Below are 113378 nucleotides of genomic sequence, written 5' to 3' on the forward strand. Positions count from 1 at the left end.
GCATATAAAGGCGAAGAAACTATTGATGGCGTTACCGTTGAAGTAATTGATCTTTATCCTGAAAACAGAGATAAACCTTATTCTCGCATTAAATTAAAGGTAATTAAAGAGAGTAACGATATATACTCAATAGAGCAGGTAGGAAAAGATGGCAATAATTACACCATCACAATTAAAAATATGAATACCAATAACACAATGGAAGACGCTATGTTTGTATTTGATACAAATGCAAATCCTGATGTTGATGTGATTGATATGCGTTAATCCTATAGTTTTTGAGTTTTCGGTTAGAAGTCAGAAGAATAAAGTGCAAAACATTAAGCACTCTTCACTTCACAATACAATCATTGCTCAATAAATTTTTTAAGATTTTAAAAATCATTAGATACAAAATCCCCTTTCGAGGGGATTTTTTTATGCCTAATAATTAAATACTTTTACAAGCTCAATTCAAACACTAGTCCTTTTAATACGTTTAGTATAAAACAGAAAAAAACATCATGCAATATATATATCAATTCTTTCAGGAACTAATCAGCATCACCAATGAAATGGCCCCATATTTATTATTAGGCTTTTTCTTTGCAGGAGTACTTAAGGTATGGTTTCCGCAAAAGTGGATTAACAGATATATGGGCAAAAATAATTTGATGTCGGTTATTAACACAGCACTACTAGGCATCCCACTTCCTTTGTGTTCATGCGGTGTTATACCTACCGGGATTTCTTTTTATAAGAACGGAGCTTCAAAAGGCTCCAGTGTTTCCTTTCTGATTTCAACACCCCAAACAGGTGTAGATAGCGTATTAGTAAGTTATTCTCTTTTAGGTTTGCCCTTTGCAATCATCAGAGTTATTGTTGCACTTATAACAGGTGTATTAGGAGGTGTTTTAACTAACGCAATTGATAAAGAGGAAAAAATAGAGGTAGCTCCCATTAAAAGTGGCACAAAAAAAACGGATCATTCCTTAGGCCGAGTCTTAAAATATGGCTTCAATGAATTTTTAATGGATATAGCCAAATGGTTAATTATAGGTTTATTGATTGCTGCGGCATTGGCAACCATAATTCCCGATAACTTTTTCATCCAATACATCAACAACGAACCATTAAGCATGCTTATGGTACTATTGGCTTCTATCCCACTTTATGTATGTGCCACGGCTTCGGTACCCATTGCCGCCATTTTAATGATGAAAGGCTTATCTCCCGGGGCTGCACTTATTTTTTTAATGGCCGGACCAGCAACAAATGCGGCAACCATAACAGTAATAAAAAAGGTATTTGGTAATAAAACACTATTCAGTTACCTATTTTCAATTATTGGAGGTGCAATTGCTTTTGGATTTCTTATTAATCACTTTTTACCTAGTGAATGGTTTAGTATTGCTCAAAATGAGCACATGCATCACAACCATGAAATGTTACCATTTTGGTTTAAAATATTATCGTCTTTAACACTTGTGGGGTTAGTAATTTATGGATATATAAAAAGACATAAAAAGAACAATTCCTACTCAGCTCCAATAACTAACAATACCAGCATTAATATTACCAATAACAAGCCTAACTTTAATCCTCAGCAGATGAATTTTGTTGGTATTAGTAAAACTGCAGAATATTCAGTTACTGGAATGACATGTAGCCATTGCAAAGCTAATGTTGAAAAAAACCTTAAACAAAAGGATGGGGTTAGTACAGTAAGTGCCAATCCGCAAAAAAATACAGTTATTGTAACAGGCACCTCAATAAATGATGATATGGTTAAAGAAACAGTTAATTCTTTAGGGTATTCTTACGTAAAAAGGATAAAATAAGAATTACCCCCTATTAAAAGAGGATTTATTTCAAATATTTTTTACTCCAACAATACCTTACATTTACATATCACAGCTTTCAAATTGTAAGCCTCGTATGTCATTTATATACAAGCCATTTACCCAACAACAACTACTACTCACTATTTTTTTGCAAATATTCACACCCACGTTTTATACCTTTTTACTAAAAGATGTAAGTCTCTGATATTTGCATAAATATTTTAGTCAATCTATATTTGCAGCACCTAAAACACACACAAATTACCTTTCACCCTACTCTTATGAATTACCCATCAAACCCGGGTATTACCTTATAATTTGATAAACTCTCAAACCAATACATCACTGTATTAAACTTGCTTTTTGCTTTTACCTAAGCATAACATCTCTCTGTTTTTCGCATTTGGGAATTATACCAAAAACATCATCAAATGATTGATACAAATTGTTTATATAAAGCTTCTACAGCTTCATAAAATATCAATGTAGCCATGGCTATATCTCTATTTTATTCATCGTAGAATCTATAAATAATTCAATTTCTGATCCATCATTCAATAATGCATTTGGTATTACATGCCAAATAATAGCTATCAACTATTTACACTATTATAATTATTATTTATGCGAAAATTAAAAACCTTACTGTTTTTGCTTGTTATGGCTACGAGCGTAGCTTTTGCCCAAGACAAAAACATTACAGGACACATTTCAGAAAGTGGGACAGATGAACCTTTACCGGGAGTATCAATTGTAATTAAAGGCACTACTGTAGGTACAGTAACCGACCTTGATGGTAACTACAACCTTACAGTGCCTGCCGATGCAGAAACATTAGTATTCTCTTTCATTGGTATGGAGACTATTGAAAGAGCTATAACTTCAGACGTGATAAACGTATTGATGGGCGATGATGCTGTGGCCGTTGAAGAAGTAATGGTAGTTGCTTATGGTGTTGCAAAAAAAGAATCATTTACTGGTTCGGCAACCTCTATCAACAACGAAAAATTAAAAAGTAACTCATCTGTTGAGTCTGTAGATAAAGCCCTAGCTGGTAAAGTTTCAGGGGTACGTATTTCTTCAACCAATGGTGATCCAGGTTCGGCTGGTGAGGTTCAAATACGTGGTGTAGGATCAATGAATGCTTCTACTCAACCACTATATGTAATCGACGGCGTACCAATGGAGACTGGTGATTTCGGTCATGCTGAAAGATCATCAAACTTATTAGCAACCATGAACCCTGATGATATTGAAACAATGACAGTATTGAAAGATGCTGCTGCTGCTTCATTATACGGATCGCGTGCAGCCAATGGTGTTATCATCATCACCACTAAAAAAGGTAAAGAAGGAAAAACACAGTTTAACTTTAAAGCAGAGCACGGTATTTCTGAGTTAGCAACTAACTCGTTTGAAATGATGAGTGGTTCTCAATACGAACAATGGGTACACGATGGTTTTGCTAACGAATACTTAGCTAAGCAAGGTGTATTTAACCCATCGAGCCCAAACTATGGCAATAGAGATGCTCATATGAATGAGGCTAATGCATATGCTAACGGAGCTTCTGGCGCGTATATCAATACCCCAGGACATAGCACTGACTACCGAGATATTGTTTACGGAAATGGTTCTTCTATGGACTATCAATTCTCAGCTTCTGGTGGAAACGAGAAAACAAACTTTTATGCTGGTGCCGGATATAACAAAGTTAACGGTATGGTTTTAGGTACTGATTTTGAACGTATCTCTGGTCGTGTTAACTTAAACCACAAAGCCAACAACTGGTTTTCGTTTGGTGTGAATCAGTCGGTAAGTAATACAACGCAGAATGGTAAACGAGATCAAAGTGCGCAAGAGCAAGGTATCGGAACTACTTCTCCTCTTGGAATTTTATTCCAAATGAACCCTACTGCTCCTGCATATTTAGCAGATGGATCATATAACCCAGATGCAACAAACCCATATAGTAGAGCACCACACCCCGAAGTTGGTTTAGGCGGAACGGGTCGTGAGCGCGAAACATTAACTACAACTACATTCCGTTACTTAGCTACAACTTATGCTCAGGCGGATATCACTGACGATTTAATGTTTAAAACTACTGTTGGTGTGGATCACTCTAACATTGATAGCAAAGAATTTTGGAGTCCATATTCATTAAACGGAATGAATTACAATGGATATTTAAATATGCAAGGTTACAATAACACTAGCATTACCAACTCAAATATCTTAAGCTACACTAAAACTTTAAACGAAAAGCATAACATCAATGCCATTGGTGGTATGGAAGTGCAAGCTCAAACTTATCAATTTAAAGGTATGACTATGCAAAACATGCCTACCGATAAATTGGATGAAGCTTCTTTAGGTACTCCAACAAAATCAGATTCACAAACTGATGTTGCAAAACTAGTTTCTTATTTATCTAGTTTTAACTATAACTACGATAACAGATATTACGCTTCTGCATCATTACGTGCCGATGGTTCTTCTCGTTTAGCGTCAGATAACAGATGGGGACAGTTCTGGTCTGTATCAGGTAGCTGGAGAATTTCTCAAGAAAACTTTATGGCTGATGCCACTTGGGTTGATGACTTAAAAGTTCGTTCATCGTATGGTACAAATGGTACTTTACCTCCGGGATATTACGATTATATGTCGTACTATTTCTTAACAGGAAGCATTAATGGTGGCCCAGGATATTTCCCAGGAAACCTTGGTAACGATGAGTTAACTTGGGAGAAATCGAAAAACTTTAACGTAGGCGTTGACTTTTCTTTCCTAAGCCGATTTAATGCTACGGTTGAGTACTACAACAAATACACTGATGACCTTATTATTGAATTCCCAACTAGCTGGGTAAATAACGGATTTGGAAGTTATGTTGGAAATGCGGGTTCTATTATTAACTCTGGAGTTGAGTTTCAATTTAACGCAAACATAATCGACAAAGGCGACTGGCGTTGGGATGTTGGTTTTAATGTTACAAAGCAAAAAGCTATTGTTGATCAATTACCAAATAACGAAGATATTGTTACGGGTGATGGTGGTATGTATATTTATCGCGAAGGCGAAAGTATGTATTCTTTTTACTTACCTGAATGGGCTGGCGTTGATAGCCAAACTGGTTTAGGGACATGGTATAAAGAAGATGGCTCTACAACTACCAACATTAACGAGGCAGAAAGAAGAGTTGTAGGTAAAGCGGTTCCTGATTTTATGGGATCGGTAAATACTGGATTGAAATTTAAAAACTGGGAATTAAGTGCTTTAGTAACCTATAGTTTTGGTGGCGAAATGTTTAATTACCCTGGTTATTTCTCTCATCACGATGGTTTAAGAGCAGGTAACTTTACTCCTGAATCTACTGCTTCTGATTATTGGCAACAACCTGGTGACGATGCAAAAAACCCAATTCCTGTTTTTGGTGGAATGTTAGGTGGTACTGATGTAACAGGATCTTACTACAGATCTGATCAATTTTCATCACGTCATATCTTATCAACAGATCACATCAGATTAAAAGAGTTACGTATTGGATACACTTTACCAAAGCAAATGCTTACCAAAGCAGGCTTTAGCGATGTTACCGTATATTTTGTAGGTGGTAACTTATTAACATGGACTAAAGAAGACAACATTGAGCCTGAAGTACCATTAAATGGATACAGAACTGCAGATACACCTGCGGCACGTACTTATACTTTAGGAGTTAACTTAAGTTTCTAATCACAAAACAACTACAATTATGTACAAAATAAAATTATATACAATTCTACTGACTATTGCATTTGCTTTTAGCTCATGTATGGAAAGTTTCTTAAACGAAGACCCTTCAACAGGTCTTCCCGACGATGAAGTCGTTGAATCATTAACTGATTTTGATTACGTTGTAAATGGTATTTACCATTTAATGAATCACCGTTTTTACTATACAGGAGATTTTGGTGTAACAGGTGCTTTACGTGGCGATGGTTACAAATCATTAAAATCGTTCAACCAGTTTTCACCTGTAGGTCGTTACGACACCAACCCTGTTTCGCACTTTACCATAGGATACTGGGAGCAAATGTACAAAGCTCTTGGTGCAGTTAACAGAGCAATTGAACTAAAAGAAAATGTACCTGCCGACGAACAAGAAGATCCTAAGTACGATCAATTAGTAGGCGAGCTTTATGCTCTTAGAGCTACCATCCATTTTGATGTGGCACGTACGTTTGCCGACTTACCAACTTACGCAACTCAATCGAGTAATAAAGATGCAAATGGTAATGTAATGGGAATTCCTTTGGCTGATAAATTATATGGTACCGATCATTTGCCAACAAGAGCAAGTCTTGAGGAAACCTACGATTTTATTGTAGCCGATTACGATACAGCAATCACTTTCTTAAACGAAGATATTACTCGCGGTGGCGGTGGTGTTGGTGTTTCTGCAGCTAAAGGCCTTAAGGCAAGAGTTCTTTTATATTTAGAAAGAGACCAAGAAGCTTTAGACCTAGCCAAAGAAGTTATTGAAGGTTCAAGTATTCCTTTGGTAGATGCCTCAAACTATGTGGATGCATGGACTAAGGAAAACGGACCAGGTAACTTATTTGCCATTATAGCTAATGCACGTTACAATGCTTCATTAAACAGTGTTGGTTACTATACACAGCCCGATTCGTACGAAGAGGTATTCCCAACAGATGAAGAAATTGCATTTATTCAATCTGATGACAATGATGTACGTAAAGACGTTATCATCACAAGCCTTAACGAAGGTGGTGAAGAAATGACTCATTTAAATAAATTTACAGGTAGAGATAACCAGGTAACCATTAACCCGGTTCAGGTAATCCGTATTGCCGAGCTTTATTTAATTGCTGCCGAAGCTGCTGTTAAAGAAGGAAACAGCAACGATGCACTTAAATATTACAACGATTTACGCAGAAACAGATTCACTAATTACACAGATGCTACTGAGGTAACATTAGATGATATTTTAGATGAGCGCAGAAGAGAGTTTACTGGAGAAAATCATAGATCATATGATTTATTGAGAAATAACAAAAGCTTTATTGTACCTAATGTAGGTGATAGTGAAGAAATTTCTCAAGCTTCAGGTAAAAACTTATTTGCCATTCCGCAGCGCGAAATTGACGCATCAAAAGGAAGCATACAGCAAAATAGCTACTATGCCAACTAAGTATTTGTAATACCAATTACATCATATTCAAAAGCCACTTTGTATCCGTACAAAGTGGCTTTCTTCATTTATAGTTATACCAATTTCACAATAGCCCTGCGGCTTTAGCGCAAGACTGTTTTAATTCCAAAAATAGCCCTGCGGCTTTGGCGCAAGCTTGTTTTACTTATAAAATGGCTTTGCGGTTTTGGCGCAGATATTAAAATCAATCGCTTGTTATCAGAATGTGGTTTTTCGTAAACTTGAATTTATGTTACTTTTCAGGATGACCTCTTTACAAAAGGTTTGAATTATTGCGATAATCGAATACAATTTCAAGTTCACTTAAATATTGTTGAGTGTGGTAATAACCTTTTAATAAGATTCTTTGCCCTACCTTTGATGGCAGGCAAGCTTGGGCAAACCACCCAATAGGTAATATTATTTAAGACCAATAGCGTCCTAAATATTTAAAAAGATTGTTGAAATTAAAATTTTTATGGGTATGTATTTAAGCGCCCCTTAGGCTGGCCTCTTTACAAATAGGATTCGTTTTAGCTGAAGCTATAGTAAGTTTGGGAAGTTGAGAGCTTCGCTCGAAAATCACCCAAACGCACTTAAGCTTTAGATAAATAAGAACCTATTTGTAAAGCAGCCTTGATTTTCTTTGCCCTGCCTTTGCAGGCAGGTTACTTTCTTTCATTAAGGAAAGATCGGAATGATTTTTAATTGAGTATTAAAAATTGTTTCAGCATAAGTCGGGCCTACCTGCCGGTAGGCAGGTTTGGGTTGAAAACCCAATAGGTAATATTATTTAAGACAACATTGTCTGCAAAAATAAATTATAAACTAAATTAGCCTTACATTTAGAAACGATTTTTAAAGAAAAACACTAAATATATAAACATACATAAGCTCTTATGAATTTCAACATCGAACCCATTTCTACTCAAATAGAGGAAGCACTGCAACAAAAAATAGATACCAAAACCAAACCACTAGGATCGCTAGGTAAATTAGAAACCATCGCACTCAAAATTGGTAAAATTCAGGATACTTTAAGTCCTGCACTAAATAAACCTGCCATTTTAGTTTGTGCGGCCGATCATGGCATAACGCAAGAAGGTATTAGCCCATTCCCTCAAGAAGTAACCTTTCAAATGGTGATGAACTTTTTAGGTGGTGGTGCTGCAATAAATGTTTTCACACAGCAAAACAACATAGAACTTGTGCTAGCCGACACGGGTGTTAACTTCGATTTTGAAAAACATCCTAGTTTACTAGATTACAAAATTGCCAAAGGCACAAAAAACTTTGCCTCCGAAGCTGCCATGACTATCGCTCAGTGTGAACAAGCCATGCAAAATGGTGCGGCAATTACCGAAAAATTGCACGCCAACGGAACTAATATTATTGGTTTTGGCGAAATGGGCATAGGTAACACCACCGCTGCAGCAGCACTTCTCACGGCTTATACCAATATTGATGCTAAAGATGCTGCCGGAGCAGGTACCGGGCTCGATGAAAAAGGAATTGCACACAAGGCTGAAGTTATTGCTAAAGCCATAGCCAAACAAGGCATACCCAATTCTCCACTAGAAATTTTGGCCACCTATGGCGGTTTCGAAATTGCCACCATATGCGGAGCTATGCTTAAGGCAGCAGAATTAAAAATGATTGTGATGGTAGATGGTTTTATTGTTACTGCGGCATTTTTAGCAGCTTCAAAAATAAATGTAACCATTGCTGATTATGCACTATTCTGCCATAAATCAAACGAAAAAGGGCACGCATTAATGCTCGATCATTTAAATGCAGAACCCATTCTAGACTTAGGCATGCGCTTGGGCGAAGGTACCGGAAATGCGGTTGCTTATCCAGTTATTAAAAGTGCGGTTCAATTCCTAAATAATATGAGTAGTTTTGCCGATGCTGGAGTAGCCACAGAAAAATAAATTATTCAAAATAGACATAAGTCCAAAGTATAAAGACATAAGATTTATTGCCTATAGAAAAAGCAAGGATGCTACATATAGAGTAACGAACGCTTATATCATCTCGATAATTCGAAATAAATCTTTATACTTTTGTCTTTATACTTGATACTTATTAAATGAAACATCAATTACGCTTATTCTTTACAGCCCTAATGTTTATAACGCGCATACCTGTGCCGAAGTGGGTTGGGTATTCTGAGCACAATTTAAACAAATGCAATCGTTACTTTCCTCTTGTGGGAATAGTAGTTGGAAGCATTGGGGCATTGGCATTTTATGTAGCTAATTTTCTTTTCAATATTGAAATAGCCGTCATATTATCTATGATCGCCACAATTATAACAACGGGTGCTTTTCATGAGGATGGTTTCGCCGATGTTTGTGATGGTTTTGGCGGAGGTTGGACTACCGAAAAAATAATGGATATTATGAAGGATTCAAGAGTAGGCGCCTATGCCTTGATTGGCACTATAATGCTACTACTTTTGAAGTTTTATTCCATTACCTCGCTACCACTTGGCATCATCATTCCTAGTATTATTGCCGGGCACAGCATTAGTCGCTTATTTGCCGTTTCTACCATGTATTCCCTCTCGTATGTAAGAGAAGATGAATTAAGCAAATCGAAACCGGTAACTAAAAATTTAAAGTTTAAAGATTTATTCATTGCATCCATTATTGGTCTACTCCCCTTACTTTTATTCAAAAACTGGATCATATTCCTAAGTATTATACCACTTGTTATTACGAAAGTTTGGTTGGAGAAATACTATAAAAAATGGATAGGTGGTTATGTGGGAGATGCTCTTGGAACAGTTCAGCAGGTAACCGAGGTAGTGTTTTACCTAAGCATAATTGCACTCGGCACTTTAATTGAAAAAGGCATTATTTAGAAATTATTTGAATCGTATCAGAAATCAATATCCCGACAAAGTCGTGATACTTGATAGGTGATACTTGATACTATTTAACTGATGAAAACACTATATATCATTCGTCATACCACACCAAAGGTAGAACCTGGTGTATGCTACGGGCAAGCCGATTTAGATATTACAGCTTCATTTCAACAAGAAGCTAATGAAATTAATCAACTGCTAAAGCAGGCCGAAATTGATACCGTATATTCCAGCCCCCTAAAAAGATGTAAAGTATTGGCACAGGAGTTATTTACGGATAAAACCATTCGTTACAATGACTTGCTCAAAGAAATTGATTTTGGCGATTGGGAGCTAATGAAATGGAATGATATACCCAAAGAGCAAATGGAAACTTGGTCGGCCGACTTCGTTCATCTCCCCCCTCCAAATGGAGAGTCCCTCGGTGATATGAACAGCAGAGCCAATGAGTTTTTAAAACATTGTAAAACTTCAATTGAGGATGACAGCACTGCAGCAATAGTAACACATTCTGGCATTATACGCTGCATAATTGCGCAATGCCTCAGCATTCCTTTAAACAAAATATTCCGACTTAAATTGAACTATGCATCTGTTGTAAAAATAGTTTTATTTGATTCGCATGAAGAAGTAGAAATACTCAAACCTTAATCTGAAACTAAGTTGTGAAATATACTAAACAAGCTGTAAAGCCATTAATAAGTAACAACTAATAATTAACAATTACACATGGCACATATAATATTTGTAACAGGAGGACAACGCTCTGGAAAAAGCCGTTGGGCTGAGGAAAAAGCCTTAGAACTAAGCGACAATCCCATATACTTGGCCACATCACGCATCTGGGACGATGAACATGCAGCACGCATTCAACGCCATAAAGATGACAGAGACGACAGGTGGGAGAATATTGAAGAGGAGAAGAACATATCGAAATACAATTTCACCAATCGAGTGGTATTAATTGATTGCGTTACACTTTGGTTAACTAACTTCTTCTTTGATAATGATAGTAACATTGATGTTGCCTTAAATTTAGCTAAAGAAGAGATTAACATGCTAAAAAGACAAGATACAACCTTTATCATAGTTACTAACGAAATAGGCCTAGGTGGAATGCCTCAAAATGCCGTACAACGCAAATTCACCGACCTACAAGGTTGGATGAACCAATATATTGCTCAACAAGCTAACGAAGTAAATTTAATGGTAAGCGGCATCCCTTTAAAAGTAAAATAACCTAAAGAGAGAAATACAAAAGCCCCATTGCAAATCTAATGCAATGGGGCTTTTTGTTTACGTAAGAAAGGGCAGATTCTCAAGAATCTGCCCCCACTCACACAACTAAACCTTTAATCTATGTCCCACCATAGCTTAGCTGTAAGTTTTTATGGGATATAATTACATTGCTGCAACTTCCTTTATATCTTGACTAAATGAGAAACCTACTTTTGCGGCATTTCCATTTAATGCTGCATCTGCAGTAGAAATAGTAAAGTAACCATAATAAATATGTGTTGCGATAACTTCACCTTTATCATTTTCTTCACTATACTCATAGCTAAATACGTAAACATCACCCACCATTGCATCAACAGCCATTACTTGAGATCCTCCATCAAATATCTCAACGACTTTCGAGAAAGAGGCTAGTTCATCATAGCTTAAAACATCACCCGTAGTAGGATCTAACTCACCTTCATTTTCATGACCTTCAGGATAAGCTGTACCAAGTTCAACTTTTACGAATTTTGTATCAACTGAAGTAAAACCAACAGCAGAAGCACTTGATGTAAGAGTTAATACACCTGCATCCTTTGAATCTTCACCTTCTTCAACCTCAACAGGCATAAAAGCAAAATCCATATCAGTCATAACATAACCCATATCCATTGAAGCAAAATACTTTGAAATTACAGGGATTGTAACCATTGCCATATCAGAATAAGCACCAGAATTAGCTACAACACGATACTGAATAGTATCAGTTAAGTCATAACCCGTACCCATAATTGAATCAACAAACTCAAAGCTAGTTCCTGCTAATTTACCAGTAACTTCAACCCAATCAGTATTCTCAAAATCTCCACCTACAACACGACGTTTTTCTGCTTTAACATCAGTAAGATCTGTTGCTACGGTATTACATGCTAATGTAATATAGTTTTTATCAGAACTATACTCAGATACCGAACCACCAGCTTCTGCTGATGTAGGAGCAATAACAGAAACACTAAAGCTTCCTGTTGATTTATTAGATCCATAATCGATCTCAGTATTGAAATAAACCATTGAGTCAATTGCCCAATAAGCTCCAAAGTCAGAATCTTTTAAAGCTAAAGAGGCACTTTGGCTAGACACAGCAATTGTCTGGTCAACACCCTCTCCTCCTGTAACTTTAATACTCTCAACAGCTGGGTTACTAACAGCAAAGTCAACTGTAAACGGGGTATCAAATAAAGTAACTTCGCTTAAACTTGGTGCAACATCTGCTGCTGGCAAAAATTCATGCTCAGTGAAACTATCGTCACAAGCAGTGAATGAAAATGCGGCAGCTAATGCGCTATATAATAATATCTTTTTCATATATCGTTATTATTAAAATTAAAAATTAATTATTTCTGCCACCACATTTTAGTGTCTTGCTTATCGCCACCCATGTTTGTAGTCGCTTCAGTAACGCTAGCATTATTAACACTTGCTTCATTCAACAAATACATATTTCTATTTGGCAAGTCAGTTAATCCACCAATAGGTACAAAAGTGTAGTTTTCTGTAGTTGTTACAACAGCGCCAGCACCATCTACATACGAGTAAGTATAATCATATGCTACATTTGGTTTAACCAATGTCTTTGGGAAACCTGTTCTACGGTACTCACTCCAAGCCTCATTTGGTTGCATATAAAGTGCAATGTACTTTTGGGTCATCACATTCTCTATAGTAGCTTCAGGCAAACCAGCTGCATACGCTACAGCAACATCAGAAGCAACGCCCCAACGCTCCATAGAAGCAATTACTCCTTTTTCGTACCATGCTTTTCTATTGGCAACATCATTCTCAGCCATAATAAAACAAACCTCAGCATACTCCATATAATACTCAGTATAATCTGGTGCTAAGATAGCGTCACCAGGTAAAGAAGCATGCTTAAAGGCATTTACTTCAGCATTACTACCTGTTAAAGGAATACCTACTTTAAAACCATCACCGTTATCGGCTACAAAAATATCTAAACGAGGATCAGCACTGAAGTTTCCTCTTTCACCTTGTAACAATTCAACAAAGCTTACAGAAGGGGCAAAATCCTCACGAGCGTTAACCACATAAGCTCTATACATAGGAGCTCCGTTTAAAGCGTTATTCTCGTATGTTACACCAGCGTTATCTGAATTTGAAGTCATTAAAGTTGTAGCATCAACTGAAGTTACATAAGATGCCGCTTCAGGTAACTTATCTTTAACACGGTTAGCTAAACGTAAACGTAATGAATTTGCAAACTTAACCCATTGAGAAGCATCTCCTCCAAAGAAGTTATCTCCGTCAATCATTTTTTCTGTAACATCAACTTGAGCAGAAGCTTCAGTTAACTCTTTTAACATGTCAGCATAAATTTTCGCTTGAGTAGCATACTTAGGAGTAGTTATACCATCATCCTTTAAGCTATTCGCTTGAAAATCGGCATCATCATTACCATATGACCAGTAAGGAACATCTCCCCACATTTCAGTTGCTAAATGATAAATATATACCATCATGATACGAGCTGCAGCAATTTGATTTTCATTAGGTCCATACTGAATCATTGAAGGAGCCGTTTCCTCGTCAGTATTTAAAGTAATGATATCTTGCATATCCTGCGCATTCTTATATAAATCATCCCAACCATTTTGGTTAGTAGTCTCTCTATATTGATATCTATCTTCTTCAGTATAATTTACTTGGTTCCAGTATTGAACCCATAGTATTGATTGACGTCCTGAAAACCACTCATCACGAGTGTCATCCATTAAGCGTTTTTGCACACGGTTCATCAAACCGCTTGTAGGTACAACTTTTGCTTGGTTTGGATCTTCTAAGTAGTCAACACTACAAGAAGCCATCAGAGCAACAACAAGACCTATTGCTAAATATTTTATTTTATTCATAATAAGCTCTTTTAAGAATTAAAATTTAATTTGAACATTTAATCCATAAGATGCAGTAGATGGAACAGCTCCACCTTCAATACCTTGGATATTTCCGTTACCACCAACGATAGCTTCTGGATCGATACCCTTGTTATCAAGACCCCATACAGCTAAATTTCTACCGTATGCAGATACTCTTAACGATTGGATAACATCAGAGAACTTAGGTAATGTATACCCTAAAGTAACTTCTCTTAATTTAAAATAAGATGCATCAAAAATACTTGTTGCACTCGGCGTGCCGTTACCATGATAGAAGTTTTGAGAATAAGCCTGACCTGAAATACGAGTTTCGTTAGGACTAAATGTACCATCACCGTTATCAACTACACCACCTAATACTAAACCATCTTCACGGATAGTATTTCCATTAGATGTTGGAGTAGCAGTTTCTTCAGCCATACCTGAGTACATTGACCACATGTTAGTAAGTGAATAATATACACCACCTTTAGACATATCGATAAGAAAACCTGCATCCCAGTTTTTATAACTAAAAGAGTTCTTTAAACCAGCAGTATAATCAGGTAGTACAGAACCAACAGACTCTAATTCACCTGTTGCATAAAAACCAGTTTCAGGATCAATAACTTTGTTACCGTTACCATCCTCTAAATAGTTAATAGCATATACCTCTTGGAATGTAGCTCCTTCAGTAGCATTAATATAAGCACCACCGAAAGGAGCTCTAGCTAACTGAATTTTATCTAAACCGTTTGGTAAGTTTTTAACCAAGTTTTTATTGCGTGCAAAGTTGAAGTTGATATTCCATGCAAAATCCTGAGTTTTAACAGGCGTACCATATAACAATATTTCAACCCCTGAGTTATTGATTAAACCTGCGTTAATAACCTGCTCAGTATAACCAGCCGAACCACTAACTTCTACAGGTACAATTTGGTTTTTTGTATCACGACTATAGTAACTAAAGTCGAAACCTAAGCGATTATTTAAAAATGTACCTTCTAATCCAAGCTCAATTTCTTGCGTTTTCTCTGGTAAAAGGTTAGAATTTCTTAAACGATCATCATTTGTAAACTGTGGGTTTCCACTAAATGGATCTGAAAATTCGTAAGTATTATAAATTTGATAAGGATCTGTTCCGTTACCTGTCTCACCGTAGTTAACACGAACTTTCAAATTATTCATCCAATCAAACTCAATTAACTGAGATACAATAAAACTTCCTGAGATAGAAGCATATCCATATGAATTATTACCTGTAGGTAACGATGAGTCAAAATCTTTACGGTAAGTAGCATCTAGGTATACAAAGTTTTTGTATCCTACACTAGCCATACCAAACCAAGAGTTAATTTTCTTAGCTCTATCATAATCATCAACAGTAGATTGAGAAACTGAGTTATTTAAGTTATATAAACCATCAACAACTAGTCCACCATTTGTTTCACCTTCAAATCGAGAGTAAGACTCATTTCTAATATTACCTCCAACAAATGCGTTAACATCAACATCACCAAAACGTTTTCTGAAGTTAATTTTACCTTCGTAGTTCATTTCAATTGCCTGACGCTGTACTTGCTTAAATAAAGAAAGTGCTTGAGACCCTTTTGCAGTACGCTCGTTTACATTGAAAGTATAAGTATCTAAATATACATTACCTACTACAGATAAATAATCAGTTACGTTTACTTTACCACCAGCAGTACCATAAATACGTGTTCTATCATCATCTTGATAGTTTTCGTAAGCTGTCCAGTATGGGTTATCAGAATATTGAGGAGATGGATTAGTAACACTTTTTCTATTCCAAGTTCTCATTGTTCCATCAGGATTCTTATAGTTGCTTAAGCGATCCATATCTAACTGACGTTGACCCCACATAAAGAATTTCTGACTTGAAGAGTTATCTCCATAACCAAACTGAGGACGACCTTCTGTTTTCGTATTAACAAAAGTAACATTAGAGTTCAACTCTATAAGACCATCAAATAAATTAGTAGAACCATTCATATTGAATGTATTCTTGTTTTGAGAAGAGTTTGGAGCAATACCAGTCATATTAATATTAGTATAACCAATACGCAAAGCTGAAGTTTCAGAAGTAGAAACTACATTAATACTATTTTGGTAAGAGATACCTGTTTCGTAGAAATCTTTAACATCATTCTTCGGAGCTTCCCATTTACCTGTTTGAGGAGTATCAGTTAAACCTTGTTCCCAATCGTAAACACCCCACCAGTGTAAAACATCTTGACCTTCGTATTTTGGACCCCAACTTTCATCTACCTTATACTGTACAGCAGTATATTCTTTTCCGTCAAGTGTTACTTGGTCAAATCCATGTCCACCACCATAAGAATTCTGTAACTTAGGCATTACATTTACTCTTTCGAAAGTAACACCTGAGTTGATGTCTACAGAGAAAGACTTTTTACCTTTTTTACCTGATTTTGTTGTAATCATGATTACACCATTCTGACCTCTACTACCATAAAGAGCAGATGCTGCCGAACCTTTCAATACCTCAACATTAGCAATATCGTATGAGTTAAGGTCAGAGATCATAGATCCATAATCATAACCACCACCACCTTGTTGTGTATTGGTATCATTAAAACCTTCGTTACTCAATGGAATACCATCAACAACGAATAACGGTTGGTTATTTTGACTGAAAGAACTGGCACCCCTAATAAGGATATTTTGAGAACCTGAGAAGTTTTGACCAGAAACTGAAAGACCAGCTACTTTACCTGATAACGAAGCAATTGCGTTCGCATCATTTGCAGCCATTAAATCTTCTTCCTTAACCCCTTGCGAGGCGTATCCTAAAGATTTTTTCTCTCTAGAAATCCCTAATGCAGTAACAACTACCTCATCAATATCTTCAGAATCTGAAGCTAATGTGACATTAATTGTAGTTTGATCTCCTACAACAACTTCTTGTTCCGCCATACCTATATAGGTAAAAACTAAAGTTGTATTATTTGGCACCTGTAATGTATAAGTACCATCGAAACGAGTTGTAGTCCCGTTAGTTGTGCCCTTGATTACAACAGCTACACCAGGTAATGCCTCGCCAAGATCGTCGACAACTTTACCTGATATGGCTTTTGTTTGAGCCGTAATCGTTTGTAACCCTACAAATAGAGTCAAAAACAGAAATAATGCTAATTTCCGCATAAAACAAAAGATTTAAATTAATAATAGTGTATTTAAATAAAAGACAATGCAATATAATAGACTATTAAGATGACAAGTCTTAATAGCATAACAAACCCAATAATGTACTATCTTTAGTGCAATAGAGGTTATGGAATATTTATTCCTTTAATAATGTTGTTCTGATTTTATGTTTTTGATATTCATGAGACAAAAGGTTTTTGTTGTTTTTTTTGATAATTACAATAGTTATGTGAGTTGTATTTATAAAAGCGGGGGAACACTTAAACTTATAAATACGCTACAAATATAGTAATGATTTTTAAAACTGCAATTACAATCCATAATCTAAAGCAATTCTAAAGTAATAAATCATAAGACAAAACTTGTCTTTTGTAATACTCTTGATTAGATATGAATCACATTGCAAATGTATATATAAATCTATATTTTCCAAACATACCCCTAAATATTTTATAATAATTAGCAATTATTATCATTTACAGGAGGTATTTGAGTAAAAAAATAGGGGTGTGAAAATATTTTTTATAATTACAATCACTAAGCAAACATTCCAATTTCCATAATTAAATCGCCACATATGACATATGTAATCAAATACCAGATATATTATTTTTCAGACAATAAAAATAAAAATGTAAGTAAAACACCCTAATTAATAACAGTCAATAACTGAACCTACACAAACAAAAACCGTAATTTATTAACCACAATTCATCATATAAACAGTAATAAACCTATACAAGCTGCACAACCCCAATACTACTAAATAAAAAAAGCCGATTCGCAAGAACGAATCGGCCATTATATAAATCAAAGATGATATATCTATTTCATCAAGAAACTAAGCATAATACCTGCAGCTACAGCAGATCCAATTACACCAGATACATTTGGTGCCATTGCATGCATAAGCAAGTGATTATTAGGGTCAGTCTTTAAACCTTCCATCTGAACCACCCTTGCAGAATCAGGAACTGCAGAAACACCAGCAGCCCCGATAAGAGGATTAATCTTATTATCTTTATTTACAAAAACATTTAAAAAGCGAGCAAATAAGAGACCTCCTGCTGTTGCAACAACAAATGATAGTGCTCCTAATCCGAATATTTTAAGTGAATCTGTAGTTAAGAACACATTAGCTTGCGTTGACGCACCAACTGTTACTCCTAATAATATGGTAACAATATTAATTAACGAATTTCGAGCTGTATCTGCTAAACGCTCCGTTACTCCAGATTCCTTTAATAAATTACCAAAGAATAACATACCTAATAACGGTAGAGCTGATGGAGAAATAAATGTAGTTAATAATAGAGCTATTAACGGAAACATAATTTTCTCTGTCTTTGAAACTGCTCTTGGCGGTTTCATTTTAATAGCACGCTCTTTTTTAGGAATAATTAATCTCATAATTGGTGGTTGTATAACCGGAACCAAAGCCATATAAGAATAGGCTGCAATTGCAATTGCCCCCATAAGGTGAGGAGCCAACTTAGAAGAAAGGAAGATAGCCGTTGGACCATCTGCTCCACCAATAATACCAATTGCTCCAGCTTCTTGAGGCGTAAAACCAATAGCAGATGCACCTAAGAAAGTTGCAAAAATACCTATTTGTGCTGCTGCACCCAATATCATTAACTTAGGATTTGATATCAACGAGGAAAAATCTGTCATTGCACCAATACCTAAAAATATAAGTGGCGGATATATACCCTGCTCAACACCAAAGTATAAGTAATTCAATACAGATCCTTGCTCATAAATACCAATTTTATAACCTTCTGAAAAAGGAATATTCCCTAAAAGAATACCAGTTCCAATAGGAATTAATAATAAAGGTTCGTAATCGTACTTAACTGCAAGAAAAATAAAGAAGAGACCTACAGCAATCATAATAAGATTGCTGTAACTACCATGCAAATTAGCAAAGCCTGTGAAATTCCACAGTTCTGTTAATCCATCTGCTGCACTTAGTCCACCAGTACTTTCAGTTACGGCTGCCATAACATCAGTACCAAAAACTATTTGCAAGCAAAACAAAAGTGCTAAAACACTATAAACTGTTACAAATTTTCTCATGGCTATTCGAATTCAATTAAGATATCATTTTGAAGAACTGCATCACCTAAACCTACCTTAATCTCTTTCACTACACCATCTTTCTCTGCTAAAACATTATTCTCCATTTTCATGGCCTCCATTACTAAAAGCACATCACCTTTAGATACAGAATCGCCAACCGCAACATTTAATTGGAAAATGTTACCTGGAAGTGGAGCTTTTACAGCACCAGCTCCTGTTGCCTTTTGAGGCACCGCACCTTCACCCGGCTTGCGAGCAATAGGCTTACGTACTAACTTAGGCGTTTTTGAAACAGCCTTTTTCTCTTGATGAACCTCAACCTCATACACTGTTCCATTAACAGACACTGTAGCTATTGAATCTTCGAAGTCTTTAACTTCTACATTATATTTATTTCCAGATACGGAAAAATCAAATTTCTTCATTTGAACTAAGTTTATTTCATTATCCTAAACGAAAATGATAATCACACCTACATTTACGAAATGAAAGATTTAAAATATAAATCAAAAAAACCCGAAATAATAAATTATTTACGGGCGTAACGATTTTGCTTTGAAACGTTATGAGGAAATCCATAATTGGTCATCCCATACAGCTTAGAACTCCATGGTGAGTATCGCTTCCACACTTGTTTTATTGTGATTACGTTACTTTCATCATCGTGTTGCTCGTTTAAAAACAGGTGCAATGCGGTAGCAATTACCGCATTGGTTTCTCCTGAAATATCGTTAATATCCTTAACAACTTCTTGCCCGTTTTCAACGACTTTAATTTTTCTGTTGGTAACCCATTTTAAAATCTTAGGAACCGTAAGAAAAATACCAACCAAAAAGAGTAGTGCGCAAAAAACAATTGCCCAACCCAATAAGGTAATGGTCCATGTACTTGAATCAACAAATAGTAAAGTCATATCTACTTATATAATATTATAAAGGAATATTTCCATGTTTTTTTGGTGGCATACTTGCCTTCTTAGTTTGAAGCGACTGGAATCCTCTAATAACACGGAATCTTGTGTTACGAGGTTCAATAACATCATCAATATAACCATGAGCGGCTGCATTGTATGGGTTAGAGAATTTCTCAGTATACTCAGCTTCTTTTTCAGCAGCGTATTTAGCTCTTTCTGCTGGATCTTCAATTTTTGACATTGCACGACCCTCAAGAACTTCGATAGCACCTTTAGCTCCCATAACTGCAATCTCAGCTGTTGGCCAAGCATAGTTAAGGTCAGATTTTAATTGCTTACAGCTCATTACATCGTGTGCACCACCATAAGACTTACGTAGGGTTACTGTAATTTTTGGAACAGTAGCCTCACCATAAGCAAACATTAATTTAGCACCATGTGTAATAATTCCTGCATACTCTTGTCCTGATCCTGGTAAGAATCCTGGAACATCAACAAGTGTTAACAATGGAATGTTAAATGCATCACAGAAACGTACAAAACGAGCTGCTTTACGAGAAGCATCACAATCTAATACACCTGCAAGGAAACTTGGTTGATTAGCTACAACACCTACTGATTGACCGCCCATACGAACAAAACCAACTAAGATGTTTTTAGCGTAATTTCTATGTACTTCTAAAAACTCACTATCATCAGCTAAAGTATGAATAACCTCTTTCATGTCGTAAGGCATGTTAGGGTTATCAGGAATAATTTCGTTTAAGGCATCATCCATACGATCGATAGGATCACTAACCTCTAACATCGGTGGCTCCTCAAGGTTATTTTGAGGCATATAAGAAAGAAGTTTTCTAATTAATAAGATTCCTTCTTCTTCATTTTCTAACTCAAAGTGAGATACTCCTGATTTAGACGCGTGTACGTGAGCACCACCTAAATCTGCAACTGTAATATCTTCACCCGTTACTGTTTTTACAACTTTAGGACCTGTTACAAACATGTAAGAGTTATCCTCAGTCATCATAATAAAGTCAGTTAGTGCAGGAGAATATACATCACCACCAGCACAAGGACCGAAGATTGCAGAGATTTGTGGAATAACACCAGAAGCCTCAATATTACGTTGGAATATCTCAGCATAACCAGCTAATGCAGTAACACCCTCTTGGATACGCGCACCACCTGAATCGTTAATTCCGATCATTGGAGCACCAGCTTGCATTGCCATATCCATTACCTTACAGATTTTTCCGGCCATTGTTTCTGACAATGAACCACCTAAAACAGTAAAGTCTTTAGAGAAAACATAAACAATACGACCGTCGATTGTACCGTGACCAGTAACAACACCATCGCCCATGAATTTCTTCTTCTCCATACCGAAGTTTACACAACGGTGTGTAACAAACATATCAAACTCTTCGAAGCTACCCTCATCTAAAAGAGCCTCGATACGCTCGCGAGCTGTTAATTTACCTTTTGCGTGTTGCGCATCGATACGCTTTTGACCACCACCTAATTTAGCTTCGGCGCGTAGGTCAATTAATTTTTGTACTTTATCTTTATTAGACATCTTATCTAAGTTATAATCTGTTTATTATTTATTTGGATCTTCGCAAAGCTCAGTTAATACACCGAAAGTTGATTTTGGGTGAAGGAAACCTATATTTAAACCTTCAGCACCTTTACGAGGTGTTTTATCGATAACTTTTACACCAGCTTCTTCGATAGAAACCAACTTCTCAGCTAAGTTTTCAACAGCAAAAGCAATGTGGTGAACACCAGGGCCTTTTTTCTCAACAAATTTACCAATTGGTCCTTCTGGATCAGTAGACTCTAACAACTCAATTTTTGTTTGACCTACCATAAAAAAAGCAGTTTTCACTTTTTGCTCTGCAACTTCTTCCACTGCATAACACTCTAAACCAAAAACGTTTTCATAAAAAGGAATAGCCTCTTCAAGACTTTTTACTGCAATACCAATGTGCTCAATGTGCGATGGTTTCATATCTAAATTGTTTTAATAATTATACTACTTAAAGTACTGTTTATAAATCTATTAAATTTAGGCGTGTTTTCTACTTTATAAGATTGCACCCCCTATTTTAACCTATGTTGTTAAAATTAACGGCGCAAAAATACGATATATTACCACGTTTTCAATAGGTTTATTTTAATTATTTGATTGTTCTACAACATAAGAACTGAGCGTGACAAGTTATAAATCAAACATTTATGAGACTACTTATATTAAAGAAGTTTTTCTTTAATTACTATATTTCAGCTACTTATACATACCTAAGGAGATGTGAAAAACACAAGCATATAAAAATAGCTTAATATTTTGATGTATAACATTTAACAGTTATTCACAATTACACTTGCGGCTTATTTTAAACAGTGCATTTCTGCGAATAGGATTGCGTTAGCGATTGCAGCGGATACCCCACAGCGAGGAACGAAGCGAGGAGTATGAGCGTAAAGCGCGCCCCCAAATTATAGTTTTATTATGCATTACTATATTCTTTATGGGGGAACGCCCTAAAAAACATAACGATAAATTAGCTAGGGGTGTTTAAAAAGCTGCAATATATCATTCACTATGTTTTTTCAAAGTAATAGATTTGCGAGTTAAACTAAAAAACAAACTATTGAGTATCTATATGGTGGGACTATGGAGCTCGGTAATAAAAATAAGTAAATGAAGTATTTATTAACTGTAAGTATTTGTATGGCCCTATTATTTAATGCCTGCACAAGCAACGAAAAAAAATGCTGCGATGGAAATCCTTTTTTCCACGAGTATAGCACTCCTTTTGGAGTAGCTCCTTTTAACGAAATTAAAATAGAGCATTATTTGCCTGCATTTGAAAAAGGAATGGCGCAACAAAGTGCAAACATTGAAGCAATTGTAAACAACGCAGAAGCTCCAACGTTTGAGAATACTATTGAAGCAATAGAATATAGCGGTCCGCTTTTAACAAAAGTGAGCAGTGTATTTTATAACATGACAGGCGCTAACACAAACGATGATATTAAGGCCATTGCCAAAGAATTGGCACCTAAATTATCGAAACACAGCGATGACATTAATTTAAATCCTGCTCTTTTTACTAGAGTTAAAGCTGTTTACGAACAGAAAGACGGTTTAAACTTAAATCAGGAGCAAGGTATGTTACTAGAGAAGACATACCAAGATTTTGTTCGCGGTGGTGCTAACCTTGAAGGAGAAGCTAAAGAGAAATTCAGAAAGATAAACCAAGAGTTGTCGTTACTTACTCTAAAATTTGGCGATAATGTACTGGCTGAAACCAACAGTTTTGTAATGGTGGTTGATAACGAAGCTGACTTATCTGGCTTACCGAAAGGAAGTATTGATGCAGCAGCAGCAACGGCAGAAGAAAAAGGAATGGCTGGCAAATGGGTTTTTACTATTCACAAGCCAAGTATGATTCCATTTTTACAGTATGCTGAAAATCGTGAATTGAGAGAGAAAATATTCAAAGCCTATATTAATAAAGGCGATAACAATAACGAGTTTGACAATAAGGAAACTATTAAAAAGATTGCTTCGTTACGTGTTGAACGGGCTAATTTATTAGGTTTCGAAAGTCATGCTGCTTTTATACTTGATAAGAACATGGCAAAAACGCCAGAGGTTGTAAACGAAAAGTTGGCCTTTCTAATGGAGCGCTCTACCAAAGTAGCTAAGCAAGAATTAAAAGATATGCAAGCTATTGTTAATGCTGAGGGTGGCAAATTTAAAATTAAGGCTTGGGATTGGTGGTTCTACTCTGAAAAAGTAAAACAAAAGAAGTTTAACTTAGATGAGAACGACATTAAACCTTATTTTGAATTAGAAAATGTAGTTAAAGGAGCTTTATATACCGCCGAGCAATTATATGGTTTACAATTTGAGGCACGTGCTGATATACCTGCTCCGCATGTTGAGGCGAGAGCTTACGAGGTAAAGGAAGCTAACGGTGACCATATTGGTGTTTTATTTATGGACTTTCACCCGAGGGAAAGCAAAAGAGGTGGTGCATGGATGAACTCGTACCGCAAGCAAGAGATTGTGAACGGAGAATTTATTCACCCTGTAATTACAATGGTTTGTAACTTTACTAAACCAACTGCCAACACCCCTGCCCTATTGAGCTTTGAGGAGGTCACTACTTTATTCCACGAGTTTGGGCATGCTTTACATGGTTTATTATCTAAGTGTACTTATTATTCTTTATCAGGAACAGCAGTACCTCGAGACTTTGTTGAGTTACCATCACAAGTGATGGAGCATTGGGCATCAGAACCTGAGGTTTTAAATGTATATGCAAAACATTATAAAACAGGAGAAATTATCCCAACGGACTTGGTAAATAAAATTCAAAAAAGTGGAACTTTCAACCAAGGTTTTATTACAACTGAATATCTAGCCGCAGCTATTTTAGATATGGACTACCATACTTTAACAGCTCCGTTAACACAAGATATTAATGCTTTTGAGGCGGCTTCTAACAAAAAGATGGGTTTAATTCCTGAAATTGTAACACGCTACCGCAGCACCTATTTTAACCATGTATTTAGTGGTGGATATTCTGCAGGATACTACGCTTACATTTGGGCTGCTATACTTGATTCAGATGCTTTTGATGCTTTTGAAGAGAACGGTATTTTTGATAAAGAAACTGCTGCCAAATTTAGAACTAATGTACTTGAAAAAGGAGGCACTGTAGATCCAATGGTATTGTATAAAAACTTTAGAGGACAAGAACCAAACGAAAAAGCTTTATTGGAAGATAGAGGGCTTTTATAATTGAATAATGTAAGAATACATACAAAGGGCATTCAGAAATGGATGCCCTTTTATAGTTAATAATGCCAAGAAGAATTTCGTCTTAACTCCCCATCCTTTCCTCTTACCCAATTTGGTTCTGCCTCGGATATTCGAATTGGAAATACGGTATTAATTGCCTTTTGCTTTTTTGAAGATAAAGAACCATAAGTAGTCCCAAATTTTTTTTGAGCCAATTCTTCTCGCAGTTCAGCATATGCTTTCTCTAACTCATTCTGAACATCGATATAAAACCCATACGTAACATCACGATCTGTTTGTATTGAAACAACTGCTATAGACACTTGAGTATCTCCGAAAAAGTGTACACGCTTTGAACGTTTACTAGGCAACCAAGACTCATTGTTAGGGTTTGCAATGTATTCCTTCGTTAGTTCTTTTAAATCAGATAACTTTCTTTCTTCTCCTTTAACTAAAATAATATCACCACTCTTTACCCATACTGTAAAAAGATTCCTATCTGTCCACGAAGTACAAACTACCAAAACAACGAAATAAGACACCAAATAACAATAATATTTTTTTGACATAAACCACACTTTTTAGGAGACTAAATCTACAGATAATTCCTACAAAAGAAAACAATACTATTTTTACTCTATCACTAAATTCAGAATACCAACACTATAGAGGAATATTTTGGACAACTTTTAAATAAATCCGTTTAATAACATTGCCAAATAGATAAACATTACATACATTTGTTTCAGATTTTGGAAGTGCAAATATTTTATTTGCCAAGGGAATTAGGTGAGAATCCTAAACAGTACCCGCTGCTGTAATCTCTAGCCGTTAGGCTAATCTTTTAATTAACATGTCACTGTTGCTCCCAAAGCAATGGGAAGGCAATTAAAGGAGGAGTAAGTCAGAATACCTACCAATAATCAATATTTGAAAGTAGCTTTCGGGAGTTAAAGCAAAATCGGTTAAGTATCTGAGGTACTTTCTATCCGTAAATATATTCCCACGCATTTTCAAAAACATTTTATTGCAACAACGTAGACTGATATGCCAATTGGTCGAATCTAGTATTTATCTGTATAACAATGTTTTTCAAAGAAAAGCACTCCTAAGGGGGTGCTTTTTTTGATTCATACTGTCAGGTTTCTTAATTTATACGACAATAAGAATAAACAACTAATACTAGCATCATGAAAACATTATCACTAATAGCCGCAATACTACTAAGTATTAATATTTATTCGCAAGAAAAAATTAAAGCAGAAGGAGCAAAAGGAATAGATATTGGAAGTCACATTAATAATTTTAAGGCCACTACAGATAAGGGCGAATTGTTTTCGTTAAACGATGCTTTAAAAGATGGCCCTGTTGTGTTTATATTCTATCGAGGATTTTGGTGCCCTGTTTGCAACAAACATTTGGCTGAAATGCAAGATAGCTTAAACTTAATTACAGATAGAGGTGCACAACTAATAGCCATATCTCCAGAAAAACCAGAGTATCTTAATATCATGAAAGACAAAACGGGTGCCAAATTCACACTTCTTTATGATGAAAATTACGAAATATCGGATACTTTTGGTGTTACCTTTACTCCTTCTAAAACAACGCGAACCATTTACAATATAGCTTTAGGTGCCAAATTAAAAGAAACACATTCCGACGAATCAGAACGACTACCCATACCCGCCACATATATTATTAATACAGATGGTACAATCATATGGCGCCATATTGATCCGGATTATAAAAACCGAGCAAACGTAAAAGATATTCTTAATAATTTGCCAGTTATAATAGATACTAATCCATTATAATTAAGATTAAACCACCCAAGATCTTATTTAGAAATTCTGCACAAATGGCTTAATCTAATTAATAGATATACATGATAATATGCAAATGCTTTTGATGGAACTACAAGAGCTTTTTCAACAATTACTATATCTATTATATTATTTATAATATTAAAATTACTATCTTAAAACTTCGAAAATCAAACCCTTATATTTATATGAGACATTTATTCTTCACTTTACTACCTACCTTTGTGTCCATTGCAATTATTGTTGTTAACATCTATCTCATTAAACGATTCTACGGTTATTTCATCAAAGAATTAAACAAACCTTTTTATGCAATGCTTTGTATTGTACTATTCTTTGTAGCTACAAGCTTCTTAATGATTAGACATGAAATGGGGAGCTTTAGCGATTCGCAATTTATTATTGCCTCCATATTAATGGGAACATTAGCATTCTTAGTATTCGCCGTTGTATTAGTAGACATTGTATTAATCTTCATACATATTGAGCCCAAATACGCAGGTATCGTTGTGTTATCTACCACCCTCTTGATTATTGCCTACTCTATTTGTAATGCATCACACACACGTGTAAAACATCAGGAAATAAAAATAGAAGGCCTACCACAAGAATTACACATAATGCACTTATCTGATATGCACATTGGTCCATTTAGAGGGCACGAATTTGTTAAAAACATTGTAAATAAAACCATTGATGCCCATGTCGATGCCGTTGTAATAACAGGCGACTTATTTGATGGCGTTGTTGAATTAGACAAAAACAGCATCGCTCCCTTCAAAAAACTAAATGTTCCCATATTCTTTATCGAAGGTAATCATGATATTATTATAGGTTCAAAAAGGGTGAAGGAGGCTGTACGGGAAATGGGAATTACGGTTCTTGAAAATGAAATATTCAATTTTGAAGGAGTACAACTTATTGGACTTAATTACATGGCAGAGGACGACTCTGCATATTACAAAGAAGAACATATTGAGGATAAAACAGCTGAAAGAAAAACCATAAAAAGCGTATTGGATGATTTAGTATTAGACGATAATAAACCTAGTATTTTACTACACCATAGCCCTGCTGGCATTAAATATATCAATGAAAAAGGTATTGATTTATTTCTTTCAGGACATACGCATGCCGGGCAATTGTTTCCATTTACCTGGCTCATTAAATTAATTTTTAAATACTCCTATGGCTATCATAACTTCAACGGAACCCAGATATTTGTTTCGCAAGGTATTGGCACATCCGGCCCCCCCATGCGATTAGGCTCCAAGAGTGAAATGGTAGTGTTGGATTTAATGCCACTTGATTAATAATACGTGAAATTCGAGGTTAGATTGTCTAAATATTGAGTTCAAAGAAACTTGATAACCATAAACTATAACAATCTAATCATGAAAAACAACATTCTGCTAATTGCCAGTTTAATTCTTATTAGCTTCACAGCATGTACCTCTTTTCAATTTACATCGCTGCAGAGCAATCTCCTAAATCTTGATTCAAATTATTTCTTATATCAGGATGATACGCTAGAAGTAAAATACTCTTTTGCAGGTAGAAACTGCCCATTACAACTAACCATCTACAATAAATCGGACGACCCAATTTTTATCAACTGGGAACAATCGGCAGTAATAATTAATGGACAAAGCCTACCAATTAACCCCTTAAATTCAATAATGTCGTCCAGAAGCCAAACTTCTACTTATGCAATAGGAAATCACTACGAAAGTAGCAGTAGTATCAGCAATGGAGTTATTGAACATTCCGACAGGTCGGGTTTTGTGCCACCTAACGCTAGTATTACAATAAATAGCTATAATTTAAGCAGTGGTTTTATTAACACTACCCTAGCCGATTCTACACAAAAAGTATACGAAGAAAGCGCACTCAGAACAGTAACCAAACACTTCTTTACCAAAGAAAACTCTCCACTTAAAATCAATTGTTTCTTAACTTACAATAACAATACTAGAACTCAGAAAAATTATATCAAAAGCGAATTTTGGTGTGCCTCAGTTTATAAAACCAACTACCAATCGTATAACAATAGAGGCGATCAATATTTTGTATCTCGCTCTAGCGTTGCTGGCGATATATTAAGTACAGCTGCCATTGTTGGCGTAGCCATAGTAGCCGTTAAAGCCGACCTTGAATATGACGACGAATGTTGCCACGAGCGATAACACAAAAATCCCCTCAATAATAATTAAGCTACACAACATATTTAAAAAGCTATAACAATTATGCATTCCTTTGCTTCAAATAATTATATTTGCAGCGCATTGGTGGTATTTTGCTTTTCAGCAATTACCTTAAAATGGGAATCTCGTTAAATTCGAGAGCTGTACCCGCAGCCGTATGCTTCAAAAAGTTTCTTATCACTACTTTTTGCCACTGTCTGAATATTAGATGGGAAGGCCGATAAGAATGAAGCGAGCCGGAAGACCTGCCAAGAAAAAATTAATTCAGTGCTTTCGGGATAAAAAGCAGAATGAAATAAACATCATTTCATTTGCACTATTTGATTATAGAATTGGTAACTCCATAATTAAATACTCACAGGCATTGAACTACTTATTCATTTAAAAACTGTAGATCGATGCAAAATACAACATTGATTATTTTAGGCCATGGTAGCAAATCAAAAAATGCTATTGAAGATTTTAATTACATCGTAAAGCTTGTTGCCGATAAAAACGAATTTAAGAACGTGGCCGGCGCACATATGGAAATTGCTGAACCTTCGTTACAAGATGTGGTGAAAGATTTATACGAGAAAGGAGAACGCGATTTTGTTATATTTCCATACTTCTTGTACAACGGCATGCACATCCGCTTCGATATCCCCGGCATTTTAGATAAATTAAAGGCAGAGTACGAAGGCATCAGCTTCGACTTTACTGCTCCAATTGGTCAGGATCCTATTATGGCCGACTTAATTGTGAATAAGGTATCAACACATATCGCAGCAAAATAATTTCGATGAAGAAGATATTCGTAACGCTCTCTGTCCTACTCATTGCAAATACGCAACTAAACGCTATGCACATTGCCGAGGGTTTTTTACCTGCTAAATGGAGCATACTTTGGTGGATTGCCTTTATCCCTTTTTTATTAGTTGGATTCAACAAATTAAAAAAGATGATTAACGAAGTACCGCAGGCCAAAATTCTTTATGCTGTAGTGGGTGCATTTGTGTTTGTATTATCTTCTTTAAAACTGCCTTCCCTTGCGGGGAGCAGTTCTCATCTTACTGGTATTGCTATGGGAGCGCTCTTATTTGGCGCTTCAAGCATGTCGATAATTGGAATCATTGTTTTGCTTTTTCAGGCATTATTATTGGCACACGGAGGGATAACAACCTTAGGCGCCAATGCTTTTTCAATGGCAGTGGTTGGCGCTTTTGTTGCGGTAGGTATTTATAAATTAGCTGCTTCATTAAAAGCTCCACAGTGGTTGTCTATCTTTTTAGCTGCGTTCTTTTCAGATTTATGCATTTACATGTGTACTTCTGTTCAGTTGGCCATGGCTTTTCAATCCGAAGCAAATACCATTATGGATAATACAATAAAGTTTCTTTCGGTTTTTGCGCTGTCGCAATTGCCATTAGCCATTATCGAAGGTATATTAACTGTACTATTCTATCAGCTGATTACGCGTTATAACAGCGAGGAAATTAAATTACTAAGCAAACTCAATTAAAATGACGAAAACAAAACGCATTACACTTTGGGTAGGGATAGCAGTTGTTGCAGCCGTTTTATTTCAGATTGGAATGGCCGATACTTTATCTCTTTTTGATGGCACCGATGATCAATCCGTTGAAGTCATTCAACAAATTGACGCTTCGTTCGAACCTATATTCGAACCTTTTTGGGAACCGGGAAGTGATAAAGCGGAAACTTTGCTATTTGCTTTACAAACATTAATTGGAGTTGGTATTATAGGCGCTTATATTATTTATAGCGAAAAAAGAAAAAAAGCTAAGGCATGCAAATAAGCGAGTTATACCAAGGTAAATCGAAAGCAGCTAAATGCAATTTATGGCATCGGAATATTTTTATATTTCTGTCGCTGGCTTTTGCTATATCGTCTAATTCGGTGTTTTATTCACTTGGTATTATTGCTTTATTTTCAGCACTCATTTTACTATTCACAAATACTTCTATCGCAAAACTCGCTAAATTATTAAGCATCCCACTTTTGTTTGTTACCTTTAGCTGTTTGGCTATAGTGATAAATATAAATGCAGGAACTCCATTTATTAAACTGGAGCATTTTTATCTGGGACATAGTAATGAATCCATCATGCAGGCATTACTTATTTGTGGTAAAAGTATAGGCATGTGTGCCATATTTCTGTTTTACATGATATCAACATCAATTTCAGAAATGGCCACAAGCATGCGAAAAATTGGTATTCCGTGTTTATTTATTGAGCTATTTATATTAACCTACAAGTATATTTATTGCGTAGTAGAAAGAGCTAAACATTTAATGATTGCTCAAAAATCGAGAATGGCTTATACCAAACGAAAAGGCATTTACGAGTCTATTTCTTTTTGGATAAGCAGTTTATTAATAGGTTCTATTCACGAATCATCGGTAGCACATTATGGTTTGCAATCAAGAGCTTTCGATGATAAATTTGAATTTATACACGCCCATACAAAACAGTCGGCAAGTTTTAGTTTAACCCTTGCCACTATAGTGAGCATACAAGCATTGGCTTTATTTTTAACATACTAATGAGCATCATCAAGTTAAATAATATCGTATATAAATATCCCAATGGCGACAAAGGGTTAAATGGAATTAATTTATCCATTCCTAAAGGTAAAAAGATAGCCTTGCTTGGCGCAAATGGAGCGGGCAAAACTACTTTAATGATGATGCTAAATGGAGTTTTCAAGCCGAGCAACGGAGAAATATCTTACAAGGGTACGCCATATAAATACAATAAAAAAGGCCTACGCAACATTCGCGAAAAAGTAGGTGTATTATTCCACAATCCCGATCACCAATTATTTGCACCAAGCGTATTCGAAGAAATATCCTTTGGCTTATGCCAGATTTCAAACGACAAAGTTTGGATACATAAAAAAGTACAAGCTTGTCTGCAAGAATTTGAATTAGAAGACATCGCCGACAAAACACCGCATCAATTAAGTACGGGACAAAAAAAACGTGTTTCAATGGCTTCTGTACTTGTAATGCAACCCGAGGTATTGGTTTGCGACGAGCCTTCTGCCAGTCTCGATCCTTACCACAGCGATTTAATGTTTGCTGAGTTTGACAAATTAAATAAAGCAGGAACCAGTGTTATAATCTCTACTCACGATGTGGACAAAGCCTTTGATTGGGCCGATGAAGTGATTATAATGCACCAAGGCGAAATATTAGCCAAGGGTAATCCAAACACTATACTAAGCGACGTTCAACTGCTCAAAAAAGCCAAACTAAAACAACCTAAAATATTAGAGATATATCAAAACCTAGGTATTGATTATACTAAGGTTGATGCTTTTAAATCAGAAACCATTCAACACACACTAAACTAATGAGCAAGCAAGGTTTCGTAATAGCAGGCACAAACAGTGGTTGTGGAAAAACCACCATAACCATTGGCTTAATGCATCTTTTAAAGAAAAAGGGATATAATGTGGCGCCCTTTAAAGTGGGCCCCGATTTTATCGATCCTCGTTTTCACGAGAAAGTAGTGGGCACGCCATCCTACAACCTCGAAAGCTATTTTATGGATGATAAAACCCTTAAGCACTTGTTTTATAAACATGCAGCTAAGGCCGATATTGCCATTGCCGAAGGTGTTATGGGAATGTACGATGGCTTGGGGTTAGAGGGAATCGGTAGCACTTATGAAACAGCGAAAAAAATAGAAGCGCCCATTGTTTTAATTGTGGGATGCAAAGGTTTATATCAATCGGTTTCAGCCATTGTCAAAGGTTTCATGACCTTGAGGCCGGATAACAATATAAAAGGTGTCATCCTTAATCATGTGTCGAGCGACATGCTATTTCAGAAATACAAGGAGTTTATTGAAACAGAATGTGGCATTAAATGCATTGGCTACGTTCCGCCACTGAAGGATATGGAACTAAAAAGCCGTCACCTAGGTTTGGTACAAGCCGAAGAAGTGGAAGCACTTAACGAAAAAGTAAATCAACTTTCCGATATTCTTGACAAAACTATTAATTCCGCAACCTTACTCGACATCGCAAAAATTGAAGTTAAAGACTCCGAAACTTTTGAAATCCCTTTTAAAAAGCACGAACTAAAGGGTTTAAACCTTGCGGTAGCCTACGATAAAGCTTTCAGTTTTTATTACAGAGATAATCTTGAACTATTGGAAGAACTCGGCGCCAAACTTCAGTATTTTAGTCCGCTTACGGATGTTAAATTACCTGAGAATAGCAATGCCATTTATTTTGGTGGTGGTTATCCCGAGGTTTTTGCCGATCAGTTAAGTGCAAATACACAGCTGTTACAACAGATAAAAACTGCAGCCGATAACAATCGGCCCATTTTTGCAGAGTGCGGTGGTTTAATGTATCTCACCAAGGAAATCATCAATACCGATGGTACAAAAAATAATATGGTGGGTATTTTCAATTGTGCCACAGAAATGACAGATCGCTTAAAACGTTTTGGCTACGCCGAGTGTGAACTAAACGGAACAAAAACAAAATGTCACGAATTTCACAAATCAACATTAAGCGAGGATGCACAAAATATTCAGCATCAATATAAATTAAGCAAACCTTTAAGCAAAATAAAATGGGAATGCGGACTGCAATATAAAAATGTATTGGCAGGATATGCACACATTCACTTTTGGTCAAATTTCGACTTCACAAAACAAATATTCGACTTATGGAAAAGAGCAATTATATAATACTAAATCCTCAAGGTATTGAGACCGAAAGCATGCAAATTATTTCACGTGAATTAATGCACCTTTCATTGCCCGAAGATTTAGCACCTATCATCAAAAGAGTGATTCACACCACTGCCGATTTTGAATACGGACAGTTATTCGAAGCGCATCCTGATGCTTTAGCAAATGCTCAAAAAGCAATTAAAGTAGGTTGTAATATTTACACCGATACTTCAATGATTATTGCTGGCTTAAGCAAACCATCATTGGCTAAATACGCCTGCGATGCAAAGTGTTTTGTACACGACGAAGGCGTAAAAACCGAAGCAAAAGCAAAAGGAATTACACGCTCCATTGTAGGTATTGATAAAGCATCAAGCGATAAAAGTTTTAAAATATTCGTAATCGGAAATGCGCCAACGGCATTAGTTCGATTATGCGAATTGTACAAAGAAGGTGTGGTAAAACCCGATTTAGTTATCGGCGTTCCTGTTGGTTTTGTGGGCGCTGCCGAAAGTAAAGATATGCTGCGCGACTCAGGTATGCCGTACATGTTGGTTCGTGGTCGTAAAGGCGGAAGCACGGTTGGCGTAGCTATTTTAAATGCCATTTTATATGGATTAGGTAAGTAATTTTAGAGTGAAGACTGAAGTAATAAGGCTGAAGGTATTTTCGATCTGAGATGTAAATCAGTCTTAATACTTGTGTCCTGATACTTGATACTATAATTAACATGTCAAAAAAAGATTTTCATACCGAACTAAAAAGTGGATTCACAACGGGTACATGCTCGGCTGCTGTGGCTAAGGCCTGTACCTACATGCTCGTGCATCAACAATTGGTGCATCACATTAATGTGCGCATGCCCGATGGTTCTGAAAGCACACTTGAAATATGTGAACCTCAGTTCAATGAAAATTCTGCCACCTGTTATACCATTAAAGATGCAGGCGATGATCCAGATGCCACGCATCGTATTAAAATTTATGCAACAGCCACACATCGCACTGAAGCAGGTTTTGAATTAACAACTGGGCCAGGTATCGGAATGGTTACCAAACCCGGACTTGCAGTTGAAGTGGGGAAACCTGCCATAAATCCTGTCCCGCTAAAAATGATTCATCAGGCCATAGCCGAGGTAATTGATGATGAAGGTATAAAAGTGGAACTGAGCATTCCCGAGGGAGTCGAGATTGCTAAGAAAACATTTAATCCGCAATTGGGCATTGTTGGTGGCATTTCCGTTTTGGGCACCACAGGCGTTGTTAAACCAATGTCAGAAGAAGCCTTGAAAAGTTCACTTGAATTAAGCTTAAAACAGTTGGCTGCTTTAGGTCACAACGAGGTAATTCTTGTGCCAGGCAATTATGCAGTAAGCTTTCTGAAAAAATATTACGATGTACCCGATAAGTTGGTGGTGCAAACCAGTAATTTCATCGGATTTATGCTTGAAAAAGCTGTGAAACATGGCTTTAAAAAGATAGTTTTGGTAGGTCACATTGGTAAATTAGTGAAACTAGCTGCTGGTATATTTTATACCCACAGCAGAATTGCCGATGCCCGAAACGAAGTAATGACGGCGCATTATTTAAAATATAGCAACGATGCATCAACCGCTATTAAACTGATGGATACGAATACCACAGAAGAGGCTGTTGATATAATTAAAGATGCCAACTTTTGGAATTACATGGCCTATCAAATAAAGCATCGTGCCAACAAATATATTTACAACGAAACAGAAATTGAGGTTATCACCTTTTCGCAAAGCAAAGGTTTATTGGGAAAAAGCGTTGGAGCTGATAATCACATTGAATTATTGAAAGCGAATTCTAAGGATCAAAAAGTTCAATCGAAGCAAAGTACCATTTCTATTTGCGGAATAGGTCCTGGTAATCCTGATTTTATTTTACCCGAGGTGTTTAAAGAAATCGCGAAAGCGGATATTATTATAGCTGGGAAGCGCCATCTAGAATTGGTGGAAAATTCGAATAAGGAGAAGTTAGTTTTCACCGGATATTTAGATCAATTGCAGACTGATATTACTGAAAATAAAAATAAATACATCGTAGTTCTAGTTTCAGGTGACACCGGATTTCATAGCTTAAGGAGATTCATAATGGCAACATTTGCCGAGGAAAATGTAAAATGCATTCCAGGCATCAGTTCGTTTCAATACCTATATGCTAAAATGAATATGAGCTACGAAAAAGCACATTTAGCTTCCTTGCATGGTACTGAATTTAATTTTGTGGATGCCCTCAAAAAATACGAATCTGTTTTTCTGTTAACCGATAGAAATAACAATTATAAAACCATTGCCCAAACACTAATCGATAATAATATGCCCAATGCCCATATGATTATAGGCAGCAGATTATCATACGAGAATGAACAAATTGAAACATGTACTGCATCAGAAGCTATTCACAAAGACTTTGATGCGAATTTGTGTTCGATAATAATTAAACTACAAGTAAAAAGTATTAAGACAAAAGTATAAAGACTTTTTTCAGCTTTAAAAGAATAAATTTAAACATATAGTATTCAGAACCAAGTAGCACATCTTACTACTTTATACTTTATACTTTATACTATAAATATGAAAGACAAAGATTTTATACGCGGCAAAGTGCCCATGACCAAAGAAGAAGTAAGAGCTATTGTTCTGAGTAAATTAGAATTATGCAGTAGCGATAACTTCATGGATATTGGTGCAGGCACAGGTTCTGTGACCATTGAAGGAGCTTTAAAAGCTTACAATGGAAAAGCTTTAGGCATTGAGCAAAATGAAGATGCTGTAGAGCTCATTAAACAGAACATAGCAAAATTTAATATTCAAAATCTTGAGGTGATTCATGGTAAAGCACCGACAGGAATGGATAAAACGGCGGAGTATAATAAATTTTTCATTGGTGGATCAAGAGGTAACTTGACTTCAATAATTGAAACCATTACCCAACAAGCACCAAAGCAACATATAATTGTGGTAACTGCCATTGTTTTAGATACGATGATAGAAGCTTACAATCATTTCAAAAACCAAATTAATTACGAAACGGAGTTGGTTCAAGTAGCAGTCAATCGCATTGAGCCCGATAAAAAACCAGCCATGTTAATGGCCAACAACCCTATATTTATTATTACGGCAAAAAGTTGCTAGAGAAAAGGCTGAAGTGCATGCCTCTTTTAAATAACTGCAAGTACTAGGTATTAAAGCTGAAAATCAGTCTTAATACTTGATACTTGATACTTGATACTAAAATGAAAGGAAAATTATACGGAATTGGAATTGGCCCTGGCGATGCCGATTTATTAACACTAAAAGCTGTTAAAGCATTAAAAAATGCCGACGTGGTATTTGTTCCAAAATCAAAGGAGCAAGCAAGCACTGCGCTAAAAATAACATCCGAATTCATTAACGAGAATGCTGTAATAGAGCACCTCGAATTCCCAATGGCACGTGATATTCAGGTACGATTAGATTCGCGTAAAAACAACGCAATCGCAGTATCCAAAGTTTTAGACGAAGGAAAAAATGCGGCTTTTTTAACTTTAGGCGACCCAATGCTATACAGTACTTACAGCTATGTATTGGAGCATCTAATTAGCGATTATAGCATCGAAACCATTCCGGGTATTTACTCTTTTTCTGCCATCAGCAATACATTAAATACGCCCTTGGTAAAAGGTAACGAAACTTTGTCGGTCATTTGCAATTGGGGTGATAACGAACTGCAATTATTACAGCAGGCCAACACTATTGTTTGCATGAAAATATCAGCTTACTATGCTGATTTATATACTTTCTTAAAAGAAAACGAATCTTACGAATTTTGCATGATTACCGATGTGGGTAAAGAAGGCCAAAAGGTTTTTACCGATATTGAAATATTAAAAGATAAAGTACCTTACTTTTCAACGGCAATTGTAAAACGAATTGTTCAGTAGAGGTATACATATACAAATTTAGACTTTAAAAATATACATATAATGAACCTAATAGCATTTATAGGTGCAGGTCCGGGCGATCCTGAATTAATCACCGTAAAAGGACAAAAGGCAGTGAGCAACGCCGATATTATTATTTATGCAGGCTCGCTTGTTCCTAAGGCTGTAATCGAAGATCATAAAGAAGGTGCTGAAGTTTACAACAGTGCAAAAATGGATCTTCAGGAAATTATTGAGGTAATAAAAAATGGTTACGAAGCTGGTAAATTAGTAGCTCGTGTACATACTGGCGATCCTTCTATTTACGGTTCGCACCGCGAGCAGATTGAGGAGTTAAAGAAATTAAACATCCCATATTACGTGATTCCTGGGGTGAGTTCATTTTTAGCATCAGCGGCAGCTCTAAATGTAGAGTTTACCGTTCCTGGTATTTCGCAAACCGTAATTTGTACACGCTTAGAAGGTAGAACTCCCGTACCTGAGTTAGAGCAAATTGAACGCTTGGCAGCACATCAAACTTCAATGTGTATCTTTTTATCTGTTGGCATGATGGATAAATTGGTAGGCCGATTAACGCAGCACTATCCAATGGATACACCTGTGGCCATTGTACAACGTGCCAGTTGGCCCGACCAAAAAATTGTACGTGGCACACTCGATAATATCGCTTCTATTGTTAAGGATGAAGAAATTACAAAAACAGCCATGATTATGGTGGGCAAGTTTTTAGGTGATGATTTTAATAATTCACTTCTTTACGCTAGCCATTTTACACACGAATACAGGGATGCTAAGAAGAAGTAGTAAGACAAAAGTATAAAGACATAAGACTCTAATGTGCTTCAATTATCTTTATACTTAAATCTTAATACTTTTTACTAAAAAAGAATATGACCGCAATAATATCCATAACAGAACAAGGAAATCAATTGGCTCTGAAACTTTCAAAGTTTCTAAACCAAGCCACTTGCTATACCTTGCCAAAGTATGCTTCTGATGATTTAAAACCCATCAATGGCAAGCTGAAGGATTTCTGTGCGGAATTATTTAGCACATACAATAACTTGGTTTTTGTAATGGCAACGGGTATTGTGGTTCGTAGCATTGCCCCGCATTTAAGAAGTAAAACCACCGATCCAGCGGTTATTGTGCTCGATGAGAAAGGCAACAATGTAATTTCCCTTTTGTCGGGTCACTTGGGTGGAGCAAATGCTTTAACACAACAAATAGCAGCCCACCTAAACAGCAATCCTGTAATTACCACTGCTTCCGATGTGAATCAGCTTCCATCGGTGGATATGTTAGCGCAAGAACACGGTTTAATAATAGATTCAATGGTTGATGCAAAAGACATAACTGCTCTCATTGTAAATCGCAAGAATGTAGTTATCAGCGATCCCTTTCATATCCTTCCCCCATTAAGCCTTTCGGCTGATAAGAAAGATATTGAGGGAAAAATAATAGTTAGTAATCGAGATAAACAGAATGAGGATATTCCTTTTGTAAAGCTCATTCCAAAGAACGTCATCTTAGGAATGGGATGCAAAAAGGATACGCCCACGGAGCAATGTTTATTATTTATTAAAGCTACGCTTAATAAATACAACATTGATAAACGAAGCATCGCATTGATTGCATCCATCGATGTAAAAGAAAACGAACAAGCGCTCATCGAAAGTGCAGCGCATTATAAGTGTCCTTTTAAATGTTACGGGGCGGATGTTCTACAAACAGTAGAATCATTATTCGAAGGATCGGACTTTGTAAAACAGACAGTAGGAGTAACATCTGTGAGTGCACCAGCAGCATATATTGCAGGCAACAAACAAGGGCGCTTCATTTGCGAAAAAGAGCGACAAAACGGAATAACAATTTCAATATTTGAAGTTAAAAAGGGCTGAAGGGAAAAGGCTGAAGCCTGAAGTGATTATAGAATAGAAACAAAAGTAACTGGTACTTTATTTAGACCTTGCTAAGACGTCTTGATACTTGATACTTGATACTTGATACTTGATACTTAAAAAAACATGAACGGAAAAATATATATTATAGGAACAGGTCCTGGCGACAAGGATTTTGTGATACCAAAGGCATTAATCTCAATGCAAAACAGCGATATTATTGTAGGTTATAAAACTTACATCGACCTTATCCGACCTTTTATTACCGATGTTGAATTGGTATCATCAGGAATGAAAAAGGAAGTAGATCGCTGCAGCGAAGTGCTTGAGATTGCCAAAACAGGTAAAACAGTGAGCTTAATCAGCAGTGGCGATGCCGGGATTTATGGTATGGCCGGAATTATGCTCGAAATTGTGGAGAAATCAGGCACCGACATTGAAGTTGAAGTAGTACCTGGTATCAGCGCAGCTACATCGGCAGGAGCTTTATTGGGTGCGCCACTAATGAACGATTTTGTGACTCTTAGTCTAAGTGATTTGATGACGCCTTGGGAGCTAATAGTAAAACGCATCAAAGCGGCTTGTTCTGGCGATTTTGTAATGGCCTTGTACAATCCTAAAAGTAAAACTCGCGTGAAGCAATTAGAAATTGCCATCAACACCATGCTTGAGTATTACAAAGGCGATACACCCGTGGGTATTGTAAAACATGCCATGCGCGAAAAACAAGAAGTAAGCATTACCACTCTTGACGATGTATTGAATCAGGATGTTGATATGTTTACAACACTAGTAATTGGTAATTCACAGACTAGAGTTATCAACGGTAAAATGGTCACTAAACGAGGTTATACTTATTAGTATGATTTGGATAATTGGAGGCACCAGCGATGCCAATAAAATAGCATCAGAATTGGCCCAAAAGGGATTTAGCATTAGCATTTCAACCGCCACAGCTTACGGAAGTCAATTGGCTTCGATAAACAATGTAAGTGTGGTGCAAGGGAAAATGGATGCTGCGCAGATGACTGAAAAGTTTGCTACATGCACACTAGTTATTGATGCCAGTCATCCCTTTGCGGCCGATGTTTCAAAAAATGCCATTGCTGCATGCCAAACAGCAAAAGTTGAGTACATCCGCTTTGAGCGCGAAACTCAGAACTTTGCTTATGCCAACTATTATAAATCGTACAGCGATATAATAAATGCTTTGAGCAAGCTCGATGGAAATATTTTTTTAACCATTGGCTCCAATAATATTCATTTGTTTACGCCTTTAAAGGATCGCGTAATCGCAAGAGTTTTGCCTGTTATAGATAGTCTGCAAAAATGTATTGATGCCGAAATTCCAACCCATCAAATTATAGCGAGCAAAGGTATTTTTAAGGCAACCACGAACAAAGCCATGTATCAAGAATATGATGCCAAGCACTTAGTGACTAAAGATAGTGGCGAAGCGGGTGGCACTTCATCAAAAATTGAAGTAGCCCATCAACTAGGTATGCAGGTGCATATTTTACAGCGGCCAAATATCAATTATCCGGTGGTAAATAATACTATTGAGGATATTATTTTAACTATTGATAAGGCTTTAAACGCAAACAAATAAAAATTTTGTCTGTTTCATTTATCTAACTAATTAAACAACATCAGTAAAACGTAAGTTTTACGCACAAATAAACAAATATGAGTTTTTTACCCATTTCGGTTAACATCAGCAACAAAAAAATAGTAATTGTTGGAGGCGGTAACAGTGCCTCAAAAAAATTACGCTCCCTATTAAAGCATACACAGGAAATTACTGTGGTAGCTCCTAAAATATCTGACGAAATAAAAGTTTTACCACTAAACTTTATTGAGGAAGAATATAATAGTGAGCACATAAAAAATGCTTTCCTCATTTATGCTTGTGCCGATGTTGTTTCAGTAAATGAGCAAGTACAAAAGGATGCCGACAAAATGGGAAAGCTGTGCAACCGAACAGATGCACCTGAGGTTTCGGGCTTTCATTCTCCTGCAATTTTGGCCACAGAAGAGTATAACATTGCAGTTACCTCTAAGGTGAAAAAGTGCAGAAAGTCAATGGCGCTTAAAAATAAAATTGATGTCTTATTCGACATCTTTGAAAAACAAAAAGCCGATTTTCCTGCGGGAAAAGTGTGGTTGGTTGGTTTTGGTCCGGGTAATCCAGAACTGATGACTGTGAAAGCTCAAAAACTTTTATTCGAGGCCGAAGTAATTGTATACGACGATTTATTAGACAAAAGCATCCTTGATAAATACATGGCTACTAAAGAGTACGTTGGCAAGCGTCGTGACAATCATCATAAAACACAGGACGAAATAAACGATATACTCGTAAAATATGCCCAAGAAGGCAAAAAGGTAGTCCGACTAAAAGGTGGCGATCCACTAATCTTCGGAAGAGGAACCGAAGAAAAACAATACCTCGAAAAGCATGGCTTAAGTGTTGAAATTGTACCAGGAATAACATCGGCCATAGCCGCTGCTGCGCTTACTGCAACTCCTTTAACACACCGAGGATTAGCCTCATCCGTTGCTTTAGGAACAGCGCACACAAAAAATAGCTTTAAAATATTAAGTGCCGATACTTCGGTATATTACATGGGAGCCCGCAATATTAAAGAGATTGCGCAAAAATACATCGACGAAGGATATTCTACAGACTTTCCTGTGGCTGTGGTGTACAACGTTTCGTTACCCGGACAAGAAGTTACCAAAACTAATCTTGGCAACATTATTGCAGAAAAGCATCATTTTAAAAGTCCAATAGTGAGTATATTTGGTAAAACGGCAGGTTTGTAACTAATACTAAAATCAAATTTGTGCCGTTTATCAACATACACACAATAACACACATAGTATGAAAAATTTATTTTTGATGGCCTTAGTTGCCATATTGTTTACGGCATGTAACGACAATGATTCTAATTCATCAAATCAAAATGCCAAACTAAGCATCCGTTTGACTGATGCTCCTGCTGATTATGAGCAGGTTCTTATCGATGTACAAGAAATCCATATTAATGCTTCCTCGGAAGAGAACAGTGGATGGCAAGAATTGGAAGTTTTAAACCCAGGGGTTTACAACTTACTCGATTTTAAAAACGGAATGGATACTTTATTGGTAGATCAAGAATTGCCTACAGGTAAAATATCGCAAATGCGTTTGGTATTAGGCGATAACAACCAAGTTATGGTTGATGGAGACTTACACGATTTGGATACGCCATCAGCACAACAGTCGGGTTTAAAGTTTAAGATTAACGCAGAGTTAGTCGAAGGAATCACCTATAAATTATGGATCGATTTTGATGCAGGCCGTTCAATTGTTGAAAAAGGAAATGGAGGATATTCGTTAAAACCAGTTATTCGCACATTTACAGAAGCCACTAGTGGCGCCATTAAAGGAATTGTAACTCCTGTTGAAGCCAATACCTACATTATGGCTATTTCTGCCAGCAACGATACAGCCAGTACTTTTGCCGATGAAGAAACAGGTGAGTTTTTAATCAGAGGAATTGAAGCAAGTACTTATAAAGTTGATTTTGTTCCTAACGACGATTACGAATCACAATCGATTGAAGATGTGAACGTGATTTTAGGTGAGGTCAAAGATTTAAAATCAATTGAACTTACAAAAGTAGAATAATACAATATAAGGCATCTCGGTATGGAGGTGCCTTTTTAATTTAATCCCAAACCAATAAAATTCAGATCTATTCTATATGCCCCATGAAAGAAAACAATCTAGAAATATGGGTAAATCAATACACCGAAGACCTATATCGGTGGGCCTTGCATAAAACCTCATCTCAACAGGTAGCAGAAGATTTAGTGCAAGAAACCTTTCTGGCTGCAGCCGAAAAAATAGATTCTTTCAGAGGAGATAGCACACCTAAAACATGGCTGTTCTCCATTTTAAATTTTAAGGTTATTGATTATTACAGAAGTAAAAGCAAAAAAGATATTACCCTTGAAAATGAGGCCCTAGCTCATTTTTTTGATCAAGATGGCGAATGGAAACAAAACGTTAACATCGGTATTTGGGATGCTGATGACGCCAATCTATTAGATAACACTGATTTTCGCACTACTTTAGAACATTGCATAGAAGCTCTACCTCCAAAATGGCAAAGCTGCGTTAAGCTGAAATACCTCAGCGAGAAAAAAGGTGAAGAAATTTGTCAGGAATTAGGGATTGCCCCGACTAACTTATGGCAAATGATACACAGGGCTAAACTTCAGCTTCGTGGCTGTTTGCATACTAATTGGTTTAAACATTAAAAAAATGGACAAGTTATTTCACCTCTTATTTCTATCGTGCCTAAAGGCCTCCGAGCTTGTTGAAAAACGGTTTCATTTTGCCCTTTCCTTCAAAGAGAAAATACAACTACGTGTGCATATGACCATGTGCAAAAGTTGCACCCAATACAGCAAACAAAGTAAATTTATTGGCGAAGGCATTTCAAGAATACAAGAGGCAGATGCCAGCCAACAAGATATTGAGGCCTTGAAAAAAAAGATCTCGAAGAGCTTAAGTAATTCTTCTAAGCAATAAGCTTATTTATCTGTTGACATTGGAGCACTAGCCCCAGAGGGTAGGGAGATTTTCATAACAAACAATAACATTTTATAAGAATAAGCTGTCATCAAAAAAAAATCATTTCTTTTTGTCAGGTTTTTAAAATCTACCGACTGTTTCAACAAATCATAAAAGAAACAGTCATGAAAAAGTTACTAATTTTATCTGCAGCAATACTATTTTCAATAGTGATAACGGCGCAAACATCCGGCCCTAGTGGTATTACCTTCGAAAACGCCGAATGGAGTAAAGTATTAGCAAAAGCTAAAGCCGAAAACAAACCCATTTTTATCGATATCTCAACTTCATGGTGTGGCTACTGTAAAAAAATGAAAGCGAAGACTTTTACAGATAGTGAAGTTGGTAAATTCTACAACAAGGAATTCATCAACGTAAGTTTTGATGCAGAAAAGGGAGATGGCATCGCGTTAGCTGAAAAATATAAGGTAAATGGTTATCCAACTTTTGTATATCTAAATCCCGATGGATCTTTAGCTCAACAAACTTCAGGCTATCGTAATGCTGAGGAATTTATAAAAGTTGGTCAGCTAATTACTAAATAAATTATACTCATCCTCACACATTAAACTTTATCAGATTCTGAGAGTTATCCTTATATCCTCAGAATTTCACACTTATAAAAAACTAGCTTATGAAATTATTTAATGGAAGCAAAGCCATCGACTTTATTACTACAGATATCAACGGAAAAACAGTTAAACTATCTGACTACAAGGGGAAGAAAATAATTCTTAGTTTCTTCAGAAATGTAAATTGCCCATACTGCAACCGACAAGTTCATCAACTTATTACTAGCAGCAAACGAATAAAAGAAACTGGCGCCGAAATCATCTTCTTTTTTGAAAGTTCGGCCGATAAGTTAACTTCTAGTACATTTCATCAGGGGATTAGTCCGTGGCCGTTAATCAGCGATTCAGAAAAGGTCATCTATCAAAAATATGGCATTGAAAAATCGACCCTTAAAATGATGAAAACAATGTTTGTGAGTAGCCTAGGCAAAGCAAAAAAAGACACTGAAGCACATAATCTACCCGAAGATAAGGAGGCTACTCTAAATCTAATTCCGGCTGATTTCTTAATCGATGAAAATTTCAATATTGTAAAAGCACATTATGGAAAGCACCTAGATGATCATCTTACAATTGATGAGATAAAGGAATTTGTTGGCATAGTAAACCCGTTTAAGAAAAAAACAGCGTAACTTATGAATTGCCAATAAGAAACAGTAAACCTAAAAAAATCAATAAATGAAGTCAGTAGCTAAAGACAATTTAAACCAATTAAAATCTCTACTTTCTGAGTTAAACGAAAACCAATATAGAGCTAGCCTTGATATTTTATCAAGGGCTAGCATAGGTAAACATATTCGTCATATTCTTGATTTATATCTACAATTAATTGATGGGGCACGCAAACGCCGCATTACCTATGATGATAGAAACAGAGATGTTAGTATAGAGATTGATATAGATGTAGCTATTCAAAAAATTAATCAGCTTATTATTGATATCGATAATATTGATGAACAAGAAGCCGTTAAGTTTGAATCGGATTATAGCATTACAGGCGAATCGCCAGATAAAATAATGAGTTCGGTTGCCCGTGAGCTAGCCTATTGCATTGAACACAGTATACATCATCAGGCCTTAATAAAAGCGGCTTTAATTACTTTGGGATTACGCCATTTGGTTGATAATAATTTTGGCGTAGCTTACTCAACTATTCGACATAGAGACAATACATGTGCACAGTAAGCTACATACCACCTTTTGGAGGTAAAAGTTTTATACTTACCTCAAATCGCGATGAAGTTGATTACAGAGCCACTGCTGCACCAAAAAAATATTTAATTGGGAATACTGAATTGGCCTTCCCTAAAGATCAACGAGCAGGTGGCTCGTGGATTGCCACTAAAGAAGAAGGTCGTTTATGTTGTTTGCTTAATGGTGGATTTATAGGTCACTCCAAACAAAAACACCACACAGTTAGCAGAGGAACAATTGTTGTAGAATTAACTGCATCAAGCTTAAGTGTTAAGGAATTCTTTAAAAATAGACTACTCAGTAATGTAGAACCATTTACAATGGTTACCATCGAATTTTCTCCTGCAGGAGCGCATAGTATTTATGAGTTTATATGGGATGGCCAATTAAAACATTATCAAGAACTCGATAAAAACAAACCTTACATATGGTCTTCATCAACTCTTTATAGCAGTGAGCATAGAGCGTTGCGTCAGGGATGGTTTAATAAGTTTTACAATTCAACAAACAAAATGCTAGTCCCAGACGATGTTTACCACTTTCATGCTGGAACCCATACTTCCAACACTGCAATAAACACGGTAATGGAAGGAGATAATGGCTTAAAAACCTTAAGCATTACACAGCTTTTTATTCGTCATAATAAACTCAAAATGTATTATCATAACCTTGTTAATAATACAAAACATAAACTTACATTTTAACAAGCTTGAGGCTCAAAAAAACACATACTGGTTTTGCTATTGCCATTGCTTGGCCTGATACTTATTGTAAACAACCAGGCTCTTGGTACGATCCTCTTATGTCATTTTTGGGCATCAATAAGAATAATTACTACAAAGTTGGCCATGCTGCTTTGTGTCTTATAAACTCAGAAGATGGAGAGGTGCTTTATTTCGATTTTGGTCGATATCATTCCCCATTTAAACACGGTCGTGTTCGTGGATCTATAACTGATCCTGAACTAAGAATAAAAACAAAGGCACAGATTGATGAGAAACATAAAAAACTTATAAATTTTTCAGAAATACTGAATGAACTACAAGAAAATGCATCCTGTCATGGCGAAGGACCTATACATGCTTCTTATTGCACAATCAATTTCAATCAAGCCCATCAGAAAGTACTTCAATTGCAATCTGACTTTATTCCGTACGGACCATTCTTATTAAATGGGAGTAATTGCTCTCGCTTTGTAAATAAAGCAATACTGGCAGGAAACCCTAATTTTAAAACAAAAGTTATACTTAAATTTGGTATTCCATTAACCCCTACCCCTATAGGTAATGTAAAAGCATTAACTCAATACACCACACTTGCCAAACAATTAACTTCTGAGCCATTCTACCCCAATAGAAAACTTACTAAAGAAGATAGAAATTCGGTATTAAGACAACCTAGGCTACCGCACTCAATCCCCTCCAATTCGCAATGGCTTAGCGGTGAGGGAGCTGGATCGTGGTTTTCCCTCTACCCTTCAGGAAACCTTATAAAGGTAATTCGATATTCTCCATTAGGCTCCATTGAGGATGAAGGACTCTTCTGTTACTCCAAAAAAACAGATAATTCTATCAAAAATGGATTGATTACTTATCCTAGTAATAGTAAAGTGATTACCCTTTTCTGCAAAGAAAAGAAAACAACCCTCCATAGAATCCAATAATTTGCAGATCATTCCCATTAAATTTTAGCACCCTAAAAAAGGAGTACTCACAATAATATCTCTCAACAAAAGTCGAAAAGGTATATTACAAAAACCACATTACATCAAATTCCATTTGCTCGGTTATCAACAGAATCTAAATCTGAGGCAAGCAATCACAGAATATACTAAAAGCTATTAACAAAAATTGATAAAACGAGCCTTCAATTTACAAAATCGACATATTAACTTCTGTTGAAATACTATAACATTTTATCAGAGATTGATTAACTGAAATAAAATAACTAATTATCTCATATATGATCGAAACCCTATCTATCTATATATTTTACAATAATGTTTAATCGATATCCCCATTAATTAAATAATTAGATTACTTTTGCGCAAATATTCAACATACAATATAATGTCCATTATTCTCAAGATTAAGTATTCAATATCTTTTAGTAATATTTAGGATATTATTTAAAGGATTCAATTATAAAATACGATAAAACTAATGCATATATAAATCGTAAATAAGAAGTTGAATTTAGAAGAATGAGTTATCAACACTAGCACTTACACTAGTGAAAATTCAAAGGCTAAAAAGTAATTGCACTAAATGATTAAGAAAGTAATATCGCAAACAAGAACTACAGAGATTAATATGGTGGCCTACTATATTATCGATTGCTTTACGCAAGCTAAAATAACAGCAGATGATTATGCCAGTGAGCTTTTTCATAATGTTGCTATGAAGGCTGAAGAATTAACCAGTGCAATAAACCCAACCAAAGTTAAATCAGACCTGAAAGAGAAAGATGAACTTAGAAAACTATACTTGGTAGCAATGCACCATTTATTGCTAGGTTTTGTTCGGCACCCAAATAAAGATGTAAACCAATCGGCCTTAGTTATAAAAGAAATATTTGATAAATATGGTGTTAAACTGGCATACGATAGTTATGCCGTTAAAACAGCCTATATAAATGCACTATTAAAAGAGTTACACGATGCCAAAAAAGATATTGACACACTACCTGGTTTTCCAGATTTAATTAGCGGGCTAAATAGTGCTGAGTTAGCTTTTGAAGAAGCTGAGGATGAATATGCCACTCGCGTAAATGAGTTTGCGCAAAAGAGCAGTGCTACACAAATAAAAGCAGAACTAATGGCCTTAATCAATAGTAAATTGGTGCCTTACCTACAAGCTATGTTACATGCAAAACCTCATATGTTTGAAAGCTTAAGCAGAAATGTTGCCGCTATTATAGATGACAATAACCAAACTGTTAAAGCTAGAAGCAAACCAAGAGGCATAAAGAAGTAACTCAATATTTCTTTCCTACACTTTTACTTGTTCGTAGGTTTTATAATGGATAAATTAGATATCTCATATAAAATCTACAACTATGGAACAAGAATCTATTATCCCTCCAATTTACATTGTATCAGGCGGCAAAGGTGTGGCTGGTCATACGCTCATTGAATCAATGCTGATCCAATATCCCGATCATAAAATCCCCGTTATGATTGAACCTGAAGTAGCTACTCAAGAACGTATTGACGAGATTATTAAAAAAGTACTGAAAACCAATGGAGTTATTGCACATACCATGATAGACGTTAAGGTGCGAAGATGGCTAATTGATAGTTGCGAAAGTAACGACATCAGGCATTTTGACTTAGTTGGTAATATGACTGATTACCTAGATAGCGTTCATGATTTAAAACCAACTGCGCAAGCAGGCTTGTACCGAATGCGAGATATGGAATACTATCGTAGAGTGCGAGCCATAGAGTTTACCATGCAGCATGACGATGGTATGCATAATGATAAAATAGCAACAGCTGATATTGTATTAGCCGGTGTTTCGCGAACAGGAAAAACTCCTTTAAGTATTTATTTAGCCATGTTTGGGTGGAAAGTTGCCAATGTACCAATTGTGCCTGGCACACCAATACCACAAACCTTATTCGAAATTGATCCGAACAGAGTTTTCGGACTAACTATTTCTATGACGTATCTAATTGCACAAAGAAGCAGCAGGGTAACCCGAATTAACATGAACCCCAATACAGATTACGTTGAACCTCGGAAAGTACGAATGGAATTAGATTATGCAGCCAATTTATTTAAAAAAGGTGGATTTAAAGTTTTAAACATCACCAACAAACCTATTGAATATTCGGCAAATGAAATAATCACCATTTTAACCTCTCGCTTTGGGAGCGATAAGTGGTCAAACGAGGAACATTAGTTATTTAATTAACTATCATCTTATTTTTTGTTTATCTTTTTTATCAATAAATTAAACATTTGTGCAATTATTGATGTTATCTTAAAGAACAACAATAGCAAATGTTGTGTTTACTTATACAGATGAAAATACATTTTGAATGCACCCAGCATAAATAAACGAAAGTATTTTTCACTAAAATTAAACAAGATGAAAGAGGTCAAAACAAAAAATGGGATAAAAAAAATATCACCTCGCAAGATTAATGGTTTAGATAGAAAGGTAACTAGCTCAAGCGAACATCACTTTAGTTATTTAAAAGAATATGTTGAAGCTATTTTCCTTCAAAAATATCCAAAAACAGATTTTATTCTTCCTTGGATAGAATATAATAATTTATCAGATTTTAATATTTCTGATAATGTTGAAAGCGTTGGAGGTATTTCAGAGGAGGCACATTTTATAATGAGGATTGTAACTGAATATCATTTAAAACAAGCTTTTAAGGCAATGAAGATTGACATGAACGATCCGAATGTTGGCGGAGAAAAGGGTACTCCTTACCGTATGACAAAAATGTATTGCGGAAACGGTTTAGATGATGACAGTGAGTTACTATCTGGTAGATGGAGTAACAGACCGAATATGGCGAGTTTCCCTAACGAAAACCAGCAAAAGTTTCCTATAACAAAACGAGTAGATATCGTTTCTGTTTGTTCGCATCATGTGGCACCGTTTAGTACTTTATTCAGAGAAGATGCTTATGCCATTATCAGCTATATCCCCGATCGCATGGTTTTGGGAATATCAAAACTTCAAAGAATTGTTGATTGGGTGGCTAGGCGCGGGCATCTGCAAGAAAATTTAACAAAAATGATTTATGATGAAGTAAGTAAAGCTGCTGAATCTACATCAGTATTTGTTCGCTTAAGCGGATTGGTTCACACCTGTGAATCTTTGCGGGGTACACAAAGTAATGAAGGTGCTTTTACTAGTGAATATTATGGCGGCGATTTTGAAAACTATGAACTAAGACGCGACATAAAGGGTTAATAAATAAAACAAACTAATTTAATAGATTATGATCATACGTAAACAATTCAAATTTGAAGGAGCACACATAGTGCGCGATTGCTCAAGCGATAGATGTAAAAAATCGATTCATGGACACAGTTATGTTGTTGAGGTTTTTTTAACATCAAATAAACTTGATTATGGCCATATGATATACGATTTTGGCTTAACAAAAGGAACAATTAAAGACGTAATTGATAGCTTTGATCATGCCTATGCCATGTGGGATAAGGAAAGTGATGCTTTTAAATCGTTTATAAAAAGCAATAGTGATAGGTACGTTCAAATGCCTGTTTCACCTTCGGCAGAATGTTTTGCTTTAACCTTATTGTTTATAATCGATAAAATTCTAGGAGCAACTCACTTTAATAATGGCGAAGGAGATGTAGGTGTTCAATCCGTAAGGGTACATGAAACAGAAACAGGCTACGCCGAAGCTTTTCAGGATGATTTGAGATGGTTTAACCATACACTTGAAGAAGTTATTTTTAGTCAAGCTATTAAAGACGAATGGAAAGATCCGATGATGTATGATAAACTCATTGACTATAACAAAGATAAAAAATCAATCAAACCATTTGAAAACCCAATTATTGAAAGAAAATTTAAATAAGTGCTAAACAATTTTAATTCATTGAGGTTATTAAGTAAGTCTTTACTGATAAGAATTAATTTATGAGCAATAAAATAAACAGAAAAAAATTCTTTAAAAGAGTTGGTATGTCCTTAGCAGGAGTTATGGCTACAACCGTTAGTGTTTCTGCAGATGCCACTAGAAATCCTTTAAGACCTCAGCAAAAAGAGTTTTTAGCTGACTATGAAGAATGGCTTAGAGAATTTCATAAATATATTAAACGTAAAAACATCAACACCTCTGATATTAATAACAATAAGGAGTTAATGAGATTAACTGAGGTTGCTGAAAATAGAAAAGAAGAGTTGGCTCTTCACATGAAAGATCCACTGTTTGAACGCCATTTTAATAATATTACAAAAAATATTACATACGAGATTACTTGATAATTAAGACGATTAGTTTGTTACCCTTTGATTTTTTTAGAATAAAAAAGCTCGGAAATTCCGAGCCTTTTTATTTACACTACTATTATCAATTGTCCAATATATCATGTTTAAAACACATGCAATCTATTAATCACAAAATAATAAATACAACCTGCGATTATTACCGTTAACAAGCTACTTATTATCCTTTTTATTCTTTTCTCACGTATTAATTGCAGCCTAATCCGTTGTTTAATAGCTATCAATTTTTCACTAGATAACTTCACTTCATGGGTTCCTATAGGATGTTTCTTTCGCACTTCTTCTTGATAGGCGTCTCTAATTTTTGAGATTCTTTCAATGCGTTTTTTTCTAATGGAATCGTTATAACGCGATCGCTGAATCATATCCATTACATGGCCGGCAGAACTCATATCTTAAAATTTACGGTTAAGAAATACAAGTTAACAAAACATCCTTAAAAAGACATTTTAATCTTATTTATAATCATCAACCTTAGTGGTTATTTTATCCAAATCATCAATTTTAAAATCTCCTAAAAAGGATAATAACACCCCATTTTGTTCGCCCTGAAATATAACATGACACTCACTTATTCTGCGACCTTTCTTTTTCACCCACACTTCCGTATCGTCATCAGAATCATTTTCTTCTACTAATTTATAATTCCCTTTTTCAATATATTCGTAAACAAGGCTTTTAAAACTAGCATTTGGCTCAGATTCTGGTTTGTAGATAACTACTTTTAATTCATCTAAGTCACCGCTTATATTATCATCTTCATCATCAACACAATCAAAGTTCATCATACCAAGCAAACTCTTTGAAAATGATAAATAGGTTACATCGTCCATTAAATTAAAATGCTTGTACATTTTATCAACTATCGATGATTGTGCCATTGTTGGAATGCTTACAAAAGCCATAACAACAAGTACTAAACTAAGCTTTATTAAATTTTTCATCGTGTTATAAATTTAAGTTATTTGTTAATCTAGATTATTATAAATAGACCAAGCAAGATTACCATCTACTTCAACTTCTATATCAGAAGGAATCGAAATTGTAACATCTAATTGCTGATCTTTCAATTTAATACCATCCTGTAAAGTAAACGCAGGGTCGATATACAAAACAGAATCTTTAAGTATCCAAAAGAATTCAATTCCTTCAGCATTAGTAATGGCCTCTTTCATATCGCCTCCCCTAGCCTCACGGTTAATTGAAATATTAAATTCATCCCCTTCAATAAGTTCAATTTTAGGAGTCCCCTTTACTAGAATTTCATTCTGGCTTGAGAAAATTTCAAGTTGATTCATTTCAAATAAGTGTTCCTTATCCTCAGGAAAATTCATCTTATTATTAGGCTTTATATATAATGTATTGCCTGATGGAAGAGGTAAACGATCTTCTGACAGAACTTTTTGAGAAGTTGAATAACTTTTGGCTACTTTACCTGCAGAGAACACAACAATGGCAATACCTAATAACCAAAATAACAGCGCTCCTAAAACAACATACCTAATCTTATTTTTAACTTTAAAAGTTAATTTAAATCCCAAGAAAAAGAGGATTAAAAGAGGCATTACAGCTAATAAAATAATTCCGATAGAGGCATATGAGAATTGGTGTCCATCCATGAATAAGCTAGGGATTGTAGTAATATAATTACCTACTCCTGAAAAGTCGATAAACGAATACCCGAAAACCGCAGTCACCACAATGCCAATAATACCAACAATACTAGAAATCATTAAAGCAACACCCATAGTGATCACAAAGAAGTTTATGATTTTTCGAAGTGCAATACCCATTACATCATTCGCCTTCCCCATTCCACTGTTTACATTCTCATAAGCTTTACTTTGCTTAAAACGAGTACTAACATCATTATACTCATTTCGAATATTTTGCTCCCAGTTTTCGTAATCAGAAGGACCCTTCATTTCCATACGCTGGGTTAATGTGAGGGCTTTAGGCATCACAATCCAAAGGATTAAATAGATAGGCAATGATGCTCCATACAGAATAAAAGCAATAAAAAATATTACTCTAAAAACCAAAGGATCCATATTAAAGTATGCTCCCAAGCCACCACAAACACCTCCAAACACCTTATTATCGGTATCTCTATAAAGCCTTTTTTTATAGTTAATAGAAGGCTCTTCGTTAACTTGCGTTTCTGCGTGTTCCTCGGCTTCATCAGCAAACTCTTGTGGTTCACCCATGGTTTTTATAACCTCTTCAACTTCAGAAAGACTAATTACTCTACCTGAAATACTTTTATTTTGGAACAACTCTGCGAATCTGCCTTCGATATCAGCAACTATCTCTTCTGCTTCTTTTTTATCAACAAAGCTATTTTCTACTTTTGTTAGATAAGTTTCTAAAGCCTTAAATGCATCTTCATCAATATTAAATGCAAACCCAGCTAAATTTATATGTAAAGTCTTCTTCATTTTTTATTAGTTTAAATTATATGATTGGGTTTAACAGAACATAGCTACGCTGCCTACGAAAAAACCAACTACTTTTAGTGCTAAAGCAATTATAAATAGGAAAGCAATTATGTAGATGATAATTTTAAATAAGGTTTTAAATACAAACCCGATTAATAAAAGAATTAAGGTTAGAATTAGAATCCCCGGAAAGTGAAGTATTGGCACATGCGCCATATGGTAGCTCACATTTGTAGTCATTGGCTCCATTGCAGGAAATGCATTGAATAAACCTGTTAATAAAGATACTGAAGCAATTACAGCCACAACAAGCATCAAGTTTTTATCTCGCTTTGTGAGGCGTCTCCACCACGACTCGCTTTTTTTATAGGTTTCTGTATCCTTTACTTTGCTAAACCTATCTTTTACATCTTCATATTCCCTCTTAATGAATTTTTCAATATTATTGATAGTCACATTTTCGCCTCGCATCTCCAATTTTTGAGCAGTTGTGATAGCGGCAGGAATTAAAATCCAAAGGATAATATATACCGGTATTATTGTACCTGCACTGAGAAATAGGAAAATACCAAAAGCAACTCGAACTAAAACCGGATCGATATTAAGGTAGGCAGCTATACCTGAGCAAACACCTCCGAGTACTTTATTATCTGCATCTCTAAATAAGCGCTTACTCCTACTTGAAGTAGTATAAGCTTGATAGTGTGTTTTTTTCTCCTTTTTGGGTTCTTCATCCTCATCAAACTCCGATGGATCGCCCATGATAGCCATAACTTCAGTAACCATAGCTTGGGTAACCACACCACTTTCATGATTAATCTTCTCACTAAAAAGTTCGGCAATTCTACTTTCAATATCTTTTATTACCTCTTTACCCTCTTCTTGATTCTTAAAATGTAATTCTAGTCTATCTAAATAAGATCTTAAGGTTTTATATGCATCGTCGTCTATATAAAAAACGACTCCGTTTAAATTTATATTTACAGTCTTTTTCATAACATTTATAATTATTGTTGTTAGGAGTTTTTAATGTGAGCAACTGCATCAACTAATTCATTCCACGATACATCTAACTCATTCTGGAAGGATTTACCCTCTTCTGTTAGTTCGTAATATTTACGAGGAGGTCCTTGTGTAGATTCTTCCCAACGATAACTCAATAACCCTGCATTTTTTAGGCGAGTTAATAAAGGGTACAGTGTTCCTTCAACAACAATCATTTTTGCCTCTTTTAATTCTTTAATAATATCTGAGGCATATTTGTCGCTTCTTGAAAGGATTGCCAGAATACAATATTCCAAAACTCCCTTTCTCATTTGTGCTTTTGTATTTTCTAACTTCATATCAGGCTCCTCATTTTTATATATTACTATCCATTACATTGAATATTGCATTACAAATATATGGCTTTTAAATGGTACTTTGCAATACATACTACTATATTATTTTTAGAAATAGACTTTCAAATCATACAAATCCCTTTATTTACGGGATATACAAGACCGAAAAGTTTTTTTTTAAAAAAAAAGCACCACTTTCGAAAAAGTGATGCTTTATATAGTTTTTTTTTGTAATTCTTAGATTGTTAAGATATCTGCTTCTTTCTTCTCAACATGTTGATCAACAACCTTAGAATATTGATCCGTCATTTTTTGAACATCTGCTTCAGCATCTTTTTCAAGATCCTCAGAAAGACCTTCTTTCTTTAATTTCTTTAATTCTTCATTACAGTCTCTACGCGCATTTCTGATACTTACTCTTGCATCCTCAGCACATTTTTTCACTTGTCTAACAAGATCTTTTCTTCGTTCCTCATTTAAAGCAGGCACGTTAATTCTTACAATCTCTCCGTTATTTTCCGGATTCAAACCAAGGTTTGCAGCCATAATTGCTTTTTCAATAGGTTCAATCATAGCTTTTTCCCAAGGCTGAATAGCTAAAGTTCTTGGGTCAGGAGTATTTACATTAGCAACCTGTTGCAGAGGAGTCATAGATCCATAATAATCTACCATTATACCTTCTAACATCGCAGGACTCGCTTTTCCAGCTCTAATTTTAATTAACTCATGCTCAAGATGTGTGATAGATTTCTCCATCTTCTCCTTAGCATCTTCCATTAATATCTCAATTTCTTCAGTCATAACCTATTTGTTTAAAACATAGCAAAAATAAAAAAACTTGGCTTAATACAAAAGCCTCATAAATATTAGAAAAATACTTTAATTAATAGAGTCATGTAAATACAATAGGATACTATAATAGTATGTACTTTACTTAGTATGACCTAATCAACAGAAACCCCTTAGATTACAGCGGTGGTGAGTACTTTATCGATTAAAGTAATAGCAAAAGAATAAATAAACACAAAAAGTGGTTGTACAACACAATCTATTTTTACCCCTTTTTTACCAAAAAATGTATTTTCGGATCGTTTTTGAATTATTTGAAATACCTAAAACGCTTACTGAGTGTAGTTTTGAACATGGTGCTTAGATTGATTTTAAATAAAGATTTATTTCTTTATTTCCCATGGAAAAATCCCGATTTCAAATTACATTTGCATGCTTAAAATACTAATATAACTTAGAGATTTAAATATTAAACTGTATGAGTAATTTATTGAGTTCGTCGATTGGACGAAAGCTGCTGATGAGTTTGTCAGGGCTTTTCTTGATTACCTTTTTGGTAGTCCACTTATCTATTAACTTGTTGCTATTAATCCCTGATGGCGGGGAAGCTTTTAACGTTGCAGCTAATTTTATGGCTTTACCGTTAATTAAGTTCGGATTGCAACCTGTTTTAGCTTTAGGGTTTATTGTTCATATTGCTTACGGAGCAATATTGACTGCAAAAAACAACAAAGCACGCGGTAATAACAAGTATGCTTCAGGTAACAACACAAAAGAGGTTATGTGGGCATCAAAAAACATGGCTGTATTAGGAGTTACAATTTTAGCTTTCTTAGCAGTTCACATGGTTGATTATTGGATTCCATTACAAATTACACATGCTGTAGGCAGTGTTACTATTGGTGGTGTTGAAATGCATGATACTTATTCTTTAGTAGCAGCAAATTTCCAAAATCCACTAAAAGTTGTTTTATATGTGATTGGTTCTTTAGGTCTAGCTGTGCATTTAACACATGGTTTCTGGTCAGCATTCCAAACTTTGGGTGCAAGTAATACTATCTGGCGTAAGCGTTGGACAGTTATCGGAACTGTATTTGCTTGGGTTGTAAGCCTAGGTTTTTGTGTTATCGCAATTGCAATGTATGCTTGCGGAAGCTGTTGTTAATAAAGTAGTAACTTTTTAATTTACAAAAAATGAAGTTAGATTCAAGGATTCCTGAAGGCCCATTGGCTGAAAAATGGAACAACTATAAGGCTAACCAGAAATTGGTTAACCCAGCAAATAAAAGAAACTTAGATATCATCGTAATTGGTACAGGATTAGCTGGAGCTTCAGCTGCCGCATCTTTTGGTGAAATGGGTTTTAAAGTAAAAAACTTTACTATTCAAGATTCTCCACGTCGTGCGCACTCTATTGCTGCACAAGGGGGTATCAATGCTGCTAAAAACTATCCTAATGATGGTGATTCTGTTCACCGTTTATTTTATGATACAGTAAAAGGTGGTGATTACCGTGCTCGTGAGGCTAACGTTTACCGTTTGGCTTCTGTAAGTAACGATATCATCGACCAATGTGTAGCTCAAGGTGTACCTTTTGCTCGCGAATATGGTGGTATGTTAGATAACCGTTCTTTTGGTGGTGCGCAAGTTAGCCGTACTTTTTATGCAAAAGGACAAACAGGACAACAGCTATTAATTGGTGCTTACCAAGCTTTAATGCGTCAGGTAAATGCTGGTACTGTTGAAATGCATACTCGTACTGAGGTTGTTGATTACGTTATTGTTGATGGAAAAGCTCGTGGTGTTATTACACGTGACTTAGTAACTGGTGAGTTCTCTCGTCATTTCGGTCATGCAGTAGTAATGGCAACTGGTGGTTATGGTAACACATTCTTCCTTTCAACAAATGCAATGGGATCTAATGGTTCTGCTGCTATCAAAGCTTACGAAAAAGGTGCTGCTTTTGCTAACCCTTGTTACGCTCAAATTCACCCAACATGTATTCCTGTTCACGGTGAGTTCCAATCAAAGTTAACTTTGATGTCTGAGTCTTTACGTAACGATGGTCGTATTTGGGTTCCTAAAAAGAAAGAAGATGCTGAAGCTATCCGTGCAGGAAAGAAAAAAGCAACTGACCTTTCTGAAGACGAAAGAGATTATTACTTAGAAAGAAGATATCCTGCATTTGGTAACTTAGTACCTCGTGATGTTGCATCTCGTGCTGCTAAAGAGCGTTGTGATGCTGGTTTCGGAGTTGGTACTACAGGTTTAGCTGTATACCTTGACTTTAAAACTTCTATTGAGCGTTTAGGTGAGGATACAATCCGTGCACGTTACGGAAACCTTTTCCAAATGTACGAGAAGATTGTTGATGACAATCCGTATGCTGAGCCAATGATGATTTACCCTGCTATTCACTATACAATGGGTGGAATTTGGGTTGATTACGAATTACAAACAACTGTACCTGGTTTATTCTCTGCTGGTGAAGCAAACTTCTCTGATCACGGTGCTAACCGTTTAGGAGCTTCTGCTTTAATGCAAGGTTTAGCTGATGGTTACTTTGTATTACCATTTACAATTCAGAATTACTTGGCTGATGATATCCGTACGCCACGTATGACTGGAGACGAAAAAGAGTTTGTTGAGGCAGAAAAAGCTGCTAAAGCAAAATTCGAGAAGTTAATGTCAATTAAAGGATCACGTTCTGTTGATAGCTTACACAAAGAGCTTGGATTAGTAATGTGGGATTTTGTTGGTATGGCTCGTAACAAAAAAGGTTTAGAAGAAGCTATCGAGAAAATCGCTGCTATCAAAAAAGAATTCTGGACTAACGTTAAGATCCCTGGATCAGACAAAGGAATGAACGTTGAGCTTGAAAAAGCATCTCGTTTAGCCGACTTTATTACAACTGGAGACCTTATGGCTCGCGATGCATTAAATCGTGAAGAATCATGTGGTGGTCACTTCCGTGAAGAGTACCAAACAGAAGAAGGTGAAGCAAAACGTCAGGATGACAAATTTACTTACGCCGCTTGTTGGGAATATAAAGGAGAAGACAAAGCACCAGAGTTACATAAAGAAGAACTTAAGTTTGAAGTGGTTAAAGTTGCACAACGTAACTACAAATAATTAAGTTATTAACGTTCATTAGTTAAACAGAGAAAAAATGGAAAATAATATAAGTTTGACTCTAAAAGTATGGCGTCAGAGCGACTCTAAAGCTAAGGGTGGTTTTGAAACTTACAAACTAGAGACAGTATCTACCGACAGTTCATTCCTTGAGATGATGGATATCTTAAATGAGCAATTAGTTGGTGAAGGAAAAGAGCCTGTTGCATTTGATCACGATTGTCGTGAAGGTATTTGTGGTATGTGTTCATTATACATCAACGGACGTCCTCATGGGCCTGATGATGATGTAACAACTTGTCAGTTACACATGCGTAAGTTCAAAAATAACGAGACTATTACAATTGAGCCTTGGCGTTCTGCTGGTTTCCCTGTAATTAAAGACCTTATTGTTGATCGTACTGCTTTTGACCAAATTATTGCTGCAGGTGGTTATACTTCAGTAAGTACTGGTGGTGTACCTGATGCAAATGCACTTCCTATTCCAAAGGATGATGCTGACGAGGCTATGGATGCCGCTTCCTGTATTGGTTGTGGTGCTTGTGTTGCTACTTGTAAAAACGGATCAGCAATGTTATTCGTTTCAGCAAAAGTAAGTCACTTAGCATTATTACCACAAGGACAAGTTGAGGCTGCACTTAGAGCTAAAGCTATGGTTGGTAAAATGGATGAGTTAGGTTTTGGTGCTTGTACAAACACTGGAGCTTGTGAGGTAGAATGTCCGAAAGGCGTTTCTATCGCAAATATCGCTCGTTTAAATCGCGAATATTTAAGTGCTAAGTTGAAAGACTAATCACTTTTATTAACATATTTAATCCCCAATTTTCTTCGGAAGATTGGGGATTTCTATTTTTATATTAGTTCAATTAAGCTGAATTCACAATTAATGTTAAATAAAGATTTGTATTTACTTATATTTTTTCTATTTTTCGCTTGATACACTTATGTAAATGTAATTCATGCCCTATAGAAGACTCCCTAATACAGATCAGGCTAGATTAAGAGCTTTAAAAGCTGCTTTGGATGAAGGAAGTAAATACTATCCTTTCGACTTAGCATATCCCACCAAACTACATCTCGACTTAAAGTCATTTTTACCACAATTTGAACAATCAGTTAATCAATATAATTCTAGCAAAGACCGTCAAGCTCAAATTGGCAAGCAACTGTCAGAATGTTTTAAATCGTCTAAAATATACCTCTCACACTTTATACAAGTTGTAAATTTCAGCATCATCAGAAAAGAATTAAAACCTGAGGTAAGAGAGGAATACGGGATGGATATTGATGATAAAGCCGTACCAGAATTAGGCACAGAAACCCAACTATTACAATGGGGTGCCAAAGTTATCCCTGCTGAAGAAAAGAGAATGGCACTAGGTGGAAGTAGAATCTACAATCCATCCATTGCAATGGTAAAGATTAAATTTGAGAAATTTAAAGAGTGCTACAATAATCACAAGAACCTTTTATCTACAACTCAGAAGATGTTAGAAAAAGTTAGTGAATTAAGAGCTCAGGCAGATGCCATTATTCTTAACTTATGGAATTCGGTAGAAGAAACATATAATGAATTAGAACCTTCAAAAAAGAGAGAACAATCTGCAAAGTATGGGCTTGTTTACGTATTTAGAAAAGAAGAAAAAAAGCTAAACTAACTCTCTCTTACCTTTTCTATATTCTTTATCATTCGTATAGCAATAACAAATCCCACAAGGCTTACACCTAACCAAACGTAATTGACCGATTCGGTTGCTGCTGATAATGGATCTTCATCTAAGAACTTATTCTGATATAATGCAAACATCAGCAAGGCTAAGAAGTTATTAACAAAATGACAAAATATAGGCAACCATAAACTTTTTCCATACATCACCATATAACCAAATAAAGCACCCAATATCAGGCGTGGGAAAAAACCGAAAAACTGCATATGAATAGCACTAAACAAAAAAGCGCTTAACCACACACCAATGTGCTTATTTTTAAAAATACGCGCAAATAATGGCTGTATACCACCTCTAAACAACAACTCTTCCCCTACTGCAGGAACTACTGCAACCACAAGAATATTAAATATGAAACTTATCCGGGAATCATTAGAAAGAATAAGCTGTGTTAGATCGTTAGCCTGATCTTCTTGAATTCTCAACCACTTTTCTACATCTGCTAAATATTCAGGAAAAGGAATTAGCTGATTTAAGTAACCCAAATAACTTACCAATGGCTGAACCAACATCACTAACAAAAAACCTAAAGCAAATAAACTTACCTTAGGAATTTTACCTATTTGATAATACTGCTTAATATTTAAACGATAGTATTTAGCATACAATATAGGAGGTAATATAAATAAAGATACACTTTGAGAAAGCTGATAAAATCTCAAATAGTTTGTATCGCTCAAAATGATTGAAGGATTACTAAGTATTTCTGTTCCGAAGAAAAATATTCCGATTACGGAACATACAATAGTACAAACAACAAAACACACTAAAACAGTAAACAATAAAAATAGAAGTTGTCTTAAGGCTGAAGTATACATATTCAATAATGAGTTTATCTAATAAAAAAAGAGAAGCACATGGCTTCTCTTTATATAATATCTTAATTCAGATTAAAACCTGAGTATTTGGTAAAAATTAACTGTTGTAGCCCCATTTTATGTAAGTAGATCCCCAAGTGAATCCAGCTCCAAATGCAGCTAATACAATATTATCACCTTTCTTCAACTGCTTCTCCCATTCCCATAAACATAAAGGAATTGTTGCAGATGTAGTATTTCCATAACGCTGGATATTTATCATTACTTTTTCCTTATCAATACCCATTCTACGTGCAGTAGCATCAATAATTCTAAGGTTAGCCTGATGTGGTACAAGCCATGCAATGTCATCAGCAGTTAAATTATTTCGTTCTGCAATCTCAGCAGAAACATCGGCCATATTTGAAACAGCACGTTTAAAAACAGCTTGACCTTCTTGATAAACAGAGTGCATTTTTGCATCTATCGTCTCGTGAGAAGATGGATTAACAGAACCTCCAGCTTTCATTAATAAATGCTGACGCCCAGAACCATCACTTCGTAAAATTGTATCCATTACTCCAACTTCTTCCTCAGTTGGTTCAACCATAACAGCTGCAGAAGCATCTCCAAAAAGAACACATGTGGTTCTATCTGTATAGTCTGTAATTGACGACATCTTTTCAGCGCCCACAACTACAACCTTCTTATGCATTCCCGACTTTACGAATTTATTAGCAACATCTAAGGCATATAAAAAACCTGAACAAGCTGCATTAACATCGAAACTTTGGATATCTTTAATACCTACTTTATCACAAATTATAGGTCCTGTAGCAGGAAAAACATGATCAGGAGTAACCGTTGCACAAATTAATAAATCAACATCCTCTGGAGAAGTATTTGTTTTCTTAAGTAATTCTTTAACAGCCTCAGCGCCCATATCAGAAGCACCTTTACCTTCACCTTTAAGAATTCTGCGTTCCTTAATACCAACACGAGTCATAATCCACTCATCAGAGGTATCAACCATTTTGCTTAATTCTTCATTTGTCAATACATATTCTGGAAGATATGCACCAACTCCTGTTATAACGGCGTTAATGTTTTTCATTTGATAGTTTTTATTTTTTAATAGTCGTAATCAATAATATAACTAGCATATCCATCAGCATAGCAATGCTAATAAAAACACATGCCCGAATAATAGATAATTCGGCAACTACTATTTTGAGTGTTTAGGTTCTTTAATTGCAAAATACCTAAACATATAACCTTTTCGAAGTTAATTTACAAATGCCTTAAAGCAAAATTTGCCTCGCATATGCGAAGCAAATTTATAAAGACTTTTGACAAAAAAAAATTATGCTGTCACTTCTTGTGCTACAGCTAATTTTCCTCTATAAAAACCACACTCACCACATACGGTGTGTAGCTTTTTTGTAGAACCACAGTTAGAACATACTCCTAATCCTGGAATAGCAGCTTTATCGTGAGTTCTTCTTTTATCTCTTCTAGTTTTAGAAATCTTTCTTTTAGGATGTGCCATCTTAAAACGCTTTACTTATTTATTATTCTTTAATTTTCTTAGTGCTTCCCAACGGGGATCTATATCATCTTCGCTAATCGCTTCTTCTTCGTGATGGTTTTGCTGATTTAATCTGTCAATCATCTCATCATCACAACTATCATCATCAGTTTCGTTGCTATGCACTGAACGCAAAGGCAAACTAACAACAATAAATTCATATATCAATTGAGCTAAATTAATCTCATGTTCTTCGTGCGGAAGTATTATTATCTCCTCACTAGGTTCATCATAAATAGCACCAAACTTAACATATATGGTACCTTCAAAACTTACCGGAACAGTTAATGCTGCCAAACAATTATCACATATTGAATTCACTTTTCCTTCAATACTAAAATCAAGCTGCAACATTTGCGACTTCTTCAATAAAGTAACTTCTACTTTAAAATCGCCATTTTCAACTACTGAATCATTGATTTCCTTAAAAAAAGAACTATCAACACTGTAATTAAAAAGATGCCTACCTTCTTTTAACCCTTTGAAAACTAGGTTATATTCATTCAGTTTAGCCATTTAACCCGATATAAAAACTTTGCAAAAGTATAAAAATAAATAGTAGTAGCGAAGAAATACACTCTTATTTTTCATTTATTTTTTTCATGCATCTATTTGTAATTGTGCAAATAAGCTAACATAGCTGCTAATGCATGCTTACAGGATAATTCTAAAGGTGGTTCCTTTTCCTAATTCAGATTCTTTTACAAATATTTTACCACCATGATATTCTTCAACTATTCTTTTTGTAAGAGTTAAGCCTAAGCCCCACCCTCTCTCTTTACTTGTATAGCCAGGCTCAAATACTGTGGTATGTTTTGATTTATGAATACCCTTACCGTCATCACTAATATCAATAACAATTTGATCTCCTAAATGCTGTGAAGAAATCGTAATTACACCTTTTCCTAAAGTTGCATCAATGGCATTCTTTATCAAGTTTTCGAGAACCCACTCTAACAATACGGCATTAGCATATATTGTTTTGCTTTCTTCAAAATCTAATTTAAACTGAATTTTGGAGGATACTCTATTCTGAAAGTAATCTAATGTACCCGAAACTAGTTCTTTTAAATCTAGGGACTTTAAAATAGGTTTAGAGCCAATTTTTGAGAATCGATCCGCTACATTCTGCAGACGAGAGATGTCGTTCTTCATCTCTGGCACTATTTTACTATTTTCATCCTTTAGAGCCAACAAATCGGCCCATCCCATAAGGGATGAAATAGGAGTACCTAATTGATGAGCTGTTTCTTTTGACATGCCAACCCATACTTGATCTTGCTCTCGCTTGCGAGCACTATTAAATGCAAAATAAGCAGTTAATACAAACACTATTATAATAATTAACTGAACAATTGGAAACCACGTTAATTTAACAAGCAATAAAGATGATCTGTAATACAAGTACTGAACCTCATCATCACCCAAATTTATAACAATGCGCTTTCCTGTTTTTTTCATCCGCTCCAGCTCAGACTGAAGATATTGTTCTGCTCCTTGTTTTGGTAGCTTTATATTACGATGATGATAAATAATTCCCTTATCGTCAGTTAATAAAACAGGAACAGTATTATTATTTTTCAGAACTTCAAGCATCAAACTAACTGCCTGCTCATCAATGTCGGGCTGCACTAACTGCCTTGTAGCTTCCGCCCACAGAGCTACCTTTTGCTCTTCTTCGATTTTTAATTCATCAGTTAATAGTTTGGTATAAATTAAGGAAGCACTCCCAATAATAACAGAGCCAATTAAAATAAAAAGCTTAAACAATCGCTTACGAGAATAATACATGTTTAATTATAAAATAACAAAAGTGAATTTAATTAATTATTGAACGTTCAAACACTTATCTTATTATAATTTATTTAGCACACCACTTTAAAATCATTCTATTAATTTCTTCGCGTTGTGCTGGCTTCACAATAAAATCATCCACTCCTACATTAAAAGCTTCGTCTTTTATTGAAGAATCATTATTTGCAGTCATAGCTATAATAGGGCAAGTTGAATTTAATTTCTTGACTTCTACAGTAGCCTCAAATCCATTTAATTCAGGCATCTGAAGATCCATAAATATAATATCATAACTACACTCTGTGAACATTTTAATCACATCATTTCCATTATTAGCGATGTCAATTGTATACCCCAATTTACTAAACAGATTACTTGCTACTTTTTGATTGAAAAGATTATCCTCTGCTACTAAAATTTTTAAATCATGAGGAACAACCTTACCAACCATACTCGATGTGTCTCTAATACTTGTGAAATATCGCAATAAGAAACTTTTAAGAATATCAATCTTTATAGGCTTACGGAGGTAAATATCAGCTCCTAATCGTTTACCAATATTGGTGTTCATTTTTTGATAGTCTGAGCTTTGAAGAACAATTAGGTACTGCGTATGAAGGTTATAATTATAAAGTTCCTGCAAGAAATCAATTCCATTAAAATCAGGACGTTGGTCTACTATAATTGCATGATATTTTTTAGTGTCTCGAAGAGAAACAATTGTTTCTTGAGATGGCGACATTATCGTGTATTTTATACCTAGAGCCATCATGTTTTTTGCAATTGCCTGCACCTGCAATAGATCATCACTTATTACAAGAACATTAATCTGAGTCCATGCAAATATATATGAGAAATCTAGATTCTTTCTTTTTCTCATACTTAACAGCGGCAGTGTGAAACAGAAATCTGAGCCTGGATATTCTTCATTCGTTGATATTGAAGATGGACTTACAGCCCATATTTCACCACCCATCAATTGTACTAAATTCTTAGATATTGAAGTTCCTAAACCTGTCCCCCCAAATTTTCGAGTAGTACTTTCATCTTCTTGAGAAAAAGATTGAAAGATAGTTTGAAGTTTATCTTTATTTATGCCAATACCTGTATCACTAACCGTAAACTTAAGAACAGAATTACCATTTAAAGCTTTTACTTTCTCAACCTTTAATCGTACCTCTCCGTGGGCTGTAAATTTAATTGCGTTTCCGATAATATTAATTAGTACCTGTTTAATCCTTAGCGGATCACCCAAGTAATCTTCTGGAATATCCCCGTCTGATTCCCAGCTTAATTTTAAATTACGCTCTTTAACTTGCACCTCGAAATCGCCAATTATATGCTGAATTTCTTTATTTAGATTCATCGGAATAGCCTCTACCTCAAGCTTTCCTGATTCAATTTTAGAGAAATCGAGTATATCGTTAATTAAGGCCAACAAAGTATCTGCCGATCGCTTTACTATGCCCAACATATCGCGCTCAGCATCCGGGAGGTTATTTGACAGCAGCATCACATCAGTCATCCCTATAATACCATTTAATGGCGTACGTAGTTCATGACTAACATTAGCAATAAAAGTAGTTTTTGCAAGATGAGCCTTCCCACTTGGTTCAACTATCTTCTCAAATGGTGTTGACTCTATAAATACTTCAATAGTATATTGCTCGTCCTGCAGAAAGAAAGGAACTGTTTCATTTAAAAGGATCTGCTGATTTCCTTGTCCATTATCAAGAACATACTTACTTGATGTTTTAGTGATATCAATATGTTGAACTACTTTCTTTTTCTCAAATATTACGTGATAATTAACTGTAGAATTAAGCAACAAATCCTCGTCTTCATAATCAAATAGGTTAAGAGCAGCTCTATTAACCTGTTTAATTCGCTTATTACTATCTAGCATTACAACCCCAACAGGCAAATAATGCAAAACTTTTTGTAAAGCTTCCTCTGATTGATTTAATCGAATTGCATTTACTTTGTTTTTACTTACTACACGTAAGAAGAACAAAACGATCAACATAATAATCACAAAGGTAATAAGAGCAATAATTGCAAAATTCATTAAAATTGAATCTGTTATTGGCTTAACTCTTAATGAAAACGCCAAAATAACAGGGCTACCAGATATCTTAATTACCTCAAATGAAGTTAGTACTCTCTCCCTGAGTCCATTATAATGCATTGTATGAATTATAGCGGTATCTCCCATTAATACAGAAGCATATAAATTTTCTTTCTTTTTACTCGCTAAACTTAAACCTTCCAGAGTAGAGAATATTACATTATTATTATGATCTAAGATCCATTCTACTTGATGACCTCTTATACTGAAATTATGAAAAAGATCTTTATAAAACCGCTCCGCATTAATACTAAAACTGACATAACCATAAATATAGCTATCAGCATACAATGGCTGTTTATATTCAATTGTGTTATTTTTAATATTCAGATTAACTGTTTCTTTGAAATATTCCTGGCGATTCTGCTCACTATATTTGGATACAAACACGCCATTATTCATTCTACTAAGCGTATAGCAATGACCTTTTGTATCGCTCACAGTAAGCTCTTTCAGCACATCACCGTATCTATTGTATAGTAATTGCGTACGCTCTTGTACAATTGTATTTTCAGCAATCGTATTAAACTCAAATAAAGCATTAAGCTCCTTTTCGTTTAATAAAAGAAGAATATTGGTTTTGGTTTCCTTGAAGAATTTCTGATGATTTTCCTTGCAAGTTCGTATTTCTTTGGTAAGTACTTCTTGGTGAATATTTAATTGCCAATTATAGGTATCGTAATAATAATAAATATTAGATGCAATTAAAAAAACTACACTTGCTATTACTATTCCAATGGCTTTATTCATATTGTTTTAGATAAACTAGGCGCAATAATTCTTGCAGGTTCATAACTTGTAATGCGTTAATATCTTGTTTAGGTTTTAGCGATATTTCTCCTCGTTCGATTCGAATATACTTAAATAACTTTGATATCTGGTAAGGGCTATTTCACCAACTTCCACTGCATTTTTTACAGCACATCCAGGTTCATGAATATGAGTACAATTACCAAACTGGCAATACTCCGACACTTTAAAAATCTCAACGAAATAATGGTGTAACTCTTCTTTTTCAATATCAATTAAACCATAACCTCTGATACCGGGAGTGTCAATTATGTATCCTCCAAAATGAAGCTCATGCATCTCGGCAAAAGTAGTAGTGTGTCTTCCACTTTGATGAACATCTGATATTTCGGCTACCTTCAAATTTAAACCTGGTTGAATCCGATTTACTAAGGTAGATTTGCCTACACCTGAATGGCCTGCAATAACACTAACTTTATCTTTTAATAAATTAGTTACTACACTTAAATCCTCATCTTTTTTAGCAGATATCGCATAGGTTTCGTATCCTATATTTTCGTACATTTCTCTACAGTCATCAACCAATTGAAGATGCGCATCATCATAACGATCTACCTTGTTGAAAACTATCCTAACCGGAATACGATAAGCCTCTGCTGATGCCAAAAAACGATCAACAAAAACATTTGTGGTTATAGGATAATTAACAGTTACGAGTAGTACAGCCTGATCAATATTTGCTGCAATAATATGTGTTTGTTTGGATAATTTTGAAGCCTTTCTGATAATATAGTTTTTTCGTTCTTCAATTTCAGCAATAACACCAACGTCGTTAGCCTCATCCCATGAGAAATTTACCACATCACCAACACTTACCGGATTTGTACTTTTGATATCTTTCATACGAAATTTACCTTTTATGGTACAATTTACCATTTCACCTTCGGTAGATTTAACAATATACCGGCTCCCTGTTGACTTAAAAACTATCCCTTTTTTCAATTTAATATGGTTGAATTTATAATGATAAGAATATAATCCGACTAGTGCATCTTACAACGCTAAAAATATATTTTGTAAAACAAACACTTCACAAAGATAGCAATCATGTGTTAATACTAAATTAATTAGGCATTGATAATACGTAATAAATGTACTAATTTATAGAAAAACTTTTTTTTGGATAAAAGTCATTTCTATCTGTAACTATTTTAAGTATTGATGCGTCACACTATAAAATACTCTAATCTTGACTTAAAAAACACTTGATTTGATTATTTCTACTTATACCATAACAACATAAATCTATATAATTGTGAGTAATAGTATAATAAAGGTCAACTCTCTTCATAAATCTTACACAACAGGTGCTAATTCTTTACATGTATTAAAAGGTATTGATGTAGATATACTTGAAGGCGAAATGGTTTCAATAATGGGCTCCTCAGGTTCAGGCAAATCTACTATGCTTAATATATTGGGCATTTTAGATAATTACGATCGAGGAGAATATTACTTAAATAACATTCTGATTCAGAATATGAACGAAAGGAAGGCTGCTGCTTTCCGAAACAAATATTTAGGTTTTATTTTCCAATCCTTCAATCTTATTTCTTTTAAAAATGCCATGGAAAACGTGGCCCTACCTCTGTATTATCAAGGTGTAAGCAGAAAGAAAAGAAACCAAATTGCGTTAGATTATTTAGAAAGATTAGGACTTAAAGACTGGGCTGAACACTTACCTAACGAATTATCAGGAGGACAAAAGCAAAGAGTTGCCATTGCTAGATCACTTATCTCGAAACCTAAGGTGATATTAGCCGATGAGCCTACTGGAGCTCTCGATACACAAACCTCTTATGAGGTTATGGAGATTTTAAAAGAAGTAAATGACTCGGGTATAACTGTAATTATTGTTACACACGAAAATGATATTGCTGAGAAAACAGGTAGAATTATTAGACTAAAAGATGGATTAATAGAATCTAACACCTCCAATATTATTCAACCAGTAATCAACTCAGTAAATTAACACCCTTATGATCGACTATATTCAGGAGATTCTATCTACTTTAAAGCAAAATAAACTTAGGGCAATAATGACAGGCTTCAGTGTTGCTTGGGGAATTTTTATGCTCATTTTGCTATTAGGTTCTGGTAAAGGACTACAAAATGGTATGGAAAATAATTTTAGAGGGACTTCTAAAAATGCCCTTTGGATTTGGAGTAGAAGAACACAAGTAGCCCACGATGGACTAAAAGCAGGCAGACGCATTCAGTTCACTGATCAAGACGTTGAAGCTTTAAAACTCCACTTTGATAAAAATATAGACAATATTTCTGGTAGATTCTATATAAATGGGCAAGCTAGAATTACTTACAATAATGAATTTGGCACTTTCAATACTGAAGGAGTTATGCCCGAGTTTAAAGAAATTCAGATTGTAGACCTTGAAGAAGGCAGATATGTGAATAAAATTGATATTGAAGAGTACCGTAAGGTGATTATAATATCTACTCCTATAAAAAATGCACTTTTTAAAGATGAAAGTCCAATCGGTAAGTATCTGCGTGTTAATAACGTACCATTTATGGTAGTAGGTACTTTTACAGACCCTCAGGATAAAGAAAGAAAGAGGGCTTACCTCCCACTCACCACAGCACAAAGAGTATTTAACGGAAGTAATAAGCTTGGTGAAATGGCCATTGCTACCAATGCAACTACTGTAGAAGAAAATAAGCGGATAGAAGAAGAGGTTAGGTTACTATTAGGTAAACGCCACAGGGTGGCACCGGAAGATAAACAAGCCTTAGGTATTTGGAACACACTTGAACACTTTAAACAATCTCAAGGCATTTTTGCTGGCATAAGGATGTTTGTTTGGATAATTGGTATTATGACCATTATAGCAGGTATTGTGGGAGTAAGCAACATTATGATTATAATGGTTAAAGAACGCACCAAAGAAATTGGCATTAGAAAAGCCATAGGTGCTACACCATTCTCTATTATTCGCTTGGTACTTTCCGAGTCTGTTTTTATTACGGCTCTTTCAGGATTCTTCGGTTTAGTGGCTGGAATGGGAATCTTGTCATTGGTATCAACTGCACTTCTACAAGCTGGTGGCGATGTCGAAAGAACTTTTTGGAATCCATCAGCTAGCCTTGGAGTCGCGTTATGGGCATTACTTATACTCATTACTGCTGGATTAATTGCAGGATACATCCCTGCAAAGAGAGCTGCTTCCATTAGACCAATTGAGGCTTTACATGTTGATTAACTTAAACTAAAATTATCCTAATGTTTGACAGAGATAGGTGGCAAGAAATAATAAATGCCATAAAAACTAATAAGCTAAGAAGTGCCCTTACCGCTTTTGGTGTATTCTGGGCAATATTTATGCTCATTGTAATGACAGGTTCTGGCAATGGTTTAAAAAATGGCATCACCGAAGGTTTTAAAGACTTTGCCACCAACAGTGGCTTTATGTGGGCTAACACTACTACAAAAGCACATGAAGGTTATAAGCGAGACCGTAATTGGCAAATCAACAACAAAGACATTGAAGAAATTAAGGATCAAGTTGCCGGAATTGATGTAATCTCACCAAGATTAAATGGTTGGAATTTGAGAAATGGTGAAAACATTGTTAGAGGCGAAAGATCTGCAGCATTCAATGTAATGGGCGATTATCCATCTTATAGAAAAATAGATCCTTGTACAATGGTGTGGGGAAGATATATCAACGATGAAGATATTCTTCACAAACGAAAAGTGTGCATCATAGGTGAAAAGGTTTATGAAATAATGTTTGATGAAGACGAGGACCCTGTAGGCACTTACGTTAGGGTTAATGGGGTTTATTTTATGGTAGTTGGTGTATTTAGATCTAACAACCCGAATATTAACATCGGCAGTAACAAAAAGGAAACCGTTTATCTTCCTTTTACATCAATGCAGCAAACTTTTAACTATGGAGATCAAGTTCACTTTTTTGGTATTACTGCCCAAAAAGGAACTAAGATTAGTAAGGTAATCGACTCAATTAAACCTATTTTACAAAAAAATCATAAAATAGCCCCAAAAGATGATGAAGCCATTGGGCAGGTCGATCTTGAAAATGAAATAAAAGGTATGTTCTACATGTTCTTAGGTATCGATATCTTAATATGGGTAGTTGGTATTGGTACTTTGATAGCTGGTGCAATTGGAATTAGCAACATTATGCTTATTGTAATTAAAGAAAGAACTAAGGAAATTGGTATTCAGAGAGCGATTGGTGCAAGACCAAAAATTATTATAGGACAAATTTTAATGGAATCAGTATTTCTAACAACAATTGCTGGCTTCCTAGGCCTCGCATTCGGAACTATTGTTCTTTATCTTGTAGATATGGCAGTAGACACATCAATAGCTAATGCTGGACCTGATGACCAAACATTTTTTATGAATCCTGAAATTGGCTTACCCATTGCAATATCAGCATTACTAATGTTGATTACTGTTGGTTTCATAGCCGGACTAGTTCCTGCTTTAAATGCTGTGAAGATAAAACCAATTGATGCATTACGACACGAATAAAAACAAATAAACAAAACAATAACCTTCAATACATTACAAATAACTCTAGGTATTGAACTAATAATAGTGAAAATGAAAAAAGCTTTTAAAATTTTAGGTGGTCTATTAATATTAGCCATTTTTGGATGGGTAGTGTATTACTTATATAACCAAACAAAAAAAGATCCAATAGTTTACGAAACTGAAGCGGCTGGATTGGATAACGTTATTATGAAAACTGTTGCCACAGGCTCCGTTGTTCCAAGACAAGAAATTGAAATTAAACCTCAGGAATCTGGAATTATTACTGATATATATGTTGAACCAGGTGATGAAGTTAAAAAAGGCGACTTAATAGCAAAAATACAAATCATACCAGAAATGGTTCAAGTTAACAACGCTGAAACACAACTTAAAAAAGCGAAGATTAATTATAAGAATGCTGAAGTTGAATACAAGCGCAAGACAGAATTATACAACAACGGGGTTATTGCCCAATCTGAATTTTTAGATGAGCAAACACGATATGAAAATGCCAAAGAAGATGTTGAGGCTGCTGACAACAATCTTCAGTTAATTAAAATGGGTGTTACCAAAAAAATGGGTAATCAAACAAACACTATTATTAAAGCTACAATTGAAGGAATGGTGCTCGACGTACCTGTAAAAGTAGGGAATTCGGTTATAAAGAGTAATACGTTTAACGATGGAACAACAGTAGCTTTTTTAGCCGACATGAACGAAATGGTTTTTGAAGGCAAAGTGGATGAAACTGAGGTTGGTAAAATTGAAGAAGGAATGGATCTGTTACTTTCAATAGGAGCCATTGACAAAGAAAAATATCATGCCAATTTAGAGTTTATCGCCCCTAAAGGCGTTGAAGAAAATGGAGCTATTCAGTTTGAGATTAAAGCTGCAGTTAGTTTAAAAGAAGGCCAGTTTATTAGAGCCGGATACAGTGCTACTGCCGATATTGTTCTTGACAAAAGAGATAGTGTACTTGTGCTAAAGGAGAAACTTATCACATTTAGTAATGATTCTGCGTTTGTTGATGTTAAAACAGGAGAACAAGTATTTGAAAAGAAATTCATTGAAACAGGTCTGTCTGATGGTATCAAAATAGAAATCCTTTCAGGTATCAACGAAGGTGATGAAATTAAGATCCCAAAAAGCTAATCACTAACCTAAATACATAATCTAGTATAAAGATATTTTCGCTATGAATAAAATGAAAATACTCATTTCAATTATAATTACATTTACACTTTTTGGTTATTGCCCTGCTCAAGATAGTTTAGCAATTGATTCAAACACATGGAGCTTACAACGCTGCATTGAGCATTCATTTGAAAATAACCTTACGGTGAAACGCCAAATGCTCAATGTTGATGTTCAGAAAAATGAACTAAAGCAGAACAAACTCAATAGGCTTCCTGATTTAAACGCAAGATTGAGTGGAGGCTACAACTTTGGTCTTACCTGGATTCAGCAAGAAGGACAAAACATTGATGCTAATAACAGCTATGTGAGTCCTAGTTTAAGTAGTAACATCCCAATTTATCAGGGATTAGCCATTAATAACAGCATTAAAAAAAGTGAATATGACTTATTGAGCGCCACAGAAACTACTAATAAAATTAAGAATGATATCTCTCTACAAATAACAGCTCAGTTTCTACAGATAATTTTAAATAAGGAATTATTAAACGTAGCTGAAAAGCAATATGAAACAACAGAACTACAAGTTGAAAGAACAAACAACCTTGTAAAAGCAGGAAGTGTTGCGAAAGGTAACTTACTTGAAATTAAATCGCAGGCTGCTAAAGAAGCGCTTGTTGTAACTCAACAAAAGAACGAACTTACCATATCATTACTCACATTAGCTCAGTTATTAGACATTGAGCGACCTGTTAATTTTGACATAACAACTCCTGATATGCCTGAAATGGCAACTGAGTTTGCAGAACAACTGCCCAATATTATTTACGACAGAGCTGTTGAGAATATGCCTGAAATTAAAAGTGCAGAATACTCAGTTACAAGTACCGAGTATGATTTGAAAATTACAAAAGGGGGACTACAGCCTACGCTTGGAGTTGGCATGGGAATGGATTCTCGCGCTTCTTGGCTTCTTGACGATCCTAATAATGTAAATCGCGACTTTCTTGATCAATTAGAAAGTTCGAGAAATATATACATTGGTGCGCAACTTAATATTCCCATATTTGGTCGTTTACAAACAAGAACGAACATTTCTAACGCTGAAATTAGAGTAATGGATGCTAAATATCAATTGCAGATACAAAAACTCACTCTAATTAAGGAAATACAACAAGCTTATGTGGATGCTCTTGCATCGTACAATAAATATTTATCGAGTTTAGAAGCTGTTGAATCATTTAAAGAATCGTTTAAATATACAGAACAAAGGTTTAATGTAGGAATGGTAAACTCGGTAGATTACAATGTTGCAAAAACAGACTATACTCGAGCCCAATCTAATTTATTGCAATCTAAATACGAATACGTATTACGAACAAAAATCTTAGATTTTTATAACGGTATCCCAATAGAACTATAATTGAAATTAATTAGCTTGGCAGGATTAAATCCTGCCAAGCTAAATAACACCAAGCTTAACAACCTCATTGGGTAAAATTCCTTTTACCTTTTTAAACATCTCTGTAAATTTAGACATATTAGTGTATCCCAACTCAAATCCAACCTGGGTGATATTTAAATTTCCTGTTTTTAATAGTCGATATGCCTCATCCATTTTAGCATGAGTATAAAACTGATATATAGAACAATCAAAAAGTGTTTTAAAGTCACGCTTTAATTTTGACACACTAACACCAAACTCCTCTGATAATCCTTGTATTGTTATCTTTTGATTAAAGCTCGATAATAACTTTTCTTTTATTAAAAGAAGCTTTGAATAATCTTCTTTATGCAGTCCTTTAAGCCCACCTTCAATTAAATGTTGCTCTGCATTCATGATAAATACACAAAAAGCCTCAATCGCTCTTGCCTTGATAAATGCAACACGCCCATAGTCCTGTTCATTAAAGTAAAAAATATCATCTGTTAATCGTTCAACCTGCGTAGAAAGTGGCATGTGATATGCTACAGGATCTTGCGTTCCAAATAAAGATTTATATAAATGATCAGCCTCAGGTAATAAATTTAAAAAAGCACCCTTCGTTAGCTTATAAGTAATTGTTTTTACTTTCATATTTGCCGGGAACTCTGTTACAAAAGGAAATAAACCATTATGCACATAAGCCCCTAAAAGGGTATCTGCTTCAATTAACAGCCTTCTATCCAAATCTGTATGAGGAACCTGCCCTTTTTTAAAAAAGCTAATATGAATATAATCTGATTCACCATCAGCAATTCTTTCAATTACAACATGTTTATTATACCTAGCATCAGTTAAAAGCAACTCCATACCATCAATAACTTCGACACTTTGAAGCATTATACTACTATCACCGTTCTCAAGTTTATATGAATCAACACTAAACTCACCACCTAAAACATCATGCAGTGCTTTAATGTAATTTACACCCGGTCCTTCTTGTACCTTAATATGTAACTCCTTATCACTCATCTTGCAATATTTTATAATCAACCTTCAATTGTTATATGCCAATAATTATGCCAATTGAGCTAAAAGGATTAGTAGATGAGCCATTTGGATTAGACCAACACTACTAGTACGCCCTATATTTGTATTGTTAAAATTAATACACAATTAAAATTAATAAGATGAAAGCTTTAAAAACATTATTTGCAGCAAGTTTACTATTATTAGGATTAGGTTTTACATCATGTAACAAAGATGATGATGCACAAGAGCCGGTTAATTTACCAATTGAGGAGTCTCCAGAAAACCCAATTGCACCTGTTCCAACTCCATTCAACTAATTGATAGTAGTTACTAGCAATAAAAAAGTCCTGAAGAATTGATTTCTTCAGGACTTTTTTGTTTAAAGTTGTTTCAGCTTCCTTTGATTTATTATTGCAAATATAACAACTACAAAAACGGTTATTACCATATAATATATAGCACTTGGTATAGGCACCGGATCTCCTTTTGCATAGGAGTGCATTCCTGCCAAGTAATAATTTACACCTAAATAAGTCATAACTACCGAAAAGAAACCTATAACTGCAGCCACATTATACCACAATAAATTCTTTACGCCTGGTATCATCCGCATATGCAATACAAATGCATAAATAAGTATTGTAACCATTGACCATGTTTCTTTAGGGTCCCAACCCCAGTATCTTCCCCACGATTCGTTTGCCCAAACACCTCCTAGGAAGGCTCCGATAGTTAAAGTATATAAGCCAATGGTTAATCCTAGCTCACTTACATAACTTAATTCTTTTATGGCTATTTTCACTTTACCATCACCTTTGGCCTTCTGTAATCCCATTAACAATAGGGCAACTAATGACATTAATGATGCTAAACTTAGAAACCCGTAACTACCCACAATTATTGCCACATGTATCGTTAACCAATACGATTTTAGCACGGGAACAAGATTCGTAATCTCAGGATTCATCCAACTTAGGTGAGCCACAAAAAGAACGATACCCGAAAAGAAACTCCCTACGGATAAAACCATCGGACTTTGCTTTGTAAAAACAATACCTGCCAATAAAATGGACCAACCTATATATAACATAGATTCATATCCGTTACTCCATGGTGCATGCCCTGAGATATACCACCTCATGGCTAAGCCAGCTGTGTAAACAATAAAGCAAATCAATATTAAATACATCCCTGTAATATTAATTGCTTTGGGAGTATTGTTTGGTAAGAATAAAAACACAAGTTGCAGTAATAAAAGAATGAGTCCGATTATAAAGATAAAAGGGGCTAACATCAAGAATATATTACTCTTATTATAGAATATCTCAAGATGTTTCATTCTATCTGAAGATAAAATGGAGCTTGCTTTATTAGATTGATAAGTAGCCAATGCACTAATAAGTTTATCAGCTTCTTCGGTATCTTTATTTTTTAAGGCATTGATGTAGTAATAATATACTTTAATGGCTGAAGCTTTCTCTCCAAGTGATTCTTCACTAGCGGTGGTTAATGGTGTGATCCAAGGAATACCAACATCTTCTCCATCAGGAAAAATTCTTAATAAAGTTCCGGATTGAGCCAAATAGAATACATTAACTTGTTCATCAATTTTAATTAACTCATTCTGAAGTTTATTTCTGTAAGCTGGCCTCGTTCTATAAGCTTCATTGATCATCTCACTTAACTTATAAGTCCCTGATTCATCAAAAAACTGTGCAAACGAAGCTTTTTTACCAACATTACCAACTATATCTCTTACTGGATCTTCTTTTACAGTAATTAAAGGAATATGAGCCCATTTCTCAGGTACAATCAACATACTCAATGCCACCTGATCGGCACTATAACCTTTATAACTATTATGCTTTACTAACTTTCTGAGGATCTCTCCCGACATTGTATTCATCGGTTTTATTCTTCCTCCATTATCTTGAACCCAAAGTTCTCCAAATTTTTGCGCTTGCTCTTTATCAACAACAATAACATCCTTAATATCCTGCGCTACAATATTACCTCCTATTAAGAATATGCCTATAATCATTAAAGCTTTCTTTTCTTTACTGAGCTCTGTAATTTGTTTCAATAAAAATTGAAATCTACTTTTTGAAGAGAATAATGACAAAATCATAAATAAAGCTAAGAGTGCATAGCCAATGTAAGTAACAGTTGTTCCCCACAAATCGTTATTTACAGATAATACAGTTCCCTTTTCATCAGTATCATAGGATGATTGATAAAAGCGATAACCTCTATAATTTAGGATGTTGTTCATAAAAATTCTAAAATCCTTTGTCACATTCTTCTCATTATCTATTAAGGTAACCTCACTAGCAAAAGAAGAAGGACTATCTGAACCTGGATAGCGTTCGAGCTGAAACTCATTTAGTTTTATAGTAAACGGTGTTTCTAACAATTTAGCTCCATACCTCACTTTTACATTTACGCCATTTATTGTTTTTGAAGAATACTCTCCTATTTCATCCTTACTACCTGTCAGATAAATTCTATCCGTTCTATTATCAACAGTTATATCTAAGGCTACTGCCTGAAGAGGGGCATTTTTATTTTGAGATGGCACTGCTTTAAAGGAAGCTTTCTCAAAAAAACCAGTTTGGATAATAAACAAATCTTCAAAACCTAACAACACACTTTGATAGAATACCTGTTGCTTATCCATATCAATATCTGTTCGTTCTTTAGTAGCCATATTGGTACTAAACACAGAATGTGGAGAAGAAAAATATAATACATCATCCTCTATATAGATATTAAAATCACTTTCACCATCATATTCAAACCCTATAGTGTAACCACCAACAATAGTACCCTCTCCTTTAGTAAGATTAAGATTATTTCTACCATTACCTGTCGATACAACTAACGAAATCATTGGTACACCGTTTTCATCCTCAACGGGCACTAACTCGGCATTCGGAATATAATCAACACTCTTAATACTAACTTTATGACCATCTACTTTAAGGCTTTCGCTAAAATGATCTTTACTTTTTAAGGACATAAATACATGACCCTCGAATTCTTCAGTCTCAGATCCTGAAGTAACTTCTCCGTTTATAAATGTATCCGATGAAAGGAAAATATTACTTGTTTGTCCTTCTCGGATGTGCATCATACCTTCAAAACCAATAAATCGGGTTAAAGCAGCACCTACAACAATTAATACAAACGAAAAGTGAAAAAGAACAATTGCTAATTTCTCTTTTTTCCAAAGGTGGGGTTTTAATAAATTCAGGAACATGTTTATTCCTAAAAGCAGGAAAATTCCTTCAAACCACCAGGCATTATAATAAAGGGCCTTGGCAGCATTGGTACCAAAATCATTTTCTACAAACGTAGCAATACCCATAGAGGCAGCAAGTAATAACAACAGAGTACCCATTAGTATGGGAGAAGAAAGTAATGCTAATATTCTTTTCATTATAGTGAATTATTATATTTTGATACGAAAATAAAAACAGCAACAAGCAGAGTTAGTTCTGAAATACTGCGAGTTTTAGACAATTACTTTGCTACTGCGCGTTTAATATAAATGAAATATTTTAATAACGCTGTCTGAAATATTATTCAAACCAATAAAATATCCTACTAGGATGCCATTTTTATTGTAATGTATATGCAAAAAATTAGGCTATAACCATAGCTTATAGTACTTTTGTCGGCTCAAATTTAGCATTTATACTAGCTAAATAATAAGCGGATAACTCTATCAATAAATAACATTAACATGAAAAAGGCAGTAACACTATTGCTACTTATAAATGCAGTTTTAGTTCAAGCACAAGAAAAGAAAGTTAAAGTAACACCATACGGTTTTGTGGCTTTAGATATTATGGCTGATACCAGAGAAAGCGTTACATCTCGATCGGGCCATGTATACTTGTATCCTAAAAGACCTGAATACGATATTAATGGAAATGACATAAATGCCAATGGCAATTTAGATTTTAAAGCAGCTATTAGTAGGTTTGGAGTTAAAATTGCCGGTCCTGATGCTTTTGGTGCAAAAACTTCGGGCGTGTTTGAAGTAGATTTTGCTGGCAAAGGAAGTACTGACTTTTCGGTGAGACTTAGGCATGCTTTTGTAAAGCTTGATTGGGATAACCAAAACCTAATACTAGGTAAGTATTGGCATCCTTTTTTCATTCCTGAGAATTTCCCTCAAACGGTTAACTTCGTGGTAGGAGCTCCTATTCACCCCTTATCAAGGGCTTCTCAAGTTAGGTTTACTCAAAATATTGCAGAGCATACCTCAGTTGCCTTCGTTATGCTAATGCATGGTGATTTTAGTAGTGTTGGACCTGCTGATCAACCACAAATGACTAATATCCCTGAAACAATAGTTCAACTTAAACACAAAACAAATAATTTATTGCTTGCTGCTACTGCAGGAGTAAAACCACAACTACCCTATTCTCCTACGCTTGACTCAGAAAGTTACGTACATGAAAGCGACGTAGTTTATTGTCCTGAATTTAACGTGTCTGCTAAATATATTTTTGATAAAATAACCGTTAAAGCTGAAGCCATTTACGGAGGTAGCATGACTCACTTAACTATGATTGGTGGTCTTGCTCAAAAAGCAAAGGATGGAGTTGCGATAGAAGGTGAATATACTCCAATTATGACCTCAGCCTACTGGGGCGATGTTTCAACCAACGGGAAAGTTGTAAAATTTGGAGTTTTTGGAGGTGTAACAAATAACCTAGGAACAACAACCGAATCGGTTAAGGCTGATGGATATACGCGTGCTGCAGATATGGGCTATACCTATATGGTGGCGCCTCGTGTGGTTTGGTATTCTGGTAAAATGCAAGTTGGCTTAGAGTGGCTTTACAGTGTTGCTGCTTACAATAATGATATTGCATCGGACTACGATAAATACTCAAGACCAACTAATTTATCAGATGTGCATAACAACAGAATTACTTTAGGTATGCGCTACCATTTTTAACAAAAGTAGTTTAGCACCTCAAACCTATTCCTTTTACTAATTTTTAAGTTTTATCATTTATAAATAATAGCTACATGTTTTCAAAAGACGAAGAGAAAGAATTAAAGCTTGAGTTTTGGAAGAAACTAGGAAATAGAACTCGTAGGCTACCCGGTCAGCGTGGCCGAGTTAAAGTTTGGGTAGGTGAAAAAACAGGGGTAAAAGGAGTAGACTTACGTTTTGAAGTAGGACGAAAGCTAATAATAGTTGCCCTAGAAATAAATCATAAAAACGAGCAAAAGCGACTTAACTTATACGAAAAATTAGAAGCAACAAAACGTCTTTTCGAAAATGCGTTTGGAGAACCTCTAATCTGGGATTTTGCTTGTGAGAAAAAGTATGGAGAAGAAGTTTGTCGAGTTTACGTTCAAATGGAGGGAGATTATTTAGTATCTGAACAGTGGCCTCAGATATTCCCTTTTATGATAGAAAAGATGGTGAAGATGGAAAAAGCATTTGCCGAGGTTCAAGACTTTTTAAAGTATGATGAGCTAGGTCAATAATTAGCTTAACTTACTAATAATCCTTCCTCTTTCATCTCCTTATCCTTATTGGCATCAACACAGTTAAAACTATCGTTAAAAGCACTGTATTCATTTAAGAATAATTTGTAGAAATCAATTTGCTCAAAGTAACTGAGTTTTATTTTTGTTGGACTTGACAAATAGGTTCGCACCCAAAAATCAACTGGTTTCTTCATGTTAATGATTTGATTACCCTTAATCTTATAAAAGTAATCCAGAACATTCTCATCGTAATATTTATGGTTTGTAATTTGATGTATACTTTTTAATACTTCTTGGCGAGTAAATTCTCCTTCTGAGAAAATTTCATTATCAATAAATGGCCTAGCCTTTTTCTCCGATATTAACTTAATTATTGGATTGTAGAAAAATGCAATAGCACCTATTAGTCCTATGATTAAAGCAATTATAATATATGGCATTTGTGCATACAAATTAAAGTAGTGTTGTTATTGTATACTACGTAATACTGCATTTTAACACAAATGGTTATGTAAATTTTAAGAAAAAGTTAAAAAAAATAATTTTTCATTTTTAACCCCTTGCTAATATTCTACTTACCGTTATTGTAATAGTTTCTCTCAGATCTTTTATTGAAGTACAAAAGTGTTTCTGCTTTAAATGAACAGCCAAATACTCCTGCTCCGTTTGACCAATTGTAGGAATGATGATCGCCTTCTTATCCAATGCATTTAAATCCATAATACTTGAGTAACCCGATCTACAAATAATCAATTTAGCATTTAATAAATGAGTTTTAAGCACTCCTGTTTCTAGGTGGGGAACAATCTCGATATTAGTTCCTACAGTTATGTTATCACAATTCACACTAGGCCTTCCCTCAACAACTAAACAAGTTAGTACACCTTGCGACAATGCACTGATAATCTCATTCTGCAAATAAGTTCGTTGAGGCTCCAGACCCGATAAAACAACTACGCAATCATATGCCCTAGCAACTGCTCTTCCTTTAGTTTCGGTAAACCTACTGAGTGGTCCAATAAACTTCGTATTAGAAGGTAGAGGGTACTTATGACTCAAATCTCCCGACAAATTATCTACAGTAGCAGTATCTGGCACCCAACATTCATCAAATTTCGAAATTGCCTTTTTTACAAGTAGATAAACGATGCCTTCAAATATTTTAAATGGCTTTGGCAACTTTAGCATCAACTGATGCGTAACAAATATTGATTTGATATTGCTATTCCATAAACCATATCTATTGTCTGAAATTATTACATCAATATTTAACTCTTTAATTAAGGATTTTAAAAATACATGCTCCTTAATACTATTCTTTATAACTGAAGTGGCTATAATAAAAAGTGTTCGAACATTGAAACCTCTTCTTAAATTTAATTGCAGGTCAGGAATATTTACCCATGCCAATTCGGAAAACTCTTGTCTTAGAATTTGAAGTGCTTCACCATCTCCACCAATAATAACTTTATTATTATCTTTTAAAAGTCGATGAATTATTGGTATCATCCGAGTGGCATGACCCAACCCCCAATTTAGAGGACAAACTAAATATGTGCCTTGAACCGCCAAATTAACCCGACACCTGTGTTTGAATGCCCAAAAGATTTACTCGCTCAGCAATTTTATCCATTTCATCCTTGCCTACTTTTATTAGTCCTTTAGCGGGAGTATCCCTATCAATGGAATATAACATTACACTTTTAGGCTTTATTTTAGAAAGTAGCTTCAGCCAGGCATCAACATTTTCTTCTGTTGTGTTATCCACATCAACTCCATTAAATTCGCCTTTCACAAACATGGTTTGGATAATTAAATTCCCTCTAAAACTAACCATTTGATCAACTACCTTTTCTAATGAAAAAGTTTTATTGGGTTGATCTAATATTTTAATAACCTCAATTAACCCACCATCTAACTTAAGTATATTATCCTCAATTTTTGATAGTGCAACTACAACTGCTGGTTTGTGCAGAACCGTAGCATTAGAAAGAACCGCAACTCGTGCCTCTTCGCAAAATTCATCGCGCAAAGCAATAGTATCATCTATAATATCGGCAAACTCAGGATGTATAGTAGGCTCTCCATTACCTGCAAAAGTAATTACATCAGGCTTCTCGCCTTTTGATAACATAAATTCTAATTTTGATTTTAGAGCTGTAGCTACCTCTTTTCTACTTGGCAGTTTTGTTTTTAACGAATGATCTTTGGGGTTAAAACCGCACTCGCAATAAATACAATCAAATGTACACACCTTTTTATCTGTAGGTAATAAATTTACCCCTAAGGAGATTCCAAGCCTTCGACTTTTGATTGGACCAAAAATAATTTCACTAAACAAAAAAGTACCCATTCTAAATTAATTTACTAGATGCAGAAAGCGCAAATTTAGTTATTTTAGGCGAACAAGGATATATAATGGTTTTTGCTATCTTTGAAAAATTGTAAACACATGTGATTTTCAAGAATGTTATTTGAGCAAGTAGTAGGGCAACACAATATAAAACAAAGCTTAGTGCGGATGGTAAAAGAAAACAGAGTGAGTCACTCTTTATTGTTTTCTGGTGCCGAAGGAAATGGGAAGTTAGCCATAGCTCTTGCATTTGCTCAATATATCAATTGTCTAAACCCAAAAGAAAACGACTCCTGCGGCACTTGTAGCTCGTGCATAAAATACACAAAGTATGTGCATCCCGATTTACATTTTGTTTTTCCTGTTATCAAAAGCAATAGCGATAAGAATCCCGTAAGTTCAGGATACTTAACTCAGTGGAGAGAGTTACTTAACGAAACTCCTTATTTTGCGTTGGGTACTTGGCTAAATAAAATAAGAAAAGAAGGCGAAAATAAACAAGGAGCCATATTTGCATCTGAAAGCACGGAAATAATAAAAAAGTTAAGCCTTAAAACTTTTGAAGGAAAGTATAAGGTGATGATTATTTGGATGCCTGAAAAAATGAATGAGGCTACCTCAAATAAGCTACTGAAAATATTAGAGGAACCATTGGGCAATACTGTTTTTATAATGGTATCTAACCAGCCCGATCAAATGATTTCAACAATCCTTTCGCGCACCCAACAATTAAAAATACCACGCTTATCAGACGAAGAGGTGGAACGTTTCTTAACCTCAAACAAAGGCTTACCTTCAGCTGAAGCTAAGGGAATTACCAAAGTTGCTAATGGCAGTATTATTGATGCCATGGAGCAAATTAAAATGAGTGAGGATAACCAGTTGTTCCTTGACTTATTTATACGAGTTATGCGTTTAAGTTATGCGCGCAAAGTTGGCGAGCTTATGAAATGGGTTGAGGAAGTGAGTCGCTTACCTCGAGAATTACAACGAAATTTCTTAAATTACGCAATTGCCCTTATCCGAGAAAATTACATAATGAACTTTAAGCGTCAAGAAATTGTTTACCTCACCCCTGAACAAATGGCTTTCTCGCAAAAGTTCTCTCCATTTATTAACGATGTAAATGCTATGATAATTGCTGAAGATTTTTCTTTAGCAGATTCGCACATCGGGCAAAATGGAAATAGTAAAATTGTATTGTTTGATTTAGGTCTAAAACTAATCATCTCAATAAAAGCAGGGGTTGAAGTATAGAGCACGTAAAAGTAACATGCAAATGTTACTAATTAATATATATTCAGGCGAAAGCCTTTAAAAACATTAGTAATGGAAGAAGTACAATCTAAGTGTAGTACTTGTAGCAGTAGGAGTGAAAAACTAAATGTCTTCGATTGGTTGGCAGATATACCAGAAGGCTGCAATGTTTCAGATATAGTAGAAGTTCAGTTTAAAAATACACGTAAAAGTTATTTTAAAAACAGCAATGGTTTGCGCCTTAAAAAAGGTGATGTAGTTGCTGTTGAAGCCTCTCCAGGGCACGATATTGGTAAAGTATCGTGTACGGGTGAGATTGCTGTTCTTCAAATGAAAAAGAATAAATTATCGCTTCATAGTTACGAGTTCAAACGATTATATCGTCATGCTAAACCTGTTGATGTTGAAAAATGGGAAGAGGCAAAAGGGTTAGAGCATGAAACAATGATTGAGAGTAGAAAAATTGCTCTTGATCTAAACTTAAATATGAAAATTGGTGATGTAGAATACCAAGGAGATAGAACAAAAGCTATTTTCTACTACATTGCTGATGAACGTGTTGATTTTCGTCAACTGATTAAAGTACTTGCAGATAGATTCAAGGTAAGAATTGAGATGCGTCAAATTGGAGCCCGTCAAGAGGCTGGGCGCATTGGAGGTATTGGCCCATGTGGTCGTGAATTATGTTGCTCTTCTTGGATTACCAATTTTGTATCTGTAACAACAAATGCTGCTCGCTATCAAGAGATATCTTTAAACCCTCAAAAACTCGCAGGGCAATGTGGCAAACTTAAATGTTGCTTAAACTTTGAGTTGGATGCATATATTGATGCTCAAAAAGATTTCCCTCGTATTAACATTCCGTTAGAAACTGTAGATGGTACTTATTACCATTTTAAAACAGACATTTTCAAGGGAGTTATGTGGTATTCTTCAGATAGGATGGTACCTGCTAACCTTGTTGAAATGCCGGTAAGTCGTATTAAAGAAGTAATCCGATTAAATAAACGCGGTAAAAAAGTTGATCAGTTGGTTGACGAGCGTGTAGTTACCAAAAGAGAAATTAAAACGCTCGATTACGAAAACGTAGTTGGTGAAGATAGTATTTCAAGATTTGATGAACCTAAAAAGAAACGTCCATCTAAATCGAGAAATGCAAACAAGAAAAGACGTAAACCTGGAGGTAATAACCCTAATGCTAACAAGCAACAAGGTGAACGATCGCAATCTGATAAACCAAAAGGTGATAAGCCAACTCAAAACAAAAGAGAAGGCGGAAAACCTAATAACAGATCGAGTAACAGAAATAAAAGGCCGAATACTAGGAGTAACAATAGACCAAACAGGCCTAATAATTCAGCACCTAAGAACAATAAACCAAGTGATGAATCAGCAAAATAATTATTGGCTTATCATATTTGTGTTTGCCCTAGTTTCTTGTGGCCCAAAGGTTGTATACGAAACTAACATCAATATTAGCGATACGGGTTGGCATAAAGATTCAGTAGCTGTATTTAAAAGTGAAGTTACTGAGCTTAACAGGGATTATCACTTGCTTTTACAGCCCAATGTTAATATGGATTATGCCTATAATAACATTTGGTTTTTTATTGATGCAATAGCTCCATCTGGTCATATTCAACGCGATACTGTTAGTTGTTATTTATCGGCTGTTGATGGTGAAATGTATGGAAATAAGCAATGGTTTAGTGATGATTACATCTCTGTTCAACCCTATAAACTGAACATTCGGTTTCCCGAGAAAGGCGTATATACATACCGTATTGCACAGGGAATGCGCGATGAAAATATTATGGGGTTAAACTCCATCGGATTAAAAATAATAGAAGTAGAATAAAACTAACCTTAGTTAGTTGATAATTAGAGAAGTGGGAAAGAATAAATTATTTAAGTTTGCGAAGTTAGAAACTTACCCTCATGTTTTTCAGGCAACTTTCGATGAGCCAAATCGTGAAGATTTTCACATGAAGGGAAAATGGAGTAAAGAGTTTTTTAAAAACGATAACCCTATTGTATTAGAATTAGGTTGCGGGAAAGGTGAATATACAGTTGGTTTAGGCGAATTATATCCTGATAAAAACTTTATTGGAATGGATATTAAAGGTGCTCGTATCTATACTGGCGCTACTCAAGCTTTAAACAAAGAAATGAACAACGTTGCCTTTATTAGAGCCAAAATTGAATTGATTACTTCTTTTTTTGCAGAAGGTGAAATTGATGAAATTTGGATTACTTTTCCAGATCCTCAAATGAAGAAAACTAGAAAACGATTAACCTCAACTAGATTTCTTGATTTCTATAGGAATATATTAAAAACGGATGGATTGTTACATCTTAAAACAGATAGTAACTTTTTATATACCTACACTGATGCTTTGGTAAGCGAAAATAAACTACCAACAGAAGTAAATACCGACAATTTATATAATAGTGAAATTGTTGATAAGGTATTATCCATAAAAACCTATTACGAATCACAGTTTTACGAACAAGGTATTCCAATAAAATACTTGCGTTTTAAGATACCTCATGGAGTTGATCTTACTGAACCTGATATTGAGATTGAATATGATGAGTACCGCAGTTACAATAGAGGCGCCAAAATGCCAGACGAAAAAAAGTAGAATTCACATATATGCTTCCTACAAACTTTGTTGATGATGTATTAAAAATAACTCGTAAAATCCCGAAAGGCAGAGTAACAAGTTATGGTGCCATTGCAAAAAGCCTTGGGGTAGCAAAGTCCAGTCGAATGGTTGGCTGGGCTCTAAAGAAGTCAGGCATGGAAATTGAATTTGTGCCTGCTCATAGAGTTTTAAACCGTAATGGTTTACTAAGTGGTAAAAATGCCTTTAGCTCTGAAACACGTATGCAAGAGCTCCTTGAAGAAGAAGGCATAGAAGTACAAAATGATAAAGTAGTTCGCTTTTCTGAACTATTTTGGGACCCAATTTCCTTGGGCGAAATTCGATAATATATTTATTTACAAGATATTTTATGCAACTGAGCAGTTGTTGTTAATAGATGAATCGTATATTTGTCCTTATTTTTAATAAATTTAAATAAATATAAGATGAGTTTTTATCCTCAATTAGTATTGGATGCCTTAAAGCATGTAAAGCATCCAGGAAAAGGCAAAACTATCGTTGAGCTAGAAATGGTTGAAGACGATATTAAAATTGATGGAAAAAGAATAACATTTAGTTTACTATTTGATAGACCAAATGACCCAATGATTCCTTCAATAAAGAAGGCATGTGTTCAGGCTATTGAAACATATATTGGTGATGGTGTTCAAATTGAAGGGAACATTTATGTTAAGATTAAACCAAAGCCTAAACCAAAAGCTACAAAACTATTACCTCAGGTTAAAAATGTAATTGCAGTGGCATCTGGTAAAGGTGGTGTTGGTAAATCAACCGTTACTTCAAACTTAGCAGTTGCACTTGCAAAAGCAGGATACAAAGTAGGTTTATTTGATGCTGATATTTTTGGTCCTTCGGTACCTAAGATGTTTAAAACAGAGCAAGAGCGTCCATTATTGGATAAGGTTAACGGAAAAGACATCATTATTCCAGTAGAACAATATGGGGTTAAGATGTTATCCATCGGATATTTTGTAAACCCTAATGATGCTACTGTATGGAGAGGTGCAATGGCAACCAATGCACTACGTCAATTAATTTCAGAATGTAATTGGGGCGAGCTTGATTATTTACTCTTAGATCTTCCTCCGGGTACAAGTGATATACACTTAACATTAGTGCAAACACTTTCAATTAATGGAGCTGTTATAGTTACAACACCACAGGATGTAGCCTTAGCTGATGCAATTAAAGGAGTTAGTATGTTTAAAAGTAAAAGTATAAACGTACCAATACTAGGACTAGTTGAAAACATGGCTTGGTTTACACCTGCTGAACTACCGGAGAATAAATATTATATTTTTGGTAAAGATGGGGGTAAAAAACTTGCCGAAGAATTAGAGGTACCATTATTAAGTCAAATTCCAATAGTCCAAAGTATACGAGAAGGAGGCGATGGTGGTGAACCTGCTGCTCTTGATGAAAATACGGCTACGGGTATTGCATTTACAGACTTAGCTAATAAAGTAGTGGCAGCTATTGAAGAACGTAACTCAACCTTACCTCCAACACAGGTTGTTGAAACACAAATAAAATAAATTTATAATATTCTCCTCTACTTTAATGTAGAGAAGAGCAATTAATATTTTAGTATGGAATATACAGATTTAGTTGAAAAAGCCCTAGACGAAATTAGACCATATTTAAAAGCCGATGGCGGTGATATTGAATTGGTAGAAATAACTGATGATTTAGTGGTTAAAGTGCAACTGAAAGGCGCTTGCGTAGATTGCCCGATGAGTTATCAAACCATGAAGAATGGCGTAGAACAGGTAGTAAAAAAGGTTTTACCACAGGTTAAATCAGTAGAAGCAATTGAGGTTGAATAGATATTTTTAATCCATATTGAAATCTTTATCTTTCTGATCTCGCTTTTTCATATTGTAGATGGTTGATTTACCGATATCGAGAATTTGTGCCACTTTTAATACATTGTTATTATTTTCTTTTAAAAAGTGCCTAATAATTCTCTCGGTATATTCTTTCAATGTCATCTTTTCGGCCAACAAATCAAGTTTAGCATTTGAAGAGGTTAGCATAACATCCTCTTCATCTACTTTACCATCAGCCGCCATTACAGCACTTAATTCTACAATTGCTTTTAACTCGCGCACATTACCAGGGTATGCATAACTCATTAATTTTTGCTTAGCCCCAATTGTAAATGTTTTTTTCTCTAAGCTATTATTGGAGCAAAAAACATCTAAAAAATGTTGACCTAATAATATTATATCGTGTTTTCGTTCTTTTAGCGAGGGTATATAAATTGGTAATCCGAGCAAACGATAATACAAATCTTCCCTAAAATTACCTGCACTTATTTCGTCTAATAAATTTTTATTGGTTGCAACAATAATTCTACAATTAACCTTAGTCCCTTTCCTACTCCCACTCTTCTTAATCTCTCCTTCCTGAATAACGCGCAACAGTTTAGCCTGCAGATTTAAATCCATTTCACCAATTTCATCAATAAAAATGGTTCCTTTCTCAGCATCTGCAAATTTGCCCAATTTATTTTCATTACTCGACCCAAATAGTTCCTCTTCAACATACTCCTTGGGGATTGCACTCATATTAAGAGTTACAAATGGTGCGTTCTTACGCGATGAATTATAATGAATCGTTTTGGCAGCAAGCTCTTTCCCTGTTCCTGACTCGCCATAAATTGATATATTAATATTCGGAACTTTTATGGCCTTCTCAATAAGTGCCAATACATTTTTCATTGAAGGGCTATCTCCTAATATGGCAGTTCCAAAACTATATTTCTTAGAAATTTCATTCTTAAGTAAAGAAATCTCATTAAGCAGAGACTTTTTATTAATAATATTATGAATCGAATTGTGTAATCTATCCTTTATATTATCATCTTTAATAATATAATCATACGCACCCTCCTTTAGTAATTGTACGGCCCCCGAAACACTATCTTCTCCCGAAATAATAATAACATCAATGTTCGCATTAAATTTTTTAATACGTTTTAAAATTTCGAGTCCCGAATAATCGGGTAAACCAAGATCGAGGGTAACTATATCTGTATCTTCCGTTAACTGATTTAAAAAGCTTTCGCCATTAAAGAATGGAATAATCTCAACATCTTCAACTTCAGCGATAGAACGTTCGATCAATTTGTTGTATACTTTATCGTCTTCAACAACATTAATTTTCATAGTAAAGAGCCATTAAAAGAGAGCTAAACCTAAGTAAAGTTCAATAATTAGGTAAAATCATTAAATATGTTTGATAAAAGGTAATAAAAACCAAAGATGAATGTTTCATTACACTGTTAATTCAAATATATTTGTTTGCTAGTTATTGCATAAATATATAAAATGTTTTAGCCAAGCATTCAAAAATTAGAGCTGTTCAGATAATAATTTTACAGAATGCCTGTTTTATTATGGGGAAAGCCTTTTTAAGAAATAAAAATGACCATTAAAAAACTCTTCATTTATATACCTATCGTTATTCTATTAATCGGATGTTCTACAAAAAAGAACACCTGGCTTAGTAGAAACTATCATAACATGACAGCTCATTATAATGTATATTTTAATGGGAAAGAAAGCATGAAAGAAGGTGTAAAATCCATTCAAAAATCGAATCAGGATGATTACACGCAAATCCTTACAGTATTTCCCGATTCTAAAAAAGAAGCGGCTAGTGTAGCATCTTCTAATATGGATAGATCTATTGAAAAAGGTGTTAAACTAATTAAGAAGCACTCCATACGTAAAAAGCCAAAGAAAAAGGATAACGATTCTCAACAATATAAAAACTTTATAAGCCAGAATGAATTTAACAAATGGGTAGACAATGCCTATTTAATGATTGGGAAAGCACATTTCATGAAACATGAATTTTATGTGGCGCAGCAAAGTTTCTCATATATGTTTAGAGAATTCAGAATAGGGCCAGAGTGGTATGAAGCGCAACTTTATATGGCACGCTCCTATATCGAAATTGGTGACTATGCAACAGCAAAAATTATTTTAGATGTTTATGATTTAGAAGGCAAAGCTCCCTATAAATTATACGGTTTCTTTTCGGCTATTTATGCCGATTATTACCTGCGACAAGGAGATGTTGCGTCAGCCATTCCATTTATGAAAACAGCGGCTGAAAGCATTACTGGTAAGTATTATCGCACACGCTTTAACTTTATCTTAGCGCAACTTTATCACGATCAGAATATGTATGCTGAGGCGAGTGCTGCCTATAAAAAAGTAATCCAATCTAATCCACCTTACGAATTGGCATTTAATGCAAAAGTGAATAGAGTAAGTGTAGTTTTTGAGGAAGAAGGATTTGCAGCTGTTTTAAAAGAAGTGAAAAAATTGCTGCGCGATAAAAGAAATCAAGATTATACCGACCAAATCTATTACGCATTAGGAAAAGCCTACTTAGCAGAGCAGCAAGAGCAAATAGCCACCGATAACTTTGTTTTATCTATCCAATCAAGCATCGATAATACACACCAAAAGGGATTATCGTTTTATGAACTTGCCAAAATAGAGTACAATAAACCAATTTACCGTACAGCTTATTATAATTTAGATTCTGCCATGCTAAATCTAAATAAAGACTTTCCGAGGTACGAAGAGTTATCCGAACTCAACGAGACTTTATCTGAACTTGTAACTAATTTAGATATTATAGCTCATGAAGATAGCATCCAACGCATTGCTAAAATGGACTCTTTAGATCGCTTGGCTTATATCGATCAGTTAATTGAAGATGAAATTGCAAGAGAAGAAGCATTGAAGAAACAACAAGAAGAGTTTGATAACGGAGATTTCTTCTTTGATAATAATATGAGTTCATCAAATCCATCCGAAGGAGGTAAATGGTATTTCTACAATCAGAATTCCATTTCAATGGGTAAAATGGAGTTTGAAAAACGATGGGGACGACGCAAATTAGAGGATAACTGGCGAAGAGCAAATAAGGAAGTAGTGATTGAAGATCCAATGGCCGATCCAGAAGCTGATTTTAATGATGATGATCCATGGGGAGAATTAGCAAACGATTCTATCATTTCTGCTAGTGGTGGCGACGAAGTTACCGATTTAAAAAGCAGAGATAGCTATTTGCGAGGATTGCCATTAACTGAAGAGGCTATTATTGCATCTGATAAAAAAATAGAAGAAGCATTGCTTTCTGAGGGTTTAATATATAAAGACGACCTTGAGAACCTTCCTTTTGCAATAGATGCTTTTAATGAGTTAATTAGGCGATTCGGCAGTAGCACCTATACCGAAGATGCATTAATGAACCTTTATTTGTGTTATCAAAAACAAGATGATTCGCAAGGTATGGCACAAACTAAAGCACAGCTAATGCTAAGGTATCCTGATGGTGAGTTTACGGCTTTCTTAAATGATCCATTGTTCTTTGAGAAAAGAGAAGCCCGAGAAAAAGAAATTGAAACACTGTATCAGAATGCGTATAATCGATATTTATTTAACGATTTTGTAACGCCTCTGAAAAATGAAAAACAAGCATTTATAATTGATGAGAAAAGTGAATTGTTACCTAAATTCATTCTACTATCAGCCTTATCCAATGCTAAAACAGGAGTTTTAACGGAGTTTGAGGGCGACTTAAAAAGGATTATTAATGATTATCCTGAAAGTGAACCTGTGCCTATGGCCAAAGAGCTGCTTGCCGAATACGAAAAAGGTAGAGTTCCTGTAGTTGGCCCTGTTCAATCTAATTTGATAGATAAAAGGAATGAACAACTTGAAGAAGATCGAAGAAATAGTTTAGGCGACTCCAAAGGTATCGAAATTCCTTCATCGTATAACAGGTCGGATAAAGCAGTTCATAGTTTGGTAATAATAATTAATCCTGAAGCTGATATAAATAGGCTGCGTTTTAACTTGGCAGATTACAATTTCTCTAAATTTTTGCTGAACGATTATGAAATGTTGGCTAAGAAATTACCGGATGGAACGCCAATACTTGAAGTTGCAGGTTTCAAAAACAGACTTGAGGCGCAAGATTATTTCTACTCCTTACGTGAACGTGAGCAAGTTTTTGATGTGCCAGATTTAAGCAGGTACAACTTATATGTAATTACTCAAGCTAACTTAGAGTATATGATTTCTTCTGGAGATCAAGGGGCATATAACAGATTTTTTGAAGAAAATTATTTAAGTGCTGAATCGTTCAAAAACTACTCTTCTGAGGAAGTTGAAGAACTTATTTCAACTGATGAAGAAGAAGCTCCAACTAAAGATGTAGAAGAAAAAGTAGTTGCTCCAATAAATAAAGAGGAGAATATTTCTACTAACAACAATGAGACGAATAATACAATACAGTACAATAATAATGCAATAAAAGAAGAAGCAAAAGCTTCTGACGTAACAACTGAAGTACAAAAAGAGCCACAAAAAGAAACGGAAGTTATTGCTCCTCCAGTTGCTATCGAAGAAACAAATAAGCCTGCTGAAAACACTGTAGCACCAGAATCAACAACTGAGGATACCGTTAATAAGGTGGTAGAAACAGAAAGTCCAATAGCTGAAGCTGCTCCAGAAACCTTTGTTGTAGGTGAAGGTGCGCATAACGCATACGTGTTGTTTAAAAAAGGTCGTATTAATACCACACGATTATCAACGGTATTTACTAACTATACCAAAACAACTTTTGGAACGGAATATACTGTTACATCAGGAGAAATAGCAGGCTCTTACTTTTTTGTAAAAATAGCAGGCTTTACAAATAGTAAGTTAGCAGAAGATTATATACAAAAGGTGAATTTAAACGACTTTTTAATGCGCGATATCAGGAGAGTGGAGCATTATTTGTGGTCGATTACCGATATCAATTTAAATAATATCAAGAACAAAGAATCTATTGAAGAATACCAACAATTTTACAAATCGAACTACTAAAAAATAATAGATATGGTTGAAGCTAAAAACGTGCGCATTTTATGGGTTGATGATGAAATAGAACTATTAAAATCGCATATCTTTTATTTGAAGGAAAAGGGATTTGATGTTGATACAGCCACCAACGGACAAGACGCCTTGGATATGGTTGAAGAAATTCAATTTGACATTGTTTTTTTAGATGAAAACATGCCCGGATTAAGTGGCCTAGAGGTATTAAACCAGCTGAAAAATATATTGCCAACAGTTCCTGTGGTAATGATTACCAAAAGCGAAGAAGAGGATATTATGGATCAGGCAATTGGTAGCAGAATTGCTGATTACTTAATAAAACCAGTTAACCCAACTCAAATACTATTAACCATAAAAAAACATGTTGATCAGCGTAGATTAGTTGCTGAAAAAACAACACATAGTTATCAAAGTGAATTTGGTAAAATTGGGTTAAAGATTAACGAATCGTATAACTTTAACGATTGGTCTGATGTATACAAACAACTTGTAAATTGGGAAATTGAACTTGAAGAAACCAAAGGCGAGATGGATGAGGTGCTCAAAATGCAGAAAACTGAAGCCAACCATGCTTTTACCAAATTTGTAAAAAAGAATTATCACGATTGGATTAAAGGCACAGATGATGACGCTCCTCTCATGTCGCACCAACTTATGAAGTCTAAGGTGCTGCCTATGCTCGAAAATGGTGAGAAGGTAGTAATGTTAGTAATTGACAACTTCAGATATGACCAATGGGTTACAATCCGTCAAAATATCTCGGAAAGTTACCGAGTTGATAGCGAAGAAATCTACAGTAGTATTCTTCCAACAGCTACACAATATGCGCGCAATAGTTTGTTTTCGGGCCTTATGCCTGCTCAAATAAAACAATTGTATCCGCAATATTGGTTAGATGAAAATGAAGAAGGCAGCAAAAATCAGTTTGAAGATGAGTTGGTAAAAACCTTCTTTGACAGATTCAGAAAATCATATAGTCATTATTATCACAAAGTAACAAATACCGATTCAGGGAAAGAGTTACTCGATAATTATAATAAAATGATCACTAATGATCTTTCTGTAGTTGTTTTCAACTTTGTTGATATGCTTTCACATGCTCGTACTGAAAGTAAAATGATTAAAGAACTAGCAAGTGATGAGTCTGCCTATCGATCTCTTTCAAAATCATGGTTTTCGCATTCCGTAATGAAGTTATTATTAGATAAGCTAGAAGACGAAAATGTAAAAGTGATTATAACCACTGACCACGGAACCATTAGAGTGAAAAATCCAGTAAAAGTTGTTGGAGATAAAAATATCAGCTTAAATTTGCGCTACAAACAAGGAAAAAATTTAGACTACAAGGCAAAAGAGGTGTTTGAAATAACAAAACCAGAAGAGGTGATGTTACCAAAATCAAATGTATCTACAAGTTATGTATTTACGTGTAACGATGACTTTTTTGCCTATCCAAATAATTATAATCATTACGTAAGTTATTATAAAGATACCTTTCAGCATGGTGGTGTTTCAATGGAAGAGATGCTTATTCCTTATGCTGTTATATCTCCAAAGAATAATTAATTATGCAAACATTTACTATTCAATCGATAGAAACTATTGATGAAGTAGCCGCACAGTTTTTAAACAAATACAATAAACCTGCTGTATTTTGTTTTTACGGTTCAATGGGAGCTGGTAAAACTACTTTTATAACCGCTTTATGCCAGCAACTAAAGGTGATTGATGTGGTGAATAGTCCAACATTTTCCATAGTAAACGAGTACGATACTGAGGCAGGCGACAATGTATATCACTTCGATTTTTATAGAATCAAAGAACAAGAAGAGGCATTAGACATGGGATGTGAAGATTATTTCTACTCCGACTCTTATTGCTTTATCGAGTGGCCAGAAAAAATAGATACTTTATTACCTCCGGATAGATACGATGTAAAAATACTAGTTAACGACGATTTTACACGTCAAATTACAGTTACAGAGCAACTATAAACAAAAAAGGGCATAAAATATTCTATTTGCTGAAGCTACGTTTCAGAAAAAAATGCGATTTTTGTGCTCTCAATAAATTAGAATCAGATAAACAGACATATTATGCAAAAAGTAGTTAGTGGAATTCGTCCCACAGGAAACTTACACTTAGGAAATTATTTTGGTGCCGTTAAAAATTTCTTGCGCATGCAAGAGGAGTATAACTGTTATTTTTTCATAGCAGATTATCATTCGTTAACTACGCATCCAACACCTGAAAATTTGCATAATAATGTACGTCAGGTATTGGCTGAATATTTGGCTTGTGGTTTAGATCCTGAAAAATCAACAATCTATATACAGAGTGATGTACCCGAGGTTGCTGAGCTGAGTTTATTAATGAGCATGAACGCATACTTAGGCGAGTTAGAGCGAACTACTTCTTTTAAAGATAAAGCCCGTCAACAACCTGAGAATGTAAATGCGGGCTTATTAACTTACCCTGTTTTAATGGCTTCTGACATTATTATGCACAATGCAGATAAGGTGCCAGTAGGTAAAGATCAAGAGCAAAACCTTGAAATGACACGCAAGTTTGCAGGTCGTTTTAATCATATTTATAAAACAGATTATTTTACCATTCCTCAATCATTTAATTATGGCGAAGCTTTAGTTAAAATTCCAGGATTAGATGGAAGTGGTAAAATGGGTAAATCAGAGGGAAATGGTATTTACTTGGCTGATGAAGCTAAAGCAATCCAAAAAAAGGTAATGCGTGCCGTTACTGATAGTGGTCCTACTGAAATGAATTCCCCTTTAACTGAACCTGTTCAAAATTTAATAACGCTGATGGAGGTAGTTTCTACTCCAGATACTGTACAGTACTTCAGAGATAAATATGCTTCGTGTGAAATACGCTATGGCGATATGAAAAAGCAGTTGGCTGAGGATATCATTAAATTCAATGCACCAATACGTGAGAAAATTGAGGCAATCAAGGCAGATGAAGCTTACTTAAGCAAAGTAGTAGCGATGGGTAGAGATAAGGCCAGAGAAAGTGCTCAAAAGACATTAAAAGATGTTAGAAGCATTATTGGAATTAAACAATTCTAGAATAAATTCTTCATTGTGGATAGGTATTAAATACAATAAGGAACATATAAAAAAAACGGGTGCGATTCATACGAATCGCACCCGTTTTTTTATACCTTAATCAATAAGATTATTTGCTAAATACATAGCTATATTGTTCTTCTCCTGATTTAATCTTTACACTATAATCTCCATTAGGTAGTGCTGAAATATCAAATTTACCTGAGAAAGTGTTGTTGCCCTCATAACCTTGTTCAAACACTTCATCACCAATTGCATCTTCAATTGAGATACCAAAGTTATTAGCTCCAAATGCAATATGACTTACATATAAGATATTGTCGTTAAGACGAAAGAAAGCTCTCAATTCCTCAGCTGACATAATTGTAGCATCAGTAACTTTGTTATTAATTAAAGCAAATTTTTCCTTTACCGGCTCCAAATCTTTAGCTCTTAAAATGGCAGTATATTTACCATCATTAAGATTAGTTAAATCAAGAATTTCTTGCGAATAAGAATCTTTACTAATTGATTTTTTAATTACTACTTCTCCATCTTGATCTTTAATGATCAAACGGGCTGACTTATTTGTTGGATTTGAAATAGAAGCAACCGAGTAATCTGTATCTAAATATTTAAATACTTTTACAACAGCTTCTTGTTGCTCTTCTTGTGCACTAACTACTAAACCAAAGGCTAACATTACTCCCAATGCGATACCTTTTAATAATCCATTTTTCATATTTTATAATTTTATATTTCTACTTTAACGATCAGCCAATCAGATAGCTTATATCCTTTTGACTTTGTAAAACTAGGCATTATCTTCGAAGAGGGATCAAAATCAGGTAGTTGCAGACATACGATTTAAGTTTCTTTAATAGAATAGCAAAACAAGGTCTTCTGGTAATGATTAGATAACATTTAGTTAATCTTAAATTAACATTAGGTATTTTCCTTAACAAGAGGCCATTATTTTAACAGAAAATAGAAAAGCAGGATGAGATTTGTTAATTAAGCATATGCGAAAGAGGGATATGTTAAAAGCTGTTTCAGCATTAGAGCACTGAAATATCAATTGAAAATAAAAAAGGGATTAAACAAGACAAGACAAGACAAGACAAGACAAGACAAGTAAGATCAATAGCAAAAAAAATGCGCAACCTCTAACAAGGTTGCGCATTTATATAGTTTATATCTACCTAGGTAGAATCTATTCTAATTACTTTTTGAACACGTAACTATAGTGCTTCTTACCAGACTTAATTTTAACGCTATATTCTCCATTAGGAAGTGCTGAGATATCAAATTTACCTGAGTAAGTTGAATTACCTTCAAATCCTTTCTTGAAAATTTGATCGCCAATAGCATCTTCAATTGAAATACCGAAGTTGTTAGCACCAAAAGCAATATGGCTTACATATAAGATATTATCATTTAGACGAAAGAAAGCTTTTAGTTCTTCAGCTGACATTATTGTAGCATCAGATACCTCGTTATTGATTAAAGCAAATTGCTCTTCAACAAGTTCTTCATTTTTATTTGATAATACTGCAGTATACTTTCCGTCGTTTAAATTGCTTAAATCAATTATTTCTTGAGAAAAAGCGGCACGTGTAATACTCTTTTTCATTACAACTTCACCTTCAGAATCTTTAATTACTAGACGAGCTGACTTCTGAGTAGGATTTGCAACAGATACAACTGAATAATCTGAATTTAAATACTTGTTTACTTTTACAATAGATTCTTGTGCACTTACGCTTAATACTAAGGTTAACATTACTCCCAATGCGATACCTCTTAATAATCCTTTTTTCATATTTTTATCTTTATTTTTTTCAACAATATGTGGTTTGATCTTATTTCCGTTGTAAAAGTATATGTTTTTTGTGGGAGCGTATATAAATTAGGGGGGTCTCAGCCATCTGTTTTAAGTTTCTTTAAGAGGGTAACATTAAATCATGCCGAATTAACAAAAGAGATACATTAAGTTAACATTAGGTTAACATTTGAAATTTATATTAACAACAAGACTGTATATTAACACATAATAGTACTTTAATAGTTTTAATGTTAAGAACCGTAAGATTTTACTGTTATTGTTAATTCTTGTATAGGGGAATATTGATAAGTAAATAAGTTCCATTTTACTTACAAGCCCTGATTAATGAGGCTTACAGCGTGCCTACTAGGCTAATTATTACATTACATCCGGGAGAACTTATGGGGGAAGCAAAACTTTTATAATGTTTATCTAAAATATTCTCAACCGAGGCCTGAATATAAATTTGATCTATTATTGGGTATTGGAAAGCAATATTTAAAGTTTGCCACGATGGAAAACCAATATCTGCGGCAGCATCATCATTATCTTCACCATATGGTGACATATCCTCAAGTTTCTTTGTGGCTTGATAATTTATATAAAGCTCTGAAACCAACTTTTTATACTTATACTCTGCCCCAATCCTTCCGAACATTGGTGGTATATGCCCCATTGGCTCATCTGTTGATAAACTCCTGCCTACAGTATAATTATAAGTACCACTAATTTTAGTATTAAAAAGTGGTTGCACCTGAAAAGCGGCACTAAGTCCTTTTATTAAAGCCTTGTCAACATTGTCGTTTGTTACCATTCGGTACCAGTCACCATCGTATAAAATAGAATCTTTCCCATTAATAGTAAGATTGGTGCGTAATATGGCATCGCGCAAAATCGTATGAAAGTAAGTTACATTAACAGAAGCAATATCATTACCAAATACCTTTGTTGCTGAAAGTTCAAAATTAACGGCCTTCTCGGGATCAATTGCAGTATTAGGCAAGGATATCTCAGAATTCTTAGCCCTAATTTTACCATAATCATCAACATTTGGAACCCTAAAGCCTGTGGTTACATTTCCGTTAAATCGCCATCCCAAACCTGGTTTAAGAACCAAGCCTATACTAGCTGAGGGTGCACCATTGGATGTTTTAAACTCATTTACTGGTGGTGTAAAAAAATCATTTGCATTAAATACGGAATTATAGAAATAATACCCATATCTGAATCCAGCGTTTAAAGATAATAGATCATTCAGTTGACTATTATAATTTGTATATACTGATATTGAAGACGTATGAGAACCTCCATTAGGGTAACGCGTAGGAGCTATCCCGCTAAAATTTCCATCAATTGTATAATCTGCTTTTGAATTAACATTATTATAGGTGTACTCTAAACCATAATTTAATTTAGTAGTGAGGGTAAAGTCTTTCTCAAAATCAATATTTAAACTTAATACATCAACTGTCTCAAGCTGGTTTAATTGTTCTAAGTCGTTGAATTTACGACTATGACGATCCTCTTTTATATTTTGATAAGCTGCAATTGTGTTAACCGAATTAAACAAAACACATTCTTTGCTATACTTACTATTGATAGCTGCTAATAAACGTTTTTGAGGTCCGTAATAAAAATCGGCATACTTCAATGTATTGTCGTCATTATAACGTATTAACTGATCGAAACGATTTATATTAGATGAGTTGGAGTACTGAAAATTTAGTCCGAGCTCATGATGAATAGATGCCTTATACCGTACCTTTTGCATGATATCGTATTGTGTATATCCTGTTCTTCGTTGCACATTTGGATCGCTATTGGGTAGCATAATGTCCTTTCCATTTTCAACATCTGCATAATGGTATACTTTTCCCCAGTCAGAAGGCGTTATATCAGAAGACCTGTTCTCTCCCATCTTAATATCTCCAAAATTACTATAGGAGATACTTGTTAATGATGCCCATTTTTTACCACCTACACTATAGTTAAAATTTGAGCGCATAGAGTTACTTGCACTCATGCCCTGTATACTAAATTGGGCTTCAGAATTTAGCTTATCATCAATTGAGAAACGAGGATTCTTTGAAATGTAATGAATTACTCCACCTAGAGCATCACTTCCGTACATAACCGATGACGGCCCAAAAATGACCTCAGTACTTTGTAAAATGTTAGGATCAATGGTAATACTATTCTGCAAATGGCCACTTCTATAAATGGCATTATTCATACGTATACCGTCAACCACAAGTAATATTCTATTAGCTTCAAAACCTCTAATAATAGGGCTTCCACCACCACTTTGAGTTTTCTGAACAGCAATATGACCAGTCTTTACAAGGATATCGGCAGCAGTAGGTGCATTTTTATATTCTATACTACCGGTATGCAAGCTTTTAAGATAATATGGTATTGTTTCTGTTGTGTTTTGACCACGGGTAGCAGAAATAACCAGCTCATCCATAACAATAACCTTTTCTTCTAGTATTACTGTAGAGCCTATTTCTGATAATGAAGAATATTCCTTGATATGATAACTTGGATGCTGAAAGAAAATAGCTTCATTAAGTGAGAAGGATGACAGGTTACAGATCCCTTCTTCGTTACCTAATACGTGAATATTTTTGGATTGATTATAAACGACAACGTAAGGAATTACCTGCTCTTCACTATTTGTGATGCGCACCTGTTGTGACAATAAATTAGAATATGAGGCAACCATAAGTAATATTAATATCGTTACTCTCATATAATAATATTATTGAAGCATCTCTAATGCATTTTTAAGCATAGTTTTTTTATCAAGGCCACATTCTGCATATAGCTCAGTTTGAGTACCATGATCTACAAACAAATCTGGAATACCCATTTTTTTAACTGTAGCATGATATCCATTTTCAACCATAAATTCAATTACTGCAGTTCCTACTCCTCCAATTACAGAATTATCCTCAACAGTAATTACTTTTGTATGGGTGCGGAATAAGCTATGAAGAAGCTCCTCATCTAAAGGCTTAACAAATCGCAAATCATATAAAGCGGCAGAATAACCTTCATGCTCCAATTTTTCACAAACCTGAAATGCCTTGTTAGTAATTGGACCTAATGTTACAAAAGCAATATCACTACCTTCCTTTAGAACCTCGCCCCTGCCAATTTCAATTTCTTGCATAGGAGTCTTCCAATCAATTGTAATACCTAGGCCCCTAGGATATCTAATAACAAATGGTCCTTTATTTGGGAGCTGAGCTGTATACATTAAGTTTCGCAACTCTGATTCATTACGAGGTGAGCTTATTGTCATATTCGGTATAGGCCTAAAGAAACTAAGATCATATACTCCATGATGCGTAGCCCCATCAGCACCCACTAAACCTCCTCTATCTAAACAAAATACCACATTCAAATTCTGTATGGCAACATCATGAATTACCTGATCATAGGCACGCTGCATAAATGTTGAATAGATATTACAAAAAGGCATTAAACCAGATATAGCCATTCCTGCTGAAAAAGTAACCGCATGTTGCTCAGCTATACCAACGTCAAAAGCCCTATCAGGCATTTCATCCATCATTATATTTAAAGAACAACCAGATGGCATTGCAGGTGTAACACCAACAATTTTTTCGTTCTTCTTAGCCAACTCTACAATGGTCTGGCCAAATACTTCTTGATATTTTGGTGGTCGTGGCTTAGTTGATTCTGGTTCAGTCTTCTTTCCTGTGGTTTTATCAAACTTAGCGCCTGTAGCATGCCAAGCTGTTTGATTTTCTTCAGCTAATTTAAAACCCTTCCCTTTTTTGGTTATACAATGAAGAACCTTTGGTCCGGGAATATCTTTTAAATCTTTCAGTACTTTAACAAGGTGGTTAATATCATGGCCATCCACGGGTCCGAAATAACGAATATTTAAACCTTCGAATATATTAGATTGCTTTGTTAATAGGGATTTGATACTGTTGTTGATGGCAACAATTTTATCTTGCGCATTGGGCCCTGTTAGCTTTTCAATGCCCTTCATCATCTCTTTCCTAATTTTATTATAGGTATGAGAAGTACTGATATCAACAAGGTAATCACTTAAACCTCCAACCGCAGGATCGATGGCCATATTATTATCATTAAGCACAATCAGCATATTTGCTTTGGTTGTACTCAAATTATTTAAGCCCTCAAAGGCCTGACCACCGGTCATGCTGCCATCTCCAATAACAGCTATCGACTGCTGTTTTGTTTTTCCCATTTGCTGAGCGGCAATAGCCATACCCAAGGCTGCTGATATTGATGTAGATGAATGACCAACCCCGAAAGCATCAAATTCACTTTCGTTAATATTCGGGAATCCACTTAACCCCTTATACTTTCTATTGGTATGGAATTGATCTTTACGTCCGGTAAGAATTTTATGTCCGTAGGCCTGATGCCCCACATCCCATATAATCTTATCTTCTGGTGTATTAAATACATATTGCAAGGCTACTGTTAATTCAACAACACCAAGGCTAGCACCAAAATGACCTGGATTACAAGAAACCGCATCAATTATGAAATCTCGCAATTCATCACACACCTGAGCTAAGTCTTGTTCATCGACTTTCTTCAAATCCTCAGGGCTATCAATCAATGGAAGTAATTTATTCACCTTATCGTTCATTCCTCTTAATGCGGTATATTTTTTTACAGAGTGCAAATATAATGAATTACCCATAAGGTTTAATGCGAATACAAAATTACATTGAGGTTAAACTTATAATTATATCTATTTGTATTTTCGGTTTAGTAAAACAAGATTTCTATGGCTATGACAATACTTCATCTATTTAACTTGAAAGAAGAAAAATAGATTGATAAGAAACCGTTATAACATTAATTCCTGTTTTCACGGATTGTAATACATCCATATTAAAAAGCGTAGACATTTAATAATGAACTCGAAGGAATATTTACCAATATTTATTTCAAGGTAATTATTTAATTATCATATTTGGATTCTGTTTTTAGAGAGAGAAACAAAAACGAACACACATGTAATTTCAGTTTGATACAATGACTTGTATTATCCTACGGTTACACCTAATAATTCTTATTAATTATGAATAAACTAATTATTTATGCTGGACTTATACTAGCCCTATTTTCAGCATGCGTGCCATTGAAGCAATTTCAGGATGTTAAATCACAAGGGGAAGAAGATGCCATTGCAGCAAAGCAATTAAAAAATGAAAACGAAGATTTAATTGTTGATAATAACGAGTTAAAAGCGGAAGCCGAACGTTTAAAAAAAGATGTGGAACTTTTAACGCAAGACACCATGCGATTGGCCAAAAGTAATTGGACACTAAAAAAAAGAAACAAAGAGCTGGCTAATGAATATGCTGAATTATTAAAACGATTTGGAGGGAATACAACAACACAATCGAGTGAACTATTAGCCCATGTTCAGAATTTACATGAACAATTACAAAAACGTGAAGATGAACTATTGAGAGCTGAACGAGAATTGGCGTCAAAGCAGCAAGATTTAATATTTGCTACAGAGCAATTAGCTAATGCCGAAAAAGAATTAGAAGCCCGAAACAAAAGATTAGTTGAATTAGAGGCAATCCTAAACGAAAAAGATTCTGCCATGAATGCTTTACGTAATTCAATCGCAAGTGCCTTAACCGACTTTGGAGACGATGAACTCTCGGTATATACCAAAGATGGTAAAGTATACGTATCGATGGAAGAAAAACTATTATTCCAATCAGGAAGCTACTCTGTGAGTTCTGCAGGTAAAAGTGCCATTCAAAAAATTGGGAAGGTTCTCGAAAATAAAACTGATATTTACATCATGGTTGAAGGTCATACTGATAATGTTCCTTATAAAAGTACAGTACTTTTAGATAACTGGGATTTAAGTGTAAAGAGAGCAACTTCCGTTTCTCGCATTATCATTAATAATTCATCCGTTAGTCCTAACAGAATAACAGCAGCAGGTAGAGGTGAATTTGTGCCTATTGACACAGACAACACGCCGGAAGCTAGAAGAAGGAATAGACGAACTGAAATAATTTTAGCGCCAAACTTTGATAAAATTTTCAACATACTCAACAACTAAAAAGCAGCTTATAGCAAACTTTGCTATACTTGCTTCTTATGTAAGAACTATTTCGAGTGCAAGATTCATCAATATTTTGCACTTGAAATTCTCCTACCTACTCAGTACTATATTTAAAACACCACTCCTTCGTACTAAAGCAATGGCTATTAGTATTGAACCCATAAGTATTTGTAACCTAAAATGCCCCGAATGCCCCACTGGTTTAGGTATTTTAAAGCGCCCCAAAGGCACCATTAGTACCCCTCAATTTTCTGAATTATTAAAGCATATCAATAAAGAGGTATGGCATTTAAACCTCTATTTTCAGGGAGAACCATATATGCATCCTAATTTTTTCAAACTGGTTACCTTAGCTAAAAAAGCCAACTTGGTGGTTTCAACCTCAACCAATGGTCAGTATTTAGATACAGAACGCGCCAACAAAACCATTGCTAGCGGACTTGACTCTTTAATAATCTCGTTTGATGGGGCTACTCAAGAAGTATATTCAAAATACAGAATTAATGGTCAGCTGAATAAAGTTATTGAAGGTACTAAAGCGCTTGTAAAGGCAAAACAAGAACAAAAGAGTAACTACCCCATATTAACTGCACAATTCTTGGTATTCAAGTACAATGAGCACCAGATAAACGACTTTATAAAACTAGCTAACGATTTAGGTATAGACAAAATAGATTTAAAATCGGCCCAAGTTTACGATTCTCCTAATGCAGAAAACAGACTTACCACCTTAAATAAATATTCAAGGTATGAACTTGATGAGAAAGAGAGCCTGAAAATAAAGGGATCTTACAAAAACAAATGTTGGAAAGCTTGGTCCTCATCAGTAATCACATGGGATGGGAATGTAATTCCTTGTTGTTTTGATAAGGATGCTGACTACAATTTTGGAAATGTATATCAATCCAATTTATCTGAAATAAATAATAGCAAGGCTTCTCAACAATTCAAAAAGCAATTACTAACTGCGCAATCACAAATTGACATCTGCCAAAATTGTCCTTTAGCTAAAAAATAAGGCAAAAAAAAGAGCTACTCATTACGAATAGCTCTTTCTAAATATTTTTCTTTTATCGTTTACTGCGCTTGAACCCTTTTTATTTTGGCTCCTAATTTCTGTAAACGAACATCTATATTCTGATATCCTCTATCAATTTGATTGATGTTTTGAATTGTACTTTTCCCATTTGCGGATAGTGCTGCAATTAACAAAGCAACCCCTGCTCTAATATCCGGAGAAGTTAACGTTGTTCCTCTTAAAGCGGTTTCTTTATTTAAACCAATTACAGTGGCTCTATGCGGATCACACAAAATGATACGAGCACCCATGTCAATCAATTTATCTACGAAGAAAAGACGACTCTCAAACATTTTTTGGTGTATTAAAACACTTCCTTTGGCTTGAGTGGCAATTACTAAGAATATACTTAATAAATCGGGTGTTAAACCAGGCCAAGGAGCATCAGCTATCGTCATAATAGAACCATCAATAAAGGTCTCTATTTCGTAAGTATCTTGCTCTGGGATATAAATATCATCACCTCGGCGTTCTAACTTAATTCCCATTCTTTTGAATGCCTCAGGAATAATCCCTAGCTCATCGTAAGCACAATCTTTAATGGTAATCTCAGAACCTGTCATGGCAGCCATTCCTATGAAACTACCAATTTCAATCATATCAGGTAAAATACGATGCTCACAAGAACCCAATGATTCTACTCCATCAATATACAGTAGATTTGATCCGATACCCGTAATTTTTGCACCCATACTAACTAGCATCTTACAAAGCTGTTGTAAATACGGCTCGCATGCTGCATTATAAATGGTGGTTTTACCTTTAGCTAAAACAGCAGCCATAACCACGTTTGCGGTTCCGGTTACCGACGCTTCATCTAAAAGCATATAGGTTCCTTTCAGCTCTTTGGCTTCTAGGCTATAGAAAATTTCGTTTGGATTGTAATGAAAGCTTGCACCTAATTTCTCAAATCCAATGAAGTGGGTGTCTAATCTACGACGACCAATTTTATCGCCCCCTGGCTTTGGAAAATAAGCTTTACCATAACGTGCCAATAAAGGCCCCATTATCATAATTGATCCTCGCAATGAAGATGCTTTTTTACGGAATTCTATGGTTTGTAAATAGTCTAAATCAATCTTATCTGCTTTAAAAGAGCAAACATCTCTACTAATTCTATTGATTTTCACACCAATATCTTCCAGTAAATCTATAAGATTGTTGATATCAACTATATCTGGGATATTTGAAATTGTAATTTCTTCTGGAGAAAGTACGGTTGCACAAATAACCTGTAAGGCTTCATTTTTAGCCCCTTGTGGAGTAATATCGCCCTTAAGCTTATGTCCTCCTTCAATTTCGAAACAATGCATTTATGGTGGGTAATTTAAATAATGAGCCGTCTACTTTTTACGGTTGTCGTTACCTTTAAACGGACGCTTATTATTATTGTTGTTGTTGTTGCGATTATTGTTATTACGTTGACCGTGACTTTGGTGTGGACCTTTATTAGTACGGTTACTATTTGATCTATTGGTATGTTCGCGTTGCTCAGGAATTTTTAAATCAGGACTGATTTCTAACTTACCTCCTGATAGCTTGCGCATATCTTCAAAAACACGTGCATCGCCCGGAAAATCTTTATTCCACAACAGAAGTGATTTCTTCATGTTATTGGCAATGAGCAAAATTAAATGCTGCTTATGCTCGCCATCTTCCATTTGAACTGCCTTATCAATCATTTGCTCTATAGTTCTACCATAGTGCTTATAACGGATGCGTTGCGTATTATATGGCATTTTTTTCGGACGCTCATTTAATGTTTCAACAGCTGGTAATGGAAATGGTGTTTCAATATTTAATTTAAAATCAGACATGATGGCCAAATGATCCCAAAGCTTATGCTTAAAGTCATTCACATCACGTAAGTGTGGAAACATATTTCCCATGTTCCCTATTATAGAGTGAGCGCATTTTGTACGTTCCTCAACATCTTCAATGCTAACGCAGTGGTTAACCATTTTTTGAATATGACGACCATATTCAGGTAGAAGCAATTTCTTTCTGGTTGAATTATATTCCATAAATCTAAAAATCGATTGACTTGGGGAGATATTTTATTAATCTCAATCTCTATTGTGAAGTATCTACGAGTTTTTATTGCAGTACTATACTTACAAAACTAAGCCAAAATTTTAAGTTTGGCAAATTTGAGCAATAATTGTTTAATGCCCGCATTTTCAAACTCAACTGTTGCTTTGGTATTTGGTGGATTTCCTTCTATGGCAACAATCTTTCCTCTACCGAAACGAATGTGTTCCACAAGACTACCTTCTTTAAGCCCTCCCACTGTTGTTCCTGAAAAACTACCTTTAGCTTGTGCCGGTTCCGAAGCGGGTCTCTGCCCCACTTTTTTACTGAAATTATAGCCTGGTTTATTGGGTGTTTCGGTTTTTTGGAAGGTACGTTTAAATTGTTGATTTTGAGAAAATCCGTTTGGATTTGATGGTATCTTCACCTGATCGCCCATATACTCAACATACTGCTCATCAATTTCAGCCACAAATCTACTTGGGCGGGTGAATGATGACTCGCCATACTGATAACGGGTACGCGCAAAAGAAATCACAGCATTGTCCTCGGCACGAGTAATCGCTACATAAAACAAACGACGCTCTTCTTCAATGGCTTGCTCACTATCGAGTGTTCTTTTCGAAGGAAATAAACCTTCTTCTACTCCCACTACGTAAACGTTTTTAAATTCTAAACCTTTACTGGAGTGGATGGTCATCATGGTAACTTTATTAAAATCGTCTTCTGAATCACTATCCTGATCGGTTAATAGCGAAACTTCTTCTAAGAAATTAACCAGTCCCGTTTCGCCACCTTCTTCAATGCGAGAGGTGGTAAATTCTTGTATACCATTTAAAAGTTCCTGTATATTTTCTTGGCGCGATAATGCTTCAGGGGTTCGTTCCTGAAACAAATCTGATTTCATGCCACTTTGTGCCAAAATTTCGCTTACTAAGTCGTAGGCTGAGAGCTGATTAATGCTGGCCTTAAAGCCTTGAATCATCCCTGCAAAAGAAGTTAACTTACGTTGGGTACCTGCATTAAATAATTTAGCCAAGTAATCAGGACGAGAAATCACATCCCACATACCAACTTGCGCTTCGTTAGCTGCTGCTTCAACTTTCTCTAAGGTAGTTTTACCAATTCCACGGGTTGGATAGTTTATAATACGCTTCAGTGCTTCCTGATCGGCTGAATTAACGGCCATCCTACAGTAAGCTAAAAGATCCTTAATTTCTTTACGCTGATAAAAACTTAAGCCTCCGTAAATTTTATACGGAATGGCATTTTTACGCAGCGCTTCCTCAAATATACGCGACTGCGCATTGGTACGATACAGAATGGCAAAGTCGCTATAATCATAGTTCTTTAACTTTCTTTTCTCGTTCATATCTTTCATCACAATAAAGCCCTCTTCAATATCTGAAATGGCATTGTGAATCCTGATTTTATTACCCACATCGTTTTTTGAATAAACGATTTTATCTAAACGATTCTTGTTTTTTGAGATGATACTATTGGCAGCATCTACAATATTTTGCGTAGAACGATAATTCTGTTCTAACTTAAATACATTATAGCCTGGGTAATCGTTTCTGAAGTTTAAAATATTCTCAATTTTAGCCCCTCTAAAGCTGTAAATACTTTGGGCATCATCGCCAACAACACAAATATTTTTATGCTGCTCTACTAACTTTTTAATAATGATGTACTGCGATATGTTGGTATCCTGGTACTCATCAACCAAAACGTAATCAAATTTCTTCTGATACTTTTCTAATACATCCGGATGATCGCGAAACAGAATATTGGTATTGAGCAACAAATCGTCGAAATCCATTACGCCTGATTTGTAACACTCGCGCATATAGCGTGCATAAATCTCATAAATCATGCTTTTTCCACTGGCCTGGTCTTCGCTCATGCGGATGCTGCTTTGCGCATATGCCTTGGGTGTAACCAAATCGTTTTTTGCCGATGAAATACGCCCCAAAACACTGGCTACTTTATATTCTTTTTCGTTTAAACGCATCGATTTAATAATCGATTTAATTAAACTTTTTGAATCGGCAGAATCATAAATAGTGAAGGATGATGGGTAACCCAGTTTATCGGCCTCTGAACGCAGTATGCGAGCAAAAACAGAGTGAAAAGTACCCATCCAAAGATTACGTGCTATTTCTTCGCCAACAATTTTAGCAATACGTTCTTTCATTTCGCGCGCTGCTTTGTTGGTAAAGGTTAAGGACAATATTTTATAGGGATAAACACCTTGTGTTAATAAATGAGCAATACGATAGGTAAGTACTCGGGTTTTACCCGATCCTGCTCCGGCAATAACCAACGATGGTCCTTTTGTATTTACTACAGCCTCTCTTTGCGGCTCATTTAAATGCTCTAAATAATCTTGCACACTTTATGATTTTTAATTGAGCAACAAAGTTAATTTTTTAATTTTTTTAAGCATGTAGTATGAAGATTTATTGATTGATAAAAGTAAAAGCTTAATGCTTTTAGCAATTTATAGGGATGATTTACAACTCACTAGAAGCGTATTACATCGCCGCCATTAGAGGCTACTACTTCTACATTTTTAGGAGCTCCTTTGTATTTTATTTCGCCCCCTTTACTGGTTGCCACTAACCAATCGGATACGTATACTTCAATTACTGATCCTAGTCCAACACTTAAGTTGGCATACTCGGCAATTAGCTTTTTATTGAATACATGGCCTGATGATTCTGCTTTAACATTTAAATTACGAACCGCACCGCTTAGGCTTATGCTTGCTCCGTTTTTAACATTTACTTTGGCGGTGGTATAGGATAGGTTGCAATAAACATCGGAACCACTTGAAGCTCTGATAAAAACAATATCCCCTTCAATTCTATTCATACTGGTAATATCACTGCCCGATTCGGCGGTTAATGCCAGATAGTAGGGAGCAGTAATATGCACTTCGCGCAATTCATTATTGCCCCAACGGTATTTTCCTTTGGTATAAATAGTAAGACTGTTATTAATTTGCTCGGTGATGATGCGATGAATGGAGCTTCGGTTACATTTTACTATAATGCTAAATGTATCGGCTTGGGTAATAAAAACTTTAATGCCTGATTTTACTTTTATTATTGAGAATTCATCGTGCGCTCGGTGCTCTATCTTTTGAGATAGGCTAACTTGAAAAACAAGTTGAACCATTAGTACTATTGAAACTAATTTAAGCATAACACCCTCGTTTATACATAATATACAAAATTAAACCCTGTTTTGTTTTATTATTTACACTTGAATAAGGATATACTACACGGAATGCCGATTATATGAATTAAAGCGATAAGTGTTAATGAATACTAAAAGTACCGAATTGAATTATTTTGGCACAGGCTTTGCAATATTGCTTATCGAAGAGCAAGAGAGTTTTTCATAGATTAGGTTAGGGTTTAGGTTATTAATCGGAGCGCTTCTAAAGCGTTCCGATTATTTAAAACTCACCACACAAAACAGACATAAGAAGTTTTTTTTCATAGATTAGGGTTTAGGTTAAGAAAAAGGGATACAACAACGGTTGATATCCCTTTTTTTATGTATGTCCCATCCTAAAATAAGTTGAAGTACTTTGATATACTTATAGATTTTCAATTGCACGTTGAACAACTTCATATTGCTAAAAATATTTTTTTAATTATCTTAGATGACCTTAAAATTAAACCTTTATCTAATGATCTTGATACTTAGGAGTACAAAAGCTAGGCTCAGCTTGCTTTCTAAAACGATTACCTTAAAAACAAGGCTCTCAATAAATACTTCGCCCCCTCATAAAAAAAATTATCCCACAAAGCTATGTGATAGCTTGCTCTACTTTGAGTACAATCTCCCATAAATTTCAACGAAGGCATCATCAAATAG

Annotated in this window: 101 protein-coding genes and 2 riboswitches (1 of these 103 only partly in view); of the genes, 65 read left to right on the top strand and 36 right to left on the bottom strand. The window is 35.1% G+C overall.

Features of this window, described 5'->3' with window-relative positions; genetic code table 11:
* The 8 genes from A8B35_RS15580 to cobU all read left to right on the top strand — a co-directional run.
* A protein-coding gene (locus tag A8B35_RS15580) for a LolA family protein (RefSeq protein WP_245820802.1) crosses the window boundary here: on the top strand, positions 1-267 show its end. Its footprint begins 471 nt before the window's first position; the window shows 267 of its 738 coding nt (coding positions 472-738); the start codon falls outside the window, past its left edge; it ends in the stop codon at positions 265-267.
* A gap of 236 nt (positions 268-503) precedes the next feature.
* Positions 504-1820 carry a permease gene (locus A8B35_RS15585; RefSeq protein WP_068473880.1) on the top strand — a complete coding sequence of 439 codons (1317 nt, stop codon included), beginning with the start codon at positions 504-506 and terminating at the stop codon, positions 1818-1820.
* 627 nt (positions 1821-2447) lie between these two features.
* Positions 2448-5561, top strand: a complete 3114-nt coding sequence (locus A8B35_RS15590) for a SusC/RagA family TonB-linked outer membrane protein (protein ID WP_083634484.1) — start codon at positions 2448-2450, stop codon at positions 5559-5561.
* Between the two features lie 19 nt (positions 5562-5580).
* Positions 5581-7020 (top strand): RagB/SusD family nutrient uptake outer membrane protein, encoded by a 1440-nt coding sequence (locus A8B35_RS15595; RefSeq protein ID WP_075603446.1) that lies wholly within the window; start codon positions 5581-5583, stop codon positions 7018-7020.
* Positions 7021-7919: 899 nt separating this feature from the next.
* Positions 7920-8954, top strand: coding sequence for a nicotinate-nucleotide--dimethylbenzimidazole phosphoribosyltransferase (cobT, locus tag A8B35_RS15600; RefSeq protein ID WP_068473885.1), 1035 nt, complete (start codon positions 7920-7922; stop codon positions 8952-8954).
* A gap of 158 nt (positions 8955-9112) precedes the next feature.
* On the top strand, positions 9113-9889 hold the full coding sequence (locus tag A8B35_RS15605; RefSeq protein WP_068473888.1) for an adenosylcobinamide-GDP ribazoletransferase: 777 nt from the start codon (positions 9113-9115) through the stop codon (positions 9887-9889).
* A gap of 81 nt (positions 9890-9970) precedes the next feature.
* A complete protein-coding gene (cobC, locus tag A8B35_RS15610; protein ID WP_068473891.1) occupies positions 9971-10546 on the top strand; it encodes an alpha-ribazole phosphatase in 576 nt (191 codons plus the stop codon).
* A gap of 78 nt (positions 10547-10624) precedes the next feature.
* Complete coding sequence (cobU, locus tag A8B35_RS15615) at positions 10625-11134, top strand: bifunctional adenosylcobinamide kinase/adenosylcobinamide-phosphate guanylyltransferase (protein ID WP_068473894.1); 510 nt, start codon at positions 10625-10627, stop codon at positions 11132-11134.
* A 162-nt stretch (positions 11135-11296) separates the two neighbouring features.
* On the opposite strand, the gene A8B35_RS15620 is transcribed toward cobU, so the two are convergent.
* From A8B35_RS15620 to mce, 8 genes are all read right to left on the bottom strand, one after another.
* The gene (locus tag A8B35_RS15620; RefSeq protein WP_068473897.1) at positions 11297-12481 is read right to left on the bottom strand and encodes a hypothetical protein; all 1185 of its coding nucleotides are present in this window, start codon (positions 12479-12481) and stop codon (positions 11297-11299) included.
* A 29-nt stretch (positions 12482-12510) separates the two neighbouring features.
* Positions 12511-14043: a SusD/RagB family nutrient-binding outer membrane lipoprotein gene (locus A8B35_RS15625; RefSeq protein ID WP_068473900.1), complete on the bottom strand. Its 1533-nt coding sequence runs from the start codon at positions 14041-14043 to the stop codon at positions 12511-12513.
* Positions 14044-14061: 18 nt separating this feature from the next.
* Entirely contained in the window at positions 14062-17232 is a 3171-nt protein-coding gene (locus tag A8B35_RS15630; protein ID WP_068473903.1) for a SusC/RagA family TonB-linked outer membrane protein, read from the bottom strand.
* An 828-nt stretch (positions 17233-18060) separates the two neighbouring features.
* A complete protein-coding gene (locus tag A8B35_RS15635) occupies positions 18061-19314 on the bottom strand; it encodes a sodium ion-translocating decarboxylase subunit beta (RefSeq protein WP_068473906.1) in 1254 nt (417 codons plus the stop codon).
* A gap of 2 nt (positions 19315-19316) precedes the next feature.
* Positions 19317-19742, bottom strand: a complete 426-nt coding sequence (locus A8B35_RS15640; protein WP_068473909.1) for a biotin/lipoyl-containing protein — start codon at positions 19740-19742, stop codon at positions 19317-19319.
* A gap of 104 nt (positions 19743-19846) precedes the next feature.
* A complete protein-coding gene (locus A8B35_RS15645; protein WP_068473912.1) occupies positions 19847-20230 on the bottom strand; it encodes an OadG family protein in 384 nt (127 codons plus the stop codon).
* 16 nt (positions 20231-20246) lie between these two features.
* Positions 20247-21806, bottom strand: a complete 1560-nt coding sequence (locus A8B35_RS15650; protein ID WP_068473915.1) for an acyl-CoA carboxylase subunit beta — start codon at positions 21804-21806, stop codon at positions 20247-20249.
* Between the two features lie 24 nt (positions 21807-21830).
* Positions 21831-22241, bottom strand: coding sequence for a methylmalonyl-CoA epimerase (mce, locus tag A8B35_RS15655; RefSeq protein WP_068473918.1), 411 nt, complete (start codon positions 22239-22241; stop codon positions 21831-21833).
* 693 nt (positions 22242-22934) lie between these two features.
* Between mce and A8B35_RS15660 the strand changes: the two genes are divergently transcribed.
* Complete coding sequence (locus tag A8B35_RS15660) at positions 22935-25046, top strand: M3 family metallopeptidase (RefSeq protein WP_068473921.1); 2112 nt, start codon at positions 22935-22937, stop codon at positions 25044-25046.
* Positions 25047-25102: 56 nt separating this feature from the next.
* On the opposite strand, the gene A8B35_RS15665 is transcribed toward A8B35_RS15660, so the two are convergent.
* The gene (locus A8B35_RS15665; protein WP_068473924.1) at positions 25103-25615 is read right to left on the bottom strand and encodes a hypothetical protein; all 513 of its coding nucleotides are present in this window, start codon (positions 25613-25615) and stop codon (positions 25103-25105) included.
* Positions 25616-25782: 167 nt separating this feature from the next.
* Positions 25783-25981, top strand: a riboswitch (cobalamin riboswitch).
* A 255-nt stretch (positions 25982-26236) separates the two neighbouring features.
* On the opposite strand from A8B35_RS15665, the gene A8B35_RS15670 reads away from it, so the two are divergent.
* From A8B35_RS15670 to A8B35_RS15820, 31 genes are all read left to right on the top strand, one after another.
* Complete coding sequence (locus tag A8B35_RS15670) at positions 26237-26863, top strand: peroxiredoxin-like family protein (protein ID WP_068473927.1); 627 nt, start codon at positions 26237-26239, stop codon at positions 26861-26863.
* A 197-nt stretch (positions 26864-27060) separates the two neighbouring features.
* Positions 27061-28185 carry a metallophosphoesterase gene (locus tag A8B35_RS15675; protein ID WP_075603447.1) on the top strand — a complete coding sequence of 375 codons (1125 nt, stop codon included), beginning with the start codon at positions 27061-27063 and terminating at the stop codon, positions 28183-28185.
* 81 nt (positions 28186-28266) lie between these two features.
* Entirely contained in the window at positions 28267-29058 is a 792-nt protein-coding gene (locus A8B35_RS15680; RefSeq protein ID WP_068473932.1) for a hypothetical protein, read from the top strand.
* Positions 29059-29141: 83 nt separating this feature from the next.
* Positions 29142-29343, top strand: a riboswitch (cobalamin riboswitch).
* A gap of 131 nt (positions 29344-29474) precedes the next feature.
* Positions 29475-29852 carry a sirohydrochlorin chelatase gene (locus A8B35_RS15685; RefSeq protein ID WP_068473935.1) on the top strand — a complete coding sequence of 126 codons (378 nt, stop codon included), beginning with the start codon at positions 29475-29477 and terminating at the stop codon, positions 29850-29852.
* A 5-nt stretch (positions 29853-29857) separates the two neighbouring features.
* The gene (locus A8B35_RS15690) at positions 29858-30577 is read left to right on the top strand and encodes an energy-coupling factor ABC transporter permease (protein ID WP_068473938.1); all 720 of its coding nucleotides are present in this window, start codon (positions 29858-29860) and stop codon (positions 30575-30577) included.
* Between the two features lies 1 nt (position 30578).
* Positions 30579-30875, top strand: a complete 297-nt coding sequence (locus tag A8B35_RS15695) for an energy-coupling factor ABC transporter substrate-binding protein (protein WP_068473941.1) — start codon at positions 30579-30581, stop codon at positions 30873-30875.
* The gene (locus A8B35_RS15700; RefSeq protein ID WP_068473943.1) at positions 30866-31624 is read left to right on the top strand and encodes a CbiQ family ECF transporter T component; all 759 of its coding nucleotides are present in this window, start codon (positions 30866-30868) and stop codon (positions 31622-31624) included. Before A8B35_RS15695 ends, A8B35_RS15700 begins: the two co-directional genes overlap by 10 nt.
* Complete coding sequence (locus tag A8B35_RS15705) at positions 31624-32436, top strand: energy-coupling factor ABC transporter ATP-binding protein (protein ID WP_068473946.1); 813 nt, start codon at positions 31624-31626, stop codon at positions 32434-32436. The genes A8B35_RS15700 and A8B35_RS15705 overlap by 1 nt, the downstream gene beginning before the upstream one ends.
* Positions 32436-33788: a cobyrinate a,c-diamide synthase gene (locus tag A8B35_RS15710; protein ID WP_068473949.1), complete on the top strand. Its 1353-nt coding sequence runs from the start codon at positions 32436-32438 to the stop codon at positions 33786-33788. Before A8B35_RS15705 ends, A8B35_RS15710 begins: the two co-directional genes overlap by 1 nt.
* Positions 33767-34402, top strand: a complete 636-nt coding sequence (locus A8B35_RS15715) for a precorrin-8X methylmutase (protein WP_068473960.1) — start codon at positions 33767-33769, stop codon at positions 34400-34402. Before A8B35_RS15710 ends, A8B35_RS15715 begins: the two co-directional genes overlap by 22 nt.
* A 101-nt stretch (positions 34403-34503) precedes the next feature.
* Positions 34504-36273 carry a cobalt-precorrin-5B (C(1))-methyltransferase CbiD gene (gene cbiD, locus A8B35_RS23390; protein WP_068473963.1) on the top strand — a complete coding sequence of 590 codons (1770 nt, stop codon included), beginning with the start codon at positions 34504-34506 and terminating at the stop codon, positions 36271-36273.
* A gap of 99 nt (positions 36274-36372) precedes the next feature.
* Positions 36373-36933: a precorrin-6Y C5,15-methyltransferase (decarboxylating) subunit CbiT gene (cbiT, locus tag A8B35_RS15725; RefSeq protein ID WP_068473969.1), complete on the top strand. Its 561-nt coding sequence runs from the start codon at positions 36373-36375 to the stop codon at positions 36931-36933.
* A 101-nt stretch (positions 36934-37034) separates the two neighbouring features.
* Positions 37035-37721: a precorrin-2 C(20)-methyltransferase gene (cobI, locus tag A8B35_RS15730; RefSeq protein WP_068473972.1), complete on the top strand. Its 687-nt coding sequence runs from the start codon at positions 37035-37037 to the stop codon at positions 37719-37721.
* Between the two features lie 42 nt (positions 37722-37763).
* The gene (gene cobM, locus A8B35_RS15735; RefSeq protein WP_068473974.1) at positions 37764-38525 is read left to right on the top strand and encodes a precorrin-4 C(11)-methyltransferase; all 762 of its coding nucleotides are present in this window, start codon (positions 37764-37766) and stop codon (positions 38523-38525) included.
* An 86-nt stretch (positions 38526-38611) separates the two neighbouring features.
* The gene (cbiG, locus tag A8B35_RS15740) at positions 38612-39622 is read left to right on the top strand and encodes a cobalt-precorrin 5A hydrolase (RefSeq protein ID WP_068473977.1); all 1011 of its coding nucleotides are present in this window, start codon (positions 38612-38614) and stop codon (positions 39620-39622) included.
* Positions 39623-39748: 126 nt separating this feature from the next.
* On the top strand, positions 39749-40483 hold the full coding sequence (gene cobJ, locus A8B35_RS15745; RefSeq protein WP_068473979.1) for a precorrin-3B C(17)-methyltransferase: 735 nt from the start codon (positions 39749-39751) through the stop codon (positions 40481-40483).
* A 1-nt stretch (position 40484) separates the two neighbouring features.
* Positions 40485-41231 (top strand): precorrin-6A reductase, encoded by a 747-nt coding sequence (gene cobK / locus A8B35_RS15750; protein ID WP_068473982.1) that lies wholly within the window; start codon positions 40485-40487, stop codon positions 41229-41231.
* A gap of 77 nt (positions 41232-41308) precedes the next feature.
* On the top strand, positions 41309-42448 hold the full coding sequence (gene cobA / locus A8B35_RS15755; protein WP_068473985.1) for a uroporphyrinogen-III C-methyltransferase: 1140 nt from the start codon (positions 41309-41311) through the stop codon (positions 42446-42448).
* Between the two features lie 58 nt (positions 42449-42506).
* The gene (locus A8B35_RS15760) at positions 42507-43295 is read left to right on the top strand and encodes a DUF4382 domain-containing protein (RefSeq protein ID WP_068473988.1); all 789 of its coding nucleotides are present in this window, start codon (positions 42507-42509) and stop codon (positions 43293-43295) included.
* A gap of 83 nt (positions 43296-43378) precedes the next feature.
* Positions 43379-43930 (top strand): sigma-70 family RNA polymerase sigma factor, encoded by a 552-nt coding sequence (locus A8B35_RS15765; RefSeq protein ID WP_068473990.1) that lies wholly within the window; start codon positions 43379-43381, stop codon positions 43928-43930.
* Between the two features lie 4 nt (positions 43931-43934).
* Positions 43935-44204, top strand: coding sequence for a hypothetical protein (locus tag A8B35_RS15770; protein ID WP_068473992.1), 270 nt, complete (start codon positions 43935-43937; stop codon positions 44202-44204).
* A 167-nt stretch (positions 44205-44371) separates the two neighbouring features.
* Positions 44372-44791 carry a thioredoxin family protein gene (locus A8B35_RS15775; protein WP_068473994.1) on the top strand — a complete coding sequence of 140 codons (420 nt, stop codon included), beginning with the start codon at positions 44372-44374 and terminating at the stop codon, positions 44789-44791.
* Between the two features lie 89 nt (positions 44792-44880).
* A complete protein-coding gene (locus A8B35_RS15780; protein ID WP_068473996.1) occupies positions 44881-45450 on the top strand; it encodes a peroxiredoxin family protein in 570 nt (189 codons plus the stop codon).
* 46 nt (positions 45451-45496) lie between these two features.
* Positions 45497-46003: a DinB family protein gene (locus A8B35_RS15785; RefSeq protein ID WP_068473999.1), complete on the top strand. Its 507-nt coding sequence runs from the start codon at positions 45497-45499 to the stop codon at positions 46001-46003.
* Positions 45991-46716: an NRDE family protein gene (locus A8B35_RS15790; RefSeq protein WP_068474000.1), complete on the top strand. Its 726-nt coding sequence runs from the start codon at positions 45991-45993 to the stop codon at positions 46714-46716. Before A8B35_RS15785 ends, A8B35_RS15790 begins: the two co-directional genes overlap by 13 nt.
* Before the next feature lie 5 nt (positions 46717-46721).
* On the top strand, positions 46722-47675 hold the full coding sequence (locus A8B35_RS15795) for a DUF6695 family protein (RefSeq protein WP_068474002.1): 954 nt from the start codon (positions 46722-46724) through the stop codon (positions 47673-47675).
* Positions 47676-48279: 604 nt separating this feature from the next.
* Positions 48280-48987: a DUF6261 family protein gene (locus A8B35_RS15800; RefSeq protein WP_068474009.1), complete on the top strand. Its 708-nt coding sequence runs from the start codon at positions 48280-48282 to the stop codon at positions 48985-48987.
* 82 nt (positions 48988-49069) lie between these two features.
* Complete coding sequence (locus A8B35_RS15805) at positions 49070-49918, top strand: pyruvate, water dikinase regulatory protein (protein ID WP_068474012.1); 849 nt, start codon at positions 49070-49072, stop codon at positions 49916-49918.
* A gap of 189 nt (positions 49919-50107) precedes the next feature.
* Positions 50108-50950: a GTP cyclohydrolase I gene (locus A8B35_RS15810; protein WP_068474016.1), complete on the top strand. Its 843-nt coding sequence runs from the start codon at positions 50108-50110 to the stop codon at positions 50948-50950.
* A 28-nt stretch (positions 50951-50978) separates the two neighbouring features.
* Positions 50979-51584, top strand: a complete 606-nt coding sequence (locus A8B35_RS15815) for a 6-pyruvoyl trahydropterin synthase family protein (protein WP_068474020.1) — start codon at positions 50979-50981, stop codon at positions 51582-51584.
* A 62-nt stretch (positions 51585-51646) separates the two neighbouring features.
* Entirely contained in the window at positions 51647-51991 is a 345-nt protein-coding gene (locus A8B35_RS15820) for a hypothetical protein (RefSeq protein ID WP_068474023.1), read from the top strand.
* Between the two features lie 110 nt (positions 51992-52101).
* On the opposite strand, the gene A8B35_RS15825 is transcribed toward A8B35_RS15820, so the two are convergent.
* From A8B35_RS15825 to frr, 6 genes are all read right to left on the bottom strand, one after another.
* A complete protein-coding gene (locus tag A8B35_RS15825) occupies positions 52102-52407 on the bottom strand; it encodes a hypothetical protein (protein WP_068474026.1) in 306 nt (101 codons plus the stop codon).
* A 63-nt stretch (positions 52408-52470) separates the two neighbouring features.
* A complete protein-coding gene (locus A8B35_RS15830) occupies positions 52471-52959 on the bottom strand; it encodes a DUF4252 domain-containing protein (RefSeq protein WP_068474029.1) in 489 nt (162 codons plus the stop codon).
* A gap of 24 nt (positions 52960-52983) precedes the next feature.
* Positions 52984-54453 carry a PspC domain-containing protein gene (locus A8B35_RS15835; protein WP_068474032.1) on the bottom strand — a complete coding sequence of 490 codons (1470 nt, stop codon included), beginning with the start codon at positions 54451-54453 and terminating at the stop codon, positions 52984-52986.
* A 30-nt stretch (positions 54454-54483) separates the two neighbouring features.
* Entirely contained in the window at positions 54484-55449 is a 966-nt protein-coding gene (locus tag A8B35_RS15840; RefSeq protein ID WP_068474035.1) for a PspC domain-containing protein, read from the bottom strand.
* A 20-nt stretch (positions 55450-55469) separates the two neighbouring features.
* The gene (locus A8B35_RS15845) at positions 55470-55796 is read right to left on the bottom strand and encodes a PadR family transcriptional regulator (protein ID WP_068474038.1); all 327 of its coding nucleotides are present in this window, start codon (positions 55794-55796) and stop codon (positions 55470-55472) included.
* A 234-nt stretch (positions 55797-56030) separates the two neighbouring features.
* Positions 56031-56594: a ribosome recycling factor gene (frr, locus tag A8B35_RS15850; RefSeq protein ID WP_068474041.1), complete on the bottom strand. Its 564-nt coding sequence runs from the start codon at positions 56592-56594 to the stop codon at positions 56031-56033.
* 466 nt (positions 56595-57060) lie between these two features.
* Between frr and A8B35_RS15855 the strand changes: the two genes are divergently transcribed.
* The 4 genes from A8B35_RS15855 (at position 57061) to A8B35_RS15870 (ending at position 61372) form a co-directional block, all read left to right on the top strand.
* On the top strand, positions 57061-57747 hold the full coding sequence (locus tag A8B35_RS15855) for a succinate dehydrogenase cytochrome b subunit (protein ID WP_068474043.1): 687 nt from the start codon (positions 57061-57063) through the stop codon (positions 57745-57747).
* A 29-nt stretch (positions 57748-57776) separates the two neighbouring features.
* Positions 57777-59714, top strand: a complete 1938-nt coding sequence (locus tag A8B35_RS15860; RefSeq protein WP_068474046.1) for a fumarate reductase/succinate dehydrogenase flavoprotein subunit — start codon at positions 57777-57779, stop codon at positions 59712-59714.
* A 37-nt stretch (positions 59715-59751) separates the two neighbouring features.
* A complete protein-coding gene (locus A8B35_RS15865; protein ID WP_068474049.1) occupies positions 59752-60507 on the top strand; it encodes a succinate dehydrogenase/fumarate reductase iron-sulfur subunit in 756 nt (251 codons plus the stop codon).
* Between the two features lie 166 nt (positions 60508-60673).
* On the top strand, positions 60674-61372 hold the full coding sequence (locus A8B35_RS15870; RefSeq protein WP_068474052.1) for a hypothetical protein: 699 nt from the start codon (positions 60674-60676) through the stop codon (positions 61370-61372).
* On the opposite strand, the gene A8B35_RS15875 is transcribed toward A8B35_RS15870, so the two are convergent.
* The 7 genes from A8B35_RS15875 to rsgA all read right to left on the bottom strand — a co-directional run bounded on the left by A8B35_RS15875 (position 61369) and on the right by rsgA (position 69500).
* On the bottom strand, positions 61369-62259 hold the full coding sequence (locus tag A8B35_RS15875; protein WP_068474056.1) for a CPBP family intramembrane glutamic endopeptidase: 891 nt from the start codon (positions 62257-62259) through the stop codon (positions 61369-61371). The two genes, A8B35_RS15870 and A8B35_RS15875, sit on opposite strands and share 4 nt — an antisense overlap.
* A gap of 97 nt (positions 62260-62356) precedes the next feature.
* Complete coding sequence (locus A8B35_RS15880) at positions 62357-63352, bottom strand: beta-ketoacyl-ACP synthase III (RefSeq protein ID WP_068474059.1); 996 nt, start codon at positions 63350-63352, stop codon at positions 62357-62359.
* A 249-nt stretch (positions 63353-63601) separates the two neighbouring features.
* Positions 63602-63787 carry a 50S ribosomal protein L32 gene (rpmF, locus tag A8B35_RS15885; RefSeq protein WP_068474062.1) on the bottom strand — a complete coding sequence of 62 codons (186 nt, stop codon included), beginning with the start codon at positions 63785-63787 and terminating at the stop codon, positions 63602-63604.
* Positions 63788-63802: 15 nt separating this feature from the next.
* The gene (locus A8B35_RS15890) at positions 63803-64342 is read right to left on the bottom strand and encodes a YceD family protein (protein ID WP_068474064.1); all 540 of its coding nucleotides are present in this window, start codon (positions 64340-64342) and stop codon (positions 63803-63805) included.
* Between the two features lie 138 nt (positions 64343-64480).
* On the bottom strand, positions 64481-65617 hold the full coding sequence (locus A8B35_RS15895) for a sensor histidine kinase (protein ID WP_068474066.1): 1137 nt from the start codon (positions 65615-65617) through the stop codon (positions 64481-64483).
* 70 nt (positions 65618-65687) lie between these two features.
* A complete protein-coding gene (locus tag A8B35_RS15900; protein WP_068474069.1) occupies positions 65688-68498 on the bottom strand; it encodes a response regulator in 2811 nt (936 codons plus the stop codon).
* A gap of 75 nt (positions 68499-68573) precedes the next feature.
* Positions 68574-69500, bottom strand: a complete 927-nt coding sequence (gene rsgA / locus A8B35_RS15905; RefSeq protein ID WP_068474071.1) for a ribosome small subunit-dependent GTPase A — start codon at positions 69498-69500, stop codon at positions 68574-68576.
* A 313-nt stretch (positions 69501-69813) separates the two neighbouring features.
* On the opposite strand from rsgA, the gene A8B35_RS15910 reads away from it, so the two are divergent.
* The 5 genes from A8B35_RS15910 to A8B35_RS15930 all read left to right on the top strand — a co-directional run bounded on the left by A8B35_RS15910 (position 69814) and on the right by A8B35_RS15930 (position 75640).
* Positions 69814-70530, top strand: a complete 717-nt coding sequence (locus A8B35_RS15910; protein ID WP_245820803.1) for an ABC transporter ATP-binding protein — start codon at positions 69814-69816, stop codon at positions 70528-70530.
* Between the two features lie 7 nt (positions 70531-70537).
* Positions 70538-71779, top strand: a complete 1242-nt coding sequence (locus tag A8B35_RS15915) for an ABC transporter permease (RefSeq protein WP_068474073.1) — start codon at positions 70538-70540, stop codon at positions 71777-71779.
* A gap of 20 nt (positions 71780-71799) precedes the next feature.
* Entirely contained in the window at positions 71800-73080 is a 1281-nt protein-coding gene (locus A8B35_RS15920) for an ABC transporter permease (protein ID WP_068474075.1), read from the top strand.
* A 72-nt stretch (positions 73081-73152) separates the two neighbouring features.
* Positions 73153-74235 (top strand): efflux RND transporter periplasmic adaptor subunit, encoded by a 1083-nt coding sequence (locus A8B35_RS15925; RefSeq protein WP_068474078.1) that lies wholly within the window; start codon positions 73153-73155, stop codon positions 74233-74235.
* A 43-nt stretch (positions 74236-74278) separates the two neighbouring features.
* Complete coding sequence (locus A8B35_RS15930) at positions 74279-75640, top strand: TolC family protein (protein ID WP_083634485.1); 1362 nt, start codon at positions 74279-74281, stop codon at positions 75638-75640.
* Between the two features lie 39 nt (positions 75641-75679).
* On the opposite strand, the gene A8B35_RS15935 is transcribed toward A8B35_RS15930, so the two are convergent.
* The gene (locus A8B35_RS15935; RefSeq protein WP_068474080.1) at positions 75680-76672 is read right to left on the bottom strand and encodes a helix-turn-helix transcriptional regulator; all 993 of its coding nucleotides are present in this window, start codon (positions 76670-76672) and stop codon (positions 75680-75682) included.
* A gap of 158 nt (positions 76673-76830) precedes the next feature.
* Here A8B35_RS15935 and A8B35_RS23395 point away from each other — a divergent pair, with 158 nt between their 5' ends.
* The gene (locus A8B35_RS23395; protein WP_171973223.1) at positions 76831-76989 is read left to right on the top strand and encodes a hypothetical protein; all 159 of its coding nucleotides are present in this window, start codon (positions 76831-76833) and stop codon (positions 76987-76989) included.
* Positions 76990-77051: 62 nt separating this feature from the next.
* Here A8B35_RS23395 and ccsA read toward each other — a convergent pair whose 3' ends face one another.
* Positions 77052-80111, bottom strand: a complete 3060-nt coding sequence (ccsA, locus tag A8B35_RS15940) for a cytochrome c biogenesis protein (RefSeq protein WP_068474082.1) — start codon at positions 80109-80111, stop codon at positions 77052-77054.
* A gap of 306 nt (positions 80112-80417) precedes the next feature.
* Between ccsA and A8B35_RS15945 the strand changes: the two genes are divergently transcribed.
* Together A8B35_RS15945 and A8B35_RS15950 are read left to right on the top strand one after the other, a co-directional pair.
* The gene (locus A8B35_RS15945) at positions 80418-81644 is read left to right on the top strand and encodes a hypothetical protein (protein ID WP_068474084.1); all 1227 of its coding nucleotides are present in this window, start codon (positions 80418-80420) and stop codon (positions 81642-81644) included.
* Between the two features lie 74 nt (positions 81645-81718).
* Positions 81719-82186, top strand: coding sequence for a DUF4268 domain-containing protein (locus A8B35_RS15950; protein ID WP_068474087.1), 468 nt, complete (start codon positions 81719-81721; stop codon positions 82184-82186).
* A 5-nt stretch (positions 82187-82191) separates the two neighbouring features.
* Here A8B35_RS15950 and A8B35_RS15955 read toward each other — a convergent pair whose 3' ends face one another.
* The 3 genes from A8B35_RS15955 to A8B35_RS15965 form a co-directional block, all read right to left on the bottom strand.
* Complete coding sequence (locus A8B35_RS15955; protein ID WP_068474089.1) at positions 82192-82629, bottom strand: hypothetical protein; 438 nt, start codon at positions 82627-82629, stop codon at positions 82192-82194.
* A gap of 112 nt (positions 82630-82741) precedes the next feature.
* Positions 82742-83698: a glycosyltransferase gene (locus A8B35_RS15960; protein WP_068474091.1), complete on the bottom strand. Its 957-nt coding sequence runs from the start codon at positions 83696-83698 to the stop codon at positions 82742-82744.
* Positions 83699-83762: 64 nt separating this feature from the next.
* Positions 83763-84542, bottom strand: coding sequence for a radical SAM protein (locus tag A8B35_RS15965; protein ID WP_068474094.1), 780 nt, complete (start codon positions 84540-84542; stop codon positions 83763-83765).
* A gap of 114 nt (positions 84543-84656) precedes the next feature.
* Between A8B35_RS15965 and A8B35_RS15970 the strand changes: the two genes are divergently transcribed.
* The 7 genes from A8B35_RS15970 (at position 84657) to A8B35_RS16000 (ending at position 90294) form a co-directional block, all read left to right on the top strand.
* A complete protein-coding gene (locus A8B35_RS15970; protein ID WP_068474096.1) occupies positions 84657-85799 on the top strand; it encodes a DNA polymerase III subunit in 1143 nt (380 codons plus the stop codon).
* A 72-nt stretch (positions 85800-85871) separates the two neighbouring features.
* Entirely contained in the window at positions 85872-87200 is a 1329-nt protein-coding gene (locus A8B35_RS15975; RefSeq protein ID WP_083634486.1) for a PSP1 domain-containing protein, read from the top strand.
* Positions 87184-87657 (top strand): gliding motility lipoprotein GldH, encoded by a 474-nt coding sequence (locus A8B35_RS15980; protein WP_068474098.1) that lies wholly within the window; start codon positions 87184-87186, stop codon positions 87655-87657. Before A8B35_RS15975 ends, A8B35_RS15980 begins: the two co-directional genes overlap by 17 nt.
* A 31-nt stretch (positions 87658-87688) precedes the next feature.
* Positions 87689-88444: a tRNA (guanosine(46)-N7)-methyltransferase TrmB gene (gene trmB / locus A8B35_RS15985; RefSeq protein ID WP_068474101.1), complete on the top strand. Its 756-nt coding sequence runs from the start codon at positions 87689-87691 to the stop codon at positions 88442-88444.
* A gap of 11 nt (positions 88445-88455) precedes the next feature.
* Entirely contained in the window at positions 88456-88794 is a 339-nt protein-coding gene (locus tag A8B35_RS15990) for an MGMT family protein (protein WP_068474103.1), read from the top strand.
* Positions 88795-88893: 99 nt separating this feature from the next.
* The gene (locus tag A8B35_RS15995; RefSeq protein WP_068474105.1) at positions 88894-90003 is read left to right on the top strand and encodes an Mrp/NBP35 family ATP-binding protein; all 1110 of its coding nucleotides are present in this window, start codon (positions 88894-88896) and stop codon (positions 90001-90003) included.
* Between the two features lie 54 nt (positions 90004-90057).
* On the top strand, positions 90058-90294 hold the full coding sequence (locus A8B35_RS16000) for a NifU family protein (protein WP_068474107.1): 237 nt from the start codon (positions 90058-90060) through the stop codon (positions 90292-90294).
* A 6-nt stretch (positions 90295-90300) separates the two neighbouring features.
* On the opposite strand, the gene A8B35_RS16005 is transcribed toward A8B35_RS16000, so the two are convergent.
* Complete coding sequence (locus A8B35_RS16005) at positions 90301-91638, bottom strand: sigma-54-dependent transcriptional regulator (protein ID WP_068474108.1); 1338 nt, start codon at positions 91636-91638, stop codon at positions 90301-90303.
* Positions 91639-91896: 258 nt separating this feature from the next.
* On the opposite strand from A8B35_RS16005, the gene porW reads away from it, so the two are divergent.
* From porW to trpS, 4 genes are all read left to right on the top strand, one after another.
* Positions 91897-95367 carry a type IX secretion system periplasmic lipoprotein PorW/SprE gene (porW, locus tag A8B35_RS16010; RefSeq protein ID WP_139314916.1) on the top strand — a complete coding sequence of 1157 codons (3471 nt, stop codon included), beginning with the start codon at positions 91897-91899 and terminating at the stop codon, positions 95365-95367.
* A 12-nt stretch (positions 95368-95379) separates the two neighbouring features.
* Positions 95380-96945: a T9SS response regulator signal transducer PorX gene (gene porX / locus A8B35_RS16015; RefSeq protein ID WP_068474114.1), complete on the top strand. Its 1566-nt coding sequence runs from the start codon at positions 95380-95382 to the stop codon at positions 96943-96945.
* 2 nt (positions 96946-96947) lie between these two features.
* Positions 96948-97373, top strand: coding sequence for a tRNA (adenosine(37)-N6)-threonylcarbamoyltransferase complex ATPase subunit type 1 TsaE (gene tsaE, locus A8B35_RS16020; protein ID WP_068474116.1), 426 nt, complete (start codon positions 96948-96950; stop codon positions 97371-97373).
* A 102-nt stretch (positions 97374-97475) separates the two neighbouring features.
* Entirely contained in the window at positions 97476-98465 is a 990-nt protein-coding gene (gene trpS, locus A8B35_RS16025) for a tryptophan--tRNA ligase (RefSeq protein ID WP_068474118.1), read from the top strand.
* Between the two features lie 109 nt (positions 98466-98574).
* Here trpS and A8B35_RS16030 read toward each other — a convergent pair whose 3' ends face one another.
* From A8B35_RS16030 to dxs, 4 genes are all read right to left on the bottom strand, one after another.
* Positions 98575-99186: a hypothetical protein gene (locus A8B35_RS16030; RefSeq protein ID WP_068474121.1), complete on the bottom strand. Its 612-nt coding sequence runs from the start codon at positions 99184-99186 to the stop codon at positions 98575-98577.
* Between the two features lie 480 nt (positions 99187-99666).
* Complete coding sequence (locus tag A8B35_RS16035; protein WP_068474125.1) at positions 99667-100266, bottom strand: DUF3244 domain-containing protein; 600 nt, start codon at positions 100264-100266, stop codon at positions 99667-99669.
* A gap of 355 nt (positions 100267-100621) precedes the next feature.
* Positions 100622-103021: a TonB-dependent receptor plug domain-containing protein gene (locus A8B35_RS16040; RefSeq protein WP_075603448.1), complete on the bottom strand. Its 2400-nt coding sequence runs from the start codon at positions 103019-103021 to the stop codon at positions 100622-100624.
* 9 nt (positions 103022-103030) lie between these two features.
* Entirely contained in the window at positions 103031-104983 is a 1953-nt protein-coding gene (gene dxs, locus A8B35_RS16045) for a 1-deoxy-D-xylulose-5-phosphate synthase (RefSeq protein ID WP_245820804.1), read from the bottom strand.
* 384 nt (positions 104984-105367) lie between these two features.
* Here dxs and A8B35_RS16050 point away from each other — a divergent pair, with 384 nt between their 5' ends.
* Together A8B35_RS16050 and A8B35_RS16055 are read left to right on the top strand one after the other, a co-directional pair.
* The gene (locus A8B35_RS16050) at positions 105368-106375 is read left to right on the top strand and encodes an OmpA/MotB family protein (protein WP_068474129.1); all 1008 of its coding nucleotides are present in this window, start codon (positions 105368-105370) and stop codon (positions 106373-106375) included.
* Positions 106376-106517: 142 nt separating this feature from the next.
* The gene (locus A8B35_RS16055) at positions 106518-107396 is read left to right on the top strand and encodes a radical SAM/SPASM domain-containing protein (protein WP_139314917.1); all 879 of its coding nucleotides are present in this window, start codon (positions 106518-106520) and stop codon (positions 107394-107396) included.
* Between the two features lie 59 nt (positions 107397-107455).
* On the opposite strand, the gene murA is transcribed toward A8B35_RS16055, so the two are convergent.
* From murA to A8B35_RS16075, 4 genes are all read right to left on the bottom strand, one after another.
* On the bottom strand, positions 107456-108769 hold the full coding sequence (murA, locus tag A8B35_RS16060) for a UDP-N-acetylglucosamine 1-carboxyvinyltransferase (RefSeq protein WP_068474131.1): 1314 nt from the start codon (positions 108767-108769) through the stop codon (positions 107456-107458).
* Between the two features lie 30 nt (positions 108770-108799).
* Entirely contained in the window at positions 108800-109480 is a 681-nt protein-coding gene (locus tag A8B35_RS16065; RefSeq protein WP_068474133.1) for a DUF4290 domain-containing protein, read from the bottom strand.
* A gap of 98 nt (positions 109481-109578) precedes the next feature.
* Positions 109579-111882: an ATP-dependent helicase gene (locus tag A8B35_RS16070; RefSeq protein ID WP_068474135.1), complete on the bottom strand. Its 2304-nt coding sequence runs from the start codon at positions 111880-111882 to the stop codon at positions 109579-109581.
* A gap of 131 nt (positions 111883-112013) precedes the next feature.
* A complete protein-coding gene (locus A8B35_RS16075) occupies positions 112014-112697 on the bottom strand; it encodes a GIN domain-containing protein (protein WP_068474138.1) in 684 nt (227 codons plus the stop codon).
* Positions 112698-113378 lie beyond the last annotated feature (681 nt).

Source organism: Saccharicrinis aurantiacus (assembly GCF_001660705.2).
Classification (GTDB): domain Bacteria; phylum Bacteroidota; class Bacteroidia; order Bacteroidales; family Marinilabiliaceae; genus Saccharicrinis; species Saccharicrinis aurantiacus.

Excerpts from the sequence above, each read along its gene's own strand:
- A8B35_RS15930 (WP_083634485.1), top strand. The coding sequence starts at position 74,279 with ATGAATAAAATGAAAATACTCATTTCAATTATAATTACATTTACACTT.
- A8B35_RS15875 (WP_068474056.1), bottom strand. The coding sequence starts at position 62,259 with ATGTATACTTCAGCCTTAAGACAACTTCTATTTTTATTGTTTACTGTT.
- A8B35_RS15780 (WP_068473996.1), top strand. The coding sequence starts at position 44,881 with ATGAAATTATTTAATGGAAGCAAAGCCATCGACTTTATTACTACAGAT.
- porX (WP_068474114.1), top strand. The coding sequence starts at position 95,380 with ATGGTTGAAGCTAAAAACGTGCGCATTTTATGGGTTGATGATGAAATA.
- A8B35_RS15895 (WP_068474066.1), bottom strand. The coding sequence starts at position 65,617 with ATGTATTATTCTCGTAAGCGATTGTTTAAGCTTTTTATTTTAATTGGC.
- A8B35_RS15955 (WP_068474089.1), bottom strand. The coding sequence starts at position 82,629 with ATGCCATATATTATAATTGCTTTAATCATAGGACTAATAGGTGCTATT.
- cbiG (WP_068473977.1), top strand. The coding sequence starts at position 38,612 with ATGACCGCAATAATATCCATAACAGAACAAGGAAATCAATTGGCTCTG.
- A8B35_RS16030 (WP_068474121.1), bottom strand. The coding sequence starts at position 99,186 with ATGAAAAATGGATTATTAAAAGGTATCGCATTGGGAGTAATGTTAGCC.
- A8B35_RS15695 (WP_068473941.1), top strand. The coding sequence starts at position 30,579 with ATGACGAAAACAAAACGCATTACACTTTGGGTAGGGATAGCAGTTGTT.
- A8B35_RS15765 (WP_068473990.1), top strand. The coding sequence starts at position 43,379 with ATGAAAGAAAACAATCTAGAAATATGGGTAAATCAATACACCGAAGAC.
- A8B35_RS15685 (WP_068473935.1), top strand. The coding sequence starts at position 29,475 with ATGCAAAATACAACATTGATTATTTTAGGCCATGGTAGCAAATCAAAA.
- A8B35_RS23395 (WP_171973223.1), top strand. The coding sequence starts at position 76,831 with ATGAAAGCTTTAAAAACATTATTTGCAGCAAGTTTACTATTATTAGGA.
- A8B35_RS15835 (WP_068474032.1), bottom strand. The coding sequence starts at position 54,453 with ATGAAGAAGACTTTACATATAAATTTAGCTGGGTTTGCATTTAATATT.
- A8B35_RS15620 (WP_068473897.1), bottom strand. The coding sequence starts at position 12,481 with ATGAAAAAGATATTATTATATAGCGCATTAGCTGCCGCATTTTCATTC.
- A8B35_RS15790 (WP_068474000.1), top strand. The coding sequence starts at position 45,991 with ATGTGCACAGTAAGCTACATACCACCTTTTGGAGGTAAAAGTTTTATA.
- A8B35_RS15995 (WP_068474105.1), top strand. The coding sequence starts at position 88,894 with ATGAGTTTTTATCCTCAATTAGTATTGGATGCCTTAAAGCATGTAAAG.
- A8B35_RS16065 (WP_068474133.1), bottom strand. The coding sequence starts at position 109,480 with ATGGAATATAATTCAACCAGAAAGAAATTGCTTCTACCTGAATATGGT.
- A8B35_RS15925 (WP_068474078.1), top strand. The coding sequence starts at position 73,153 with ATGAAAAAAGCTTTTAAAATTTTAGGTGGTCTATTAATATTAGCCATT.
- cbiD (WP_068473963.1), top strand. The coding sequence starts at position 34,504 with ATGTCAAAAAAAGATTTTCATACCGAACTAAAAAGTGGATTCACAACG.
- A8B35_RS15715 (WP_068473960.1), top strand. The coding sequence starts at position 33,767 with ATGGAAAAGAGCAATTATATAATACTAAATCCTCAAGGTATTGAGACC.
- A8B35_RS15680 (WP_068473932.1), top strand. The coding sequence starts at position 28,267 with ATGAAAAACAACATTCTGCTAATTGCCAGTTTAATTCTTATTAGCTTC.
- A8B35_RS15980 (WP_068474098.1), top strand. The coding sequence starts at position 87,184 with ATGAATCAGCAAAATAATTATTGGCTTATCATATTTGTGTTTGCCCTA.
- cobM (WP_068473974.1), top strand. The coding sequence starts at position 37,764 with ATGAACCTAATAGCATTTATAGGTGCAGGTCCGGGCGATCCTGAATTA.
- A8B35_RS15880 (WP_068474059.1), bottom strand. The coding sequence starts at position 63,352 with ATGAAAAACATTAACGCCGTTATAACAGGAGTTGGTGCATATCTTCCA.
- A8B35_RS15670 (WP_068473927.1), top strand. The coding sequence starts at position 26,237 with ATGAAAACATTATCACTAATAGCCGCAATACTACTAAGTATTAATATT.
- A8B35_RS15830 (WP_068474029.1), bottom strand. The coding sequence starts at position 52,959 with ATGAAAAATTTAATAAAGCTTAGTTTAGTACTTGTTGTTATGGCTTTT.
- cobU (WP_068473894.1), top strand. The coding sequence starts at position 10,625 with ATGGCACATATAATATTTGTAACAGGAGGACAACGCTCTGGAAAAAGC.
- cobC (WP_068473891.1), top strand. The coding sequence starts at position 9,971 with ATGAAAACACTATATATCATTCGTCATACCACACCAAAGGTAGAACCT.
- A8B35_RS15640 (WP_068473909.1), bottom strand. The coding sequence starts at position 19,742 with ATGAAGAAATTTGATTTTTCCGTATCTGGAAATAAATATAATGTAGAA.
- cobA (WP_068473985.1), top strand. The coding sequence starts at position 41,309 with ATGAGTTTTTTACCCATTTCGGTTAACATCAGCAACAAAAAAATAGTA.
- A8B35_RS15595 (WP_075603446.1), top strand. The coding sequence starts at position 5,581 with ATGTACAAAATAAAATTATATACAATTCTACTGACTATTGCATTTGCT.
- A8B35_RS16040 (WP_075603448.1), bottom strand. The coding sequence starts at position 103,021 with ATGAGAGTAACGATATTAATATTACTTATGGTTGCCTCATATTCTAAT.
- A8B35_RS15870 (WP_068474052.1), top strand. The coding sequence starts at position 60,674 with ATGCCCTATAGAAGACTCCCTAATACAGATCAGGCTAGATTAAGAGCT.
- A8B35_RS15675 (WP_075603447.1), top strand. The coding sequence starts at position 27,061 with ATGAGACATTTATTCTTCACTTTACTACCTACCTTTGTGTCCATTGCA.
- A8B35_RS15690 (WP_068473938.1), top strand. The coding sequence starts at position 29,858 with ATGAAGAAGATATTCGTAACGCTCTCTGTCCTACTCATTGCAAATACG.
- A8B35_RS15650 (WP_068473915.1), bottom strand. The coding sequence starts at position 21,806 with ATGTCTAATAAAGATAAAGTACAAAAATTAATTGACCTACGCGCCGAA.
- A8B35_RS15645 (WP_068473912.1), bottom strand. The coding sequence starts at position 20,230 with ATGACTTTACTATTTGTTGATTCAAGTACATGGACCATTACCTTATTG.
- A8B35_RS16035 (WP_068474125.1), bottom strand. The coding sequence starts at position 100,266 with ATGAAAAAAGGATTATTAAGAGGTATCGCATTGGGAGTAATGTTAACC.
- A8B35_RS15705 (WP_068473946.1), top strand. The coding sequence starts at position 31,624 with ATGAGCATCATCAAGTTAAATAATATCGTATATAAATATCCCAATGGC.
- A8B35_RS15935 (WP_068474080.1), bottom strand. The coding sequence starts at position 76,672 with ATGAGTGATAAGGAGTTACATATTAAGGTACAAGAAGGACCGGGTGTA.
- A8B35_RS16055 (WP_139314917.1), top strand. The coding sequence starts at position 106,518 with ATGGCTATTAGTATTGAACCCATAAGTATTTGTAACCTAAAATGCCCC.
- dxs (WP_245820804.1), bottom strand. The coding sequence starts at position 104,983 with ATGGGTAATTCATTATATTTGCACTCTGTAAAAAAATATACCGCATTA.
- A8B35_RS15760 (WP_068473988.1), top strand. The coding sequence starts at position 42,507 with ATGAAAAATTTATTTTTGATGGCCTTAGTTGCCATATTGTTTACGGCA.
- A8B35_RS16075 (WP_068474138.1), bottom strand. The coding sequence starts at position 112,697 with ATGCTTAAATTAGTTTCAATAGTACTAATGGTTCAACTTGTTTTTCAA.
- A8B35_RS15965 (WP_068474094.1), bottom strand. The coding sequence starts at position 84,542 with ATGGGTACTTTTTTGTTTAGTGAAATTATTTTTGGTCCAATCAAAAGT.
- A8B35_RS15605 (WP_068473888.1), top strand. The coding sequence starts at position 9,113 with ATGAAACATCAATTACGCTTATTCTTTACAGCCCTAATGTTTATAACG.
- A8B35_RS15820 (WP_068474023.1), top strand. The coding sequence starts at position 51,647 with ATGAGCAATAAAATAAACAGAAAAAAATTCTTTAAAAGAGTTGGTATG.
- A8B35_RS15800 (WP_068474009.1), top strand. The coding sequence starts at position 48,280 with ATGATTAAGAAAGTAATATCGCAAACAAGAACTACAGAGATTAATATG.
- murA (WP_068474131.1), bottom strand. The coding sequence starts at position 108,769 with ATGCATTGTTTCGAAATTGAAGGAGGACATAAGCTTAAGGGCGATATT.
- A8B35_RS15970 (WP_068474096.1), top strand. The coding sequence starts at position 84,657 with ATGTTATTTGAGCAAGTAGTAGGGCAACACAATATAAAACAAAGCTTA.
- cobK (WP_068473982.1), top strand. The coding sequence starts at position 40,485 with ATGATTTGGATAATTGGAGGCACCAGCGATGCCAATAAAATAGCATCA.
- A8B35_RS15805 (WP_068474012.1), top strand. The coding sequence starts at position 49,070 with ATGGAACAAGAATCTATTATCCCTCCAATTTACATTGTATCAGGCGGC.
- A8B35_RS15810 (WP_068474016.1), top strand. The coding sequence starts at position 50,108 with ATGAAAGAGGTCAAAACAAAAAATGGGATAAAAAAAATATCACCTCGC.
- A8B35_RS15700 (WP_068473943.1), top strand. The coding sequence starts at position 30,866 with ATGCAAATAAGCGAGTTATACCAAGGTAAATCGAAAGCAGCTAAATGC.
- cobJ (WP_068473979.1), top strand. The coding sequence starts at position 39,749 with ATGAACGGAAAAATATATATTATAGGAACAGGTCCTGGCGACAAGGAT.
- A8B35_RS15590 (WP_083634484.1), top strand. The coding sequence starts at position 2,448 with ATGCGAAAATTAAAAACCTTACTGTTTTTGCTTGTTATGGCTACGAGC.
- A8B35_RS15960 (WP_068474091.1), bottom strand. The coding sequence starts at position 83,698 with ATGATACCAATAATTCATCGACTTTTAAAAGATAATAATAAAGTTATT.
- A8B35_RS15585 (WP_068473880.1), top strand. The coding sequence starts at position 504 with ATGCAATATATATATCAATTCTTTCAGGAACTAATCAGCATCACCAAT.
- A8B35_RS15625 (WP_068473900.1), bottom strand. The coding sequence starts at position 14,043 with ATGAATAAAATAAAATATTTAGCAATAGGTCTTGTTGTTGCTCTGATG.
- trpS (WP_068474118.1), top strand. The coding sequence starts at position 97,476 with ATGCAAAAAGTAGTTAGTGGAATTCGTCCCACAGGAAACTTACACTTA.
- ccsA (WP_068474082.1), bottom strand. The coding sequence starts at position 80,111 with ATGAAAAGAATATTAGCATTACTTTCTTCTCCCATACTAATGGGTACT.
- frr (WP_068474041.1), bottom strand. The coding sequence starts at position 56,594 with ATGACTGAAGAAATTGAGATATTAATGGAAGATGCTAAGGAGAAGATG.
- A8B35_RS16005 (WP_068474108.1), bottom strand. The coding sequence starts at position 91,638 with ATGAAAATTAATGTTGTTGAAGACGATAAAGTATACAACAAATTGATC.
- A8B35_RS15920 (WP_068474075.1), top strand. The coding sequence starts at position 71,800 with ATGTTTGACAGAGATAGGTGGCAAGAAATAATAAATGCCATAAAAACT.
- cobT (WP_068473885.1), top strand. The coding sequence starts at position 7,920 with ATGAATTTCAACATCGAACCCATTTCTACTCAAATAGAGGAAGCACTG.
- A8B35_RS15975 (WP_083634486.1), top strand. The coding sequence starts at position 85,872 with ATGGAAGAAGTACAATCTAAGTGTAGTACTTGTAGCAGTAGGAGTGAA.
- porW (WP_139314916.1), top strand. The coding sequence starts at position 91,897 with ATGACCATTAAAAAACTCTTCATTTATATACCTATCGTTATTCTATTA.
- A8B35_RS15890 (WP_068474064.1), bottom strand. The coding sequence starts at position 64,342 with ATGGCTAAACTGAATGAATATAACCTAGTTTTCAAAGGGTTAAAAGAA.
- mce (WP_068473918.1), bottom strand. The coding sequence starts at position 22,241 with ATGAAACCATCGCACATTGAGCACATTGGTATTGCAGTAAAAAGTCTT.
- A8B35_RS15840 (WP_068474035.1), bottom strand. The coding sequence starts at position 55,449 with ATGAAAAAGACTGTAAATATAAATTTAAACGGAGTCGTTTTTTATATA.
- A8B35_RS16050 (WP_068474129.1), top strand. The coding sequence starts at position 105,368 with ATGAATAAACTAATTATTTATGCTGGACTTATACTAGCCCTATTTTCA.
- A8B35_RS15950 (WP_068474087.1), top strand. The coding sequence starts at position 81,719 with ATGTTTTCAAAAGACGAAGAGAAAGAATTAAAGCTTGAGTTTTGGAAG.
- cbiT (WP_068473969.1), top strand. The coding sequence starts at position 36,373 with ATGAAAGACAAAGATTTTATACGCGGCAAAGTGCCCATGACCAAAGAA.
- A8B35_RS15635 (WP_068473906.1), bottom strand. The coding sequence starts at position 19,314 with ATGAGAAAATTTGTAACAGTTTATAGTGTTTTAGCACTTTTGTTTTGC.
- A8B35_RS15900 (WP_068474069.1), bottom strand. The coding sequence starts at position 68,498 with ATGAATAAAGCCATTGGAATAGTAATAGCAAGTGTAGTTTTTTTAATT.
- A8B35_RS15865 (WP_068474049.1), top strand. The coding sequence starts at position 59,752 with ATGGAAAATAATATAAGTTTGACTCTAAAAGTATGGCGTCAGAGCGAC.
- A8B35_RS15855 (WP_068474043.1), top strand. The coding sequence starts at position 57,061 with ATGAGTAATTTATTGAGTTCGTCGATTGGACGAAAGCTGCTGATGAGT.
- A8B35_RS15665 (WP_068473924.1), bottom strand. The coding sequence starts at position 25,615 with ATGTCAAAAAAATATTATTGTTATTTGGTGTCTTATTTCGTTGTTTTG.
- cobI (WP_068473972.1), top strand. The coding sequence starts at position 37,035 with ATGAAAGGAAAATTATACGGAATTGGAATTGGCCCTGGCGATGCCGAT.
- A8B35_RS15825 (WP_068474026.1), bottom strand. The coding sequence starts at position 52,407 with ATGAGTTCTGCCGGCCATGTAATGGATATGATTCAGCGATCGCGTTAT.
- rpmF (WP_068474062.1), bottom strand. The coding sequence starts at position 63,787 with ATGGCACATCCTAAAAGAAAGATTTCTAAAACTAGAAGAGATAAAAGA.
- A8B35_RS15630 (WP_068473903.1), bottom strand. The coding sequence starts at position 17,232 with ATGCGGAAATTAGCATTATTTCTGTTTTTGACTCTATTTGTAGGGTTA.
- A8B35_RS15775 (WP_068473994.1), top strand. The coding sequence starts at position 44,372 with ATGAAAAAGTTACTAATTTTATCTGCAGCAATACTATTTTCAATAGTG.
- A8B35_RS15845 (WP_068474038.1), bottom strand. The coding sequence starts at position 55,796 with ATGAAGTTAGAAAATACAAAAGCACAAATGAGAAAGGGAGTTTTGGAA.
- A8B35_RS15915 (WP_068474073.1), top strand. The coding sequence starts at position 70,538 with ATGATCGACTATATTCAGGAGATTCTATCTACTTTAAAGCAAAATAAA.
- tsaE (WP_068474116.1), top strand. The coding sequence starts at position 96,948 with ATGCAAACATTTACTATTCAATCGATAGAAACTATTGATGAAGTAGCC.
- A8B35_RS15770 (WP_068473992.1), top strand. The coding sequence starts at position 43,935 with ATGGACAAGTTATTTCACCTCTTATTTCTATCGTGCCTAAAGGCCTCC.
- A8B35_RS15785 (WP_068473999.1), top strand. The coding sequence starts at position 45,497 with ATGAAGTCAGTAGCTAAAGACAATTTAAACCAATTAAAATCTCTACTT.
- A8B35_RS15990 (WP_068474103.1), top strand. The coding sequence starts at position 88,456 with ATGCTTCCTACAAACTTTGTTGATGATGTATTAAAAATAACTCGTAAA.
- A8B35_RS15860 (WP_068474046.1), top strand. The coding sequence starts at position 57,777 with ATGAAGTTAGATTCAAGGATTCCTGAAGGCCCATTGGCTGAAAAATGG.
- A8B35_RS15945 (WP_068474084.1), top strand. The coding sequence starts at position 80,418 with ATGAAAAAGGCAGTAACACTATTGCTACTTATAAATGCAGTTTTAGTT.
- A8B35_RS15710 (WP_068473949.1), top strand. The coding sequence starts at position 32,436 with ATGAGCAAGCAAGGTTTCGTAATAGCAGGCACAAACAGTGGTTGTGGA.
- A8B35_RS15815 (WP_068474020.1), top strand. The coding sequence starts at position 50,979 with ATGATCATACGTAAACAATTCAAATTTGAAGGAGCACACATAGTGCGC.
- A8B35_RS15660 (WP_068473921.1), top strand. The coding sequence starts at position 22,935 with ATGAAGTATTTATTAACTGTAAGTATTTGTATGGCCCTATTATTTAAT.
- A8B35_RS16000 (WP_068474107.1), top strand. The coding sequence starts at position 90,058 with ATGGAATATACAGATTTAGTTGAAAAAGCCCTAGACGAAATTAGACCA.